The organism is Acinetobacter sp. AOR43_HL (assembly GCF_027854635.1).
In the GTDB taxonomy this organism is placed as follows: Bacteria; Pseudomonadota; Gammaproteobacteria; order Pseudomonadales; family Moraxellaceae; genus Acinetobacter; species Acinetobacter pittii.
The window spans coordinates 1-115,343 of sequence record NZ_JAKTHX010000002.1 but is presented as its reverse complement, the minus strand read 5'-3'; the positions used below and the strand labels follow the sequence as shown (position 1 = coordinate 115,343).

107 protein-coding genes and 2 pseudogenes (1 of these 109 running past the window's edge) are annotated in these 115,343 nt (G+C 38.6%); 50 read left to right on the top strand and 59 right to left on the bottom strand.

Annotation, left to right across the window (positions count from 1 at the left end; all coding sequences use genetic code 11):
* The 9 genes from recO to MKL33_RS00540 form a co-directional block, all read right to left on the bottom strand.
* Positions 1 to 353, bottom strand: partial view of a DNA repair protein RecO gene (gene recO / locus MKL33_RS00580; protein WP_270906280.1) — the 5' end (the start) only. 361 nt of this gene lie to the left of the window's left edge; only the first 353 of its 714 coding nucleotides appear in the window; its start codon is at positions 351 to 353; the stop codon falls past the left edge of the window.
* A 9-nt stretch (positions 354 to 362) separates the two neighbouring features.
* Entirely contained in the window at positions 363 to 566 is a 204-nt protein-coding gene (locus MKL33_RS00575) for an NF038104 family lipoprotein (protein ID WP_005067833.1), read from the bottom strand.
* A gap of 17 nt (positions 567 to 583) precedes the next feature.
* Positions 584 to 1,606, bottom strand: coding sequence for a GTPase Era (gene era, locus MKL33_RS00570; protein WP_079381034.1), 1,023 nt, complete (start codon positions 1,604 to 1,606; stop codon positions 584 to 586).
* An 11-nt stretch (positions 1,607 to 1,617) separates the two neighbouring features.
* A complete protein-coding gene (rnc, locus tag MKL33_RS00565; protein WP_005067830.1) occupies positions 1,618 to 2,310 on the bottom strand; it encodes a ribonuclease III in 693 nt (230 codons plus the stop codon).
* On the bottom strand, positions 2,282 to 2,656 hold the full coding sequence (locus tag MKL33_RS00560; protein WP_017386241.1) for a DUF4845 domain-containing protein: 375 nt from the start codon (positions 2,654 to 2,656) through the stop codon (positions 2,282 to 2,284). Before MKL33_RS00560 ends, rnc begins: the two co-directional genes overlap by 29 nt.
* Positions 2,657 to 2,680: 24 nt before the next feature.
* Positions 2,681 to 3,508, bottom strand: coding sequence for a signal peptidase I (gene lepB, locus MKL33_RS00555; RefSeq protein ID WP_005067825.1), 828 nt, complete (start codon positions 3,506 to 3,508; stop codon positions 2,681 to 2,683).
* A gap of 75 nt (positions 3,509 to 3,583) precedes the next feature.
* Positions 3,584 to 5,401: a translation elongation factor 4 gene (gene lepA, locus MKL33_RS00550; RefSeq protein ID WP_002118606.1), complete on the bottom strand. Its 1,818-nt coding sequence runs from the start codon at positions 5,399 to 5,401 to the stop codon at positions 3,584 to 3,586.
* A 175-nt stretch (positions 5,402 to 5,576) separates the two neighbouring features.
* Positions 5,577 to 6,029, bottom strand: coding sequence for an acyl-CoA thioesterase (locus MKL33_RS00545; RefSeq protein ID WP_270906279.1), 453 nt, complete (start codon positions 6,027 to 6,029; stop codon positions 5,577 to 5,579).
* A 122-nt stretch (positions 6,030 to 6,151) separates the two neighbouring features.
* A complete protein-coding gene (locus MKL33_RS00540) occupies positions 6,152 to 7,528 on the bottom strand; it encodes a Do family serine endopeptidase (RefSeq protein WP_032004437.1) in 1,377 nt (458 codons plus the stop codon).
* Positions 7,529 to 7,758: 230 nt separating this feature from the next.
* Here MKL33_RS00540 and nadB point away from each other — a divergent pair, with 230 nt between their 5' ends.
* Positions 7,759 to 9,402: an L-aspartate oxidase gene (nadB, locus tag MKL33_RS00535; RefSeq protein WP_270906278.1), complete on the top strand. Its 1,644-nt coding sequence runs from the start codon at positions 7,759 to 7,761 to the stop codon at positions 9,400 to 9,402.
* Between the two features lie 57 nt (positions 9,403 to 9,459).
* Here the strand turns inward: nadB and MKL33_RS00530 are convergent, their stop codons facing one another.
* The 4 genes from MKL33_RS00530 to pabC form a co-directional block, all read right to left on the bottom strand.
* Positions 9,460 to 9,876 carry a PaaI family thioesterase gene (locus tag MKL33_RS00530; RefSeq protein ID WP_009393656.1) on the bottom strand — a complete coding sequence of 139 codons (417 nt, stop codon included), beginning with the start codon at positions 9,874 to 9,876 and terminating at the stop codon, positions 9,460 to 9,462.
* A gap of 138 nt (positions 9,877 to 10,014) precedes the next feature.
* The gene (tmk, locus tag MKL33_RS00525; protein WP_270906277.1) at positions 10,015 to 10,614 is read right to left on the bottom strand and encodes a dTMP kinase; all 600 of its coding nucleotides are present in this window, start codon (positions 10,612 to 10,614) and stop codon (positions 10,015 to 10,017) included.
* A 9-nt stretch (positions 10,615 to 10,623) separates the two neighbouring features.
* Entirely contained in the window at positions 10,624 to 11,694 is a 1,071-nt protein-coding gene (gene mltG, locus MKL33_RS00520; protein WP_270906276.1) for an endolytic transglycosylase MltG, read from the bottom strand.
* A 1-nt stretch (position 11,695) separates the two neighbouring features.
* Positions 11,696 to 12,508, bottom strand: coding sequence for an aminodeoxychorismate lyase (gene pabC / locus MKL33_RS00515; protein ID WP_270906275.1), 813 nt, complete (start codon positions 12,506 to 12,508; stop codon positions 11,696 to 11,698).
* 263 nt (positions 12,509 to 12,771) lie between these two features.
* Between pabC and MKL33_RS00510 the strand changes: the two genes are divergently transcribed.
* The 6 genes from MKL33_RS00510 to MKL33_RS00485 all read left to right on the top strand — a co-directional run bounded on the left by MKL33_RS00510 (position 12,772) and on the right by MKL33_RS00485 (position 18,281).
* Positions 12,772 to 13,779, top strand: coding sequence for a sulfate ABC transporter substrate-binding protein (locus MKL33_RS00510; protein WP_001212602.1), 1,008 nt, complete (start codon positions 12,772 to 12,774; stop codon positions 13,777 to 13,779).
* Between the two features lie 30 nt (positions 13,780 to 13,809).
* A complete protein-coding gene (locus MKL33_RS00505; RefSeq protein ID WP_270906274.1) occupies positions 13,810 to 14,418 on the top strand; it encodes an RBBP9/YdeN family alpha/beta hydrolase in 609 nt (202 codons plus the stop codon).
* An 80-nt stretch (positions 14,419 to 14,498) separates the two neighbouring features.
* Entirely contained in the window at positions 14,499 to 15,332 is an 834-nt protein-coding gene (gene cysT / locus MKL33_RS00500; protein ID WP_005067805.1) for a sulfate ABC transporter permease subunit CysT, read from the top strand.
* The gene (cysW, locus tag MKL33_RS00495; RefSeq protein ID WP_130173534.1) at positions 15,329 to 16,213 is read left to right on the top strand and encodes a sulfate ABC transporter permease subunit CysW; all 885 of its coding nucleotides are present in this window, start codon (positions 15,329 to 15,331) and stop codon (positions 16,211 to 16,213) included. The genes cysT and cysW overlap by 4 nt, the downstream gene beginning before the upstream one ends.
* An 11-nt stretch (positions 16,214 to 16,224) precedes the next feature.
* Positions 16,225 to 17,286: a sulfate/molybdate ABC transporter ATP-binding protein gene (locus tag MKL33_RS00490; protein ID WP_002118816.1), complete on the top strand. Its 1,062-nt coding sequence runs from the start codon at positions 16,225 to 16,227 to the stop codon at positions 17,284 to 17,286.
* A 71-nt stretch (positions 17,287 to 17,357) separates the two neighbouring features.
* A complete protein-coding gene (locus MKL33_RS00485) occupies positions 17,358 to 18,281 on the top strand; it encodes a CysB family HTH-type transcriptional regulator (protein ID WP_002118601.1) in 924 nt (307 codons plus the stop codon).
* A 92-nt stretch (positions 18,282 to 18,373) separates the two neighbouring features.
* On the opposite strand, the gene carO is transcribed toward MKL33_RS00485, so the two are convergent.
* Entirely contained in the window at positions 18,374 to 19,123 is a 750-nt protein-coding gene (gene carO / locus MKL33_RS00480) for an ornithine uptake porin CarO type 1 (protein WP_078221260.1), read from the bottom strand.
* A 295-nt stretch (positions 19,124 to 19,418) separates the two neighbouring features.
* On the opposite strand from carO, the gene dapD reads away from it, so the two are divergent.
* From dapD to MKL33_RS00440, 8 genes are all read left to right on the top strand, one after another.
* Complete coding sequence (dapD, locus tag MKL33_RS00475; protein WP_270906273.1) at positions 19,419 to 20,240, top strand: 2,3,4,5-tetrahydropyridine-2,6-dicarboxylate N-succinyltransferase; 822 nt, start codon at positions 19,419 to 19,421, stop codon at positions 20,238 to 20,240.
* Positions 20,241 to 20,338: 98 nt separating this feature from the next.
* Positions 20,339 to 21,049, top strand: coding sequence for a 7-carboxy-7-deazaguanine synthase QueE (queE, locus tag MKL33_RS00470; RefSeq protein ID WP_270906272.1), 711 nt, complete (start codon positions 20,339 to 20,341; stop codon positions 21,047 to 21,049).
* A gap of 40 nt (positions 21,050 to 21,089) precedes the next feature.
* On the top strand, positions 21,090 to 21,758 hold the full coding sequence (gene queC, locus MKL33_RS00465) for a 7-cyano-7-deazaguanine synthase QueC (protein WP_002118843.1): 669 nt from the start codon (positions 21,090 to 21,092) through the stop codon (positions 21,756 to 21,758).
* 16 nt (positions 21,759 to 21,774) lie between these two features.
* The gene (locus MKL33_RS00460; protein ID WP_002118993.1) at positions 21,775 to 22,191 is read left to right on the top strand and encodes a hypothetical protein; all 417 of its coding nucleotides are present in this window, start codon (positions 21,775 to 21,777) and stop codon (positions 22,189 to 22,191) included.
* A 96-nt stretch (positions 22,192 to 22,287) separates the two neighbouring features.
* Positions 22,288 to 22,974, top strand: coding sequence for a diphthine--ammonia ligase (locus tag MKL33_RS00455; protein ID WP_270906271.1), 687 nt, complete (start codon positions 22,288 to 22,290; stop codon positions 22,972 to 22,974).
* Between the two features lie 17 nt (positions 22,975 to 22,991).
* The gene (locus MKL33_RS00450) at positions 22,992 to 23,453 is read left to right on the top strand and encodes a peroxiredoxin (protein WP_017399250.1); all 462 of its coding nucleotides are present in this window, start codon (positions 22,992 to 22,994) and stop codon (positions 23,451 to 23,453) included.
* A gap of 118 nt (positions 23,454 to 23,571) precedes the next feature.
* Positions 23,572 to 24,141: a CAP domain-containing protein gene (locus tag MKL33_RS00445; protein ID WP_005073120.1), complete on the top strand. Its 570-nt coding sequence runs from the start codon at positions 23,572 to 23,574 to the stop codon at positions 24,139 to 24,141.
* An 11-nt stretch (positions 24,142 to 24,152) separates the two neighbouring features.
* Entirely contained in the window at positions 24,153 to 24,515 is a 363-nt protein-coding gene (locus MKL33_RS00440) for a glyoxalase superfamily protein (RefSeq protein WP_005067793.1), read from the top strand.
* Between the two features lie 11 nt (positions 24,516 to 24,526).
* Here MKL33_RS00440 and MKL33_RS00435 read toward each other — a convergent pair whose 3' ends face one another.
* The gene (locus tag MKL33_RS00435; protein ID WP_075383547.1) at positions 24,527 to 25,102 is read right to left on the bottom strand and encodes a nicotinate-nicotinamide nucleotide adenylyltransferase; all 576 of its coding nucleotides are present in this window, start codon (positions 25,100 to 25,102) and stop codon (positions 24,527 to 24,529) included.
* A gap of 109 nt (positions 25,103 to 25,211) precedes the next feature.
* Between MKL33_RS00435 and MKL33_RS00430 the strand changes: the two genes are divergently transcribed.
* A complete protein-coding gene (locus MKL33_RS00430; protein ID WP_005073113.1) occupies positions 25,212 to 26,012 on the top strand; it encodes an enoyl-CoA hydratase-related protein in 801 nt (266 codons plus the stop codon).
* On the opposite strand, the gene MKL33_RS00425 is transcribed toward MKL33_RS00430, so the two are convergent.
* The 4 genes from MKL33_RS00425 to purL form a co-directional block, all read right to left on the bottom strand.
* Positions 26,009 to 26,326, bottom strand: a complete 318-nt coding sequence (locus tag MKL33_RS00425) for a hypothetical protein (protein WP_005067788.1) — start codon at positions 26,324 to 26,326, stop codon at positions 26,009 to 26,011. The genes MKL33_RS00430 and MKL33_RS00425 overlap by 4 nt on opposite strands.
* Positions 26,327 to 26,394: 68 nt before the next feature.
* Complete coding sequence (locus MKL33_RS00420) at positions 26,395 to 26,520, bottom strand: KGW motif small protein (RefSeq protein WP_002118600.1); 126 nt, start codon at positions 26,518 to 26,520, stop codon at positions 26,395 to 26,397.
* 200 nt (positions 26,521 to 26,720) lie between these two features.
* A complete protein-coding gene (locus MKL33_RS00415) occupies positions 26,721 to 27,926 on the bottom strand; it encodes a multidrug effflux MFS transporter (RefSeq protein WP_270906270.1) in 1,206 nt (401 codons plus the stop codon).
* Positions 27,927 to 28,003: 77 nt separating this feature from the next.
* Complete coding sequence (purL, locus tag MKL33_RS00410) at positions 28,004 to 31,837, bottom strand: phosphoribosylformylglycinamidine synthase (protein WP_069035770.1); 3,834 nt, start codon at positions 31,835 to 31,837, stop codon at positions 28,004 to 28,006.
* Positions 31,838 to 32,146: 309 nt separating this feature from the next.
* Here purL and MKL33_RS00405 point away from each other — a divergent pair, with 309 nt between their 5' ends.
* The 10 genes from MKL33_RS00405 (at position 32,147) to pal (ending at position 41,889) form a co-directional block, all read left to right on the top strand.
* Positions 32,147 to 33,487 carry a deoxyguanosinetriphosphate triphosphohydrolase gene (locus MKL33_RS00405; protein ID WP_014207388.1) on the top strand — a complete coding sequence of 447 codons (1,341 nt, stop codon included), beginning with the start codon at positions 32,147 to 32,149 and terminating at the stop codon, positions 33,485 to 33,487.
* Between the two features lie 93 nt (positions 33,488 to 33,580).
* Positions 33,581 to 34,180, top strand: a complete 600-nt coding sequence (ruvA, locus tag MKL33_RS00400) for a Holliday junction branch migration protein RuvA (protein ID WP_002118762.1) — start codon at positions 33,581 to 33,583, stop codon at positions 34,178 to 34,180.
* 7 nt (positions 34,181 to 34,187) lie between these two features.
* Positions 34,188 to 35,192, top strand: coding sequence for a Holliday junction branch migration DNA helicase RuvB (ruvB, locus tag MKL33_RS00395; RefSeq protein ID WP_002052424.1), 1,005 nt, complete (start codon positions 34,188 to 34,190; stop codon positions 35,190 to 35,192).
* Positions 35,193 to 35,395: 203 nt separating this feature from the next.
* Positions 35,396 to 36,730, top strand: coding sequence for a M20 family metallopeptidase (locus MKL33_RS00390; protein ID WP_069035769.1), 1,335 nt, complete (start codon positions 35,396 to 35,398; stop codon positions 36,728 to 36,730).
* Between the two features lie 213 nt (positions 36,731 to 36,943).
* Positions 36,944 to 37,351, top strand: coding sequence for a tol-pal system-associated acyl-CoA thioesterase (gene ybgC, locus MKL33_RS00385; protein ID WP_004699892.1), 408 nt, complete (start codon positions 36,944 to 36,946; stop codon positions 37,349 to 37,351).
* 24 nt (positions 37,352 to 37,375) lie between these two features.
* The gene (tolQ, locus tag MKL33_RS00380; protein WP_016140259.1) at positions 37,376 to 38,074 is read left to right on the top strand and encodes a protein TolQ; all 699 of its coding nucleotides are present in this window, start codon (positions 37,376 to 37,378) and stop codon (positions 38,072 to 38,074) included.
* The gene (gene tolR / locus MKL33_RS00375) at positions 38,074 to 38,526 is read left to right on the top strand and encodes a protein TolR (RefSeq protein WP_005067772.1); all 453 of its coding nucleotides are present in this window, start codon (positions 38,074 to 38,076) and stop codon (positions 38,524 to 38,526) included. Before tolQ ends, tolR begins: the two co-directional genes overlap by 1 nt.
* A gap of 3 nt (positions 38,527 to 38,529) precedes the next feature.
* On the top strand, positions 38,530 to 39,927 hold the full coding sequence (gene tolA, locus MKL33_RS00370; RefSeq protein ID WP_057062969.1) for a cell envelope integrity protein TolA: 1,398 nt from the start codon (positions 38,530 to 38,532) through the stop codon (positions 39,925 to 39,927).
* 93 nt (positions 39,928 to 40,020) lie between these two features.
* Complete coding sequence (tolB, locus tag MKL33_RS00365) at positions 40,021 to 41,301, top strand: Tol-Pal system beta propeller repeat protein TolB (RefSeq protein WP_002118491.1); 1,281 nt, start codon at positions 40,021 to 40,023, stop codon at positions 41,299 to 41,301.
* A 27-nt stretch (positions 41,302 to 41,328) separates the two neighbouring features.
* Complete coding sequence (pal, locus tag MKL33_RS00360) at positions 41,329 to 41,889, top strand: peptidoglycan-associated lipoprotein Pal (RefSeq protein WP_002118513.1); 561 nt, start codon at positions 41,329 to 41,331, stop codon at positions 41,887 to 41,889.
* Between the two features lie 51 nt (positions 41,890 to 41,940).
* On the opposite strand, the gene MKL33_RS00355 is transcribed toward pal, so the two are convergent.
* The gene (locus tag MKL33_RS00355) at positions 41,941 to 42,126 is read right to left on the bottom strand and encodes an NF038105 family protein (protein ID WP_002118730.1); all 186 of its coding nucleotides are present in this window, start codon (positions 42,124 to 42,126) and stop codon (positions 41,941 to 41,943) included.
* 185 nt (positions 42,127 to 42,311) lie between these two features.
* Here MKL33_RS00355 and MKL33_RS00350 point away from each other — a divergent pair, with 185 nt between their 5' ends.
* The 5 genes from MKL33_RS00350 (at position 42,312) to MKL33_RS00330 (ending at position 45,582) form a co-directional block, all read left to right on the top strand.
* Positions 42,312 to 43,283: a class 1 fructose-bisphosphatase gene (locus MKL33_RS00350; protein ID WP_017399238.1), complete on the top strand. Its 972-nt coding sequence runs from the start codon at positions 42,312 to 42,314 to the stop codon at positions 43,281 to 43,283.
* A 59-nt stretch (positions 43,284 to 43,342) separates the two neighbouring features.
* A complete protein-coding gene (locus tag MKL33_RS00345) occupies positions 43,343 to 44,119 on the top strand; it encodes a TrmH family RNA methyltransferase (protein ID WP_069035766.1) in 777 nt (258 codons plus the stop codon).
* A gap of 159 nt (positions 44,120 to 44,278) precedes the next feature.
* The gene (locus MKL33_RS00340; protein ID WP_068529027.1) at positions 44,279 to 44,893 is read left to right on the top strand and encodes an RNA polymerase sigma factor; all 615 of its coding nucleotides are present in this window, start codon (positions 44,279 to 44,281) and stop codon (positions 44,891 to 44,893) included.
* Complete coding sequence (locus MKL33_RS00335) at positions 44,883 to 45,203, top strand: hypothetical protein (protein WP_002118556.1); 321 nt, start codon at positions 44,883 to 44,885, stop codon at positions 45,201 to 45,203. Before MKL33_RS00340 ends, MKL33_RS00335 begins: the two co-directional genes overlap by 11 nt.
* Positions 45,193 to 45,582, top strand: a complete 390-nt coding sequence (locus MKL33_RS00330; protein ID WP_002118619.1) for a DUF3106 domain-containing protein — start codon at positions 45,193 to 45,195, stop codon at positions 45,580 to 45,582. Before MKL33_RS00335 ends, MKL33_RS00330 begins: the two co-directional genes overlap by 11 nt.
* Before the next feature lie 102 nt (positions 45,583 to 45,684).
* Here the strand turns inward: MKL33_RS00330 and MKL33_RS00325 are convergent, their stop codons facing one another.
* From MKL33_RS00325 to cxpE, 4 genes are all read right to left on the bottom strand, one after another.
* Positions 45,685 to 48,120 (bottom strand): CSLREA domain-containing protein, encoded by a 2,436-nt coding sequence (locus tag MKL33_RS00325; protein WP_270906269.1) that lies wholly within the window; start codon positions 48,118 to 48,120, stop codon positions 45,685 to 45,687.
* Positions 48,121 to 48,138: 18 nt separating this feature from the next.
* Positions 48,139 to 49,998 carry a rhombotarget A gene (gene rbtA, locus MKL33_RS00320; RefSeq protein ID WP_270906268.1) on the bottom strand — a complete coding sequence of 620 codons (1,860 nt, stop codon included), beginning with the start codon at positions 49,996 to 49,998 and terminating at the stop codon, positions 48,139 to 48,141.
* 329 nt (positions 49,999 to 50,327) lie between these two features.
* Complete coding sequence (hda, locus tag MKL33_RS00315) at positions 50,328 to 51,026, bottom strand: DnaA regulatory inactivator Hda (RefSeq protein ID WP_002118656.1); 699 nt, start codon at positions 51,024 to 51,026, stop codon at positions 50,328 to 50,330.
* A 20-nt stretch (positions 51,027 to 51,046) separates the two neighbouring features.
* On the bottom strand, positions 51,047 to 52,240 hold the full coding sequence (cxpE, locus tag MKL33_RS00310; protein WP_002118385.1) for a chloramphenicol efflux transporter CxpE: 1,194 nt from the start codon (positions 52,238 to 52,240) through the stop codon (positions 51,047 to 51,049).
* Positions 52,241 to 52,375: 135 nt separating this feature from the next.
* Here cxpE and purM point away from each other — a divergent pair, with 135 nt between their 5' ends.
* Together purM and purN are read left to right on the top strand one after the other, a co-directional pair.
* Positions 52,376 to 53,446 (top strand): phosphoribosylformylglycinamidine cyclo-ligase, encoded by a 1,071-nt coding sequence (gene purM, locus MKL33_RS00305; protein ID WP_017385817.1) that lies wholly within the window; start codon positions 52,376 to 52,378, stop codon positions 53,444 to 53,446.
* A complete protein-coding gene (gene purN / locus MKL33_RS00300; protein ID WP_016140245.1) occupies positions 53,443 to 54,072 on the top strand; it encodes a phosphoribosylglycinamide formyltransferase in 630 nt (209 codons plus the stop codon). The genes purM and purN overlap by 4 nt, the downstream gene beginning before the upstream one ends.
* 75 nt (positions 54,073 to 54,147) lie before the next feature.
* On the opposite strand, the gene MKL33_RS00295 is transcribed toward purN, so the two are convergent.
* Both MKL33_RS00295 and sppA read right to left on the bottom strand, forming a co-directional pair.
* A complete protein-coding gene (locus MKL33_RS00295; RefSeq protein ID WP_069035762.1) occupies positions 54,148 to 54,948 on the bottom strand; it encodes an alpha/beta fold hydrolase in 801 nt (266 codons plus the stop codon).
* 23 nt (positions 54,949 to 54,971) lie between these two features.
* Complete coding sequence (sppA, locus tag MKL33_RS00290; RefSeq protein WP_005067744.1) at positions 54,972 to 55,988, bottom strand: signal peptide peptidase SppA; 1,017 nt, start codon at positions 55,986 to 55,988, stop codon at positions 54,972 to 54,974.
* Positions 55,989 to 56,121: 133 nt separating this feature from the next.
* On the opposite strand from sppA, the gene MKL33_RS00285 reads away from it, so the two are divergent.
* The gene (locus tag MKL33_RS00285; RefSeq protein ID WP_080759612.1) at positions 56,122 to 57,105 is read left to right on the top strand and encodes a lysophospholipid acyltransferase family protein; all 984 of its coding nucleotides are present in this window, start codon (positions 56,122 to 56,124) and stop codon (positions 57,103 to 57,105) included.
* Here the strand turns inward: MKL33_RS00285 and MKL33_RS00280 are convergent.
* From MKL33_RS00280 to MKL33_RS00270, 3 genes are all read right to left on the bottom strand, one after another.
* Positions 57,058 to 59,490, bottom strand: coding sequence for a DNA internalization-related competence protein ComEC/Rec2 (locus MKL33_RS00280; protein ID WP_270906267.1), 2,433 nt, complete (start codon positions 59,488 to 59,490; stop codon positions 57,058 to 57,060). The genes MKL33_RS00285 and MKL33_RS00280 overlap by 48 nt on opposite strands.
* A gap of 83 nt (positions 59,491 to 59,573) precedes the next feature.
* Positions 59,574 to 60,260, bottom strand: a complete 687-nt coding sequence (lolD, locus tag MKL33_RS00275) for a lipoprotein-releasing ABC transporter ATP-binding protein LolD (protein WP_270906266.1) — start codon at positions 60,258 to 60,260, stop codon at positions 59,574 to 59,576.
* Positions 60,253 to 61,488: a lipoprotein-releasing ABC transporter permease subunit gene (locus MKL33_RS00270; RefSeq protein ID WP_004790618.1), complete on the bottom strand. Its 1,236-nt coding sequence runs from the start codon at positions 61,486 to 61,488 to the stop codon at positions 60,253 to 60,255. Before MKL33_RS00270 ends, lolD begins: the two co-directional genes overlap by 8 nt.
* A gap of 149 nt (positions 61,489 to 61,637) precedes the next feature.
* Between MKL33_RS00270 and MKL33_RS00265 the strand changes: the two are divergent.
* Positions 61,638 to 61,718: pseudogene (locus tag MKL33_RS00265) on the top strand (PilZ domain-containing protein); the annotation flags it as partial.
* Between the two features lie 29 nt (positions 61,719 to 61,747).
* On the opposite strand, the gene MKL33_RS00260 reads toward MKL33_RS00265, so the two are convergent.
* Together MKL33_RS00260 and MKL33_RS00255 are read right to left on the bottom strand one after the other, a co-directional pair.
* A complete protein-coding gene (locus MKL33_RS00260; RefSeq protein WP_005307596.1) occupies positions 61,748 to 62,656 on the bottom strand; it encodes a DMT family transporter in 909 nt (302 codons plus the stop codon).
* Between the two features lie 7 nt (positions 62,657 to 62,663).
* Positions 62,664 to 63,152 carry a YaiI/YqxD family protein gene (locus MKL33_RS00255; RefSeq protein WP_081310814.1) on the bottom strand — a complete coding sequence of 163 codons (489 nt, stop codon included), beginning with the start codon at positions 63,150 to 63,152 and terminating at the stop codon, positions 62,664 to 62,666.
* Between the two features lie 246 nt (positions 63,153 to 63,398).
* On the opposite strand from MKL33_RS00255, the gene MKL33_RS00250 reads away from it, so the two are divergent.
* Together MKL33_RS00250 and MKL33_RS00245 are read left to right on the top strand one after the other, a co-directional pair.
* The gene (locus tag MKL33_RS00250) at positions 63,399 to 64,340 is read left to right on the top strand and encodes a hypothetical protein (protein WP_068565614.1); all 942 of its coding nucleotides are present in this window, start codon (positions 63,399 to 63,401) and stop codon (positions 64,338 to 64,340) included.
* Between the two features lie 33 nt (positions 64,341 to 64,373).
* Positions 64,374 to 64,520 carry a hypothetical protein gene (locus tag MKL33_RS00245; protein WP_005038822.1) on the top strand — a complete coding sequence of 49 codons (147 nt, stop codon included), beginning with the start codon at positions 64,374 to 64,376 and terminating at the stop codon, positions 64,518 to 64,520.
* A 58-nt stretch (positions 64,521 to 64,578) separates the two neighbouring features.
* On the opposite strand, the gene serC is transcribed toward MKL33_RS00245, so the two are convergent.
* On the bottom strand, positions 64,579 to 65,658 hold the full coding sequence (serC, locus tag MKL33_RS00240) for a 3-phosphoserine/phosphohydroxythreonine transaminase (RefSeq protein WP_002118825.1): 1,080 nt from the start codon (positions 65,656 to 65,658) through the stop codon (positions 64,579 to 64,581).
* A 385-nt stretch (positions 65,659 to 66,043) separates the two neighbouring features.
* Here serC and MKL33_RS00235 point away from each other — a divergent pair, with 385 nt between their 5' ends.
* Genes MKL33_RS00235 through MKL33_RS00220 form a run of 4 tightly spaced genes read left to right on the top strand, consistent with a single transcriptional unit; the run spans position 66,044 to position 70,896 of the window.
* On the top strand, positions 66,044 to 67,531 hold the full coding sequence (locus MKL33_RS00235; protein ID WP_270906265.1) for a TolC family protein: 1,488 nt from the start codon (positions 66,044 to 66,046) through the stop codon (positions 67,529 to 67,531).
* A 12-nt stretch (positions 67,532 to 67,543) separates the two neighbouring features.
* Positions 67,544 to 68,668 (top strand): HlyD family secretion protein, encoded by a 1,125-nt coding sequence (locus MKL33_RS00230; protein ID WP_270906264.1) that lies wholly within the window; start codon positions 67,544 to 67,546, stop codon positions 68,666 to 68,668.
* A gap of 3 nt (positions 68,669 to 68,671) precedes the next feature.
* Positions 68,672 to 69,802: an ABC transporter permease gene (locus tag MKL33_RS00225; RefSeq protein WP_270906263.1), complete on the top strand. Its 1,131-nt coding sequence runs from the start codon at positions 68,672 to 68,674 to the stop codon at positions 69,800 to 69,802.
* Positions 69,799 to 70,896, top strand: coding sequence for an A1S_2622 family ABC transporter permease subunit (locus MKL33_RS00220; protein ID WP_069035757.1), 1,098 nt, complete (start codon positions 69,799 to 69,801; stop codon positions 70,894 to 70,896). Before MKL33_RS00225 ends, MKL33_RS00220 begins: the two co-directional genes overlap by 4 nt.
* A gap of 44 nt (positions 70,897 to 70,940) precedes the next feature.
* Here MKL33_RS00220 and gyrA read toward each other — a convergent pair whose 3' ends face one another.
* From gyrA to xerA, 4 genes are all read right to left on the bottom strand, one after another.
* The gene (gene gyrA, locus MKL33_RS00215) at positions 70,941 to 73,655 is read right to left on the bottom strand and encodes a DNA gyrase subunit A (RefSeq protein ID WP_270906262.1); all 2,715 of its coding nucleotides are present in this window, start codon (positions 73,653 to 73,655) and stop codon (positions 70,941 to 70,943) included.
* A 365-nt stretch (positions 73,656 to 74,020) separates the two neighbouring features.
* On the bottom strand, positions 74,021 to 74,953 hold the full coding sequence (locus tag MKL33_RS00210; protein WP_161282545.1) for an electron transfer flavoprotein subunit alpha/FixB family protein: 933 nt from the start codon (positions 74,951 to 74,953) through the stop codon (positions 74,021 to 74,023).
* A gap of 17 nt (positions 74,954 to 74,970) precedes the next feature.
* Positions 74,971 to 75,720 carry an electron transfer flavoprotein subunit beta/FixA family protein gene (locus tag MKL33_RS00205; protein ID WP_002118903.1) on the bottom strand — a complete coding sequence of 250 codons (750 nt, stop codon included), beginning with the start codon at positions 75,718 to 75,720 and terminating at the stop codon, positions 74,971 to 74,973.
* 461 nt (positions 75,721 to 76,181) lie between these two features.
* On the bottom strand, positions 76,182 to 77,069 hold the full coding sequence (gene xerA, locus MKL33_RS00200) for a site-specific tyrosine recombinase/integron integrase (RefSeq protein WP_014207413.1): 888 nt from the start codon (positions 77,067 to 77,069) through the stop codon (positions 76,182 to 76,184).
* A 165-nt stretch (positions 77,070 to 77,234) separates the two neighbouring features.
* On the opposite strand from xerA, the gene MKL33_RS00195 reads away from it, so the two are divergent.
* The gene (locus MKL33_RS00195; protein ID WP_060464875.1) at positions 77,235 to 77,858 is read left to right on the top strand and encodes a LysE family translocator; all 624 of its coding nucleotides are present in this window, start codon (positions 77,235 to 77,237) and stop codon (positions 77,856 to 77,858) included.
* Between the two features lie 43 nt (positions 77,859 to 77,901).
* Here the strand turns inward: MKL33_RS00195 and MKL33_RS00190 are convergent, their stop codons facing one another.
* From MKL33_RS00190 to MKL33_RS00165, 6 genes are all read right to left on the bottom strand, one after another.
* Entirely contained in the window at positions 77,902 to 78,507 is a 606-nt protein-coding gene (locus MKL33_RS00190; protein WP_161282546.1) for an alpha/beta fold hydrolase, read from the bottom strand.
* 101 nt (positions 78,508 to 78,608) lie between these two features.
* Complete coding sequence (gene dapF / locus MKL33_RS00185; protein ID WP_130120336.1) at positions 78,609 to 79,454, bottom strand: diaminopimelate epimerase; 846 nt, start codon at positions 79,452 to 79,454, stop codon at positions 78,609 to 78,611.
* A gap of 5 nt (positions 79,455 to 79,459) precedes the next feature.
* Complete coding sequence (gene lysA, locus MKL33_RS00180; RefSeq protein WP_078221284.1) at positions 79,460 to 80,710, bottom strand: diaminopimelate decarboxylase; 1,251 nt, start codon at positions 80,708 to 80,710, stop codon at positions 79,460 to 79,462.
* 22 nt (positions 80,711 to 80,732) lie between these two features.
* Positions 80,733 to 80,954 carry an LPS translocon maturation chaperone LptM gene (lptM, locus tag MKL33_RS00175; RefSeq protein WP_002118887.1) on the bottom strand — a complete coding sequence of 74 codons (222 nt, stop codon included), beginning with the start codon at positions 80,952 to 80,954 and terminating at the stop codon, positions 80,733 to 80,735.
* 140 nt (positions 80,955 to 81,094) lie between these two features.
* A complete protein-coding gene (locus MKL33_RS00170; protein ID WP_014207418.1) occupies positions 81,095 to 82,501 on the bottom strand; it encodes an amino acid permease in 1,407 nt (468 codons plus the stop codon).
* A gap of 298 nt (positions 82,502 to 82,799) precedes the next feature.
* A complete protein-coding gene (locus MKL33_RS00165; protein WP_014207419.1) occupies positions 82,800 to 84,323 on the bottom strand; it encodes an alanine/glycine:cation symporter family protein in 1,524 nt (507 codons plus the stop codon).
* Positions 84,324 to 84,667: 344 nt separating this feature from the next.
* On the opposite strand from MKL33_RS00165, the gene radA reads away from it, so the two are divergent.
* Both radA and MKL33_RS00155 read left to right on the top strand, forming a co-directional pair.
* A complete protein-coding gene (gene radA / locus MKL33_RS00160) occupies positions 84,668 to 86,056 on the top strand; it encodes a DNA repair protein RadA (protein WP_005073053.1) in 1,389 nt (462 codons plus the stop codon).
* 82 nt (positions 86,057 to 86,138) lie between these two features.
* Positions 86,139 to 87,110, top strand: a complete 972-nt coding sequence (locus tag MKL33_RS00155; protein ID WP_270906261.1) for a Tim44 domain-containing protein — start codon at positions 86,139 to 86,141, stop codon at positions 87,108 to 87,110.
* Positions 87,111 to 87,168: 58 nt separating this feature from the next.
* On the opposite strand, the gene epmA is transcribed toward MKL33_RS00155, so the two are convergent.
* From epmA to MKL33_RS00130, 5 genes are all read right to left on the bottom strand, one after another.
* On the bottom strand, positions 87,169 to 88,143 hold the full coding sequence (gene epmA, locus MKL33_RS00150; protein WP_032057630.1) for an EF-P lysine aminoacylase EpmA: 975 nt from the start codon (positions 88,141 to 88,143) through the stop codon (positions 87,169 to 87,171).
* Positions 88,140 to 89,207, bottom strand: a complete 1,068-nt coding sequence (locus MKL33_RS00145; RefSeq protein WP_270906260.1) for a 4-phosphoerythronate dehydrogenase — start codon at positions 89,205 to 89,207, stop codon at positions 88,140 to 88,142. Before MKL33_RS00145 ends, epmA begins: the two co-directional genes overlap by 4 nt.
* Before the next feature lie 103 nt (positions 89,208 to 89,310).
* The gene (locus MKL33_RS00140) at positions 89,311 to 89,703 is read right to left on the bottom strand and encodes a YkvA family protein (RefSeq protein WP_270906259.1); all 393 of its coding nucleotides are present in this window, start codon (positions 89,701 to 89,703) and stop codon (positions 89,311 to 89,313) included.
* Between the two features lie 119 nt (positions 89,704 to 89,822).
* Positions 89,823 to 90,614: a formate dehydrogenase accessory sulfurtransferase FdhD gene (fdhD, locus tag MKL33_RS00135; RefSeq protein ID WP_270906258.1), complete on the bottom strand. Its 792-nt coding sequence runs from the start codon at positions 90,612 to 90,614 to the stop codon at positions 89,823 to 89,825.
* A gap of 78 nt (positions 90,615 to 90,692) precedes the next feature.
* Complete coding sequence (locus MKL33_RS00130) at positions 90,693 to 93,101, bottom strand: FdhF/YdeP family oxidoreductase (protein ID WP_270906257.1); 2,409 nt, start codon at positions 93,099 to 93,101, stop codon at positions 90,693 to 90,695.
* Between the two features lie 399 nt (positions 93,102 to 93,500).
* On the opposite strand from MKL33_RS00130, the gene MKL33_RS00125 reads away from it, so the two are divergent.
* Positions 93,501 to 94,658: a glycerate kinase gene (locus MKL33_RS00125; protein ID WP_167563139.1), complete on the top strand. Its 1,158-nt coding sequence runs from the start codon at positions 93,501 to 93,503 to the stop codon at positions 94,656 to 94,658.
* Here the strand turns inward: MKL33_RS00125 and MKL33_RS00120 are convergent.
* Positions 94,655 to 95,221, bottom strand: a complete 567-nt coding sequence (locus MKL33_RS00120; RefSeq protein ID WP_167563138.1) for a TetR/AcrR family transcriptional regulator — start codon at positions 95,219 to 95,221, stop codon at positions 94,655 to 94,657. The genes MKL33_RS00125 and MKL33_RS00120 overlap by 4 nt on opposite strands.
* A gap of 122 nt (positions 95,222 to 95,343) precedes the next feature.
* On the opposite strand from MKL33_RS00120, the gene MKL33_RS00115 reads away from it, so the two are divergent.
* Positions 95,344 to 96,126, top strand: a complete 783-nt coding sequence (locus tag MKL33_RS00115) for an SDR family NAD(P)-dependent oxidoreductase (RefSeq protein WP_068930097.1) — start codon at positions 95,344 to 95,346, stop codon at positions 96,124 to 96,126.
* A gap of 37 nt (positions 96,127 to 96,163) precedes the next feature.
* The gene (locus MKL33_RS00110; RefSeq protein WP_060464886.1) at positions 96,164 to 96,769 is read left to right on the top strand and encodes a nitroreductase family protein; all 606 of its coding nucleotides are present in this window, start codon (positions 96,164 to 96,166) and stop codon (positions 96,767 to 96,769) included.
* Positions 96,770 to 96,847: 78 nt separating this feature from the next.
* Here MKL33_RS00110 and adeE read toward each other — a convergent pair whose 3' ends face one another.
* Together adeE and adeD are read right to left on the bottom strand one after the other, a co-directional pair.
* The gene (gene adeE, locus MKL33_RS00105) at positions 96,848 to 99,961 is read right to left on the bottom strand and encodes a multidrug efflux RND transporter permease subunit AdeE (protein WP_270906256.1); all 3,114 of its coding nucleotides are present in this window, start codon (positions 99,959 to 99,961) and stop codon (positions 96,848 to 96,850) included.
* 9 nt (positions 99,962 to 99,970) lie between these two features.
* Complete coding sequence (gene adeD / locus MKL33_RS00100; RefSeq protein ID WP_270906255.1) at positions 99,971 to 101,095, bottom strand: multidrug efflux RND transporter periplasmic adaptor subunit AdeD; 1,125 nt, start codon at positions 101,093 to 101,095, stop codon at positions 99,971 to 99,973.
* A gap of 77 nt (positions 101,096 to 101,172) precedes the next feature.
* On the opposite strand from adeD, the gene MKL33_RS00095 reads away from it, so the two are divergent.
* Positions 101,173 to 101,790 (top strand): TetR/AcrR family transcriptional regulator, encoded by a 618-nt coding sequence (locus MKL33_RS00095; RefSeq protein ID WP_270906254.1) that lies wholly within the window; start codon positions 101,173 to 101,175, stop codon positions 101,788 to 101,790.
* 139 nt (positions 101,791 to 101,929) lie between these two features.
* On the opposite strand, the gene MKL33_RS00090 is transcribed toward MKL33_RS00095, so the two are convergent.
* Positions 101,930 to 102,484, bottom strand: a complete 555-nt coding sequence (locus MKL33_RS00090) for a TetR/AcrR family transcriptional regulator (RefSeq protein WP_270906253.1) — start codon at positions 102,482 to 102,484, stop codon at positions 101,930 to 101,932.
* Positions 102,485 to 103,256: 772 nt separating this feature from the next.
* Here MKL33_RS00090 and MKL33_RS00085 point away from each other — a divergent pair.
* A complete protein-coding gene (locus MKL33_RS00085; RefSeq protein WP_063099472.1) occupies positions 103,257 to 104,078 on the top strand; it encodes an ROK family protein in 822 nt (273 codons plus the stop codon).
* 6 nt (positions 104,079 to 104,084) lie between these two features.
* The gene (locus MKL33_RS00080) at positions 104,085 to 104,237 is read left to right on the top strand and encodes a phosphoglycerate mutase family protein (RefSeq protein WP_014207433.1); all 153 of its coding nucleotides are present in this window, start codon (positions 104,085 to 104,087) and stop codon (positions 104,235 to 104,237) included.
* 40 nt (positions 104,238 to 104,277) lie between these two features.
* Here MKL33_RS00080 and MKL33_RS00075 read toward each other — a convergent pair whose 3' ends face one another.
* From MKL33_RS00075 to MKL33_RS00040, 8 genes and pseudogenes are all read right to left on the bottom strand, one after another.
* Complete coding sequence (locus tag MKL33_RS00075) at positions 104,278 to 105,021, bottom strand: hypothetical protein (RefSeq protein ID WP_141314374.1); 744 nt, start codon at positions 105,019 to 105,021, stop codon at positions 104,278 to 104,280.
* A 107-nt stretch (positions 105,022 to 105,128) separates the two neighbouring features.
* Positions 105,129 to 105,491, bottom strand: coding sequence for a hypothetical protein (locus tag MKL33_RS00070; RefSeq protein ID WP_208753385.1), 363 nt, complete (start codon positions 105,489 to 105,491; stop codon positions 105,129 to 105,131).
* 454 nt (positions 105,492 to 105,945) lie between these two features.
* Positions 105,946 to 106,659, bottom strand: a complete 714-nt coding sequence (locus MKL33_RS00065; RefSeq protein ID WP_126646342.1) for a DUF4882 family protein — start codon at positions 106,657 to 106,659, stop codon at positions 105,946 to 105,948.
* Positions 106,660 to 106,900: 241 nt separating this feature from the next.
* Positions 106,901 to 107,779, bottom strand: coding sequence for a MetQ/NlpA family ABC transporter substrate-binding protein (locus MKL33_RS00060; RefSeq protein WP_002118503.1), 879 nt, complete (start codon positions 107,777 to 107,779; stop codon positions 106,901 to 106,903).
* A gap of 763 nt (positions 107,780 to 108,542) precedes the next feature.
* Positions 108,543 to 109,732, bottom strand: a pseudogene (locus MKL33_RS00055) (HlyD family type I secretion periplasmic adaptor subunit).
* Positions 109,729 to 111,861: a type I secretion system permease/ATPase gene (locus tag MKL33_RS00050; protein WP_161282563.1), complete on the bottom strand. Its 2,133-nt coding sequence runs from the start codon at positions 111,859 to 111,861 to the stop codon at positions 109,729 to 109,731. Before MKL33_RS00050 ends, MKL33_RS00055 begins: the two are co-directional and overlap by 4 nt.
* Positions 111,858 to 113,384, bottom strand: a complete 1,527-nt coding sequence (locus tag MKL33_RS00045; RefSeq protein WP_161282564.1) for a TolC family outer membrane protein — start codon at positions 113,382 to 113,384, stop codon at positions 111,858 to 111,860. Before MKL33_RS00045 ends, MKL33_RS00050 begins: the two co-directional genes overlap by 4 nt.
* A 132-nt stretch (positions 113,385 to 113,516) precedes the next feature.
* On the bottom strand, positions 113,517 to 115,343 hold a 1,827-nt coding region (locus MKL33_RS00040), incomplete at its 5' end, for a type I secretion C-terminal target domain-containing protein (RefSeq protein WP_270906252.1).

Genomic DNA, 115,343 nt, shown 5'->3' with positions numbered 1-115,343 from the left:
GAAGATAATTGCTGTAATTGAAGCAAAGTTAATTGATATTGCTCAAAAGTTTGTGCCATTGCCTCTTCTAATGGGCAAAGTCTAAGAACAATTTCATTTAGATAAAAACCAGCAAAAAAAGCATCACCAAAAAAGAAAACAGGCTGATTTAATATTTCCAGCTTAGTAAAATTTTTGAGTTCACTTTTACCTGTCGCTTGTAGCCGAATAGGCTGATATTGAGGGGGCGGAGTCTGCCTTAAGATACCATCGACTCGCCCATATTCCTGAGTAAAAAGATGCACAATATGACTTTTTTCACGGTACTTACGGTGATGAATCATATATCCATGGAGGACTTCATTGCGCATCATAAAAAGAATCTATTCCTCAGATTCTTTTTCTTTTTTATCATCCTCATCATCGCCGTCAGGAATAACAGCACCTACAACAGCTGCTGTACCTTTAACTACACCTTTAGTAGTTTTATAGGCGATACCTACTGGTACGGTTACAAGCTTATATACACAACCTTGTAACATCAATGTACATCCAACTATAGCGATTAATGATGTAATTGTTTTCATACCAGCATCCTTATCCTTTAGATATCACTGTATCCTAAGCTTTTGAGAGCACGCTCATCATCAGACCAGCCACCCTTCACTTTCACCCAAAGTGTGAGCATAATTTTTTGCTCAAACATTTTTTCCATGTCTTTACGAGCATCCATACCAATCGTTTTAAGCTTGGCACCTTTTTCACCAATCACAATGGCTTTTTGACCAGCGCGATCTACAAAAATCGTTGCATCGATATAGGTACAAGCTGGTTTTAAACGACCAGTTTTTTCATTAACAGTTGCTTCTTCTGTTTTGAAAGATTCAATTTGTACTGTTAAATCATAAGGAAGCTCTTCACCCAACTGACGCATGATTTTTTCGCGAATAATTTCACTTGCCAAGAAGCGTTCAGAGCGGTCAGTAATCTGATCAAATGAATACAATGGTGGTTGATAAGGAAGGTATTTCTCAATCGTTTCACTCAAGTGTTCTAAGTTTGCACCACGCAAAGCAGAAACAGGAACAATCTCAGCAAAATTCATAAGTTTGGCACGTTCTTGAATGAGAGGAAGAATCTCCCTTTTATCTTCAAAAGTGTCCGCCTTATTAATGACCAAAATAACCGGCATTTCAGCGTTCTTGAGTTTTTCAAGCACTAAATCGTCGTTTTGAGTCCACTTATAAGCATCGATAACGAATAAAACTAAGTTAACGTCACGTAATGCAGAATGAGCAGCACGGTTCATCATTTTATTAATAGCACGCACTTCTTTTTTATGCATACCTGGGGTATCTACATATACCGCCTGCATCTTTTCGCGCGAATCAATACCAATAATTTTATGACGTGTTGTTTGAGGTTTACGCGAAGTAATAGAGAGCTTTTGACCCAATAAATGGTTCATGAGGGTAGATTTACCCACATTTGGACGTCCCACAATCGCCACAAATCCGCTCTTAAAATCCGAAGGGATTGTTACACCTTTGGAACTAAAAAATTGATCAATCAGATTATTAGGATCTTGGTTTTCATTTGAATCTGGATTGATTTGATCAGAATGCATCGACATGCAGGTTATTGCTCCAATAACTTTAAAATTTCCGCCGCTGCTGCCTGCTCGGCAAAACGACGACTTGAACCCTCACCATAAATCTTCGGTAAACCATCTACCACACATTCCACTTTAAAGTGCTGATGAGGTGCATCACCCTGAATATCTACAACCTCGTAAACAGGGAGAGGTTTTTTACGTGCTTGTAGATACTCTTGTAAACGTGATTTCGGATCTTTGAGTTGATCCGTAGGTTCTATATGGTCTAAATAGGGTATGTACCATTTTAGCACAATATCTTTAAGTAAGTTGAGATCACCACTATCAAGATAAATTGCACCAATAATCGCTTCTACCGTATCTGCTAATATTGACTCACGATGATGACCACCAGATTTCAACTCGCCTGTACTTAATATTAAACACCGACTAAGTTGCAAATCGGTTGCAATCTTACCTAACGCTTCTTGGCGAACTAAGGTCGCACGCATACGCGTGAGACGACCTTCATTTTCATTTGGATAAGCATGATATAGATAATTGGCGATTATCATGCCTAATAATGAATCACCGAGAAACTCTAAGCGCTCGTAATTGTATTTGTGACTCACCGAACGATGAGTCAAAGCTAACTGTAACAATTCAAGCTGCTTAAATTGATATCCGATTCGACTCAGTAAGCGAGGATCACTTAGTTTGAACTGATGTTTTATCAAAACTCTTCTCAAATGTTAAAACTAAATCAATATTGAATAAGAAAGGTTTTCTTACTTCATATTTCTTTTTGACCGTTAGACCTGACTGATTAAACACTTGAGCGATCTCTTTAAAATGGAGATCACGAATATTGTTCATTTCGAGTCGCTGATCCATTTGTGCTACAAACTTTTGTGGTGTGATCTCAGAAGAGCTTTCTTGTAAAAGCTCTTCTATCTGATTATTAATCAGCCGATCATCCCAATATGCTGGCCAAACTGCAAGTACAGCTTTTACTGCAACTGCAAATATAACCACCCCAAATAAAATTGCTAAATACGAAGTACCCTGTTGTGCCTTACGCATTTCTTTTTTTCCTAATGGTTGTTTTTAATCTATTTTTCCATTTCGGCTAAAGTTAGGAAGGTGTAAACCCGGTTCTTTATGCATCCACACGTAGAATGCTCGTCCTGTTAAGTTTTCTTCAGGAACGAACCCCCAGAAACGACTGTCTGCACTTTGATCGCGGTTATCCCCCATTGCAAAGTAATGTCCTTTTGGTACAGTCACTTCCCAATATAAACCGTCTTGGTTCGCATATTTACCATTTTCAACATAGTTGATAAACGGTGCTTGGCGCGCCACATTTACGCCTTCAAGCTCACGCATCGTAAAGGTATGCTCACCAATCGTCTCTTTATGATAAATAGACGTTGGCGTATCCATCACATCTTTTTCACGACTGAACTGTGTTAATACTTTCGGTACTTTTTGCCCGTTAATAATTAATTGCCCATGGTCATAAACAATATGATCACCAGGTAAACCGATTACACGTTTAATATAACTAATAGTCGGTTGAGGTGGATAACGGAATACAATTACATCACCACGCTTCGGTTCACCTACATCAATAATTTTTTTATTAACAATAGGCAAACGTACACCATAATCAAATTTATTCACCAGAATAAAATCACCAGTTTCTAAAGTTGGTACCATAGAGTCCGATGGAATATTAAATGGCTCATAAAGAAATGAACGAAGCACAAGTACTACAGCTAAAACTGGCCAAAAGTCATAGGCCCATGTAATGACAAAATTTTCGTTCCCGCGTCCTTTATTTGCACGCTGTTTTAATACAAGTTTATCTAACAACCACACTGCAAATAGAATCAGCGTAACTGGAACAAGAATTAAATTAAAATCAAAATCCACATGACCTCACTCGCAGCCTCGCTGCTTGTATTACAGTGGGGAAAAGAAATTGTTCACTTCCCCCACCCTCATTTCTTATCTTTCTACTTTCAATACAGCCAAGAACGCTTCTTGTGGAATTTCAACACTTCCCACTTGTTTCATACGTTTCTTACCTTCTTTTTGTTTAGAAAGTAGTTTTTTCTTACGCGAAACGTCACCACCATAACATTTTGCCAATACGTTTTTACGCATCGCTTTTACGGTAGAACGGGCAATAATTTGCGCACCGATTGCTGCCTGAATAGCAACATCGAACATTTGGCGAGGAATTAAGTCTTTCATTTTCTCAACCAATGCAATACCACGATGGCGTGCATCATTACGGTGACAAATCATAGCCAAGGCATCAACCTTTTCGCTATTAATTAACACATCAACCTTAACTAAAGCTGAACTTTCAAAACGTACAAAGTTATAGTCTAAAGATGCAAAGCCACGAGAGCATGACTTTAATCTGTCAAAGAAATCCATAACGACTTCAGCCATCGGAATTTCAAAAGTAATAGAAACTTGGTTACCCAAGAATTTCATATCTTTTTGTACACCACGACGTTCGATACAGAGCGTCATTACGTTCCCTAAATATTCTTGAGGAACAAGGATATGACATTCAGCAATTGGTTCACGCAAATCTTCTACAGTCGATCCATCCGGCATTTTTGATGGGCTATCGATGTAAATCGTTTCGCCTTTCTTGGTTAATGCTTCATAAATTACGGTAGGTGCAGAACTAATGAGGTCAAGATCGTATTCACGCTCTAAACGCTCTTGTACAATTTCCATGTGCAGCATACCTAAGAAGCCACAACGGAAACCAAAGCCTAAAGCATCTGAACTTTCTGGTTCAAAGAATAAAGCCGAGTCATTGATCTGTAATTTTTGTAATGCTTCACGGAACGGTTCAAAGTCACTCGCGTCAATCGGGAAAAGACCAGCATATACTTGCGGTTTAACCTTTTTGAAACCTGGTAAAGTTGCAACATCTGGTGTAGAAGCAAGAGTAATCGTGTCACCTACTGGTGCACCAAAAATATCTTTAATACCCGCAATAACAAAACCTACTTCACCAGCTTCAAGAATATCTGTTTCAGTATGCTTAGGATTAAACACGCCTACAGAAGTGACCGGATGAGTTTGTCCTGTCGATTTAACCAACATTTTGTCGCCCTTGCGGATACGACCTTGTTTAATACGAACAAGAGAAACTACGCCTAAGTAGTTATCAAACCATGAGTCGATAATTAATGCTTGTAATGGTGCTTCACGATCACCTTCTGGCGCCGGAATAACATCGACTAAACGCTCGAGTACACCTTCAACACCTAAACCAGTTTTTGCTGAACAGGTTGGTGCATCTGTCGCTTCAATCCCGATAATTTCTTCAATTTCATGAATTACACGTTCAGGTTCAGCCTGTGGTAAATCAATTTTATTTAGAATAGGAAGAACTTCTAGACCTTGTTCAATTGCTGTATAACAGTTTGCAACTGATTGAGCTTCAACGCCTTGTGCAGCATCTACAACCAGTAGCGCACCTTCACATGCAGCTAATGAACGAGAAACTTCATAGGAGAAGTCAACGTGCCCAGGCGTATCAATAAAGTTAAGTTGGTATTCCTGACCATTTGGATGAGTGTAATACAGCGTGACAGAAGCGGCTTTAATGGTAATCCCACGTTCACGCTCAAGCTCCATTGAGTCTAAGACCTGAGCTTGCATTTCACGATCTTGTAGACCGCCACACATCTGAATAAAACGGTCAGCCAATGTAGACTTACCATGGTCAATGTGGGCAATAATCGAGAAATTTCGTATATTTTTGATATCGACGGATTTTTTAGCTTGCGCCATGGGTTACCTTGAGAAAATATAGAGTGCTATGTAGCTTGTTTTAATACACAGCCAAAGCAGTTAAATAAATTGCGTGAGATTATAACAGATGCATATTTTAAAGTATCCAAAATAATCATGAGCTTTGTACTTATGTTTTAAAAAAGGACAGTCAAAGTAAGCGTATTACGTCCAACTATTGAGCATATGAAACGCTAAAATCATAAGGATTTATGCTTGAATCAAGCGGCGTATATGCATGAGTAAAAGTTGGCGACATTCGTTTTGGGCGTCCTGTAGCAATTTCAATACATGCCCATTTGGTATTTCCAACAAATAATACGGCCTGATCTGATGGACGAAAAAACACATACTGGCGGAATGAATAAAGTGCATTAATGTCATCTAACCATGTACGTAACACAATTTGTTCGCCTTCAAATGCAGCTTTACGATATTGCACATGATGCTCAACCGCGACCATGGCGTGTTTTAACTCAAGATATTTAGTTACCCCTACTCCCAAAGTTTCAACATGAGCAGCAGCTACATCCTGCATCCATTGAACATACATTACGTTATTTACATGCCCTAACGCATCAATGTGATGTGGCTGCACCTGAATATGTAAATCAAAAATACTACTCACAAATGAACACTCTTATTTATTAACCTTAAAACTGAAATAAGTGTAGGTAGATATCGCTAAACGCTCAAGATAAATAACAAAAACCACCCATTTTCAGGATGGCTTATTGATTCGGTTGAGGATTATTGAATACGTAAACCAAGCATTGCGCGCTGTCCCTGACGAATAATAGCAACACGTGCTACGGTATTTTTCGGCAAGTTAGAAACAACTTTTGCAAAATCCTGACTATTTAAAATTTGGCTATTATTGACTTGGGTAATCACATCACCTGGAATGATATTTGACAATGATGCTAAACCACCACGGCGAACATCTTGTACATAAATACCTCCTTTCACGCTCAACGCATTTTTTTCTGGTTCAGCTAGATCACGAATACTCATGCCTAAAACTGGCCCTTTAGATGCAGCACCTTGTGCACCAGTAGCAGGTGTTTCATCTGGTGCCGTCGTTAAGGTTGCTGAAATATTACGTGTTTTATCATCACGTAATACTTCAAACTGAACAGTTTGATTTGGCTGTACTTTATTTAATGCATACAGTAAATCACTCGTACGGAGTACAGGCGCACCATTTAATTTTAAAATCACATCACCCGCTCTTAGCCCTGCTTTTTGTGCAGGTGAGTTCGGAGAAATTTGAGTAATTAAAGCACCTTCAGGTTTTGGTAATTTGTAGGCATCAGCAAGGTTTCGGTCAATATCTTGCATCATCACCCCTAGATAAGAGCGTGTGACTTTACCTTTTGTTTTAAGCTGGTCGGCAACATCCATTGCTACATCAATCGGAATAGAGAAAGACAAGCCCATATAACCGCCAGTACCACTAAATATTCGAGAGTTTACCCCGACCACTTCACCATTTTGGTTAAACAATGGACCACCAGAGTTACCTGGGTTTAAAGCCACATCAGTTTGAATAAACGGCACCGAAGTTTCACCGCTCATGTTTCGTGATTTTGCGCTGACAATACCGGCCGAAGCTGAGTAGTCAAAGCCAAACGGAGAACCAATAGCTAAAACAGGTTCTCCGACACGTAAGCGATCAACATTTCCTACTCGTAAAGCTGGATAGTTAGTTCCGTTTACTTTTAATAAAGCAACGTCTGTACGCTCATCGCTACCCACTACGGTTGCATCAATTTCACGGCGGTCATTTAGAGTGATGCTAATACGAGAGGCATTTTCAATCACATGGTGGTTTGTAAGTAAGTAACCATCTTTACTAATGAAGAATGCACTTCCGTAAGCTGTCTTTTCTTGTGGACCTTGTTGCTGTGGAATGATGACCTGATTGCCAAAGAAACGTTTTAAAATTTCAGGAACTTGCTGTTGCAACAGTTCATCCTGAGTCATTTTTTTTACGACATTTACACTCACGACTGCTGGACTAACTTGTTCAACAAGATTTGAAAAATCAACAGCAGCATTTGCTTGAACAGCAGCAACTGTAAATACCGCTGCATACATTCCTTGTTGTAAATAGCGAGATTTCATTCGGTGCTCACCCACAATTGGTCTACGAGAATAAGGATAAAACTGTTGTATCACAACGCTTTGAGGTTGTGCGTAACAATATGTTTATTTGTAATACGTCATCACAAGGATTATTTTACGCATTGCAACTTTTTAAGCCAATTGCAATTTTTCTCTGAGTTAGAGCGCTTAAGCTCTTGCCTTTTTAGGTAAAAAGGGGTGTCATTAGCGGACGTTTTAAATTGATGCGAATGGACATGCCTAATTTACAGACAATTCACCACTTTGACGTGATTATTGTGGGCAGCGGCGGCGCTGGTTTAAGTCTGGCTTTATCGTTACCAAATCATTTTAATATTGCAGTTTTAGCCAAAGCTGCTCTAACCGAAGCAAGTACCTTTTATGCTCAAGGTGGCGTTGCTGCTGTTCTTGATGAGACTGACTCTATTCAACAGCATATTAATGACACTATGATTGCAGGCGCTCATTTATGTGAAATGGACGCGGTACAACATACGGTAGAAGGCGGCCGCCCTTCTGTTGATTTTCTTTTAAAACAAGGCGTGCAATTTACCTTAGATGAAGATGAGCAACTTCACTTAACTCGCGAAGGTGGTCACTCGCAGCGTCGCATTATCCATTCTGCTGATGCAACAGGCAAAGCCATTTCAACCACTTTAGTTGAGCGTGCCAAAGAACGTAAAAATATTACTATTTTTGAAAACTATATTGCGATTGATTTAATCACCTCGTATAAATTAGGCCATACCGACCAAGCGAATCGTGCTATTGGTTTATATGCATTAGATGAAAATACTGAAAAGGTTCATACTTTCCTTGCACCATTCACCGCGCTGGCTTGCGGCGGTGCGATGAAAGCTTATCTGTACACATCTAATCCAGATATTGCTACAGGTGATGGTATTGCAATGGCTTATCGTGCAGGTTGCCGTGTAGCTAATATGGAATTTAATCAGTTCCATCCAACTTGCCTGTACCATCCACAAGCCCGCTCTTTCTTAATTACTGAAGCTATGCGTGGTGAAGGTGCTTATTTGCGCCTACCTGATGGTGAACGTTTTATGCTGCGTTTTGACGATCGTGCAGAACTGGCTCCTCGTGATATTGTGGCACGTACCATTGACCATGAAATCAAGCGTCTCGGTATTCGTCATGTGTGGTTAGACATTACCCATAAATCACCTGAGTTTATTAAAGAGCACTTCCCTACACTTTATGCAAGATTGCTTGAGTTAGGCATCGACATTACCAAAGACATGATTCCAGTGGTACCAGCAGCTCACTATACATGTGGTGGTGTTGTGGTTGACTCAAATAGCCAGACGGATATTGATGGTCTCTATGCGATTGGTGAAACGTCTTATACAGGCTTACATGGTGCAAACCGTATGGCAAGTAACTCATTACTTGAGTGCTTCGTTTACGGTATGAGTGCGGCAAAAGATATCGAAAATAAATTTGATGAAAACTTCAAATTACCAGAAGTACCAACTTGGGATGACTCACAAGTAACCAATCCTGATGAAGATGTTGTGATTTTACAAAACTGGGATGAGTTACGTTCGACCATGTGGAACTACGTTGGTATTGTCAGAACCACAAAACGTTTAGAACGTGCTTTACACCGTATTGAAATGTTAAAGCGTGAAATCACTGAATATTATCAAGACTATCGTGTTAGCAAAAACCTGATTGAGCTGCGTAACCTTGTTTTAGTATCTGAAATGATTGTTCGCTGTGCTATGCAACGTAAAGAATCACGTGGTTTACATTACACACTCGATTATCCAGAAACTTCGAGTGAGATTCGTAAAACGGTTTTAACTCCTCCAAATTTTGCAGTAGAACAACCATTGGTTAATACTGACATTTAAGTTGTTCTTCTATAAAAAAGCACAGCTTTGGCTGTGCTTTTTTATTTGGTTTGATATTTATGGTCTAGGTGGGATTGAATAAGTCGCGGTCACATGCGCAACAGGTTCATCCAGACCAACTGAATAAATCCAGACTTCCCCAACAACCAAGCTCTTTCCAACCTTCATGAGTTTACATTCACTACGTAAGTCTTGATCACCCGCAGGTTTTCTTAAAAAATTAATATTAAAGTTGGTGGTTACGGCTAAACCAACAATACCGATCTCACCTAATATCGCAATATATAAAGCAAAATCAGCCAAAGTCATCATGGTTGGACCAGATATGGTACCACCAGGGCGTTGATGCCTTTGATCGACATGATAATAAACAACTGCAGCTTTGGGGGTGACTGATTCAATTGTGCAATGTTCAAGACTTGGTGGAAATTCCTTTTCAAGAAATGCCACGATTTCTTCTTTTGAGCTTTTCATCCTTGTTATTCTTCAATCTACAAATCATATGTAAGATAGCATAAGAAAATAACAGATATTTTCTATGACGTTTTAAATCAGAATTAACATCATTTTTCACCACTCCCATATTTTTATAAGAGTGGCTCATCCCATTGCTTATCCTAAATATTGCAATGCCTGTTCAAACACCTGATAAGGACTTTGAGTTGCATCTATTCGCTTAATACGTTCTGGTTCAGCCTTCCATAAGGTTTTATAACCTTCACGAACTTTAGTAAAGAAGCTTAACTTTTCTTGTTCAAAACGGTCTAAAGCTCCGCGTTCACGTGCACGATTCATGCCCAATTCAATCGGTGCATCTAACCAAAAAGTCACTTCAGGCATGCGTGAAACAAAGTTCTGATTTAAAAGCTGTAATTTATCTTGGCTTAAACCACGACCAGAACATTGATAAGCAAAGCTTGCATCGGTAAAACGATCACTTAAAACAATTTTATTAGACTCTAAAGCAGGCAAAATAACCTGTTGTAAGTGTTGAGCTCGTGCTGCATAAATGAGTAATAGCTCAGTATCATGACTCATATTTTCATCATGATTCACCGCCAAAAGCATAGAACGAATTTGCTCAGCTAACGGTGTGCCCCCCGGCTCTCGAGTTAAAACAACTTGTTTGCCTTGCTCTTCAAAATGCTGATGAATTTTTCGAATGAGTGTAGTTTTACCTACCCCTTCCGTGCCTTCAAAGCTGATAAACATCTCTTTTCCTTATTTCTTCGATCTCAACACGGATAAATATTCTTGCACTGCTTGATTATGAGCTTGCAAGTCTGCCGTAAATTTATGTCCACCATTACCAGTCGCTACGAAATAGATATTATTTGAATCATCTGGATGTAATGCTGCTTCAATTGCTTTTTGGCTTGGCAAAGCAATTGGAGTAGGCGGTAAACCATTAATGGTATAAGTATTATATGGTGTTGGAGTACGGAGGTCTTCTCGGGTAATGTTGCCTTTATAGTTATTACCCATTCCGTAAATAACAGTTGGATCCGTTTGTAAACGCATACCGAGTTTTAAACGGCGGACAAAAACTCCAGAAACTTGTGTAAGTTCACTGTCTAAACTTGTTTCTTTCTCAACAATAGAAGCCATAATTAATGCTTCATATTTATCTTTATAAGGTAAATTCGGAGCACGATTTGCCCAAGCTGTATCTAAAGCTTTTTTTTGGCGATGATATAAATCGGTAAGAATTTTCTTGTCAGTCTCGCCTTTGGCAAAGAAATAAGTATTCGGCGCGAATAAGCCCTCTGGATGATCGTAAGGAATCCCAAGCGCTTTCATAAGCTGATCATTAGGTAAATCCAATATTGTATTTTTTACATTTTTATCATTTTTGAGTGCAGTAATAAGCTGCTTAAAAGTTGTACCTTCAATCACCAAAACACGGTTCATCTGAGCATTATCCGCATCAGATAACATCTCTAACACTTGTCTTACACTCATCCCTTGTTCAATTTCATATACACCAGCTTTCATGCTGTCATGAATCATAAACTTTTGATAAAGCTTCAATATGATAGGAAAACTAACTTTATCTTCTTTTGCCAAACGATCAATAAAACCAGAATAAGTTTCCCCAGATGTAATAGATAACATCTGTTTTTTGCCTTCGATAGGATAAGCCTTAAACAAACTTGACCATAAAATGGCAAACGTAAAAATTAAAACAATAAAAAGGCCAATTAGAACCAATCGCTTAGAAAATTTTGGAGCTTGTTTTTTATTATTTTTCTTGGCGTTTTTTGCTTTCGCATTCACAGGTGGCTTCGGCATATTAATGAATCTGATTTAAGTTAAGGATATGAAATAAATCTATGCATGCCTGTGTATCTAGCGTTTTTTCGCCTAAATGAGTTACCACTCGCATAGGGTTTAAAGAATTACAAAAGAATAGACTTTGTATTTCAGATACTTCATCTAATTCAATCACGCGTACTTCACAGGCAATACCATGGTGCTGCATACGTGCCAGAATTTCTGCCCGCATTACACCGTGGACGCCATTATAGCGAAGTTCAGGAGTAATCCATCTATCATTTAAACGAATAAAACAATTACTACTGACCCCTTCAACAATATAACCTTGTACATCAGTAACTAATGCTTCAGCCCACCCGAGTTGATCTGCTTCTTTTTTTAGCAATACTTGTTCAAGGCGGTTTAAAGATTTAAGCCCAACTAAGCTCGGCATGGTTAAACCTAGGGCCTGATTTAAAACACCACACTGGATAAAATCAGGCACAAACGGCTCTAAAGCTTTTGGATAAAACCAGATATAAATATCTGCTTCATGCTTTGGCAAACTATAACCGCGGTCGCCTTCCCCACGGCTAATCACAATTTTCAAAGTGCCATTGAGTATGAGGTTCTGCTTTTGCAGCTGCTGTAAACTCAGTTCAATTAATTCAAAATTTACAGTTAAAGACAGTTTTTGACATGCGAGTTTCAGACGTTGCCAGTGCCTTTCTTTAAGCTCAATCTGATTTTGAAAAACACGAATTGTGGTAAAGCATCCATCTCCATAATGAAAGGCTCGATCTAATAAAGGAATAGTCTCAACGGGTTGCCCATTTTTAAAACACCACATGTTTGTTCCATCCTTTGCTAAAAGCCGCACAACAATACAACACCTTTCATTTAAATAATAAATGATTGATTTTAAAAAATTATACCGATTTCGTATCTGCTTTTGAAACTTGTTATATATCAAGATTTAAGAATAGTTTATCTGTTTTTATTATTTCTATTTTTTTCATATTAAATTCGTTTTTTATTATTTTTTTAGAATAAAGACTAGCGCTATTCTGCGTTCATGTTTTGAACATTTCATATTTTTTGAGGACTTATCTCATGCGTTTTTCTCAATTAAAAGTCGGGGTTATCGCTGCACTTCTTTCTGTTTCGTCATTTGCAGCCCAAGAATTTTTAAACGTTTCTTACGATCCTACTCGTGAGCTATATACAGATTTCAACAAACAGTTCGGTACATACTGGAAACAACGTACTGGTCAAGATATTGAGTTTAAGCAATCACACGGCGGCTCTGGTAAACAGGCTCGTGCGGTTATCGATGGTTTAAATGCAGATGTGGTGACATTAGCACTTGCAGCAGATATTGATGAAATTGCTGAAAAAGCAAAATTACTTCCAACCAACTGGCAGAAAAAACTGCCACAAAACTCAACGCCATATACATCAACCATTGTATTTTTGGTGCGTAAAGGCAACCCAAAGCAAATTAAAGACTGGGCTGATTTAATCAAACCAGGCGTAGAAATCATTACACCAAACCCGAAAACTTCTGGTGGTGCTCGTTGGAATTATCTTGCAGCTTGGGCTTGGGCAAAACATCAACCGGGTGGCAATGATGCGAAAGCACAAGAATACGTTCGCCAAATTTATAAACATACTAAAGTTCTAGACTCTGGTGCTCGCGGTGCGACGACTACTTTCGCTGAGCGTGGCATTGGTGATGTATTACTGGCTTGGGAGAATGAAGCTCATTTAGCTATTCGTGAACAGCCAGGCAAATTTGAAATTATTACTCCGTCTCTTTCGATCTTAGCTGAGCCTCCAGTTGCAATTGTGGAGAAGAATGCAGCTAAAAAAGGCAACTTAACGATTGCTAAAGGTTATCTCAACTATTTGTACTCACCTGCTGGTCAAGAAATTGCAGCACGTAACTTCTACCGTCCGCGTAACGCAGCTGTTCTTAAAAAATACAGCAATGTATTTAAGCCATTAAAGCTTGTAACAATCGACAAAGAGTTTGGTGGTTGGACAAAAGTACAAAAACAACACTTCGATAATGGTGGTGTTTTCGATCAAATCGTGAAAATCAATAGTGCAGAGAAGTAATTCTTTGCACTAAAGGTAAGGAGAACAGACATGATTCACACTGTAATTGTTCCGGGTGTAGGTGGCAGTGAACATCAGCATTGGCAATCTTGGTTGCAGCGTCAACTCGTGTCTAGTTCTCGTGTTGAGCAAAAAAACTGGGATAGACCTGTATTAAGCGAATGGGTTGAGCAATTCGTTAAAACAGTTCAAGCAGCTCAAGCTCCTGTTCAAATTGTTGCACATAGTTTTGGATGCTTAACGAGTGTAGCTGCTTTGGCTGAGCATCCAGAATTAAGAAGCCAAGTTAAGAAACTAATTTTAGTCGCTCCAGCGAATCCGGCACGCTTTGGGGAAGCAGGGTTTGCTCGCCATAGCTTGACCGACTACAAAGATTATTTTCATCAATTAAAAATTGATGTGCCTGCAACGCTACTCATTAGTGAAAATGATCCATGGCTCGGCTTTTTTGATGCGTTACAACTTGCAAAATCATGGAAGTTAAATCCCGTTAATCTTGGTGAAGTGGGCCATATTAACGTTGCCTCAGGTTTTGGGCCATTTTCGGATTTGCTGAACTATTTGATCCCAGAAGATTCGATGTGTAGTCACTCATCTATCGACCCGGTAAAAACACATTTCTCTTTGAAATTTGCTTAATACCAATCTTTATACCTCACTGTTTATCTTTATTTATTCGCTTACTGGTTTCAGCAGGCTTTTCTCTTTGAGGAAATATCATGTCGCAGCGATCCCGAGTGCTGCCTGGGTTTGGTCTATCTTTGGGCTTCACCCTCGCCTATGTGTCTTTTATTGTGCTTATTCCATTAGCCGCAGTCTTTATCAAATCATTTGGAATCGGATGGGACGGATTATGGGAAATTTTAACCTCTGAGCGTATTTTAAAATCGCTTCAACTCAGCTTTAGTTCAGCTTTAATCGCAGCATCTATTAATGTTGTGTTTGGTCTGCTTTTGGCTTGGTGTCTTGTTCGCTATAACTTTCCCGGAAAGCGTCTAGTTGATGCTTTGGTCGATTTACCATTTGCTCTTCCAACGGCAGTTGCAGGTATTGCACTGACTTCACTCTATGCACCTACTGGTTGGTTAGGTCAATATCTGGAACCACTTGGTATTCAGGTTGCCTATACGCCTATCGGAATTACGCTGGCATTGGTATTTATTGGTATTCCTTTTATTGTTCGGACCGTTCAACCGGTACTCAGCGATATTGAAACCGAACTTGAGGAAGCAGCTTCAGCACTTGGTGCAAATCGTTGGCAGACCATTACTAAAATTATTTTACCCATCTTACTACCTGCTCTATTTACAGGCTTTGCTTTAGCATTTGCTCGCGGCGTGGGTGAGTATGGTTCTGTTATTTTTATTGCAGGTAACCAGCCATTTAAAACAGAAATTGCACCGCTGATGATCATTTCTCGTCTTGAAGAATATGATTATGCAGGTGCAACGACCATTGCAGCGGTCATGTTAGTTCTCTCTTTTATCATTCTATTTGTCATTAACTTACTTCAAGCATGGGCAAACCGTCGTACAGGGAGAAACATCACATGAATTTACATACCGACAGCAACGCACTTGCTTTGAAGTTACAGTCTCGTGATGCGACACGTGAGCCAACTTGGGTACGTTATACCCTTATTACAATTGCACTGATTTTTTTCCTCAGTTGCCTCATGCTGCCACTCATTTTAGTTTTCGTAGAAGCATTTAAACAGGGACTTGAAGTCTATGTTCAGGCTTTGATTGATCCAGATACCTTATCAGCAGTGAAATTAACATTACTCACTGCAGCAATTGCAGTTCCAATTAATGTGATATTTGGTGTTGGCGCTGCATGGGCTGTCTCTAAGTTCCAGTTTAGAGGTAAGGCAATTTTAACCACTATCATTGATATGCCTTTTTCTGTTTCACCCGTTATTGCAGGTTTAATGATTGTTCTAATTTTTGGTGCTCAAGGCTGGTTTGGTGGGTGGTTAATGGAACATGACATCAAAGTTTTATATGCCGTACCTGCAATTGTTTTAGCAACCATTTTTATTACGGTTCCATTTGTAGCACGTGAGTTAATTCCACTCATGGAAGCTCAGGGAACAGAGGAAGAAGAAGCAGCAATTGTACTCGGCGCATCAGGTTGGCAAACTTTTTGGAAGGTCACACTCCCTAACATTAAATGGGGTCTAATTTACGGCGTGATTTTGTGTAATGCCCGTGCAATGGGTGAGTTTGGCGCAGTATCAGTGGTTTCTGGTCATATCCGTGGTGAAACCAATACCCTGCCACTGCATGTCGAAATTTTATATAACGAGTACACCTTTAGCGCAGCCTTTGCCGTGTCCTCACTGCTTGCCTTCTTAGCTCTTTTAACACTGATTTTAAAAACTTGGTTAGAGCTACATCAAGATAAACCAGAACCGCATTCAACTGATTCGTAAGGAATGAAATCATGAGTATTCAAGTTAAAAATATTGAAAAACACTTTGGTGCATTCCATGCGCTTAAAAATATTTCTCTAGATTTTCCGGAAGGCGAACTGGTTGCCCTACTCGGTCCATCTGGTTGCGGTAAGACGACTCTGCTTCGTATCATTGCAGGTCTAGAATCAGCCGATGGCGGTCAGGTTTTACTTGAAGGTGAAGATGCGACTAATGTACATGTCCGTGAGCGTCAGGTCGGCTTTGTATTTCAGCACTATGCTTTATTCCGTCACATGACTGTATTTGACAATATTGCATTTGGTTTACGTGTTCGTCCTCGTGCAACCCGTCCTTCAGAAGCTGAAATTAAAAAACGTGTCACTCGTTTACTTGATCTAGTTCAACTAGGCTTTTTAGCAGACCGCTACCCTGCTCAGCTTTCTGGCGGACAACGTCAGCGTATTGCTTTAGCCCGTGCTTTGGCAGTAGAACCACGAGTCTTATTGCTTGATGAACCATTTGGTGCACTAGATGCAAAAGTCCGTAAGGAGTTACGCCGCTGGTTACGCAACTTGCATGATGAATTGCATATTACGTCAATCTTTGTAACCCACGATCAGGAAGAAGCACTTGAGGTTGCAGACCAAATTATTGTAATGAATAAGGGGAATGTCGAGCAGATCGGCTCACCTCGTGAAGTTTATGAAAAACCTGCAACGCCATTTGTGTTTGATTTCTTGGGTCAGGCAAATCGATTTGAAGGTGAACATACGGAAGGTATTATCCGTATCGGTAATGACCGTATTCAGTTGCCAACAGCAGTTGAGGCACCTCAAGGAAAAGTGATTGCTTTTGCCCGTCCAGATGAGTTACATATTCACTCGCAACCGCAAGCGAATACCATTGAAGCGACTTTTGTACGTGAAATCTGGATTGCTGGAAAAGTAGTGGCCGAATTACAAGACCGTAATGGACGTTTAATTGAAATTGCTCTGAGCAGTGAAGCTGCAAAATTACATGCATTTAAACCTAATCAAACTGTTTGGGTGAGCGCATCTCAATTGCACTTATTTGCAGACCAAGTTGCTTAAGAAATATATTTGGTGAGGAAATATCTTGCGGATCTTTAGACGCTCCTCACCTCTTTTGAGGAAAAGTGTAAATGAACTTTCAACAATTAAGAATTATCCGAGAAACAGTACGCCAAAACTTTAACTTGACGGAAGCATCGGCTGCACTCTACACATCTCAATCGGGTGTAAGTAAACACATCAAAGATTTAGAAGATGAATTAGGTGTTCAACTTTTCGTTCGTAAAGGTAAACGCCTTTTAGGTTTAACTGAACCAGGACAGTCACTTCTTAGCATTGTTGAACGCATGTTAGTGGATGCTGAAAATATTAAACGACTTGCTGAAGATTTTAATAAGGTTGACGAAGGAACATTAACGATCGCAACTACGCATACTCAAGCGCGTTATGTATTACCTCCAATCGTTAATCAATTTAAGAAATTATTTCCAAAAGTTCATTTGATTTTACAACAAGCTAGCCCTGTCGAAATTTCAGAAATGCTTTTACAAGGCGAAGCGGATATTGGAATTGCAACCGAGTCTTTAACGACTGAAGAAAATCTGGCTAGCATTCCTTACTATCAATGGCAGCACAGTATTATTACCCCGCAAAATCATCCTTTAGTGCAGGCGGATAAAATCACTCTAGAACTTTTAGCAGAATATCCACTCATTACTTATCATGGTGGTTTTACAGGTCGATCTAAAATTGATAAAGCCTTTGAAGAGGCTCATCTAGATGCAGATATCGTAATGTCAGCTCTTGATGCCGATGTTATCAAAACCTATGTGGAACTTGGCATGGGTGTGGGTATTGTCAATGACGTGGCTTATGATACAGAACGTGATTATCGTTTAAAACAAACCAAAACTGATATTTTTGGTGTTAATACAACGTGGATTGCGGTTCGCAAAGGCCATCTTTTACGCGGCTATGGTTACGAGTTTATTTCTTTATGCTCACCTGATGCGGATATTAAAGCACTTAAGAAAATTGCTTACCCAGATGAATAAAAATTCAAATAAATAAAAGGGCTTTTTAGCTCTTTTATTTATTTTATTAGGTACAAAAAAACGAGCCGTAGCTCGTTTTTTCTTTTGTGATCTTACCAGTAGAAGTTCACACCAACCTTACCAACTGGTAACCATTTGTATTTATCGTCATTACGAATTTCATTTTCTTCCTTATCTACTGCATCTTGAGCAGACGTTGGGTTACCATTCACAGGAGCAAGATTATATTGAGTTAACTGAACTTTTGGATTACCTGTATAGTAAGCACCTACTTCACCAAATACACCCCAATTTTTATTAAATTTCGGTGCAAAACCAAAACCTACATAAGGGGCGATATTATTTTCATAATTCATCTTACCTCTTACACCACCTTCTTGGCCAGCAACTGCTTGTTGATAGTTTTTACCATCAATTGATAATGTTTCGCCATTACCAATACGTTTAGCTAAGTCATAATCATTATCTAAATAAGCAGCACCCGCAGCTACATATAAGCCTTGAGCCCATGGATTAGAACTAGCGCCCCAAGGACGTATTTCAGCATTTAGATAAATATTATTGTTATCCATATCTAGGTCATATTTAGTACCATTTACAGAGACGTCATCTGTCCACGAAATGTCACCGCCGTTATAACCCAGAGCCAAACCTACATATGGGTTGGCTTGCCATAATAAAGCACCACCGTAACCAGTTGTACCTACCTCAGCACGCACCCCTACAGGAAGTAATTGTTTTTGGTCAAATGCATAGCTGTCATGAACAACAGCTTCATCTGCCATTGCGGCACCAGCAGCGAATAAAGCTGTTGTTGTGACTAACGCACGTAATGCTTTCATAGTTTTCTCCTCAAAAAGGCTTTGTTTTTAATTTATTCATCTTGTGACTGAAATCATAATAATGACAGCTTAGATTCTTTTTTATACAAAAAATGCTAGATTTCTGTTATTTTTTGATACAAATTGAGTTAAATTTTTATTTTCAAATCATTTTTGTGTAAAAAACACTTGATTATCTAATAAGCTTATTTTGATTTACCTCATTTATATCATCAATTAAACGTAACACGTTTTTTGAAAGATTCTTGTCACAAATTATTGTAAAATCTTTAAAATTTTTTATGGAAGGAAGATCATGTCTCAGCTTTCTACGATCATTGAGCAAGCATTTGAAGACCGCGCAAATTTTACTGCAGCAGATTGTTCAAGCGAAATTCGCCAAGCTGTTGAAGAAGCAATTGCTTGTTTAGATAACGGTACACTTCGAGTTGCTGAAAAAATCAATGGTGAATGGGTTGTTCATCAATGGTTAAAAAAAGCTGTTTTATTATCATTTAAACTGAATGACAATAAACCAATCGAGTCATGTGATCTTCGTTTCTATGATAAAGTTGAAACTAAATTCTCTGGTTGGACTGAAGAGCAATTTAAAGCTGCAGGTGTTCGTGTTGTTCCTCCTGCTGTAGCACGTCGTGGTAGCTTCCAAGCTAAAAACGTGGTGTTAATGCCATCTTATGTCAACATTGGTGCTTATGTAGATGAAGGCACAATGGTTGATACATGGGCAACTGTAGGTTCATGTGCTCAAATCGGTAAAAATGTTCACTTATCTGGTGGTGTAGGTATTGGTGGTGTTTTAGAACCATTACAAGCTAACCCAACCATTATTGAAGATAACTGCTTTATCGGTGCACGTTCAGAAATCGTTGAAGGCGTAATCGTTGAAGAAGGCTCAGTTATTTCAATGGGCGTTTTCATTGGTCAATCAACTAAAATTTATGACCGTGAAACTGGCGAAATCCATTATGGCCGTGTACCAGCAGGTTCAGTTGTAGTTTCAGGTAGCTTGCCATCTAAATGTGGTACTTACAGCTTATATGCTGCAATTATCGTGAAAAAAGTTGATGCGCAAACACGTTCAAAAACAAGCTTGAACGATTTGTTACGCGCTGACTAATTTGTTATAACTCTGTTGCGGAGCTTTAATCGCTCCTCATCTCTACGATCAAACTGATCGTAGAGATTTTATTTTTTATATAGTGTGGTATTTCTAGAATGGCTTCCTTACGTTCCTCTGCAATTCCTGTCTCAGACCCTGCGTCCGGGTTACGCATTACCGAGATTTTTTACTCGTTGCAGGGTGAAGCAAATGCCTCTGGCCTACCGACTGTATTTATTCGTCTAACAGGCTGTCCATTACGTTGTAGCTATTGCGATACCACCTATTCCTTTGAAGGTGGCGAACGTTTTTCACTTGAACATATCATTGAAACAGCTACACAATTTCAAACACCTTATATTTGTGTAACAGGTGGTGAACCTCTTGCTCAGCCAAACTGTTTGATATTATTACAACGTTTATGTGAGGCAGGTTTTGACGTCTCTTTAGAAACCAGTGGCGCTCTTGATGTATCAAGAGTGGATCCTCGTGTTTCAAAAGTCCTAGATTTAAAGACTCCAACTTCTGGTGAAGAACATCGCAATCTCACCAGTAATCTTGACCATTTAACACCACGTGACCAAATCAAATTTGTGATTTGTAATCGTGAAGACTATGAATGGTCAAAGCAACAAGTTGAAAAATATCAACTGCAAACCAAAGTCAGTACCGTTTGGTTCTCCCCTGCCTTTGCGGTTGAAAAAGGTGCTGTAGGCCTGCCACGTCTAGCACGTGATCTGGCACAGTGGATACTTGATGATAAATTACCTGTTCGTTTCCAGCTTCAGTTACATAAACTGCTTTGGAACGATGAATCAGGTCGTTAATCACTCAATAAAATAAATCATTCCGAATATGGAGAAAAATATGCGCTCTCGTGCCATTGTTTTACTTTCAGGCGGCTTAGACTCAACCACTTGCCTAGCTTGGGCACAAGCGCGCTATGAATGTATTGCTATTAGTTTTATGTATGGTCAACGCTCAACCACTGAACTTGATGCTGCAAAAGCATTAGCTCAGCGTTCAGGTGTTGAACATCGTGTAATTAATATTGATCTCGCTAATTTAGGTGGATCAGCACTTACAGATCACAACATTGCAGTACCAGAACAGTTACAAGAAGGTATTCCTGTAACTTATGTACCAGCGCGTAACACTATTTTCCTCTCGTATGCTCTAGCAGCAGCTGAAGTATTTAATGCTGAAGCTATTGTTATTGGTATCAATGCTGTTGATTATTCAGGATATCCTGATTGTCGCCCTGAATTTATTGATGCTTTTGCGAATATGGCCCGTTTAGCAACTAAAGCTGGCGTAGAAGGAAAACCACTTAAATTTGAAACACCCCTGTTACATTTATCCAAAGCGAATATCATACGTTTAGGGATTGAACATGGCGTAGACTATAGTCAAACGGTATCTTGCTACCAAGCAGATGCTCAAGGACGTGCGTGTGGTAAATGTGACAGTTGCCGTTTGCGTAAAGAAGGCTTTATCGATGCTGGTGTTACCGATCCAACACGCTATATACCGTAATAAGTAGGTAAAATTTATGAAGTTGTTAAAATCAAATCTTATTCTTTCATCTTTATTCTCAGCAGCTGCACTTATGGCTGGTTCAGTTCAAGCAGCTGAAAACCCAGTTCAAGCGGCATATAAAAGCACTAACGTTAAAGGTGCATTAGTTAACGTTTGTAAAGAACAAACTGCTAAAGGCGGCAAGTTAAGTTCATCTGAAGTTAGCAAATTCTGTAGCTGCCAAGTTGAAGCACAAGGTAAAGTGACTGAAGCACAAAAATGGGAAATCCAAAGCGCAATCAATGCGAAGAAAAGCCCAAGTTCTCTAGGATTTGTACAACAACAAAACCGTGATCTTAAAGCATGTTTCGGTCCTCAGTTAACAACTAAGCTTGAAAAGTTAACTGAAGATGCAATGAAGGCAGCTCAACAACAAGCTCCTAAAAAATAAGATTTTAATGTTCCAAATTAAGCCTGCATTTATGCAGGCTTTTTTATAGCTCTGTTAAAATAACAGCACTTTTGACCAATTCATTTGATGTAAGCCATGCAAGAACAATGGAAAACTAATGCTAACCATAAAAGGTCTATTGTCTCATTTAGTGGAGGCAAAGATAGTTCTCTAGCACTCTACCATGCAATGCAGACAGGCGAAGTGATTGGATTGATCGTAATGCTAGAAGAACAAGGCCAACGTTCTCGCTCACATGCCATGCCTCTTGATATTATTCAAGCACAAGCTAAAGCAATCGGTTTGCCCGTGCTTATGGCTTCATCAAGTTGGAATGACTATGAAGTAAAGTTTATTGAATTACTCAATCAAGCAAAGCAACAAAGAGCCGAGGTACTGGTTACAGGTGACCTTGATATGCCTGAACACGGCTGTTGGCATGATCGAGTAACGCAACAAGTAGGTCTTCAATTAGGAATGCCTCTTTGGTTACGTCCGCATCGTGAAGTTGTTGAAGAATTTATTCAACTTGGATTCAAAAGTGTCATTGTTACTGTGAATCTAAAACTCGGAATGAAGGAGGAGGATTTAGGTAAAACTTTAACTTTAGAATATATCCAAGAGCTTGAGAACCGTGGCATTGATCCATGTGGTGAGGGCGGTGAATTTCATACGACTGTGATTGATGGACCAATTTTTAACAAAGCAATCCCTGTAAGAAAACTCAATATTGTTTATCATGAGGAATACGCTTTTTTACCACTTGAATTAGATCAAATTTAACTTTTAAAGGATAAGAAATGTCTGAGAATATTCAACTGCCAAATCAGGTGTTCCCTACTACACACGGCGAAGTGAACTTGACCGAAGTCGAAAATGAATGGCTAATCATTTACTTCTATCCTAAAGATTCAACACCAGGATGTACAACACAAGCAGTGGGTTTTTCTTGTTTGAAAGATCAGTTTGATGCTTTAGGTGCCCGTATTTTCGGTATTTCACGTGACTCGGTAAAAGCCCATCAAAATTTTACAGAGAAGCAAGCACTTACTATTGATCTGATCAGTGATAAAGAAGAAATTCTTTGTCATCACTTTGATGTGATTAAAGAAAAGAATATGTATGGTAAAAAAGTAATGGGTATTGAACGTTCTACTTTTATTTTCCATAACAAAACTTTAGTTAAAAGCTATCGCAAAGTTAAAGCAGCTGGGCATGCAGAGCAAGTTCTAGAAGACTTAAAAGCTCTACAAACAGCTTAATAAACTTAAGAAACAAAAAGCGGGCATAATGCTCGTTTTTTGTATATGAACAAATTACTTACTCCTTTACTTTGGCGTATGATAAAGACATTAGAATAATTCACGCTAAGGTATTTACATGAGTCTGCTCAAAGTTTGTAATTTACTGTCTAGTGGTCTTGTTATCTCTGCTTGCTCCGTTAGTTCATCCAGTATGCCGCCCTCAATTACACCATCTACCACGCAAGTTGAAACTCCACCTATAAAAATAAGTTGCCAAGATTTACAAAACCCTGCCTATCAACAAACCGTACTTAAAATAATTAATCAAATTCGCCAGCAATCACGCCAATGTGGACAACAACATTTCGCTGCAACCAGACCATTAAGTTGGAGTAATAATTTATATAAAGGTGCACTTTCTCATAGTGAAGATATGGCAACACACAACTTTCTCGGACATGTTGGCTCCACGGGACTAGATTTAAAATCACGTTTGAAAATTTATAATACACTCGGTAAAGCCAATGGTGAAAATGTCGCGAGTGGACAGAAAACATTAGATGAAGTGATGTCTAGGTGGCTGTCGAGTCCCCTACATTGTAGTAACCTAATGAACCCTAAATTTACAACCTATGCAATTGCTTGTGCTTCTGATCAATCTGTAAAACAAAAGAGCTATTGGACTCAACAATTTGGTACACGTTAAAAGGAAAAAAGATGCAATCAGGTTCGATCACCCCTATTTTAAGAATTTTTGATGTCGAGTTAGCTCAATCATTTTATCTTGAGTTCTTAGGTTTTCAGCTTGATTGGCAACACCAATTTGAAGACAACTTTCCGTTATATTTACAAATTTCTAAAGATGATTGCGTTATTCATTTATCCGAGCATTTTGGAGATGCGAGTCCTCATAGCGCGATCCGTATCTATTGGGAACATATCTATGAGTTGCACAGTGAACTAAGCCAAAAAAATTATAAATTTTCTAAGCCTCAAGTTGAAAAAACAGATTGGGAGACACTTGAACTCAGTATCACCGATCCTTTTTCTAACCGAATTATCTTTTGGGCAGATGCTTAATCGATATACATTTATTCAAAATCATCGAGATTAGAACGATCATCTTCTTCAAAACGTTGTTGCAACTGTTGATAAGTGCGTGTTTTTTTAAATTCATCCAAAAATTGAATAGTTCCTACAGGGAAAAATTCCGTTTGGATTTCACCACGATAATAAGCTTCACGCATTGGCGTTGCCGAAATTGAATCTTTTAAACTATCTAGTTCAACCATAATCCACTCAGGAAATAGTCGTAAATAATATGAAGACTCATCCTTAAAGTGTCCAATCAAACCAACTTTTGAGTTCGGTTCAATTACGCCATTCACTAAAAATTTGACTTGTTTGACCCATTTTTCGTCATTATAAACATCTACTACATGTACAAAACGAATGCGTTTTTGCTCTTCTAACGAGAAATTTGACAAGATCATTTGCTCGCGCTCTACTGCTAAGAACGGATTTTTAATATTACGTTCCATTTGAGCAGAACCTAATGCCAAAACGACATAGTGGCTTTGTTGTAAGGCAATTTCAATTGTCTGCATATGAGCTAAATGAAATGGTTGAAAACGCCCTATAAAAACGAGATAGTCAAATTTATACATAATTAGATTTTCACTTTTTATGAACTCACCAGTTAACCGCATTACAAAAAATATGCGCCATAATGAGAACCTAAAAATTAACAACGTGGTTTAAAGCAAGGATAGTACGATGACACTTAGCTGTATTCAACAACCTCATCAACATTTACACGCAAATTTAGAAGGTGGCGTACTCACCTTAGCCATAAATCGCCCAGAAGCAAAAAATGCACTGTATGGCGAACTTTACTTATGGATTGCCAAAGCACTTGATGAAGCTGACCAAGACAAAGATGTACGAGTAATCGTTCTACGTGGTGTAGAGCAAGATTTTACCGCTGGTAATGACATGAAAGATTTTATGGGTTTTGTACAAAATCCTAATCTAGGCCCAGCAGGTCAAGTTCCTCCGTTTGTACTCCTTAAATCTGCTGCTAGATTATCGAAGCCACTTATTATTGCAGTAAAAGGTGTGGCTATTGGTATTGGTGTTACGATTTTATTACATGCAGATTTAGTTTTTGCTGACAATACCGCCCTTTTCCAAATTCCATTTGTAAGTCTTGGCCTTTCTCCAGAAGGCGGTGCAAGCCAATTATTGGTTAAACAAGCGGGTTATCACAAAGCAGCTGAACTTCTATTTACTGCGAAAAAATTTAATGCAGAAACCGCAGTACAAGCAAGCTTAGTTAATGAAGTTGTTGAAGATGCTTATGCATCTGCTCAGGCAACTGCTCAACATTTAGCAGCTTTGCCACTTGCCTCATTAAAACAAACCAAAGCATTAATGAAACATGATTTAGATCAAATTATTGAATGTATTGACCATGAAGCTGAAATCTTTATGCAACGCGTTCAATCTCCAGAAATGCTAGAAGCTGTACAAGCATTTATGCAGAAACGTAAACCAGATTTCTCACAGTTTAATTAAAAATCAATTTCTATGATTTGAATAAACTCAAAGGCAGGCTCTTCATAAGGATGGCTTGCCTTTAATGCTTTTGCTACAGCCTTTGCATTTTCTTCAATTACAATTGTTTCAACGCGCCACTCATCAACTTGTTCAAGTTCACCCAGCTCTCCGATATAAGGATCTGCACCTTTGACTGGTTTAAATTGCCCTATTCCTTTCACTTGCCATGCGCAGTGTTCGTAATTACCGATCCCCCCCGCACCAGCAGAAAAAATAGCTTGTTTAGTCGACTCAAGATGTGAATCAGGCACGTAATAAATCAGCTTTAACATAAGTAGAATGACTCAAAACTAGTGAACTTGCTTTAAATCATACCGTTAAAAAAGCTTCTAAATCAAAGTCAGCTCATCATTACCAAATAATTTGCTCCAATAAAGAGGATTTGAATGGCAAGCGCCAAGCCAAACAGGCGCCAGCCCTTATCTTTGGTATACATTGTTCTTATATGATACTTATTTTTCATCATTTTGATCTCCGATTTTTATCGTTGTTACAGAGAAAGCAAAAATTGATCCAATTTTAAACAAACTATAAAGTGTTAAATAGCCGAATGTCTATAGGCTTATAATTCTTCTAAAATGCTTAAAAGAGCTACACTCATTTTTATGTAGCTCTTATTCTGAACAAAATTTTAAATTTCAGTGTGCTAGCTGCATTTTTATAATTCTAAGCATTCGAATTCTTTAAATATCTGTTCTCATATATTGTCATCATAAATGCTAAACCACATAAAATGACGAAGCCGCCAGTCATTGGTATTAATGTACCGTCATATAATTGCCCAATAATAGATGCAAGAATAAGTGACAAAACAGAAGATGCTGCACCAATAATGGCCGATGCCATACCAGCAACATGTCCCATCGGTTCCATTGCAATTGCGTTTAAATTTCCAAATAAAGTTCCAAATAATAAAAATAAAATGCAGGCATAAAGCATAAACATCCAGAATGAAACAGCCACACCCAAAAGTTGAATTCCTAAGAAAACTAAAGAAATTAAGCACAAACCTAGAAAGCCATAAATACAGATTGGACGCATACCAAACTTCATAACAATTTTAGAATTTGTAAATGAAGCGATTCCCATCACACCAGCAAGCACAGCAAAATATGCACTAAACTCTTGCCCTGTTTTACCAAACTGCTGCATAAAAATTTGCTGAGAAGTACCCAAATAACCAATGAATCCACCAAAACAGAAACCTGCACATAGCAAATAGCTCATGGTGGTTTTGTTACTTACGACTTCTTTAAAGCCTTCCTGAAATGCTTGTAGGCGCATAGGTAAACGATTTTCGGGAAGTAACGTCTCTTCCAAACGTAAAGCAACCCATGCCCCCACAACTGTGGCATAGGCCATATATAAAACAAAGATCTCACGCCAACCAAAGAAATGGATAATGAGCTGTCCCAAACTTGGTGCAATTGCTGGGGCAACCATAAACACCATCATAATTAAAGACATGATGCGGGCCATTTGAGCCCCACTGTATTTATCTCTAACAATTGAAATAGAAGCCACGTAAGGACCTGATACGCCAACCCCTTGAATGAAACGTCCAACTAAAAACCATTCAAAACTTTGTGTGGTAAAGCACAATAAACTTCCCAGAAAGTAAATAACAATTCCTGTGAATAAAATGCGTTTACGGCCAATTGCATCGGATAGAGGCCCAGCAATCAATTGACCAATCGTCATACCAGAAAAAATACCAATAATGACCCACTGTGTCTGATTATTATTTTTTAAGTCAAAAACTCGTCCGATTTCGCCCAAAGCAGGTAGGACTGCATCTATTGAAAAAGAAACAATAGACATGAGCAATGCCATTAGTAATGCAAATTCATGGAAATGGATTTTTGATTTCATTTTTCTTCTCTGCTATTTATTAATATCGTACTACATACAAATAAGCCACCTTACGGTGGCTTATTTCAACTTTTATATTACCCGATAAACTTACGTGCATTACGGAACATACGTAACCATGCACCATCTTCAGTCCATTCTTCTGGACTCCAAGAGTGTTGAATTGCACGGAAAGTACGCTCTGGGTGTGGCATCATAATTGTTGCACGACCATCTTTAGACGTTACACCAGTAATCGCTTCAGGTGAACCATTCGGGTTCAATGGATAATGTTGAGTCGGGTTACCATGGCTGTCAACATAACGCAAAGCAACTTGATTCGCTGCATTCAAGCCTGCAATATCAGCTTCACTCGCAACTGCACGACCTTCACCGTGTGCTACAGCAATCGGTAAAATCGAACCTTCCATTCCATTAAGCAATACAGAAACAGATTTTTCAACACGAACGTTTACGCTACGAGCTTCAAAAACTTCTGACATATTGCGGTGGAAACGTGGCCAGTGTTCAGCACCTGGAATAAGTGGCGCTAATTGTGACAACATTTGGCAACCATTACAGATACCTAAGCTGAACGTATCTTCACGATGGAAGAATTGTTCAAACTGATCACGTAATTTCGCATTGAACAATACAGATTTTGCCCAGCCACCACCAGCACCCATTACGTCACCGTAAGAGAAACCACCACAAGTCACTAAACCTTCAAAATCACTTAGGCTAACGCGACCAGCAAGTAAATCACTCATGTGTACGTCAACGGTATTGAAACCAACCTTATCAAAGGCTGCCGCCATCTCAATATGACCATTTACACCTTGCTCACGCAAGATCGCCATATTAGGGCGACGTGTGTTAATGAACGGTGCTTCAATAGGTTCATTCAAGTCAAATGTTGGTTTAGCAATTAAGCCTTGATGTGATTTATCTGCAATTAAAGCAAATTCTTGGTCAGCAGTTTCTACGTTATCACGTAAACGTTGGATCTGATGAGATACCTCAGACCAAGCTTGTTGCAATTCTGCACGCTCTAAAGTCAAACCATTTACAGATAATTGATCTGTGTTGTTTACACGACCAACTACAGCAATTGCATCTTTCAAGCTAGATGCAGCAACTTCTGCTTGTAAAGCGTCCCAATCAGTTGCCTTAATTTGAAGAACTGCACCAATTTCTTCAGCAAATAAACTTGCTGGAGTTTGGTCTTCTAATGCAACACCTAAACGTGCAGCGAACATCATTTCAGCAACAGTTGCGAGTAAACCACCATCACCGATGTCATGGTAAGCTTGAATCAAGCCACGGTTGTTCCAATCTTGAATTAAAGCAAAGAACGCTTTGAAATCATCAAAACTATCAACGTCTGGAGTGATTGAACCGATTGCTTTATATACTTGCGCAAGAATCGAACCACCTAAACGGAACTGGCCTTTAGATAAATCAATACGTACAAGTACTGAATCTTCTAAATTCTTAAGTTCAGGTGTTAAAGTTTTACGAACATCTGTTACTGGAGCAAATGCAGTAATTACACCTGTCATTGGAGATGTTACAGCTTTGTCTTCACCGTTTTCGTTCCAAGTAGTACGCATTGAAAGCGAGTCTTTACCTACAGGAATCGCAATTCCTAAAGCAGGACACATTTCCATACCAATCGCTTTCACACCTTCAAACAATGCTTGGTCTTCACCTTTTTGACCAGCAGCAGCCATCCAGTTTGCAGAAAGTTTGATATCGCTAATTTGTTCAATGTTTGCACATGCAATATTAGTAATTGCTTCAGCAACTGCCAAGCGAGCAGACGCTGCTGGATTTAACAATGCAACTGGTGGACGTTCACCCATAGCCATTGCTTCACCAGTGAAGCCTTGTAAACTTGTCGTCGTCACTGCTGCATCTGCAACAGGAATCTGCCAACGACCAACCATTTGGTCACGTGCAACCATACCTGTAATTGAGCGGTCACCAATGGTGATCAAGAATGATTTCGAAGCAACTGTAGGATTTTTCAATACACGGAAAATCGCATCTTTCAAATCAACTTTTGAAGCGTCAAACTCGTTACCTTTACGCTCAATTGTTTCATAAGAACGTTGCATACGCGGTGTACCACCAAGCATTACTTGCATTGGGATATCAACTGCATTGTTCTGGAACAATGGATCTTCAACAGTTAAATGACGAGCTTCAGTTGCTTCACCTAACACGGCAAATGGACAACGTTCACGAGCACAGATTGATTCGAACTGTTCTAAAGACTCTGGACGAATTGCAAGAACATAACGCTCTTGTGCTTCGTTTGACCAGATTTCCATTGGGCTCATGCCCGGTTCTAATGAAGGAATCTTACGAAGGTTAAGAACTGCACCTAACTCATGGTCATTCACAAGTTCAGGCATAGCATTTGATAGACCACCCGCACCAACGTCGTGTACAGAAACGATTGGGTTGAAGTCTTCTAAGCGCCAGCATGTATCGATTACTTCTTGGCAACGGCGTTCCATTTCTGGATTTTCACGTTGTACAGAAGCGAAATCAAGGCTTTCACCCATTGTACCACTGTCTACAGAAGATGCTGCACCACCGCCAAGACCGATTAACATTGCAGGGCCACCCAATACAATGAGCAAGTCACCTGGTTGAATCGCATCTTTTTCTACATGGTCAGGACGAATGTTACCGTAACCACCAGCGATCATGATTGGCTTATGGAAGCCCTTCACTTCACCATTTACATTTTGTTCGAAAGTACGGAAATAACCATTTAATGCAGGGCGACCGAATTCGTTGTTAAATGCCGCGCCACCTAATGGGCCTTCAATCATGATTTGTAATGGCGATGCCATACGTGAAGGCTTACCGTAGTTTTCTTCCCACGGTTGTTCAAAACCAGGAATATTTAAGTTAGAAACTGTAAAGCCTGTTAAACCAGCTTTTGGCTTACCACCACGACCAGTTGCACCTTCATCACGGATTTCACCGCCTGAACCAGTTGCAGCACCAGCAAATGGAGAAATTGCTGTTGGGTGGTTATGAGTTTCAACCTTCATTAAAATATGAGCTGCTTGGCTCTTATATTTATAAACAAAGTGACCATTTTCATCCGCTTTTGGATAAAAACGCATCGTGTCATAACCCACAATTACTGAAGCATTATCTTTGTATGCAGATAAAACATCAGTTGGTGATTCTTTATAAGTGTTTTTAATCATTTGGAACAATGATAATGGTTGTTTTTCACCATCAATTGTCCATTCAGAACCGAAGATTTTATGACGACAGTGTTCAGAGTTCGCCTGTGCAAACATCATCAATTCGATATCATTTGGATTACGACCAAGCTTACCGAATGCTTCTGTTAAATAATCAATTTCTTGTTCAGAAAGCGCAAAACCGAACTCATTGTTCGCTTTAACCAAAGCTTCTTTGCCTTGGCCCAAGATATCAATTGAATTTAATGGTTTTGGAGCTGTTTCTGAGAATAATGCTTTTGCATCTTCAATTTGAGCAAAAACTGTTTCTGTCATACGGTCATGAAGTACTTGTTTAACTTCATTCGTAATTTCAGTAACGCCTTTTAACGTGAATAAAAGACCACGTTCTAAACGGTGTACTGGTGTATTACAGTTTTTGAAAATATCAGTTGCTTTAGAAGACCAAGGTGAAATAGTACCCACACGTGGTGTAACTAAAATCTGAATCTCATCACTTGCAGATTGACGAAGTTCAAAAGACTCACCGTCATTCAATAATTGCAAAGCAGATTGATGTTGCTGCTCGTTGAGCGCTTGATCAAACAAATAGACCCATTGGCTGTCAAAAGATTGAACAGAACTAATTGACGATAAACGTGTTAATAGTTGAGCTTTCTTAAAAGAAGAATGTGCTGCTGCACCGGCCACGATAAACATGTTGATTTTGGCTCCACGGGCAGGTCTTGTGAACCTTACCGCAATGTGACTTTAGAGAGAGCGCATATTCTACTGCTTCTTGCTAAAATCAGCTAGATGTAGAATCAGTATTCTGTAACCTAATTCTGCAAGAAGTGATTTGTTTTTTGTTCAAAATCATTTTTTTAGTCATTCTTGCTAAAAATAAATTGTTGCATGTTTATTCAATAACATAATAAAACCCGAACTAAGACAAACTATGTCGCACCAAGCTAGTGCTTTTAAGTTTTTTTTGGCATGATCAGCTTTTATAGTTTTGAATAATGATAAATGGAACAAATGCGTTGGTTAGAGCTGCTTTCCGCAGTTCGTTTAGGTAGCAAAAAAAGTAGTACAGAACTGGCTCGTAGCCCATTCCATAAAGATTATGACCGCATTATATTTTCTCAAAGTTTTCGTCAGTTAAACCGTAAGACGCAAGTTCACCCTTTAGCACAGCATGATGGCATTCATACCCGCTTAACACACTCCCTTGAAGTTTCCTGCATTGGTCGCTCAATGGGTATGCTTGCCGCAGAAAAAATAAAAGATGAATTACCCGTTTGGATTTCACCTGCCGATGTCGGAGCAATTATTCAGGCAGCTTGTCTGGCCCACGATATAGGTAATCCTCCTTTCGGGCATGCGGGTGAATATGCAATTCGTGAATGGTTCGATGATGCCTCACATGATGATTTTTTAAAGAAACTAAGCCCCGAAGAAGAAGCTGATGTTCGTCAGTTTGAAGGTAATGCTCAAGGATTACGTCTATTAAGTCGCATTGACTATCATCCAAATGATGGCGGTATGCGCTTAACTTATGCAACTTTAGGTGCTTATCTAAAATATCCATGGCTTTCAAAAACAATTGCTTCTCAGGGTGACCGCCCTTCCCATCAAAGAGCAAAGTTTGGTTGTTATCAGTCTGAAAAAGAAATTTTAAAACAGATTGCTGAACAGCTCGGGCTGATTCAACTCGGTGAATATCATTATTGCCGTCATCCACTCACCTACCTGCTAGAAGCTGCTGATGACATTTGCTATGCCCTCATTGATTTAGAAGATGGCATTGTCTTGAATATGCTGAGTTACCAAGAAGTTGAACCAATATTCCTAAATCTTATTGCCGACTATGGTCAACCTGAAGAGTTGTCTCATCCAAACAGTACATGGCAACAAAAGATCTCAGCATTACGTGGTCGAGTCATGAAACGTCTTGTTGATGAAGTCACTACGGCTTTTGCTAAAAATCACTATGAAATCATTACAGGTCAGCTTAAAGGCAATCTTTTGCAATATTGTTCGCCAGATATTGCAATTGGTATCGAAACTGCCAAAAATTTGGCACGTGATAAAATTTTTGAGCACCCACAAAAATCTGGTTTAGAAATTATTGCTCATCAAAGTTTGCAAACGATTTTGGATGCATTTGTACCGCTCACAACACCACATAAGTCTTTAAGCTTTAAAGAACAACGTTTAATGTCTATCCTTAATCTATATGGTGCTAGCTTTAGCAATAATCACTACAGCAATATCATGCAAGTCCTCGATATTATCAGTAAGTTCTCAGATCATCAGGCTTATAGCTTGGCGCAAGAGTTGCAAGGTAATAAAATTGGCTTGTTTTAAGCTGGCTTGATATAGAAAGAAATAAAACCAGTGTCGTTTTCAATTCATTTTAGAACGACCAGATTTACAGTTATGAATAAGTGAAATTACGCTATGATCGGATGTTTAATTGGCGAAGTGTTTGCCCTAGAAGCCCCTACTGTCTTACTAAATGTAAACGGTGTGGGTTATGAAATTGATACGCCACTTTCAACATTTTGCCAATTACAAAAAGGCCAGAAAGTTACGTTATGGACGCATTTAGTTGTTCGTGAAGATGCTCAACAACTCTACGGTTTTAGCGATGCTCAAGAGAAAACAATTTTCCGCACCTTATTAAAAGTAAATGGTGTCGGCCCGAAAATGGCATTGGGTATTTTATCGACACTAAGCGTTGAGTTATTGGTTCACACCATTGAACATGATGATATAAATACGCTGGTCAAAGTTCCAGGGGTTGGCAAAAAAACAGCTGAACGTTTAATGATTGAACTCCGTGATCGTTTCAAAACATTGGCTCAAGGCACTTCAACTGTGGCGACCATGCCTCAAATTCAATTTGCTGCAAACTCTCCTGTTGCAGAAGCAGAAGCTGCGTTGCAATCTTTAGGTTATAAGCCACTTGAAGCACAAAAAGCTGTTGCTGCGGTTAAAGCCGATTACACAGAATCAGCCGATATTATTCGTGCTGCTCTTAAATCCATGATGAAGTAAAACACTTATGCAAGACCGTCTAATCAGTGGAACAGAAAAACCTGAAGATCATTTTGACCGGGCTATTCGACCAACTTCTCTTGCCGACTATATTGGGCAACCAGTCGTACGCGAGCAAATGGAAATTTTCATTGGCGCTGCTCGTGGTCGTGGTGAAGCTCTCGACCACACACTGATTTTTGGTCCGCCCGGCTTAGGTAAAACCACACTAGCTAATATTATTGCACGTGAAATGGGTGGCAACCTCAAATCTACTTCAGGGCCAGTATTAGAGCGTGCGGGTGATCTGGCGGCAATGCTGACTAACCTTGAAGAAGGCGATGTTTTATTTATTGATGAGATTCATCGTCTTTCTCCAGTGATTGAAGAAATTCTGTATCCAGCTATGGAAGATTACCAACTCGACATCATGATTGGTGAAGGCCCTGCTGCTCGTTCAATTAAACTCGATTTACCACCTTTTACACTCGTCGCTGCGACCACACGTGCGGGCTTGTTGACCTCACCATTACGTGACCGCTTCGGTATTGTGCAACGTCTTGAGTTCTACTCTGTAGAAGACTTGACTCACATTGTGTCACGCTCTGCAAACTTAATGGATGTACCCATTACAGTTGAAGGCGCAGAAGAAGTAGCACGCCGATCACGCGGAACACCTCGTATCGCTAACCGTTTATTAAGACGTGTTCGTGACTATGCACAAGTGAAAGGCACAGGTGAAGTGACCCATGAAATGGCACAACGCGCGCTTGATATGCTCAATGTTGATAAAGCTGGTTTAGATACCTTAGACAGACGTTATTTGAGCATGCTACTCGAGCGTTTTGATGGCGGTCCTGCTGGAGTCGAAGCGCTTGCAGCAGCGATGGCTGAAGACAGCGGTACGCTTGAAGACGTGATTGAACCTTATTTAATTCAACAAGGTTATGTCATGCGTACTGCACGAGGTCGGATTGCAACCAACCAATCTTATTTACAGTTTGGAATGACACCACCTGAGCCTAAAAACTAACCAAAGGGAGAGAATTTTCTCTTCCTTTTTTAATTTAATCTCTTTATCCAATTAAAATAATAATTGTCTTATCAACAAATTAGCTCCTCTATACCTTTTAGGTCTTTCTTTATACCTTATTGATTTTTTAATATTTTTGAAAACTGAATTATAAGAAATCTAGATAGCAAATATTATGAACAATAATATTTTAGGATAAGGATATGTACAAAAAAGCCGCTTTGATTTTTCCACTCGCTCTAATGAGCCAGCTGAGCCTAGCAGATTGGGTAAAAGATGCTGCACAACAAAATGAAAATCAGGTGATTCAATTAAGACAACATATTCATGAGCATCCTGAACTAGGCAATATGGAATTTAAAACATCTGCTCTAGTTCAAAAAGAATTAAAGTCTTATGGCATTCAAGTCAAAACAGGTTATGCGAAAACAGGCGTTATTGGTATTTTAAAAGGGAATAAACCCGGCCCTATTATTGCGCTTAGAGCCGACATGGATGCGCTACCTATGGAAGAAAAAAGTGATGTCCCCTTTGCGAGTAAACAAAAAGCAATTTATCAAGGTAAAGAAACTTACGTAATGCATGCTTGTGGACATGACGCACACACTGCAATGTTATTAGGTGCAGCAAAAATTCTGGCTGCCAATAAAGATAAAATATCGGGTACCGTTGTCTTTGTTTTTCAACCCGCTGAAGAAGGTGGAGCAGATATAGACAACTTTACGCAGGGTGATCAAATAGGTTCAAGAAAAATGATCGCAGACGGCGCATTTAGAGATTATAAACCCGAGGCTATTTTTGGAATGCATGTCATATCTGGTATGCAAAGTGGACACCTTTATTATAAAGATGGCGCTATTTTAAATAGTGCAGATCACTTGCGTATTCAGGTCAACGGCAAGCAGGTTCACGGCTCAACCCCTTGGTTAGGTAGAGATCCCATTTATGCATCGGCACAAATGATTAATAATTTGCAGAGCCTTATTAGCCGAAGAACTGATCTCACCCAAGGCATGGGCGTGGTCAGCATCGGTAACATTCAAGGGGGTACAGCAGGCAATGTGATTCCAGAACAAGTCAATATGATTGGGACTATTCGCTCTAACAACGAGCAGATACGGGCAAATATCTTAAAAAGTTTACCTGCCATGATAGAGCATAACGCTCAAGCCAATGACGTGACCGCCAAAGTTGAAATTGCTCCTTACGCTCCAGTAACCATGAATGATAAAGCGCTCACTCAGTTTATTCAGCCAACCCTAGCCAAAGTTGTTGGCGATTCAAAACTCCATGTTTTAGATCATAATGCAAGCGCAAGTGAAGATTTTGCCTATTATGGCAAGTTAATGCCGTCATTCTTTGTTTTCTTGGGTGCAACACCAGAAAATCAAGACTTAACTCAGGCGGCACCAAATCATAGCCCTTATTTTATTGTAGATAACAAGGCTTTAAAAACTGGGACCGAGCTACATGTAAGATTCGTATTAGATTATCCGAATATATCAAAACAAGTTCAAACTTCATGGAAGCCCTCTTAACTTAAAAAGCTTGCTAGCCATAAGATATAGCGTTTTTAGATTAGAAATACAGCAACCGCAATTGAAAGGTTGTGCCATAGGACTTAGTATGCAATCTGCTAAACTGCCCCGTATTTAAAAGCAGATGTATGGCTGTTGAATAGAGCTGATGTTTTATTCAAAGCCATATTTTAAATATAAAGCTCTATAGTGAACTAAAAACGGAATACTCTCATGGCGAATCATTTTGAATTCAACATTCGTGTTTATATTGAAGATACGGACGCAGGTGGTATTGTTTACCATGCCAACCATATTCGCTATATGGAACGTACCCGTACTGAATGGCTCCGTGCTTCTGGCGTTGATCATTACTGGCATCAAAAAGACTACAACTTTGTCGTACACAAAATTGACGTAAAATACATGCGTCCTATTTTAATGGATGATTTAATTACTGTTACAGCACGTGTAGTTTCATGTAAAGCTGCGTCATTTGTGTTGCAACAAAATATTTATCGTGGTGAAATCTTGCTTGCTTCTGGCGAGGTTGAGTTGGCATGTTTAAGTAAAGAACTTGTAGCTCGTCGTCTTCCAGAAGAAATACGTGATCTTATTCGTAAAGAATTGGAACAAGACTAAAAAAACAACCGGCATATGTAACCTATGGCAACAAACATTGAATCAACCCTGCATATTTCTGACCTTATTTTACAAGCAAGTCCAGTCGTTCAGTTGGTCATGCTAATTTTATTGTTAGCATCGATCTTTAGTTGGTATCTGATTGCCAAGTTACATATGAGTTATAAAAAAGCACATCAAGACGATGAACATTTCCAAAAAATGTTCTGGTCTGGTGCCGAACTCAATACGCTTTATAACAATGCTCAACTCAACTCAAAGCGCTCTGGGCTTGAAGATATTTTTTATCAAGGGTTGAGCGAATTTTTTAAACTTAAAAAGCGTCAGGCTCCTGTTTCGCAAACAATTGAAGGCACTGAACGTATTTTGCGTGTAGGTTTGAGTCGTGATCAGAGCCATTTAGAATACGGCTTAGGTACTTTAGCAAGTATCGGTTCTGTAGCACCGTACATCGGTCTATTCGGTACTGTTTGGGGTATTATGAATGCCTTTATCGGTTTAGCTGCGGTTGATCAGGTAACTCTAGCAACTGTTGCACCAGGTATTGCCGAAGCACTTATTGCAACTGCAATTGGTTTGTTTGCCGCAATTCCTGCTGTATTAGCTTTTAACCATTTCACTGCTAAAAGTGAAAGTGTTTATTCTGATCGCGCTTTATTTGCTGAAGAGATGATTGCTTTATTGCAACGTCAATCTGTGGGTTCATCACAGGAAGATGCATAATGGCAATTCAGCGTTCAGGGCGCTTTGAGCGCATAAAAAAACCATTAAAAAGTGATATGAACGTCGTACCTTATATTGACGTTATGCTCGTGCTTTTGGTTATTTTTATGGTAACTGCCCCTATGATTACCAGTGGTATCAAGGTCGATTTACCTCAAGCAAATAACCATCCAATCGAATCAAAAGATATGCCAGCCATGGTAACAATTGGCAAAGATGGCAATATTTATCTTCAGTATGAAGATTACAAAGATAATGAACCATTATCTCGTGAAAAGCTTGAAGAAGTTTTAAGCGATGCTCAAAAACAAGCTGAACAAGAAAACAAACAACTCACAGTTTTAGTCAATGGTGATAAGTCTCGTCCTTATGGAGAAGTCGTATCATTGATGGCGAGTTTACAAGAAGCAGGTTTAACTCAAGTTGGCCTTCTGACAGAGCCTTTAAAATAAGCTATGAACAAAAATCAAAAGCCGCCCTTTAAACAAAATGCGATTGCATTGAGCTTTACACTCGGAGTTCATGCAATTGCCATTGTTGGCTTGCTTTTTTTAGGCTTGAGTAAACCACCTGAACAGCCAAAAAAGCTTACAACTATTTTAGTTAAGCCAGAAGATTTGCCTCCTCCTTTAGCAAAAGAAGTTGAACAAGAGACTACAGCTACCAATGAAGCAAAAGAGGTATTAGCCCCTATTGTAGATGAAACGCTTCCTCAAAATCTTCCGACTACGCCTCCTCCAACAGCTCAACAACTTGCTGCCCAACAGCAAAAGGTCGAACAGGCACAACAAGCTAAGTTCGCTGAGCAAAAACGTAAAGCTGAAGAAGCTGCAAAAATGAAACAAGCAGCGGAACAGCAACGTAAAGAGGAAATACAAAAACAGCAGGCTGAAGCTAAAGCAAAATCAGAAGCCGAACAAAAGCGTAAGGCCGAACAAACGGCAAAAGCTCAAGCAGATGCCAAAGCTAAGCAAGAGCAAAGTGAAGCTCGTAAAGCTGCTGAAGACGCTAAACGTAAAGCTGAGGCTGATGCAAAATTAAAACGTGAAGCTCAAAAGGCCGAGAATGCTAAGCTTCAGGCACAACAAGAAGCTAAGCGAAAAGCTGAAGCAGATGCTAAAGCTAAACAGCAAAAAGCTAATGACGATGCTAAACGTAAAGCTGAAGCTGATGCAAAAGCCAAGCAGCAAAAAGCTGCCGATGACGCTAAACGCAAAGCTGAAGCTGCTGCTAAAGCTAAGCAGCAAAAGTCTGCTGATGATGCTAAACGTAAAGCGGAAGCCGATGCGAAAGCTAAACAGCAAAAAGCTGATGATGCTAAACGCAAAGCTGAAGCAGATGCAAAAGCTAAACAACAAAAAGCTACTGACGATGCTAAACGTAAAGCAGAGGCCGATGCGAAAGCCAAACAGCAAAAGGCTGCTGACGATGCTAAACGCAAAGCTGATGCTGATGCTAAAGCCAAGCAAAAAGCTGCTGACGATGCTAAGCGTAAAGCTGAAGCAGAGGCCGAAGCCAAAGCTGCATCTGCTCAAAAAGCACAAGAAGAAGCAGCTCAAAAGAAAGCTGAAGCTAAAAAAGTTGCTTCTTCAGCTAGACGCGATTTTGAACAAAAAATTCGACGCTCTTGGGATGTCCCAACTGGCAGTAGTGGTAAAACAGTTGGTGTTCGTTTTACCCTCTCCGATTCGGGAAGCGTTAATTCTATTGTGATCACGCGTTCAAGTGGTGACGATGCCTTAGACGCAAGTATTAAAGCTGCAATTCAAGCCGCAGCGCCCTATCCTATGCCATCAGATCCAGATGCAAGACGTGAAGCAAGAAGTGTTAGCTCTACATTTAGAGCGCAATAATTTTGAAAGAGTTACATGCTTTAAATAGTTTAAGGCATGTAACTATGCTACAAAATCAACAGTCACAAAAATACCTGCTATGACTTTAAACTTATGAATACGAGCCGCAAACACCTGCTATCTTTAGCACTGATCACTGCCTTAAGCCCTATTGCTTCTACCACTGCTTTTGCCCAGTTATATCTGGAAATTGCCAAAGCACCAGATCAGGCACCCAAAATTGCTATTGTCCCGTTTACCAACGACAATGGGCTCTATCCTATTGTTGAAACAGACTTAAACCGTTCTGGACGCTTTACAAGCTCATCTAAAAACTTACCTGCCAATGCTGCAATTAATCAGATTCAAGCTTCTGACTGGCAAGCCGCAGGTATACCATATGTAGTTACGGGTCAAATTAAACAAACAGCGACAGGTTTTGAAGTTCACTACCAACTTTATGATGTACAAAAGCAACAATACATTTTAAATGAACTTTTAAATGTACCAGCTGCACGCATACGCCAGGCTGGCCATATGGTAAGTGATGCTATTTATCAAGCACTTACTGGTATTCCAGGTGACTTTAGCGGCCGTATTGCATATGTACTAAGAAATCCTGCAACACCAGCCGAGCGTTATACACTACAAATTGCAGATACGGATGGTGAACAACCAAAGACTGTTTTATCGTCTCGTGATCCAATTTTGTCTCCTGCATGGACACCAGATGCTAAAAAAATTGCTTATGTTTCTTTTGAAACTAAACGTCCAGCAATTTATTTACAGGATTTATCAACTGGAACACGTGAAGTTCTTACTAGTTTCAGAGGCTTAAACGGCGCACCAAGTTTCTCACCAGATGGCCAATCAATGCTGTTTACAGCATCTATGAATGGCAATCCTGAAATCTATCAAATGGATTTATCAACTCGCCAAGTTAAACGCATGACAAATGACTCGGCAATTGATACCGAAGCACGTTATACACCAGATGGAAAATCCTTTATTTTCACTTCTGACCGTGGTGGTTCTGCCCAAATTTATCGTTATACCTTTGCTGATGGCTCAGTAAAGCGTTTAACATTTAAAGGGTCATTTAATGCACGTGGAACTCTGAGTGCAGATGGCAAAAAGATTGCACTTGTTCATCGCCCAAGTGGCAGCAGTTATAAAGTTGCAATTCAAGACATTAATACTGGCATCACCAATATTCTTACCCCAACTAGTTTAGATGAATCACCAAGTTTCTCACCAAATGGGCAAATGGTGGTCTACGCAACTCGTGAAGGCAACCGTGGCTTGTTGTCTATTATGTCTACTGATGGACGTTTTCGTATGAATTTGCCAAGCGAACAAGGTGAAGTACGTGAACCAGCCTGGGCACCAAAATAACTTTTAATTCCATTGACGGAGATGATCATGAAATCAATCAAGTATTTAGCTCTACCCTTTCTGAGTGTAGCACTCGTAATGACAGGCTGTGCTAGCCGTAAACCTGCAGCGACGACCACGACTGGTACAAATCCAAGCACGGTAAACACTTCTGGTTTAAGTGAAGATGCTGCATTAAATGCTCAAAATTTGGCAGGTGCTTCATCTAAAGGTGTAACTGAAGCAAATAAAGCGGCTTTGGCTAAACGCGTTGTTCACTTTGATTATGACAGCAGCGATTTATCTACTGAAGACTACCAAACACTTCAAGCTCATGCTCAGTTCCTTATCGCAAATGCAAATTCAAAAGTTGCATTAACAGGCCATACAGATGAACGTGGTACACGTGAATACAACATGGCTTTAGGTGAGCGTCGTGCTAAAGCTGTACAAAGCTATTTAATTACCAATGGTGTAAACCCGCAGCAACTTGAAGCTGTAAGTTATGGTAAAGAAGCTCCTGTTAATGCGGGACATGATGAATCAGCGTGGAAAGAAAATCGCCGCGTTGAGATTAATTACGAAGCAGTCCCTCCTTTATTAAAATAAGGGATATGCGTAAAAAAAACGCTCATAATAATATGAGCGTTTTTTTATTACTTAAGAAGATTTCTTTTCTTCTTCAGGATGTTGCATGGACTCAATCAAATCATGCTTATTAAAATCTTTATATTCAGGTTTTGCCTCATAATCTTTCCAAGCTTCCTGAACATTTTCTTTCGAAATTTCATCTAGATTGATTGGTTCACCTGCCGTGGGGGTCGCATCAAACTTCTTTGTTGTCATTTCGATTCTCCTAAAAATATACAATCCTTTGTAATGCAATCAACATACCATTTTAATTGGGGCTTGTAAGCATAAATCCAACACAAATAAAGTAAGATAATTTTTATTTTGTGACATTCTCATCTAGAATATGCCACGTATTTATCTGACTCATTTTGATGCTTGAAGCACAGGAGCGTTTTTTTATGTCCAACCTCACTTTGTCCCAATTTTTACAACAACAAAAAGGGAATCTAACACCTGAGTTGGCTCAAGTCATCGATACTATTGCCACGACCTGTAAAACAATCGACCAAGCATTACAAAAAGGTGCTCTGGCTGGTATTTTAGGTAGCGCTGGCAATGAAAATGTTCAGGGTGAAACACAGAAAAAACTTGATGTGATTTCGAATGACTATTTAATTGATGCTTTAAAAGTACACCCGCACGTAGGCGGTCTCGCTTCTGAAGAGCTTGATGAGTTCACACCTGCACAAGAAAATGGTAAATACCTCGTTTTATTTGATCCATTAGATGGCTCAAGCAATATCGATATCAATATGTGTGTAGGTACGATTTTCTCTATTTTGCCTGCAAAAAATGCAGTAACACAAGCAAACGATTTCATGCAAGCTGGCACACAGCAAGTTGCTGCTGGTTATGTACTTTATGGCCCATCAACTATGATGGCTTTAACTGTAGGAAATGGCGTAGCATTCTTTACTTTAGATCCAGAAACTCAAACCTTCTTACTGACGAATGAGAATGTACAGGTTGCAGCAGATACTCAAGAGTTTGCAATTAATGCCTCTAACCAGCGTCATTGGGAACAACCAGTAAAACAATATATTGATGAATTACTCGCAGGCAAGACATCTGTTCGTGAAAAAGATTTCAATATGCGCTGGGTAGCATGTATGGTGGGTGATATTCACCGTATTTTATGTCGTAGTGGTATTTTCCTTTACCCATACGACTTAAAAGATCCGAAAAAAGCTGGTCGTTTACGTTTAATGTATGAAGCGAACCCAATGAGTATGCTCATTGAACAAGCAGGCGGTGCATCAACTACTGGCCGTGTACGCATTCTAGAGATTGAACCTACAGAACTTCACCAACGTGTACCTGTGATTATCGGTTCTAAAAATGAAGTTGAACGCGTAACAAGCTACCACTAATAATTTTAATTACTTAGGGCATCATAGTATGATGGTGCCCTTTTGTTGGATATTTTCTTATGGCGGTTATTTTTTTAGAATCAAAAGACAATGCAAAAATTAAACATTTGCGTGGATTAATCGAACTCAGTAACGCCCGAAAAAAGCACCAACAAACCGTTCTTGAAGGCACACATCTTTGCTTGGCTTGGTTACAACAGCAAAAAAAGATTTTTTCTTTATTTACTACAGAACAAGCATTAGAACACGAAGATTTAAAGAAAATAACAAAGCTACATCAAGGCCATATCTTTGTTATTAGTGAAGTTTTATATAGAGATTTGAGCACATTAGGTACAAGCTTACCTTGTTTAGCGATTATTGATCTACCTAAAACTGCATCAACCATCGACTACAATGTAGACACCTTAATTCTAGAAAATATTCAAGATCCGGGTAATGTAGGTACTTTGCTACGTTCAGCAGCAGCAGCAAATATTAAACAAATCATTTGCACACAAGGCTCTGCATCACTTTGGTCACCACGAGTTTTAAGAGCAGGTATGGGCGCTCATTTTAGCTTACATTGTTTTGAAAACTTCCAGCTGACAGATATCCTTCCAAAATTTCAAATCCCGGTTTTTGTTACTAGCTCTCATCGCTCAACTAGTCTTTACTCAAAAGACCTTTCCAAACCGTGTGTGTGGATTTTAGGAAATGAAGGTCAAGGCGCTAGTGAGTATGCATTAGATCACGCACAATCAGTGACTATTCCTCAACCGGGTGGACAAGAGTCATTAAACGTGGCAATTGCAGGATCTATTTGTTTTTTTGAGATGGTCCGCCAACGCCAATAAAACGTTAATTTATTTTACATCGCACATATTTGTGAAAAAAATCAATTACACTAGTAAAAAATAACCGATTGTTGTCAACCTCCCACCTCTTTTCAACGTTATATAAGAGATATATTGAAGATAAGGTGGGTATGTCCAATGACAGGATTTTCCATCTCCATGGATTTAGCACCGAAAAAGTCTCGATCGGAAACATCTAGTGCTCATGTCAGCACGGCTGAGCAACGCCTGAAAGTTTTCATGCAAGATGTTACTGGTCGTGCTTTGGTGATGATGGAGAGTGCTACCCAAGGTCAACAAGGTATTGCGATGGATTTGGTACAAGAAGCATTTATTGCTTTACACAAATCTTACGCCGATAAAAGTACTGAAGAATGGTATCCCCTGTTTTACACTATTTTGAATAACAAACTTCAGGATTGGCGCCGCAAAGAAGCTCGTAGAGCAAACCCATTTTCATTCTTCAAAAAAGTTAGTCTGGATAATGACGACGACGAAGTTATCGATGTAGTTGATGAAAAAGCCATTAACCCTGCAGATTTTCTCGATCAAGCGGTAACGATAGAGGAAATTCGGGAAGCGATTGAAAAACTACCTGTTCGTCAACAACAGGCATTTATGTTACGTGCGTGGGAAGGGTTTGACACCCATACAACAGCTCAGATCATGAACTGTACCGAAGGTAGTGTGAAAACCCATTATCACCGAGCAATTCAGGGACTTAGAGAATACTTGGCACATTTAAATCCCTTGGGAGGTTCTAATGAATCATGATGATTTCACTAAAAAGGTGACCTCCAAACTTGATAGTTTGGCAGATCACCATAAAAATAAAACAGTGGTCATGAATCATGTGCTCGACCATATTCAACAAAAACCAGCCTCTTATTATAGTGTCTGGAAAATGACTGGTTTCGCACTTGCCGCGGCAATTACAGGTTTTGTGATTCTGCCTAACTCAGTCGAAATTGTGGATAAGCCACAAAATCAAGTGATCGTAAATCCTAAATTATCTCCACAAATGGTGGAAGATTTAGAGATGTTAATGGTGTTGGGTGAGGATAAAGTACAACATGGCAGCTAAAAAATTAGCGCTTATCCTGTGTTCATTAAGTTTCTTGCAAACAAGTTTTGCAGGTTTTGAACGCTTTTGGATTTTTTCTAAAGATGCCAATGCACAAGTCGATGACACATGGGATGCTCTTTCTGAAGAAGAGCAACGTGCAGTCATTAAACGTTACCAGAGTTTAAAAGAGCTGCCAGCGAATCAAAGCACCAACTTACAGCAACGTATGGACTGGTTTACTCAACTTCCTGAAGCTGAAAAACAAAAAATGCGTGAAGCATGGCAAAAAATGAGTACGCAAGAGCGAAAAGACTTACGTGAGCGGATGCTTAAAGCGAATGGTGAAGAAAGAACAGCAATTCGTGAAGAATACATGAACAAGTATTTAGAACACTAAGTTCTTATTTGGCTATCAAAGATAAGGCATCTAATCACTTAATTATTTTGATTTTATTTCTTATAAAAAGCCTCCAATTGGAGGCTTTTTTATTCTTTAAGTTTATTTACGGTAGCGTCTATAAGCTGCTAAACCAAGTAAAGAGGCTAAAGATAAAATCCCGAAGCTACCACCGCCGCCTCCACCACGTGTATCATCTGTAGTCGTAGCAGTACTTAGAAGGTTAATTGTGCCAGCTTTAGGTGAAATTTTCCCATCAGCGTCATAAACGTTATAGCTTAACGAGTCATTAAAAGTATTAAATACGTTATTTGCCTGAATATAGATGTTTCCGCCATAACAAATTCTATCCTTGTCATCTTTCGGACATGGCCCTTCTCGATCAGCCTTAATTACTTTAAAAATACCATCTTTCGAAGTTTTACTTGGTAAATAAATAGGTAACTCTACACCGTCTTCATTTACCCAAAATTGTGATTTAGGCTTTAAAAGCGTATTTATAGGGCCGTCACCATCATCGTTAGCATATTTAAGTAAATTCAATGGAATAATTTCATTTGCAAGATATTTAAAGGTAATTGTCCCATCACCAGAAACTGGTTCTATATTATTAAAACGAGCTTTTATCAGACCGCTTGAGCTTAATTTATTATCAGCTGTTGTAATTGTATATTTACAATAAGCATAGGTACCAGCTTGAGTCACCGTATCGTCTTTGCGATAAAAAACAATTTGCTGTAAAGCACTATTCCACTCACAGAATACCTTGTCCTGATCAGATAGATCTTTAACTTGTTGAGCATCATATTTATCATCAAGAGATCCAATACCTAATGGCTCAGTTGCAATACGATAATCTGTGGTGTTGAAGAACTTCAGCACATGATTAGCGTCTTCAGTCGGTAAAGGTAAATCATAGTTCTTTAAATCAAGATAGATTGCGCGATATTTAAGATTTGCCTTAGTTGTATCAAGTAGGTTTTTAAACTCAGCTAAACGTACTTTATAGTAAGTAATAAAGTTATAAGGTGTCTTAGGGTCTTTAATATAATTATCAAATAAATCATAATTTTGTTGATAAGTATCAATTAAAGTTGTTAATGAAATATTACTAACATCCTCTAAATCACCTGAAGTGAGCTTCATTAACTCTACAGAACCAATATCACAACTATTACGACTTTCTGGCTGATAATATGAGGTAATGTCTGCCAAACGATTTAAACCACGTTGGTCAATTGTGGCACAACTTCCTTTACTATCTTGATCAACGTCAATTAAATCTGTGCTAGAAGAAATATTTTTTGGATAGTAAATAGGTAAAAAGCCTGTATAAGCTGTTGCTGGTTCTACTAAAGGACTTAGCAGATTACTAAAAGATTGTGTACTTATATCAATATTCGTATGGCCATCTGGTAAAGACTCTTTTGGTATATCACATTTTGCTGTTGCTGATGTCCAGTCAAGTGCATTGAAGTCCAGCATTAAACTTACACTCTTTTGCTCTGCTGCCGCACCTAAAAGATATTTACAGGCATAACTTCCGGTATTATAAGCCAATACGTTAAAACTTAGCTTTTTTGCGCCCAATTTGTCGTAGAGGAAAGTACTATTCGCGTTGTTTTCAACAATTGTATTATTTAAAAGTACTAAAGTACTACTTGAACTTAAAATACTTGATGTATTGGCTGGATTATTGGTATCACCAGTAAACTTAATAATACTGCCACTAGTACTATTCGCTATATTTTTTGCAATGGTATTAACCGATAATGTCGCACTAGGTTTACCACAGAACTCAAATGTACTTGTTGAAGCTGTATTACCATTATTCACAATACTATTTGATGTAAGGGTAATGGTACGTGGTGCGTAGACAGTGTCACTAAAACACCCCATTGATAAAACACTACCTTGTGTTGCGTTATTACCTTTAAATAGTGAATGATTTACTGACAAAGTAATATTAGGTGAAGCTAAATAAATTGCTCCACCGTTTGTTGCTTGGGATGATAAAATCTGACTATTTTGCAAAGCGATATCAGCACCAGCATAAATCGCGCCCCCCTGGCCAATTGTAACACCATTTTCAAGAATTACATTATTTAAGGTCAAGGGCTGTTTATAGGTAGTCGTATTGAAAATGCGTGATTTACCTTGAGCATTAATACGTGTTTGTAAGTCAAGTTGTGCAGGATAATCATTAGTTAATACACTTTTTTTCTGCCAATCTACGGGATCAGCACCAAAAATAGCAATATTAGTATTTGGAACTAATTCCTTATCTAGAGTGTAAATTCCTGCTTTAAGCTGAATCGATTTTTGAGTAGTTTCCCGTGTATCAATTACAGTACATCCACCATACGATTTACGCAACTCAGCTGTTTTTATCGCTTCACGCAATGAACAGGCATTAGTATTTTCACCATCTTCATCGTCAAAAGTTGTAACATCAATTCTTCCAGCCGTTGTATCTGCAAATAATGGCATCGCAGCAATCACAGCTAATGCTAATAAAGCCTTTTTATAATTTTTCATAGCCTTTATCATCCTTGATTATGACTTTAAACGTCTTAAAGCAATTAAGCCAAATAGACCTAAAACTAAACCACCACCTACACTTCCCCCGCCACCCGTGCTTACAGATTTATCTTCAATACCTGATGGTGGATCTTGCACGATTTGAACTGGAACAGTTAGATAAACATCCGCAGCATCATTAAAACGTGTGGTAGTAGTAACGACTAATAGATTAAATACATCTGCTCCATGCCAGTTCCCATTTGGAACATAAGTTAAATTTCCCTGAGCATCAATGGATAAAGTCCCTTTAGATGGTGTACTGGTTTGAACAATCTTCATACACCCAGACTGCCAGGCTTGACCATCTGTTCTTTTTCCAAACATTTTTTCACATGTTTGTGGAGAAACTAACTCTCCATCACCTACAACATCGGCAATATTAAATTTGGCAATTTCTCCATACTTAATATCTTGACCATGTGTACTGATATCATCGCGGTTGATAATTAACTCAATCGCCCCTAAATCACATAACTCATCATAACCACTTCGATTCTTTCCACGTTGATCTTGCTTTTCACAACTCGCCAAACCGACAGAAGTTCCATCGCTATATAAACGACCTTTGTTAATTAACAATGATTGCGAAAGACTAGTATATTTATCTAAAACTCGAGGTTTAAAGAATCCTAAAAAACTATCACTCGGTGTTGAATACGGACATAACAAACCATCTGCTGGTGGAACATCACAAGTTCCTTCATCTGCATTTCCAGCAATTAGTTTTTCACTTGCAGGGTATAGAATATTTGGTAACTCTGCAGAAGCATTACGGTTACATTCCGTTGTTATTAAATTACTCTGCACAATCGTTTTATCTGTTGTAGATACCTTACAGTTTGTCGTATTACCTACTAAAATACTATTAGAGACAGATGCTTTTCCTTGTGGGGCATCAAAATACAAGCCTCCCACATTTTTAATCATAGTAATATTATTGATCACCATTCCATCACGGACATTTGCAATAAAACTACCCTTATTATGAAAAATCGTACTATTACTTAAACCAATAATACGAGAGGTTAAATATCCGCCCGTACTTTCATCTGCAAATTTAGTTTCAGCATGAAATAATGCACCATCTGCAGCAGTTACTTCATTATCACGCACTACAGAGCGAGTAATATAGTAAAGTGGCATATCACTATATAAAACGCCTCCCTGACTTGCTTTATTATTCTGAATCAAGCTATTAGTGATCGTTACCGAACCCGCTGTTTTTGTAGTATTTGATAAATTACCAGCGTTATAAATTGCTCCACCATTTGTTGCATATCCATCCATTAAACGAGAATTTTGAATAACCAATTGTTCATGGTTATAAATCAATCCACCGTTACCTTGAGGTATTACGCTCTTTAGGCCAGCACCCTTTAAATTGACATCGATAAATGAAACTGTAAAAGAGGCTTTTTCAACGCTACCATCATCAATACGAAATAATTGATCCGTACCTATCATTTTAATCGTTGCATTATGTGAATTGGGTGCACCTTCCTCAATCAGAGTAGAGTCATTTTTTGCTGTACTAATAGCTACAGGAACGGTAATTACTATACTTTTACTTAGAGTATATTCTTTATCACGCTGCAAAATAATATTTGAAGAAGCATCTTTATTTCCGCAACCGTTATAACCGTTTGCATATTTTTCAACTTCCGCAGCATTAGAAGATGCACGATATTTTAGAAATTGTATCGCTTCACGTAATGAACAGACTGTGTTATCGACGTCTTCATCAGTTGTAGTTGTGACTTGAATATCGGCAGAATAAGCGTGTCCAGCAGTAGCCAATAAAGCAAAAGCAATGCTCCGTTTGAGCATACCCATCTCCTTACATCTTTTTTCATTTTTCTTTGTCAATATTGCAAAATTTCCGCTTTTGCAATCGCATCCTTTGTGCGTACTTTGTCACAGGAAGTAGAATTTCTCAAGACATTTTGGTCGGTCTGTAGAGTCATTTTTGAGCTAAATTACAAAAAGCTTCGTAGATCTAAAAAAGTTTTTTAAATACAAAAAAGTGGCGTATTAAAAAATTAAAAGAGAATTTGGAAGAAATAAATATAACTATTCTGAAATAAAAAACTTATGTAGGGAAAGCCCTTTTTTAATTGTATGAGTTTAATTTAAGCAAAACAGCAAACTTAAGTTAAAGAAACTTATTGTTGATACTCATCAATCAAAGCGTAAATTTGCCTTAAAGTTGCATTAGAAAGTTTTGTTTTTTCGCCTTTGAGTAGTTTTTCTAACTGAGCAACAGTTTGCAGTAAAAGAGATGCTTGATGAGGACCATGTAATAATAAGTAGTCAACAATTTGTTGATCAAAGTGGATACCACGTCTAGCCATTACAGATGTCACCAAGGCATAGCGGTCTGCATATAAACTTCCACTTGGCACTTTTACACTAACGGCCTGTGTAAGTCGTGACTGTAAGTCTGGCAATTCAAGCTTTAATTCAATCGGTGCTACACGCGAAGAAAATACGAGTTGTCCTTCATGATTATTCATTAAATGAAAAACAGCTTTTTGCCAGTGAGGCACACCACTAATTGATTCAATATCATCCAAAGCAACAAGATCATAATGTTCTAAAGAGGTAATTGCCTCAATAGGTGCATCAAGCAGTTCGAGCAAAGATACTTTAATAGCAGATTTGCCTATTTCTAAATAAGAATCACAAATTGCAGAAAGTAAATGACTTTTCCCCGTCCCCGCTCCACCGTAAATATAGAACCTACTCACCAGACCAGCATGTAGTTGACGCACGGCATCGACTACATGCCCCCAACCCGGTCCCGAAAAATCACTGATTCGGGCATCAAGTTGAGGTTCTATATCCAGTTGGAGTTGACGCATATATTGAATTAACCTTGAAATTATTTCTGGTTAGGAGATTTTAGTTCATCTGTATCTTGCTGTGTTTTAACTTCAAGATCAAGCTTAGTACTTTCAGTTTGTACATGAATTTGCTCAATATCGCCATGTTGGATCACTAATGTAGATGGTGGAGCATAAAGTGAGCTTCTTTCGTAATTCTCTCTTAAATGCTTCAACAACACTACAATAACCGCAGCAACAGGCAATGCAATTAACATTCCCAAGAAGCCTGCAAGCTGTGCACCTGCCAATACTGCAAAAACAACTGCTACAGGAGATAAACCAATTTTATCACCCAGTAGGAATGGCTGTAGGATATAGCCTTCTACCGCTTGACCAATCATGAAGACGATACCAACCAGTAATAGATGCATCCAATCCAAGCCAAACTGGAACAGGCTGGCAATAACAGCAGCAATAATACCTACGGCAAAACCTAAATAAGGAATAATACTAGCAAGCCCTGCCACCATACCAATAATCAGGCCAACTTCCAAACCGATGAGTTGTAAACCAACTGCATACACTACGCCAAGCAATAGCATGACCAGAAACTGACCTTTAACAAATGCCCCTAAAACGCTATGACATTCACCAACGATCTGTAAAGTAGTTGCTTCATATGGACGCGGAATGAGACGGCGTAAGTTTTGTAACATACGCTCCCAATCAAGCAAGAAATAGAAAGCAATAATTGGAATTAAAACAACTGTTCCACCAATCTGAATAAAATTCAAACCAGATTGAGCCAGTTTTAATAACACTGCCTGAATGCTGTCTGCGCTATAGTTTGTTTGGACATATTCCATGACAGCTTTAGACAACTGCTCTGTGTCAATTTCCATTTGCTGGACATTAAATGTTGAAGACACCCAAGGTAAAAAGGTAGCGTTAATCCAGTGAATACCTGCTGGAATACTATCTCGGGCATAAACTAATTGTTTCCAAATCAGTGGAACTAAATACCAGAGTGCAATAGTTAAGGTTACACCTATTCCGACGAATACCACGCTAATTGCTAACCAGCGAGGCAATTTCATTTTTACCAGCACATCAACAAGTGGACTGAATAAATAAGCCAGGAAAAAAGCACCGATAAAAGGAATGACTACAGGCTTGAGTAAGTACAACACCCATACCAGCAATACAATACCTGCGAGTAAAAAAATACGGCGCAGTATACGATCTTGCATAAAATCTAGCCTTTTTTGATTTAATCGTTATAAATGAAAAAATATTTTTATTAAAGATAGCATTTTCGAGCATAAATAACATAAGAGTTTCGTATATTCAGGTTATAATCTGCCGCCAATGCGGAGACTTCATTTATGAGCAACTCAACTTCTACCCCAAATACCGGTTTAAGCTACAAAGATGCGGGTGTCGACATTGAAGCGGGCGACGCACTGGTCGATCGTATCAAGTCAGTCGCTAAACGTACAAGTCGTCCTGAAGTAATGGGCGGGCTTGGTGGCTTTGGTGCACTATGCAAAATTCCTAAAGGTTATGAAGAGCCTGTTTTAGTTTCTGGAACCGATGGTGTAGGAACTAAATTACGTTTGGCCCTTAATCTCAATCGTCATGACACAATCGGCCAAGACCTTGTGGCTATGTGCGTAAACGACCTTTTAGTTTGTGGCGCAGAACCATTATTCTTCCTTGATTATTACGCGACTGGTCACTTAAATGTTGACGTTGCTGCAAATGTTGTTACTGGTATTGGTAAAGGTTGTGAGCTTGCAGGTTGCGCACTTGTAGGTGGTGAAACCGCGGAAATGCCAGGCATGTACGAAGGCGAAGATTACGACCTTGCTGGTTTTGCCGTTGGTGTTGTTGAGCAAAGCAAAATTATTGATGGCTCTAAAGTAAAGTCTGGTGACGTACTTATCGGTGTTGCATCAAGTGGTGCTCACTCGAATGGTTACTCATTACTACGTAAAATTTTAGACGTTAAAAACGTTGATTTAACTCAAACGATTGATGGCCGTCCTCTTGCTGATGTAGCAATGGAACCAACTCGTATTTATGTAAAACCAGTTCTTGAACTCTGCAAACAAGTTGATGTTCATGCTATGGCACACATTACTGGTGGTGGTTTACCAGGTAACTTACCTCGTGTATTACCAAATGGTGCACAAGCAGTTATTGATGAATCTTCTTGGGAATGGCCTGAATTGTTCCAACTTCTACAACGCGAAGGCAATGTAGAACGCTTTGAAATGTACCGTACGTTTAACTGTGGCGTAGGTATGGTTATTGCTGTTGATGCAAATGATGCTGAAAAAACAATTGAAGTACTTAATGCTCAAGGTGAAAAAGCTTGGAAAATTGGACATATCCAAGAAAATGCTGAGTCAGTGGAAGGTGCAGACGAAAAAATTCGTGTGATCTTTGCATGATAAAAATTGCTGTTCTAGTCTCTGGGAATGGCAGTAATTTACAGGCCTTGATAGATGCAAATCTATCAGGGCAAATTGTAGGTGTACTGTCTAATAAAGCAGATGCTTATGCCCTAGAGCGTGCTCAAAAAGCCAATATTGCTACCGCTGTTATCTCCCATAAAGACTTTCCAACGCGCGAAGTTTTTGATGAGGCAATGCATCAGCAACTCTTAGCTTGGGAAGTAGATGTAGTTATTTTAGCTGGCTTCATGCGTATCTTAACACCAACCTTTGTCAACAAATGGCAAGGGAAAATGCTGAATATACATCCCTCGCTTCTTCCAGCTTACAAAGGTGTGAATACTCATCAACGTGTTTTAAACACAGGTGATCGTTTGCATGGTTGTACCGTACACTTTGTAACTGCTGAACTGGATTCTGGTCAATCTATTGCCCAATCAGCTATATCAGTTAAAGAACATGATACTGCCGCTTCATTAGCAGATCGAGTGCACACACTTGAGCACTTTATTTATCCACAAGTTGCCGAGTGGTTGTGTAACGGTCAACTTACATGGAAAGATGGGCAAGCCTATTTCCGTAATCAAGTTCTAAAAGACCCTATTCGTTTTGCAAGTTGGTAAAGTATTTTACTAACAAACAAAAATAAAAAAGGACATGCTGGCATGTCCTTTTTTATAAGCTTTAAATTAATTTAATTAATGATGAATCAATTTCTTTATAGAATTTACTGTATCAATAGGATGCTCTAGAGGGAACATATGGCCCCCTTCAACTACAGTAAATGGGATTCCCATTTTTTGCTTTGCCATTTGAGGAAAGCCTCTTTTTAAGAAATCACTTCCTTTACCCACCACTAAATGCACGGGCATCTTAGGTTTTGGCATAGGCAGCCACCACCAAGAAGGATTTTTACGGAAAATTGCAACTTCATCTTCACGAGAAATCGTTAAAGTTACTCCACCGCGAATCGAATCTTCTTTCAAAGCATAATCAATATAAGCCTGAAAACAATCTTCATCAAAATCTTTATAAAATCCTTTAGGACGAAGTAACTCAGCCGCCTGCTCTCTGGATTCCCAATGTTCACGACGACGTGCAGATAAGCCCGCCGGTGTCATCGCATCAACCAATTTAGGACGAAATAATTTTGCCATATGAAAAGCAAATGAATATCGCCCTAAAATAAGAGGCGGATCTAACATAATGACTTGAGAAAACAGTTCAGGACGTCGAAAAGATGCCATTAATGTTAAAACCGAACCAAGAGAATGGCCTAATCCGATGACTTTACGTCCTTTCGCCTGACGCACAATACTATCAATAACTTGATCAACCAAAGCAGGCCAATGGTTAGTCACAGGATAACGTTTGTCAGGACCAATGAGTGGAACATAAATTACGTCATACTCATCTTTTAATTGATCAAACAATTTTTGATACACCATAGATGGCACACCATTAGCATGCGCAAAGTGTATAACCGGTTTTACTGACATACCGTTATCCTAAAAATACAGATTTATTGTAATTTTGCGCTTTGACTAGTCTGCACCTCTTGAGCAATAGATTCACTTACTCCTTGCCCGATTTGTGCCCCCATACGACCCAAAATGGATTGTAGTGGGTTACGCTCAATTGTGTAGTCAACTTTATTATCAAGGTTTAGTTCACGCATCAAGCTCGTAATATTACCTGAACGGTCAGCAACACCTAATTGAATTGCTTGTTCACCCGTCCAGAATAAACCAGAAAAAATAGCTGGATCATTCGATTTCAAACGCTTTCCACGGCCTTCTTTCACTGCGGTAATAAAGTGAGTATGAACATTATCAAGAACAGATTGAATATGTTGCTTTTGAGCAGGATCAATCGGTTTTGTCATACTTAAAATGTCTTTATTCGTTCCGGCAGTTAAAGTGCGGTCTTCAATACCGAGCTTCTGAGCTAAACCAGTAATGCCATAGTTAGGCATGATTACACCAATTGAACCCACTAAACTTGATGGGTTGACAATAATCTCATCCGCAGCAGAAGCGATATAGTACGCACCCGATGCCCCCATATCACCAATAACGGCATAAACTTTCTTATCAGGGTGCTGTTTTTTCAAATAACGAATTTCCTGCCAGATTTCATCAGACTGAACTGGAGAACCGCCAGGTGAGTTAATGTTAAGTGCAACAGCCTTACTATTTGAGGCTTCAAAAGCACGTTTAAGCGCTTTATTCGTATCTTCACTATTTACCGCTTGATTACTCGAAGCATCAATCGTTCCAATAATATCCACCACTGCCAAATGAGCACTACTGCTACTTACAGCAGAGCCTTCTTTGCTGGTTGAACAGCCTTTGCCCATGAGTACAATAATGAATAGTAAATAAATAAAAGTTAATGTTTTAAAGAAGATACCCCAACGACGACTACGGCGTTGCTCTTCTACTGAAGCGAGTACAGCCTTCTCAAGAATTTGCCATTCTGGTCCATTTTGTTTAGGGATTATAGGTTCATTTTGTGGTTTTGGTGGCCAATCGGACATAAAATTCCAATCCAAATCAATCTAAAATGATGTCATTATATACGTTGATTTGATAAAAACTGTCTAAATTATATGATTTCATTTATAATATTTTTAACTTTTTTTACTTGTTGCCTTCTTTTTACCGCGATAGATGACCAAACTAGATGTAAAAAGCATGAACTATTACTTACTCAAAACTTTTAGCCGTCAACCCATTCAATTTGGACGTTTTATTGCCCGTATGTTGGCAGGGTTAGTCAATACTTTAAAAATTACTAGAACATCAAAAAGTATAGAACTTAACTTACAAATTGCACTTCCCCACTTAACACCACAGCAACGAATAGATATTACACAACAAGCTATTCGTAATGAGTTAACCTCATACTTCGAGTTTTTAAGTATTTGGGGCTCATCAAATAGTAAGAATATTTCAAGAATTCACCATATTGAGGGTGAACATTACTTTCATGAAGCACTGGCAGCAAAAAAAGGTGTGGTATTGATTGTTCCACATTTTGGTACATGGGAAATCATGAATGCTTGGTGTGCCCAGTTCACTTCCATGACTATTTTATACAAGCCTGTAAAAAATGAAGATGCAGACCGTTTTGTTCGAGAAGCACGTAGCCGTGAACAAGCCAATTTGGTACCTACCGATGAGACTGGTGTTCGACAAATTTTTAAAGCACTCAAACAAGGCGAAACCACTGTAATTTTACCCGACCATACACCTAATGTTGGTGGGGATATGATCAATTATTTTGGTGTACCGCTTGCCTCAAGTAATTTAAGTGCCAAGCTCATCCAAAAAACAAAAGCCAAAGCATTATTTCTTTATGCAATTCGTAATGAACACGACGGTTTTACGATGCATATTGAGCCTATGGATGAGAAGATTTACGAAGGTAGTGCCGATGACGGAACCTTTGTTATTCATCAAGCCATTGAACAACTGATCCAACATTATCCAGAACACTATCACTGGAGTTATAAACGTTTTAAAGCAAATCCAGCTTTAGATAATATTTACAATATTGATCCAAATGAAGCACTTCAAATTGTAGATAGACTTAAAGCAGAAGCTTCACAAATTCCGGTGAAGCCAAGTACGCTCGAAACGACGAGTGTATAAAACCATCTGATGATTGCGAGATACAAAGCTTAATGTTCCTTGTTCAACTGTGCTTTTAAACGGAAGATTAAGTGCTTGTACTCTCGCTAAAACCTCTTTGCTTGGATGACCATAACGATTATTAAAGCCAGCAGAAGCAACAACAAGCTTTGGTTTTAGAGTCGCTAAAAAGTCATAAGCCGAACTATGTTTACTTCCATGATGACCTAATACCAAAACATCTACCTTTAAATCAGGATATTCTTTCATGAGTTGATATTCTGCTTCCCACCCTGCATCACCCATAATTAAATAATTTTGATAACCATTTATCTGTTTTAAGTGAATATAAACCACACAAGAATATTGGTTTTGATTTGAAGAAACTAAGTTTAAATCTTTTTCTTTAGGCCAAAGAATTTCAATATCTAATTGTGGATATTGCCATTTTTGCCCTTGATGACAATAAGTAAAGGGTTCTGTAATTTGCTCTTTCCATAATTCATTTGATATGACTTGTTTAATAGGAAAAGTCTGAGCAATAGAAGGAAATGCTCCGCTATGATCTTGATCAAGATGAGATAGTACGACGTGATCCAGTTGTTTAATTCCCTTTTGGCGTAAATATGGAATCACCACATTTTGACCAATACTAAAAGCTTTCTCATCATAAGACCCACCCGTATCGATGAGCCATGTCTGCTGCGGGTGCTGTAAGAATATAGATTGCCCCTGTCCTACATCTATAATATTTAATTGAATTTGCTGGGACGACTCATCTGGAATGATCAAGGGTAGACAGCATATTAGTCCCCAAGATTTTGGTAAAACTCCACGCGGTAAAAATAAAATAATAATTGCACAGCTAAGACACAACAAAGCAAGTGGTGTCAGGCTAAAACCTTGCAACGGTAGAGATAACTTCTCTAAAAAACTAAAACATGTCAGCACTATACTGAGCAAAATATCGTTAATCTGAAAGAGTGCATTTCCAATTGAATTAAAAATAAGCCACACACAAGCAGCAAAAATATTCAAAGGAACAATAACTCCTCCTAGCAAAGGAACTGCAATAATATTTGTGAGAGGTGCAACCCATGAAATCTGTTGAAAGAAAATCAGCATTAAAGGACATAGGGCGATAAATATTTTGCCCTGAGATTCAATTAAGGTTTTACTTAAAAGAATTATTTTAGATAGCAGACTCACTGAAGCAAGATTTGTAGTCTGTACTATGGTTTGATAAATGCGTAATAAAATAAAGCAAGAACCATAAGAGAGCCAAAAACCTGCCGATAAAACACTAAATGGATCGAAAAGCAAAAGTAGACTTGCACTGAAAACCAAGAGCGAAAATGGCTTAACAGGTAGTTTTACCAACAATAAAAAGGCAAATAAAAATACTGAAAGTAAAGTTCTTAAAGCTGGAATTTCAAAGCCTACAAAAGCCGTATAAATTAAAACCCCAAAACATAACGGAATCATTGCCAATATTTGCTTGGGTTGCCACAAATAAATTTGCGGATAATAACGTCGTACTAATTGATGTAATCCCCAAGACAACATGATGGCAAAAATGAGGACATGAGGCCCTGAAATGGCCAACAAATGAGAGATTCCTAACTGCTTAAATTGATTTTTAATCTGTTCATTTAAAAGGCTTTCATCTCCTGTTAGAAGTGCTAATAACAATCCTTTGTTCTGTAAGGAAGATTTTTTTAGCATCAATCTAAATTTTAGGCGCAATTTTTCTATATTTAATTGTTGCCTAGTAAAAAACTTTTGTTGCTGTTGTAAATGATTTTGATAACCCAATCGATAAATTTCATCAGAGCTTAAAGGTTCAATATGCTGAACACTGAAACCTGACATTATATTTCGTTGAATGAACCATTGCTCCTGATCAAAAGCACCTGATACTGCATAACTATGGGCTGGTCTGGTTTTACCCGAAATCAGATAGTAGTGGCCTAATTGTAAGTTTGGCCCCTCAATTGAAACATTTTTATTTTCATTTTTTAAATATAACAACCAATTCACCACATGGGATGACCGCCCTAGAACTTGAGCGAGTTGCTGTGTCTTATTATCTTTTTCTTCACTTATTCGGTCTATATACACAACAATATCTAAAGACTCAGGTTGCATCTCCCGTAGTTCTAGTCTTTCATTTAAGGCATGCTGGGCATACTGATGACCTATAATAAAAAGGCTTAGACCACAGATTAAATAATAAACTCCTTTTAATATGGGACGATTTACAACAATATGCCGCTTAAAAATATAAAAAATTAAGCAGATAAAGAGCAAAACTTTACCAATCCAACCATATTGCATTATGAGAGGAAGATCTATTCCCATAAATGCAATACCTACAACCCACCCCACTAAAATAAGCTTTAACATTTAAAATCATATCGTTATCTTTTTAGGGGCAAAATTAAAGCCCAACTGAGTGGGCTTTAACAATGTGATTTAATGACAATTTTTTAAGAACCGTTGACCCAAAGACCATCTTCCATATGCAAAATTGAATCTGCTGCCTGAGCCAACTGCTCATCATGAGTCACAATAAGCATAGCCATATTGAGCTCTTTCTTAAGATCAGTCAGTAACTCGAAAATACCAACAGCTGTTTTACGGTCTAAATTACCCGTTGGCTCATCTGCTAAAACTACAGCAGGTTTAGTGACTAAAGCACGCGCCAAAGCAACACGTTGACGCTCACCACCTGAAAGTTCACCAGGTTTATGATCCATACGGTGAGATAACCCTACTCGATCTAGTAAATATTCAGCTTGTGCCTTTACCGATTTATATTGACTGTCTGCTCGAAGCATTAAAGGCATCGCCACATTTTCAAGCGCAGAAAACTCAGGTAATAAGTGGTGGAATTGATAAACAAAACCAAGGTATTTGTTACGTTGAAAACCACGTTCGGCTTCACCTAAATTATCAAAACGCTGACCATTTAAGAATACTTGTCCTTGCGTTGGTTGCTCTAGACCACCTAACGCATGAAGCAAAGTACTTTTACCTGAACCACTTGCACCAACAATCGAAACAAACTGCCCTGCTTCAACTTGTAAAGAAAGACCTTTAATGACTTCAATCTTAGATTTACCGTCATCAAAATGTTTATATATTTCTTTTGCTTCTAAAACAATTTTACTCATAGCGCAGTGCCTCGGCAGGTTGAACTTTGGCAGCACGAAGCGCCGGATAGATAGTCGCCAAGAAACTTAAAAGTAAAGAAACAATCACGATAATCGTCACATCTTGCCATCTTAAATAAGAAGGAAGGTAATGCACGAAATAAGCATCGAATAGATTTAAGCCCAATACATTGTTAAACCATGAAATGATATCACTAATGGTTAAAGCTAAAATTACACCTAAAACTGTACCAGCAACTGTTCCAATCACACCAATCACGGTGCCTTGCACCATAAAGATTTTAGTGATCATCGACGGCGATGCGCCTAATGTACGTAAAATAGCAATATCTGATTTTTTATCAGTCACAACCATGACTAACGACGAAACAATATTAAATGCTGCAACCACAATAATAAGTACAAGCAATAAACCAACTAGTGTTTTTTCCATTTGAATGGCATTAAACAGGTTGCCATGCGTATAGGTCCAGTTCGTTGCATAGAAATTGCTTGGTAAACTTTTTACCAAGTCATCGGCAACTTGTGGCGCTGCAAAAATATCATCTAGTTTTAAACGAACACCTTGAGCACCATCAGGTAAGCGTAATAAGGTTGAAGCATCATATAGGGCGATATAACCCACCATAGAGTCGACTTCAGCGCCTACACTAAAAATACCCACCACTTTAAAACGCTTGAAACGAGGAACAACACCGGCTGGAGATGGTGTTGCTTCAGGTAAAACCAATGTCACACTGTCATTTAGACGTAAGCCTAATGAGTCAGCCATATCTTTACCAAGCACAATACCAAACTCACCTTTTTTAAGTGAATCTAGACTCCCGGCAACAATATGATTTTGAATGATAGACACATTTTTTTCATATTTTGGGTCAATACCCGTCACCATAATACCAGCGACTTGCCCTTGCGCGGTTAACATACCTTGCAATTGGGTAAAAGGTGCAACCCCAGTTACATGTGGATGATGTTCAACTCGTTTTACCAGTTCAGGCCAATCCGTGAGGATTTGTGTAGATGAAACTGTCGCTTGCGGCACCATTCCCAAAACACGGTTTTTCAATTCGCGATCGAAACCGTTCATTACAGAAAGTACCGTAATCAACACTGCGACACCTAGTGTCAAACCGACCATCGAAACCAATGCAATAAAAGAAATAAAATGATTACTGCGTCTTGCGCGAGTATATCTCAACCCTATATACAGTGAGATTGGTTTAAACATACCTTCTAAATCCAAGGTGATTGATGGGAAATAGCAGATGCCAATGTCAAATGACATTCACATTTACTATTTGGCCATATCGTTAGATGCTGTATTAAGGTTTAAAAATCAGTAAGTTCTGATCTTCCCTTAACAATCCTAATATTATATTGCTGCGCTATTTTCTACTACTTAAGTTAGGAGATCAATTTGATCATGCATTTCGCTACGAATTAGAACAATTTAATGAATAAGCTCAACAAATTACCCAAATCTTCTCCTATTTAGACTTCATATGTTGAGCAAAGTTTCGGTTTGCCTGAATATCTTTATAGAAATATAAAAAGAGTCCAGACAAGATGATTAAAGCCCCTACAAAAACCATAATCGAAAGTTGTTCATGATTTAAAGCAGCTCCAATCATCATCGCTAACATTGGTGTAATTACTGTCGTTAAAGATAAAGTCGTTGGCTGAATATTTTGTATAAGTTTGAAATAACAAAACATGGCGACTAATGAAGCCATGAGTACCGTATAAATTAGGGCAAATAAAGATTTAGCTTCTGGTAAATGTGTCGGTGCATATTGCCAAATAAATGGAATAAAACAACTAGCAAAAATAGAAGACACTAAAATAGAACCTGTTGCCTGAGCCATCGGCTGGATCTGCGCATTAACTTTTTTAACCCAGAAAATTGAAAAAGAATAAACGAACACACTGATCAGCATAAGGACAATACCAAACGGATGCACATGCTGATTTGCGCCACTCAAACAAATAATCGCTAACCCACTGACCGCAATTGCCATACCCAACCATTGCAGCTTATAAAGTTGCTGGCCAAATGCAAACCGACCAATAAGCCCTGCCATAATAGGTGCTAAGCCAAACATAAGTGCAATCATGCCTGAACTTAAATATTGGGTTGCGGCATAAGTAAAAATTTGGGAGCCAATTAAGCTAAAAGATCCGGCAATGTAGCTATGAACTGCTTGTCGATGAGTCGGAAAAGGTGTTCTTAAAATCAGTAATATGATTACTGCCAAAGGCAATGCAATAAAAAAGCGTAATAACAGTGCCCACATCAGATGTAAATCAGACACACTCCAAACAATAGCCAATGGAGTGGTTGCCCAAATGAACACTAACAAGGCATAAGTTAAAGCCAAATTGGTTTGCGATGGCATGTGATGCTCACTTAGCTGTTTTACGTTTTTGCTTTAAAATTGTTTGATCTAATGAACTTGAAAATTCACGCTTATCTCGCTCGGAAATAGGCGGTGGTCCACCAGTTTGCACACCCGCACCACGAAGCGTATCCATAAAATCACGCAGATGTAAACGTGCTTTAACATTCGCCGTTGTATAGACTTCACCACGTGGATGAATAGCAACACCTCCTTTCTCGATCACTTGAGCTGCCAGTGGAATATCTTGCGTAATGACAATGTCATTTTCAATCATACGATCAACTATTTCTTTATCGGCCTGATCAGCACCACTTAAAACCTGTATTGACTTAATACGAACAGAAGGTGTAATCCCAACATTCTGATTGGCTACAAAAATGACTTCTAATTGATAACGATCTGATGCGCGTAAAATCACTTCACGTAAAATTTTCGGTAAGGCGTCTGCGTCTACCCATAGCTTAAATGGCAGCACGTTATTCTCTATTTCCACTAAAAATATTAGTCTAACAGATGCTTTTCTAAGGTGAGTAAAAATAACGATTAAACTGATTTTTAATTTCAACATTTAAATTTTTTATAAATTAAACGTACTTTTAACTTACAAATAGAAACGCCGCTTCCCTTTAAATGACTAAATATGCGCTTTTACAAGAGAATTTACATATGGTGACTTGAAAAATAGCAAACACCCTCGATTTAATATAACAAGTAATGTGAACCCAACAGCATCATGCTTATGAAAAATCAAAACAGTCCAGAAGTTATTAAAGTAAATGACCAAAATTTTGGTAGTCATGGAGAACATTGGAATCTATTGACGTCCCATCCCGAAACAGATGTACCAAAATGGTTAGGACTGGCACTTGATGCACCTGTTATGCCAATGGGTTTATGTGAACATGAAGAAGACATGGACCCATCTTTTTGGCTCATTCAAGGTCCTCAAGACCAAAAAGTTACGATCAATCAAATTATTGCTGTTGAAAATCAAAAACCTCGTGCGCTTAAAACAGCCTTCCCAAGTTTTGAAAGTCCATATCAATATAATGCGAAAATTGAACGCATCATTACTTGTGACTCTGCTACACAAGCCGTGTTAAGTTTAAGACTAAATAAAAATACAACCGTTTATGCATTTGATAATTTATTTAGTGTTAACTACTGTCAATATGACAAAAATCAAAACTATCAAGTCCAATTTAATGCATGGGCTTATGAATTAGAACCTGTTCCAGCAGGTGAAAAAATCATTGTTGATGACCCCGCTTCTATTAAACATCACCGTGCATTAAATGCAATTTTAACTGAACATAATGGTGTTGCTCCTGAAAACTTACAGGAACTCATTAATGAATGGCAGCCAAAAACTCCAGAAGATCAAGAACCTGTAACCGTTGATTTTTCTAAAATGGTTGCTTATTTATATGGTGAAAATCTTGGTCAAGAAGACGAAGCATGGTTCCAAGGTAATATTGTTGGTAAAACTTCTATGACATTTATGGGGGCAGAATATACCCTTTATGATGTCACTTTGGTTTTAGAAGATGATCTTCCTGCCATATTAGTGCGCATTGCGACCAAAAACGATTTGTATAAAAACTTTAATATTGGCGAATATATTCGCGGTAATATCTGGATTCAGGCGACTATTTGTGCTAAAAAGGGTGAAACTAATTGAATTTCACTAATATTTTAATAATTAGGTTATTGAATGAAGATTATACCCGAACAAACTACCAGCCTCATTCAATCCAGTAGCCTGCGCGTAAAGGTCGATACTGGTGCGTTTTGCTTTTTTGTCTTGGGTATGTTCTTAGCTGCCATATTCATGCACCAGTTTGGTTTAGTGCCTTTTTAATTTATAACTTATTCAATAAATAAAGCCCTCATTTGAGGGCTTTATTTATTTGATTTGCTTAACCATTACGCTTTGCAAAATCATCCATAAAGTTGATTAAAGCCTGTACGCCTTCTAATGGTACGGCATTATAAATACTTGCACGCATACCGCCGACAGAACGGTGGCCAGCTAAATTCAACAAGTGATTAGCTTCTGCTTCTTTTAAGAATTGCTTTTCTAAAGCTTCGTCTGCCAAGGTAAACGGTACATTCATAATCGAGCGGTTTGGAATTGCGATCGGGTTATTGTAGAAATCGCTTGAGTCGATATAACCATATAACAACTGAGCTTTTTCAAGGTTAACTTTATGGATAGCCTCTACCCCCCCCTGCTCTAGCAACCATTCAAATACCAAACCAGACAAGTACCAAGCGTAAGTCGATGGTGTATTTACCATAGAACCATTTTTGGCTTGGTCGCCATATTTTAAAATACTTGGAATTTCTGGTTTAGCTTGATCAAGTAAGTCATCACGAATAATGACAATTGTTAAACCAGCAGGACCAATATTTTTTTGTGCACCAGCATAGATTAAACCAAACTTGGTGACATCTAATGGAGCAGATAAAATACTTGATGAATAGTCACAAACAAGTGGCGCTTTTACCTCAGGAATTCCTGCGAACTGTAAGCCACCAATCGTTTCATTATCCGCATAATGTACATATGCTGCATCATCAGATAAATTCCATTCGCTTTGTTCAGAAATTGCGAACTTGCCATCTACTTTAATGCCAGCTTCTACAACATTAATATCGCCATAACGTTTCGCTTCTTTTAACGCTTTTTCAGACCAGATGCCAGTGTGAATATAATCGGCTTTACTGTTCTTACCTAAAAGGTTTAAAGGAATAGCAGAAAATTGTAATGACGCACCGCCTTGCAAAAACAGTACTTTATAGTTTTCTGGAATGTTCATTAACTTGCGTAAATCTGCTTCAGCTTTTTCAGCCACAGCAACATAGTCAGCACTACGGTGACTCATTTCCATGATGGATAGACCTTTACCCTGCCAATCCAACAATTCTTGTTGAGCTTTTTCTAAAACGGCAGTAGGTAATGCAGCAGGACCAGCACAGAAATTGTACGCGCGCATGATTTTTCCCTTGTATAAAGTCAAACACAATAAAAATGGCATTTAACCACAGATTGCTTAAGCTTGCAGCAGCTTCTCAAGTAAATATTTCAATGCTGGACTGTATTTAGCTTTATTTTTTCAATTATTGGTGTCGTTATTTACTTAGTTTTAATGACCAGCTTCCCCATTTAAAAAAATTTTTAAGCAAAAAGATCAACTTGACTTGTGATTATCATTTCACATACCTTGATAGCTATTACAAAAATATTGGCTTAGTAAATTCAATAATTAAAGGAGCTAAAAACCACCATGTTTTTATACAAATGTATAATAAACAAGATGATAATTGAATTTAATAACAAGAAATTTAAACTATAAGGGATGCCAAAAATTGTTATTTAAAATGCCAACACATCGATATAGACAGTCTATTTTTCCCTTTTCATTTAAACCCAAACATCTTGCTTTGGCTTTAGGCTTTTTTTTCACTAATCACTTATACGCCGAAAGCTTAAGTTATGCTGAAGCAGAACAACAAGCTTTGAAAAGTTCATATAGCACTCAAGCCAATCAAGCATTACAGCAAGCATCTCAATTAGAAGCTGAAGCAGTAAAGGGCCTCGGATTACCTAGAGTTGATTTAAATGTCAGAGCCTACGCTTTTCATAGTGAAACAGATGTTCCCCTTGGTTCTTTTAAACAAAAACTTGAGAATGATTTAAGCCAAGGGCTAAACGATAAACTTTCACAGTGGAACAATGTCATTCCATCAGATGTGCTGGGACAAGTTCAAGAAGGCGCAAACCAAACCATACATGATGGTATAAATCGCTTTCCTGATTATGCGAATCTAACTATCGAAGATCAGGTTGTACGCCCTTCTATTTCGGTCGTTATGCCACTTTATACAGGCGGCTTAACCAGTAGCGCTAAAAAAATAGCAAATATACAAGCACAGCGCTCTGAACTTTCAAGCCAACAACAACAAGATATACAGCGATTTGAAGTAGTACAAAGTTACTTTAATGTGCAATTACAGGAGCAACTGGTCGCAAGTAGCTTATTTAATTTTAATGCGATGCAAAAACATTACAGCAATGCCCTAAAGCTGGAACAACAAGGATTTATTAGTAAAGGGCAACGCATGCAATTTGAAGTCGCGCGTAATAATGCGGAACGTACTTTACAAAATACTCAAGCTAACTTAAATGCCAGCCGCTTTAGCCTTAATAACCTTTTACATCAACAAAATAATGTAGATTTAAGTACACCTTTATTTGTAAACAACACTCCCAGCCAGTCTCTAGAATCACTTTTAACCACTTATTCACAAAAATCTAGCCTTGTACAAAAAATGCAGATGGATACTCAACTGGCTAACGTAAATATTCAAGCTCAACAAGCCGCAAAAAAACCAAGTCTATTTGCATTTGGTGAATATGCGCTTGATGAAAATGAAAACTGGATTGTCGGTGTAATGGCAAAATACAATCTATTTTCAGGTGTAGATAAAAATAAGAATATTCATGCCGCTGAATTAAAGCGTTACGCTTCTGAACTCATGACTGAACGAACTAAACAAGAGATCGAAGCTCTTTTGAATAAATCATATAACGAGCTTAACTCTGCTCAGCAAAGTCATCAGCTTTTACAAAGAAACGTAAATGCTGCTCAAGAAAACCTACGTATTCAAGAACTTTCTTTCCGCGAAGGAATGGGTACAGCAACCCAAGTGATTGATGCGCAAAATGCATTAAGTGCGTTAAAAACTGAAATGGCTTTAAATGCTTATAAATATGTCATGTCACTCGCAACGCTATTACAAAGCCATGGCTCCATTGACCAGTTTAAAGCTTATGTCAATCAACCACATACCGACTATATTCGTTAATGGGAGTATAAAATGAATCAAGACTCAGCTCATTCAGAACAAGATTCTCCTGTTGCGGATACGGCAGAAACCAACCAAGTTCAAAAAGATGATCCAGTTAGTGACCATCAAGAATCAAACACAAATAAAGATGATTCAAAACCACCTAAAAACTCTAAAATTAAACTGATTATTGGTGTAATTATTATTATTGCCCTATTAGGTTTAATTATTTTTGGTTTGTGGAAAAGCTATCAGCCGAAACCTATTGAACTTCAAGGCCGAGTTGAAGCCGAGACTATTCACGTAAGTACAAAAGTTCCAAGTCGTATTGAAGAAATTTATGTACAAGAAGGCCAGAAAATTTCCAAAGGCCAGCCCCTTGTTCGTTTGGTTAGCCCTGAAATAGAAGCTAAAAAGCAACAAGCCTTGGCTACCTTACAATCGGCTTTAGCATTTCAATCTACGGTAGATCGAGGTTCTCAACAAGAAAATATCGATACTCTTTATGCCAACTGGCAAAGTACGAAAGCACAAGCAAACCTTGCCAAAACTACTTACCAACGTGGTGAGAATTTATATAGACAAGGCGTCATTTCACGTCAAAGAAGAGATGAAATGCTTGCTGCACAAACTTCTGCTCAAGAATTAAGTGAAGCCTCTTATCAGCAATATGCCCGTGCAAAACGTGGCAGTACCAGCCAACAAAAATCTACAGCAGATGCACAGGTTGAAATTGCACAAGCTGCAGTAGCTGAAGCAAAAGCTTTAGAGGAAGAGACACGTTTACTCTCACCTATTTCAGGCACAGTTTCAAAAACTTATGGTAAACCTTCTGAATTAGTCGCTATGGGCGTGCCTGTTGTCAGCATTTTAGAAGATGATGATTTATGGGTAAGTTTAAACGTAGGTGAAAATCAATACGCCTCTGTTTATAAAAATAAAAATCTTGAAGGATTCATTCCAGCTCTTAATCAGAAGGTGAATTTTAAAATTAAGAATATTGATGCTGAAGGTGAATTCGCCACCATTAAAACGACTCGCCAAACTGGAGGCTATGATATTCGTAGCTTCAAATTACATCTGGTGCCTGAAAGTCCTGTCAAAGATTTAAAGGTTGGCATGAGTGTTCTATTTAAAATTAAAGAAGAAAAATAAAGCATGTTTGCCAGTATATTACGGGAACTAAACTATCTAAAAAGCAATAAATGGGATTTGTGTATGGTGACACTCATCCCTGCTTTTATCATTTTCATGTTTAGCAGCATGTTTTACGCAGGTAAAGCTGAACACTTACCAATTGCGATTATTGATCAGGACCAAAGTGAACTCAGCCGTAATATTGAAAAGTATCTTTCGTTGAATCATACAGTAGACATTAAAACAATTACGGCAAGCTCTGCTGAGGCTGAACAACTACTCAATGAAACCAAAATATGGGGTTATGTTTTTATTCCAGACGGGGCTGAAAAGCGCTTCGTGAAAGCACAAGATGCTCAAATCAGCATTGCATTTAACCAATCTTTTTTTAGTGTCGGAAATACCATTTCTTCAGCAATGCTGGTCAGTACCCTCAATGCTTTAGCAGACTATGCTGGTCAAAGTTATCTTGTAAATAGTATTCCCTATTTAGATATTCCTACAGCTCATGTAAAAATCTCAACGCTTTATAATCCAAGCATGAGCTATGAGTTTTATTTAGAACCTTTCATGGTTCCTGCTGTATTGCACTTATTGCTGTGTTGCTGTGTTGCCTTTGCTATTGGACAAGAACTTAAACGTGGCACATTAACAGCATGGGTAAACCGAGAAAGTTTTATTCAAGGCTTACTGGCTAAAAATCTGCTTTATAGCCTTATTTTTTGTTTCTGGACATGGCTATGGATGTTTTGGCTGGTTGAAATTCGTGGCTGGTTTGTAGCGGGTTCTCTTAGTTTATTGTTATGTGCACAGTTTTTACTTTATTTTGCCTACGCTTTGATTAGTAGCACCGTCATTCTTGCAACCAAAAATTTAAGTAAAACTTTTGGCTTTATTGCGGTATATGGTGGGTCTTCTTTAAGTTTCGCAGGCGTTACGCTACCTTTAAATAATGCGCCTATTTTCACCAAGTTTTGGTCACTCATTATTCCGTATACTCCTTATGCCAAGCTTCAAACCGAACAATGGGTGATCGGCAGTCCAGTTTTCATTTCAATGATTCCTTTTTTAATACTCATCGGTTATTGCCTGATTTACTTCTTTTTAAGTTGTCTATTGCTTAAAAAATTAGTTCGAGGGGCAACACAATGAAAGAATTCTTTAAGGCTTATGGGCAAACATTTAAAGACATTGTAAGTAATAGCTCAGTTTTCACAACGCTAATTTTATCGGTCATTCTTTACAGCTTTTTTTATCCTACCGCCTATAAAGCTGAGCGTGCAGAATCTATTCCTATTGTCATTGTTGATGAAGAACAAAGTCTCTTAACTTCTCAATTAATCGGTCAAAGTGCAAATAGTCCCCATGTTCATATTGTTACTGTTACAAGCAATTTCTTACAAGCAGAACAAATAGTTCGTGAACAAAAAGCCGATGGTATTTTACTTTTACCCAACAACCTAACTCAAAGCTTGCGCAGAGGAGAAACAGGTGGAATCGGCTTATACTTAAGCACAACCAACTTTTTAAAAACTAAAGAAATTGGTTTAGGTCTAGCAACCTCGATTGAAGCTACATTAAAAGAATATATTGAAAAATTCGGACAACGCACTCATTTCCAGCCAGCGCTTTCTATTCATCAAGTGCCGTTATTTAATCCACTTTCAGGGTATGGAAGTTATATTTTTCCGGCTGTTGCATCTTTGATTATTCATCAAACGATTGTGCTAGGTTCGGCAATGTTAATAGCTAGCTATCGTGAGCAACGTGAAAAGATTACAGCTGTTCGCCTCGCTGGAGTTTTCGCAAGTATATTTACGATTGGTTGTTTAGGGTGTTTTTATCTTTTTGGTTTTACCTTGTGGTTCAATGACTATCCACACGGTGGAAATTTTATAGGTCTACTCATTGCCGTTCCAATTTTTATTAGTTGTGTGATTGGATTAGGTATGTTGATCGGATCACTTTTGGATATGCCGGAACGTGCCGGACATATTATTGTGTTTAGCTCTGTACCTTTATTCTTACTCACTGGAGCTGCTTGGCCTCATCAAGCAATGCCTGAATGGCTACAATGGTTTGCGTGGTGTTTACCATCAACACATGGGGTACAAATGTTTGTGCAACTTAACCAGATGGGCGTTCCATTAGCCACAGTTGTACCAAAACTGATATTTCTTGGGACCCTTGGATTAATATTGGTGAGTTTATCTTATTATCGGCTTGTTAAAAAATCTTCTTCATAAAATAAAAAAGGAAGCTTATGCTTCCTTTTTTATTTAAGTTTTACTTACTCTTCAGAAGCATCTTCATTATTTGATACAACTTCTTCGCTATCAGTTTCAGTAGTATCTACTTCGCCTTCGAGAAACTCTTCTTCATCTTCGACAGCTTCAATAGACACCACACCTACTAGAGTTTCTTCTTCACTTAAGCGAATTAGGCGTACACCTTGTGCATTACGACCAGTCATCGCAACTTCTGCTGCACGGGTACGAACTAATGTACCGCCATCAGAAATAAGTAACAATTCTTTGGTTTCATCAATAGACACTGCACCAACAAGCTCACCGTTACGTTCGCTTGTCTTAATCGCAATTACACCCTTACCGCCACGTTTCTTGGTCGGGAAGTCATTTACAGGAGTACGTTTACCGTAACCGTTGGCACTTGCACATAGTACTTCACCTGTTTCAGGTACAACTACAAGCGATACGATACGACTTACTAAATTTGAATCTGCTGAATCGTCATTGTCATCTGATTCATCATTTTCAACATCTGCATCTTCTTCACTTAAAGTACTGCTTGCAAAGCTCACGCGCATACCACGAACACCTTTCGCAGTACGACCCATTGCACGTACGTCAGTCTCAGCAAAACGGATTGCCTTACCTTCGTTCGAGAACAACATGATTTGCTGATTACCATCAGTAATCGCAACACCAATTAAGGTATCTTCTTCATTGAGCTCAATTGCACGTAAACCATTTGAACGGATATTAGCGAATTGCTCTAAATCAACACGTTTAACCGTACCTGATGCTGTCGCCATAAATACGTAATGGTTTTCTGGGAACTCAGTTAACGGCAAGATAGCTGTTACTGTTTCATTCGCATCTAAAGGTAACAAGTTCACAATCGGTCGGCCTTTCGCACCACGTGATGCTTGAGGCACTTCAAACACACGAAGACGATATACTTTACCTACGTTGGTAAAGCACAGCACAGTCGCATGGTTTGAAGCTACAATGAGATGTTGAATAAAGTCATCATCTTTCATTGAAGTTGCTGACTTACCACGACCACCACGGCGCTGAGCCTGATAGTCTGAAAGTGGTTGAGTTTTTGCATAACCTGTTTGTGAAACCGTTAATACAACTTGCTCTTCAGGAATTAAATCTTCACGGCTAAAATCAATACGTGATTCAATAATTTCAGTGCGACGTCCATCACCATACTGTTGTAGTACCAGTGCTAACTCTTCGCGAATTACAGCCATCAATAAATTGAAATCATTCAAAATCGCAGTAAGTTCAGCGATTTGACCTAAAATTTCAGTATATTCTGCATGTAATTTGTCTTGTTCAAGACCTGTTAAACGGTGTAAACGTAATTCTAAAATCGCGCCTACTTGTGTTGGTGATAAACGGTAAATTGAATCGGTTAAACCAAATGGACGATCTGGGTTTTCACCTTCGATTTCATCTGGACGAACAGAAATTGCACCAGCTTTTTCAAGCAATGAAACCACACCACCACCTGCCCACTCACCTGCAAGTAAACGCTCACGCGCTTCAGCAGGGTTAGCAGAAGTTTTAATAGTCTCGATAATTTCATCGATATTGGCTAAAGCAACTGTTAAGCCTTCTAAGATATGACCACGTTCACGTGCTTTACGCAGTTCGAACATGGTACGGCGTGTCACAACTTCTTGGCGGTGACGGATAAATGCCGCAATAATATCTTTCAGATTCATCAATTTTGGTTGTCCGTTATCAAGACAAACCATATTGATGCTGAATGAGTTCTCAAGTTGAGTATTTAAGAATAAGTTATTTACAACGACTTCAGCGTTTTCACCACGCTTTAAGTCAATTGCAATACGCATACCTTCTTTGTCAGACTCATCACGAAGTTCTGAAATACCTTCAAGTTTTTTCTCTTTCACTAACTCAGCAATACGTTCAATAACTCTTGCTTTGTTTACTTGATATGGAATTTCAGTAAAGACGATGGTTGTACGGCCTGTCTTTTCATCTTCTTCGAAATGGTACTTACCACGAATATGTAAGCGGCCTTTACCTGTACGGTAGGCATCAACAATACCCGATTTACCGTAAATAATACCGCCTGTAGGGAAGTCAGGACCCGTAATGTATTCCATCAATCCTTCAATCGAGATATTCGGATTGTCAGCATAGGCTAAGCACGCATTCACAACTTCTGTCATGTTATGCGGTGCCATGTTGGTTGCCATACCTACGGCAATACCAGCAGCACCATTAATTAACAAGTTAGGAACACGTGTCGGAAGTACTTCAGGAATACGCTCAGAACCGTCGTAGTTATCTTCCCAGTCAACCGTGTCTTTTTCTAGATCTGCAAGAAGCTCGTGTGCAAGCTTGGTCATACGGACTTCGGTATAACGCATCGCAGCTGCGCTATCACCATCAATCGAACCGAAGTTACCCTGACCATCTACCAATAAATAACGTAAGCTAAAGTCCTGAGCCATACGTACAATGGTTTCATAAACAGCTGAGTCACCATGAGGGTGATATTTACCGATTACGTCCCCAACAACACGCGCAGATTTCTTGTAGGCTTTGTTATAGTCATTGCCCAATTCGTGCATGGCATAAAGCACACGACGGTGAACAGGTTTCAGACCGTCTCTCACATCCGGCAATGCACGAGATACGATTACACTCATCGCGTAATCTAAATATGAATGCTTGAGTTCGTCCTCAATGGCAATCGGTCGGATTTCCGATACGCTCATGCATACTCCTTCTTACAGATAGAAATTTCCATCTGCTTATATGTCTTGATCTTGCAAAAAATTTAGTTCCGGAAACTGAACTAAAATCGAAAAAAATATAGCTGTATACTATAGCATAAAAGCACTTTGTAATGTGCGGAATCTACACCGCTAATCTGGTGATATTTGTATAATTTAATTGCATATTATTCTTATCATATCGCTATAACGAGCATGTTCTATTCTTAATAAAACTATGTGATTTTTATTCTATAAAAATCAAACCTCAAATGAGATAAAAGTCTCAGTTATACATTTCAGGACACTATCCATAATAAAAAACCCCTAGTAAAAACTAAGGGTTTTTCAGCTTTAATCAGTAAAGATTAAAGTTTAGATACCAATTCTGGTACTACAGTGTTCAAATCACCAACTAACCAGTAGTCAGCAACACTGTTGATTGGCGCTTCTTCGTCTTTGTTGATTGCAACAATAACTTTAGAATCTTTCATACCAGCTAAATGCTGGATCGCACCAGAAATACCTACAGCAACGTAAAGCTCAGGTGCAACGATTTTACCAGTTTGACCAACTTGGAAATCGTTAGGTACAAAGCCCGCATCAACTGCTGCACGTGAAGCACCTTGTGCTGCACCGAGCTTGTCAGCTAATGGATCAAGTACTTTATGGTAGTTCTCACCAGAACCTACACCACGACCACCAGAAACCACGATGCGAGCCGCAGTTAATTCTGGACGATCAAGCTTAACGATTTCTTCAGATACGAAGTGTGAAATACCCGCATCTTTTACTTCGCCAACTGTTTCAATAGCAGCTGAACCGCCTTCCGCAGCAACTGGATCAAATGCTGTACCACGAACAGTACCCACAATGATTGCTTCGTCAGATTGAACAGTTGCAATCGCGTTACCAGCGTAGATAGGACGCTTGAATGTGTTCGCAGATTCAACAGAAATAATATCTGTGATCATGCTTACATCAAGAAGAGCAGCAACACGTGGAAGAATGTTCTTACCAGTCGTTGTAGAAGCAGCTAAAACGTATTTGTAACCTTTAGCCAAGTCAGCAACTAAGCCAGCTACGTTTTCAGCTAATTGGTTTGCATAAGCAGCGTTGTCAGCAAGTAAAACTTTGCTTACACCAGCAACTTTAGCAGCAGCATCAGCAACTGCTTGAGCACCAGAACCAGCAACTAATACAGTAATATCACCACCGATTTTTTGTGCTGCAGCAACAACGTTTAAAGTAGCACCGTTAAGTACTTGGTTGTTGTGGTCAGCGATAACTAAAATACTCATGATTTTATCCTTCCGTATTAGATCACTTTCGCTTCATTTTTCAATTTTTCAACAAGCTCATCTACAGATTTCACTTGTACGCCAGCTTTACGTTCTGCTGGAGCTTCAACTTTAACAGTTTTAAGCTTAGTACCAGCTGTAACGCCATAATCCGCAGGAGATTTAGTATCAAGTGGCTTCTTACGAGCTTTCATGATGTTAGGCAATGCTGCATAACGTGGCTCGTTCAAACGCAAGTCAGTCGTGATGATTGCAGGAAGTGTAAGTTCAACAGTTTGTAAACCACCGTCAACTTCACGAGTCACTTGTACTTTACCGCCATCAACTTTCACTTCAGAAGCGAATGTACCTTGACCAGCACCTAATAATGCACCAAGCATTTGACCTACTTGGTTAGAGTCATCATCAATTGCTTGTTTACCAAGAAGGATAAGTTCTGGTTTTTCAGCTTCAACAACACCTTTTAAAATTTTAGCAACTTCTAAAGCGCCAATTTCATCAGTAGTTTCAACCAAAATACCACGGTCTGCGCCTAGAGCCATTGCAGAACGGATTTGTTCTTGAGCTTCTTTAGGACCAACAGAAACAACAACGATTTCTGATACTGTTCCTTTTTCTTTTAAGCGAACCGCTTCTTCCACTGCGATTTCACAAAATGGGTTAATTGACATTTTTACGTTGGTAAGGTCAACCCCACTATTGTCCGGCTTAACACGAACTTTAACGTTGGCATCAACCACGCGTTTTACAGCAACAAGAGCCTTCATGTAATCCTCGGCTGTTCTAGCAAAAGTAAATGTTGAGAAAAGTATATTAACTCTTCAATTAAAATTTTTTAGGTACCCTATCTTGCAATGTGTTTGGCATTTCGGTCAAGTCACAATTTTCTGGAACAGCACAAAAAAAATGAAATCATCAGTTCATAAAAAAATTTTAGACTGCTATGAAGGCCTATTTTATTCTTTTTAAACTGTATTTTATACATTGATTTTTATTATCTTTTTATCTTATTTAGCATATTAGCTAGAAACATAACATTACTTTTAAAAACCTTAAATCCGAGGTTTTTTAGACCCAGTAGTCGATAAAATACCCAAAGATCAAAATGGTCAATTTGGCTGTTTTGACTATTTCTCTTAAACAAATTTGTAAAAAAATACAAATGATCTCTACATTCACCTAAAACTTCTCAATTTAATTATCTATTTATTGAGTCTATTTTTAAATTTTAGTTTTTATGAGCCCTTGGATGAGCTTGATCATATACTTGTGCTAAATGATCAAAATCAATATGCGTATAAATTTGTGTCGTAGACAAATTACTGTGACCTAACATTTCTTGTACTGATCGCAAATCACCACTACTTGATAGCATATGGCTAGCAAAACAATGACGTAATAAATGCGGATGTAAATCTACATTTACACCTGCTCTTTGTGCCTGAAGTTTCACTCGTTTTTCAATTTGCCTTGGAGTGAGCGCTCCGCCTCGCAAGGAAATAAAGACAGAATCGTTTTGATCGAAATGTCCCTTCCAAATTTTGTAAACTTTCAACCAGTTCAATAGACTTTCTTTTGCTTTTTTCCCAAATGGTACTATACGGGTTTTATTTCCTTTACCTGTAATACGAACAAGTTGGCGATTAAAATCTACATCTTTAACTGTTAAACCTTGTAATTCAGCTAAACGTAAACCACTTGAGTAAAGTAACTCGAGCATGGCTTTATCTCTTAGCCACAATTGCTGATCAACTGGTTTTTCCGGCATAGGTTGATCTAAAATTTGATTAACCGTTTCTATGTCGATCATACCCGGCAAAGGCCTAGGCTGACGTTTAAGCTTAAAATCATCAGTAGGGTTAATTTCTAGATATTTTCCTTGTTCAGCCCATTTCATAAATTGGCGAATTGAAGTGAGATGGCGTTGCATGCTACTTGAACTTAACTGGTCCTGTTCGACACGCTGCGCTAAGTACTCTCTTAAATCTGAAGCTTCAATATTTCTCAAATCTAGTTGTTTGTGCTCGCAGAACTCAAGAAAGCTTTTAACATCTCGTTCATAAGCAGTAATCGTGTGCTCAGATTGATTCTGTATTTTTCTTTCTTTTAACCACATTGAGAGCAGTTGTAATGCAAAATCCAAATTGCTCTCCATTTATTTGCTCATTTTTTTGAGTGTACCAAAAACTATGTGATCATGAAAATTTGATACCGCGCAACCTAATGCTGATCTAATTTATATATTACAATTTAAACCAAGTATTCATTGGACCATGCCGCCATGACCACCATACTCATTCCTTATTTAATTGCGATTACCTTACTTACACTGACCCCGGGTCTGGATACGACTTTAATTATTCGTACAGCAACACTTGAAGGTAAATCGAAAGCGTTTCAAGCAGCGGTCGGCATTAGCCTTGGCTGTATTGTATGGGGAATTATGGTTGCCTGTGGTCTAGGTGCTTTGCTCATGGCATCTGATCTCGCTTTTAATATTCTAAAATGGATGGGAGCAGCTTATCTAGCATGGTTAGGTTTAAATATGATTTTAAAACCACGTAGCCAACTTGCAGATATTCAAGAGAATAGTTCAAATACCTCTCCTTCACAAAATTGGTTTATTAAAGGCTTTTTGGGTAATTTACTTAATCCCAAAGTTGGTATTTTTTATATTTCATTTCTTCCACAGTTTATTCCACCACAAGCATCGGCAGTTACTTGGGTGATGGGACTGGTAATGATTCATGTGGTGATTGGAATGTTATGGTCAACTTTATTAATTTTGGCTATGCAACCACTGTCACGTTATCTTAAGCAACCTAAATTTGTGAAATATATGGACCGAATTACTGGCAGTATTTTTGTGTTGTTTGCTTTGAAATTAGCTTTGAGTAAAAAGTAAATTTTAAAAAGCGTGCTAACACATAGCACGCTTTTTAAAAGACTTACCTCATCTTTTTTAAATAATCTTTAATTTGTGCGGCCACTTCATCAGCATGTTTTTCTGCCAACTGATGATCTCCACCTTTAACAATATGCAGCCTTGAATTTTTAAATATCTGATTTAAGTATGTTCCCACTTCAACGGGGCTCACTGGATCGTTATCGCCCCAGATTAATAAAGTTTCAATGTTTATATCTGATAAAAACTCTTCGTAGTTAACATTGGTAGTAATAAACCAATCAGGATATTTAAAAAAGGCTTGGCGGTATGCTTCACGCCAGTCTTGAACATTAAATCGTTTAAGGTTGATTCCACCAGAAGTAGCAATTAAAACCAACCCTTTCACCAAATGAGTTTTTTTTAGCGCTGCGGCAACGGCAAAAATCCCACCCATTGATTGAGCAATAATTACAGATTCTTCATTAATTTGATCGACCACATAATTTGTTAGGTCTTCAAAACTCTTCACTTCAAGGGATTCTGGTGTATCGCCAAAACCGGGGTAACCAATAATTTTTGTACGGTATTGCTGAGGTAATTTTTCAATTAAAGGATACCAAAATGCAGTACTGCCTGATGCACCGGGTAAGAAAATTAAATTATTCATATTTTTATAAAGTTATAAAATTAAAAAATTATTCTACATATAAAAGAAAGTCTCTTTTATCATTTTAGATAATAAAAGAGACTTCTATTTTGGTAATGCGATTAGCCTTGGAAATAACGTAAATCCAAACGCCCATCATAAACATGAGTTGTTGGACCAGTCATCCAGACCACATCGCCTTCTTGCCATTCAATTTGTAACTTACCACCAGCAAGCTCAACTTCAACTGAGTTCGCAAGTAAGCCACGGCGCATACCACTTACCGCAGCAGCACATGCCCCTGTACCACAAGCTAATGTTTCACCAACACCACGTTCAAATACACGTAAGCGCACATGTTTTTCATCAATTACTTGCATAAAGCCAGCATTTACACGTTCAGGGAACCGTTTATGTGACTCAACTTGTGGACCAATGCCGGCAACATCTGCAGTTAATACATCTGGAACAATAGTGACAGCGTGAGGATTGCCCATATTGACCACATCAATCTTAATGTTCTGGTCGTTAGCTAACTCAAGTGTATATAAAGCTTCTGCTTGTTCTGCAACGAATGGAATTTCATTCGGCAAGAACTTTGGGTAGCCCATATTGACGCGAACCCAACCATTTTGTCCCAATTCAGGTTTTACGATACCTGCTTTGGTTTGGACAGTAATACTTGTTTTGGTCGTTAAATGGCGCTCATGTACAAAACGAGCAAAACAGCGTACTCCGTTACCACATTGTTCAACTTCAGAACCATCTGCATTAAAAATACGATATTTAAAATCTGCTTCCGGTAAATCTGGTGGTTCAACAATTAAAAGTTGATCAAAACCGATGCCAAAATGACGATCGGCTAAGCGTTGAATTGTTTCTGTATCTAAATAAGCACGTTGGCTGATCAGATCAACCACCATAAAGTCGTTGCCTAGGCCATGCATTTTAGTAAATTCTAACAACATTTCATTTACTCCTCAGGCAACAAGCGTTCATTTTCCCAAAGGGACTCAACCGTTTCACGCTCACGAATCAAATGGGCTTTATCACCTGACACCATTACTTCTGCGGCACGGCCACGTGTGTTGTAATTTGAACTCATTACAAAACCATAAGCACCGGCGCCAAGAACAGCTAACAAGTCATTTTCTTTTAAAGCCAATGAACGATCTTTACCAATGAAGTCACCCGTTTCACAGATTGCACCAACAAGATCCCAAGTTTTTTCTTCAATATCTGAACTTGGCACCACAGGCTGGATATCCATCCATGCTTCATATAAAGCAGGGCGAATTAAATCATTCATTGCAGCATCAATAATGGCAAAGTTACGGTGGCTCGTTGGCTTGAGCAAATCAACTTTTGTTAAAAGCACACCTGCATTTGCACTAATGCTACGACCCGGTTCCATATAAACCTTGAGACCTAATTTTTCTAAAGCAGGTTTCATTGAGTTGGCATATTCTTCAACACTTGGCGGCGTTTCATCTTTATAACAAACACCCAAACCACCACCGATATCAATATGTTTAAGAGTAATACCAAGTTTTTTTAGTTCTTCGATCATCAACATGACACGATCTAAAGCATCAACAAACGGTTTAGTCTCGGTCAATTGCGAACCGATGTGGCAGTCAATTCCAATAATTTCAAGGTTTGGTAAAGATGCAGCATATTGATAGGTTTCATAAACGGTATCACTTGGAATACCAAATTTATTTTCTTTTAAACCTGTTGAAATATAAGGATGAGTTTTTGCATCTACGTCTGGATTTACACGTAAAGAAATCGGCGCTTTTTTGCCTAGACGAGCTGCAACTTTCTGAAGACGGTCTAGTTCTGCATAAGACTCTACGTTAAAGCAAGCAATGCCTACATTTAACGATGTTTCAATATCAGCTTCGGTTTTACCTAAACCAGAAAAAACAACTTTAGATGCATCTCCCCCCGCTTTTAAAACGCGTGCAAGTTCACCACCTGATACGATATCAAAACCAGCACCAAGTTTTGCCAACACATTAAGAACAGCTATATTTGAGTTAGATTTCACCGCAAAACAGATTTGATGATCAATAAAATCAAAAGCACGGTCCATATCTAAGTAATGTTTTTCAAAAGCTGCTTTTGAATAAACATACAAAGGGGTGCCAAATTGCTGCGCAAGCTGCTCCATAGAACATTGCTCTGCATGCAATACTCCATTAATGCGAGTGAAACTCATGAATGTGTCCTTATTTCAAAGCTTAAGGTGAAGTTGTTTGGGTTGGGGCTGATGATTCAACTGGCTGTTCAGCCTGCTCATCCTGTTGAACAACTTGTTTCTGTTCTTTATTACGATAGAGCAAGTATTTCGCACGTTTGTCATAATTCGGATCAGAAGGTAGCTGTAATGCTCCTGACTGACCACAAGCGCTAAGCAAAATACTGCTGCTCAATAAACTGATGAGGCAAATGACACGACGCATCTGAGCACCTGATTTAAACAATTCGATGCAGTATACCGTGATCATGCAGGCGGCTAAAGAGTAAACTTAAAGAGAAAAACAATATGCATAAAAAACGCCAGCTTTTCAGCCGGCGTTTGATCATAAGCAAATAAATTTAATTACTTTTTATGACGTGGTTTATAGAAGAAGAAATAACCAATGATCAAGATAACAAACCAAATTGGGCTGACTTTCAGCGCTTTGAACGTATCTGGTTCTAAAGACAACACATAAATCATGCCAATAAAGAAAATAATCGTGATCCAACATGTAAATAAGCCACCTGGCAATTTAAATGTTGATTTTGCATGTAGCTCAGGACGCGTAGTGTAGTAACGGATATAACTCCAGATAATGAGTAACCACACGCAAATGAACAGAATCGTTGAAAGCGTTGTTGCAAGTGTAAATGCCTCAACTGTATTTGGTACAAAATACTGTAATGCCGCACCTAACAATAAACACGCAGCAGAGAAATACAATGCATTTGCCGGTACCGCACGTCTGTTCAATTTACCAAAAGCTTTTGGTCCCTGATCTTCACGAGATAAACCAAATAACATACGGCTTGTTGAGAAGACACCACTGTTCATTGATGACATCACTGATGACAATACCACCAAGTTCATCAAAATCGCTGCTGCTGCCACACCTGCTTGACTGAACAAGTTTACAAATGGACTAATCGCTGGATCAATTTTATTCCAAGGCGTTACAGACATTACGATCAACAATGCCAATACGTAGAAAATAATGATACGGATTGGAATTGAGTTAATTGCTTTTGGTAAGTTACGTGCTGGATCTTTCGTTTCCGCAGCCGTTGTTCCCACAAGTTCCACACCAACAAAAGCAAAGATTGCAATCTGGAAGCCTGCCAAGAAACCATGTACACCTGTTGGGAAGAAACCACCGTTAGCCCAAAGATGAGTAAATGAAGCAACTTCACCTGTACTTGAGGTAAAGCCTGTAAAGATCATCCATAGACCCACAGCGATTAAAATAATAATCGCAAGAATCTTAATGAGCGCAAACCAGAACTCTAATTCACCAAACAAGCGAACTGTTAACAGGTTTAAACCCATAATAAATACAATCGCGGCAACACTGATCATTGCCCCTTCGACAGGCGAGAAAGGTAGACCATTATTGAAGAATTGTAAGTAGTAGATAATTGCAGAAAGGTCAGCGATACCAATCGTGATCCAACATAACCAGTATGTCCACCCTACAAAGTAACCCGCCCATGGACCGATTAAATCTGTTGTGAAGTCAATAAATGATTTATAGGCAAGGTTTGAAAGAAGTAATTCGCCAAGCGCACGCATGACAAAAAACACCATCACACCAATAATCAAATAAATGAATAAGATTGATGGACCAGCAAGGCTAATTGTTTTGCCTGATCCCATAAATAATCCAGTACCAATTGCACCACCAATCGCGATCAGCTGTAAATGCCGATTGGAGAGGCTTCGATGGAGCTCACCTTGTTCATGAGGCTCGCTCAGATTTTGATTCGACATTTGATAAATACACTCCAGTAATTTTTTTAGTCCGTTAGCTAAATTCAAATCAAAAAGACGATATCGCACCATTTGCAGGTATCTTTTAAATGTATATTTTTTGACAACTTTTCAGCTAACCAATTTGTCTGTATTGCTGATGATTCCAAGCTACATACAATTAAATCCGATAATACGCACAAGCCCCTAGCAATACAATGCACTTTTTTGGAACATCCAGTTTCTCATTTAATGATCAATCTCATATGAAAAAAGGTGGCCAATATGACCACCTTTTTAGCTATTTGATTGTTAAACTCTAGCTTCCTGTTTTCTTAACTTGCGCATTCAATTCTTGGTTTTTCTTCAAGCGCTCTTCCCAGAATGTCGCATTTTTAATTCCTAATTTAATAGGGTCAAATGTGTACTCTTTTACTCCCGCTTTTTGTTGTTCTTCGTAATCTTTTAACGCCTTAATCGTTGGTTTATAAATAAAGTACGTTACAACAATACCAATAATATTAATCCATGCCATTAAGCCAACACCAATATCACCAATACCCCAGATATAGCCTGTGGCACTCAGTAAACCATAACCTACAGCGAGAATGATTGAACATTTTACAATGAACAATAATGACGGTGATTTTGTAATGTAGCTCAAATAAGCAAGGTTTGTTTCTGCAATATAGTAATAAGCTACGATAGTGGTGAAAGCAAAGAAGAATACGGCTAAAGCAACAAAGATCTGACCAAAATTACCAAAAATAGTGCTCACCGCCATTTGTGTAAATGCAGGAGAACCAATTTCAGTCGAGGCAGGAACATTTTGAACAATGAATTGACCTGCTTCTAAAGCCCCCTGAACATTATATTGGCTTGTCATTAAAATCATAAATGCAGTAGCAGAACAAACAATTATACTATCAAAGTGAATTGAAAAAGATTGGACCAAACCTTGTTGAGCTGGATGTTGAACTTCTGCTGCCGCTGCTGCGTGTGGTCCTGTTCCTTGGCCTGCCTCATTGGCATAAACACCACGTTTTACCCCCCAACCGATTGCAGCACCAAGACCCGCCATTGGAGTAAATGCATCTGTAAAAATCAGGCTTAATACTTTTGGAAGATCTGAGATGTTAACCACAACAATAATAACAGCCATGAGGAAATAACCAATTGCCATGAAAGGTACAACCAGTTCAGCAAACTGAGCAATTCGTTTAATCCCACCGAAGATGAGGATAGCCAGTAAACCAATCACGACAACCAAAGCAACGAGTTTATAGACACCAACATCACCAAAAACAATTGCGCCTTCACCCGTAATCTGGGTAAATGCCTTACCTACTGCATTTGCTTGAATACCCGGTAAAAACAAACCACAAGCGACAATTGCTGCAATAGCAAATACAATTCCTAACCAACGCTGACCTAGTCCTCTATCAAAATAAAATGCTGGGCCACCGCGATATTGTCCTTGATACTCAACTTTATAAAGCTGACCGAGTGTCGATTCTACATAAGCTGTACCGGCACCAAAGAATGCAACCATCCACATCCAAAAAACTGCACCGGGTCCACCAAAGCCAATTGCTGCTGCAACACCCGCAATGTTACCTACACCAATACGACCTGCTAAAGATACTGATAATGCCTGAAAAGATGAAACGCCCTGCTCTGAAGAAGTACCTTTTATTAAAAGTCTAGCCATTTCCTTAATTTGGCGGACCTGAACAAATCTTGTCAAAATAGAAAAGAATAAACCAACGCCTAAACATAAATAGATAAGCGCCTTACTCCATATAATACTATTTACCCAATCAACAATTTCTGCTGCACTCATAGATATCAACCTTTTGTATTTCTAAAAATACAATACTCATATTATTTTGTTCGTTTTCACTTCAGCAATATCCATGCCATATCTATAATAAACAGCTAGATACATGCTCCAGTAAAAACACCTTCCTTGGGGAATAGATTAGATTTTTTATATCCATTGAAAACAAACTTTATCTGACTTGTAAAAATCCAATATCGTGTTATTTTTGATGTCTTTCCCTTATTAGTTCCTTAGAAGATCCCTTCAAATTTCCTCATTATCTTTTATGAAAATTTTAGGAAACAAGAACGAAGAACTTCCTAAGAACTATATTTATATAATATCGAGCAAAATTTCAATTTTTTATGAGTAAAGTCAAAACTGTTTACCGTTGCGAGCAATGTGGTGCCGATCATCTTAAATGGGCTGGTCAATGCTCAGAGTGTGGTGAATGGAATTCTCTGACTGAAGTTAAACTTGAGCCAACCACTGCTCACCGTGCACGTCCTAAAATTGGGGGCTATGCGGGCCAAGTTGCTAATATTACAACACTAAATAAAGTTTCCGTTTCTCATGAAACCCGCTTACCTACAGGCATTAGCGAATTTGACCGAGTGCTTGGCGGCGGTTTGGTGACAGGTTCTGTGGTGCTGATTGGTGGTGACCCCGGTATTGGTAAATCAACCATTCTTTTGCAAACCGCAACGCACATGGCAAGCGCAAAAAGCTCTGCACTTTATATTACGGGTGAGGAATCTTTATCTCAGGTGGCGCTTCGTGCGCAACGTCTTGACCTACCAACCGACCAATTAAAAGTCATGGCTGAAACCTGTGTAGAACGCATTTGTGAAGTTTTAGAACAAGAAAAACCTGTAGTCGCTATTCTAGATTCGATTCAAACACTTTATACAGAAACCCTCCAATCTGCTCCGGGTGGTGTTTCACAAATTCGTGAATCTGCTGCTTTATTAACCCGTTATGCAAAAAATAGTGGCACAGCACTATTCATTGTTGGCCATGTGACCAAAGAAGGTGCACTGGCAGGTCCGCGTGTTTTAGAGCATATGGTGGACTGCGTACTTTACTTTGAAGGTCAATCAGACTCTCGCTATCGCATGATTCGTGCTGTTAAAAACCGTTTTGGTGCAGTGAATGAGCTTGGCGTATTTGGCATGACTGATAAAGGCTTACGTGAAGTGGCCAATCCTTCTGCTATTTTCCTAAGTCGTTATGATGAAGCGATTCCCGGCTCAATTGTCATGATTAGCCGTGAAGGAACTCGCCCTCTTTTGGTTGAAGTGCAAGCTTTAGTTGATGATGCTCAAGGACAACCACGACGTGTTGCACTTGGTCTTGAACAAAACCGTTTAAATATGCTGCTTGCTGTAATGCATCGTCATGGCGGCGTGCAAACCACTGGACAAGATGTATACGTCAACATTGTAGGTGGCTTAAAAATTACCGAAACAGGTTCTGATTTGGCTGTTTTACTTGCATGTGCTTCAAGTTTACGTACCAAAGCCTTGCCCCAACAGCTTGCAGTTTTTGGTGAAGTTGGTCTTTCTGGTGAAATTCGCCCTGTTCCTAACGGTCAGGAACGCTTAAAAGAAGCAGCAAAACATGGCTTTAAATATGTCATTTTACCAAGAGGAAACGCTCCACAAAAGGCAATTCCGGGCGTACAAGTTATTGCTGTTGCGCGCTTGCATGAAGCATTGACAGAAGCTATGCAACTCAGTGATGAATTGACATAAAAAAACATACTTTTATAGTTGAAATTTAGAGTAAAAGCCTGCATAAATACTATTACAAATTAACTTTAAACAGGAATTTCCTATGGAAGTACACCAGCGTGGCTTGATTACCGGTATTTTAATGGCTGCTTTAGCAATTTCTCCTCTTGCTGAAGCTAAACGTGCAGGTGGTGGTAAAAGCCACGGTATGGCACGTTCGACTACTTCAAGCCAGTCTTATCAACAACCTCGTCAAGTGACTCCAGTTCAACAAACCACTACAGCGCCTCAGAAATCTGGTCCAGGCGTTGGTTCAATGGTTGCAGCTGGTGTGGCTGGTGCTGCCGTAGGTGCTGTTGCAGCAAATGCTTTAGCTGATGACAAACCGACATCAACTGAACAGCAAGCTACTCAGGCTCAAGCTCAAGAAGAGAAAAAAGGTGGAATCCCAGGTTGGATTTGGGTATTGCTTGCCGCAGCTATTGCTTTCTTTGTATTCCGTAAATTGGGATCAAAAAAAAAATTAGCAGGTAACAACCCTTACGCACCAAATAGTAACGGTCAAAACCCATTTGGCCGTTCTGCTGCACCACAAGCAGCTCCACGTAATACTAGCGATAATACAAATATCTTTGGTCAATCTGTGGGTGGCAGTGCAGCAACGCAAGCGCCTTTTGGTGGTGTAACCACGAGCAATGGCAATCAACTTCCAGATGGTAGTGAACCAGCTGCGTTCTTACGTATTGCACGTCAACGTTTTAATCACATCCAATCGATGAATACTGCAAGTAATATTGAAGAAATTCGCCGTTACTTAACACCAGAACTTTATAGCTCTATGTATAACGACATCATGGAAAACCAAGATCAAGACGTTGCTGAATTTAGTAACTTGAATGCGATGGTTGTAGACAGTGCAACTGAAAATGGTCAATACGTAGTAAGCGTACGTTTCACTGGTACAGTAAGTGAAGACCTAAACAGCTTGCCACAACCGTTTACCGAAATCTGGCATTTTGTTAAGCCTGCTGGCTCTCAACAAGACTGGGTTGTTGCAGGTATTCAACAAGCTTAAGCTAAATAAATCCTAAATAAAAAAGCCACAATATTGTGGCTTTTTTATTTATCAGCGTTTAAGCAATTTCTGCAGGAAAGGTCACTACTTTTTCAATTTTGACCTGATCTGTTGCAACCATGAGTAAACGGTCTATACCTAAAGCGATACCTGAACATTCCGGCATATGAGGCAATGCTGCTAACAGATGCTCATCTAAAGGCATAACATGAAGCCCTTGCTTAGCACGCTCTGCATTATCTGCTTCAAAGCGTGAACGCAACACATCTGCATCGAGTAATTCATCGTATGCATTTGCCAACTCTAAGCCTTCAATATAAACCTCAAAACGCGCCGCAACCTCTTCCCCGTCTTCATCGACTTTCACTTTTGCCAAAGAGGCCATTTCTGGTGGAAAGTCTGTTAAAAAAACTGGAGCATCAAAACCCAAACTTGGTTCAACAAAATGAGAAAATAACAAATCCATATAAGCTAGGCGATCATCGCCCAAGTCGAGATTTAATCCCACACGATTTGCCGTATCTTTGAGTTGTTTCAAAGTTGCCTGCAAAGGGTTGATATCAAGACGATCTTGAAAGGCATGCTTATAACTTAAAATAAATGGACGAACTTCGCCAAAACGATGCTGCAAACAGGTTTGCAATAAATCGGCTGTTTCATGCATTAACGCTTTTAAGTCTAGACCGGGGCGATACCATTCAAGCATGGTAAATTCACTGTTGTGTTTACGCCCGTGTTCATCATCTCGGAACACCTTACAAATCTGATAAATCGGCCCACTACCGCTCGCCAATAAACGTTTCATGGCAAACTCTGGTGAAGTCTGTAAATATTGAGTTTGCAATTTGCCGTTAATATGACGCAAAGCCTGAACTGAAGCTAAATGTACATCGGTGACACCTGCCTGTGAAACGATTGGTGTTTCGACTTCCATGACATCACGTTCAGCAAAAAACTGACGAATTTGGGTATAGAGCTTGGCACGTGCTTTTAAGGCATCAATTGAACAAGTAGGTTGATAACTTAAACTCATGCCTGTGGTCCCCCATGTGCTGCCCATTCACGGCGCAGCGGATAATTCTTACGTAATAAATCAAATGCTTTTTGCTCTACTTTGCCATCTTTAATGCAGGCACGAATGTTGGCATCATCTTGAGCAATATCATAAATCTGAGCTAACTTTTGCTTTAACACTGCTTTTAAATCATGTCCTGAAAAATCGTCTTCGCATGCAGGTAACTGAGTTTCAAAACGCTTATTCATGTCATATCCAAACTTTTGACAAAAAGCTTCATAAATCATTTGTGTACCACGAGCTTTTCCTTCAAGGCTATAACCAGCAATATGCGGTGTTGCTAAAGCCAACATGTCTATAAGTTCTTCTGATATGACTGGTTCATGCTCAAATACATCAAGCACCACTTTACGCTGTGTACGTTGAATGTCTTCCATTAAAGCGGCTTCTTTCACGACTGGACCACGTGCACTATTAATTAAAATCGTGTCAGGTTGAAGTGCTGCAAAAGCTTTTTCATCAAACAAATGATATGTCGGATGTTCACCGTTTTTGGTCAGCGGCACATGAATTGAAATGGCATTGGCTTGTTGCAACAGAGTTTCTAAGCTTACATTTTCAATTGAATCTAACTGTACATATGGGTCAAAGCCAATTACATTCCAACCAAGTAACTGAGCCATATAGGCCAAGCGCTTACCGACATTGCCAAGGCCAACAATACCTAGGGTAAATTTTTCTTGTTGTTCTAAAAGGTTTGCATCTAAATGAAGTAAAGCAGTAATGACATATTCAGCCACCGCTTGCGCATTACAACCAGCCGCATTTGCCCATGTAATTCCTTGTTTTTCTAACGCTGCAATATCTAAATGATCGGTCCCAATTGTGGCACTGCCCACATATTTTAATGCTGTGTTTTCAATTAAACTTGCGTTAACCGCAGTAACCGAACGAACCAATAAAGCTTCAGCATCTTTTACATCTGCATGGGTTAAAGTGCGCCCTGCTTTGTGTTGAATATCGCCAAACTCAGAAAAAAAGTAATCGGTAAATGCCAAATTTTCATCTGCGACGATTTTCATTGTCTGCAACCCATAGCTTATAAAAACGTTATTATCCTTTGAGTTGTAGCAAAGCACAATGTTAAGGGTATAAATTAGTATAGGGTCTCAAGACTCAGTTTAGTTACAACCCACCACCAAAATAAAAGTAAGCCATGACAGCGAGTGTGAGCCAAATTAAAATAATGAGTACGGCAACCAAATAGTTTTTTGGTCGTTTTTCATGTTCATCCAGCCATTCTTCAGATTGTTGTTCAGCATCGAAAATGACTTGTTGAGGTGTAAAACGAACTGCTAACCAAATCAGTATTGGTAAAATGATGGCATCATCAATAAAGCCCAAAATAGGAATAAAATCTGGAATTAAGTCGATGGGGCTAAACGCGTAAGCCACAGCCACCACAGCAATAATTTTGGGTAACCACGGCATTTGAGGATGCCTTGAGGCAAACCAAAGCATAATAATTTGCTTCTTTAGACCTTTTGCCCATTCTTTTATTGATTGTAACCAAGACATTTGGACAGACTCTGAACCTTTAGAGTTTTATAATAATCCATAAAACCTATCCTTAGCTTAAAAGCCAAAGAAATGTCAGATGAGCTTTATTTTAGGTCCATCACCTTGAACAATATATTTTAAATTTCTGTATATAAAACAAATCTATCTCCCCTACAAAAACTCGCCAAAGTCAGGCCAGATTGTTTGGCTAATTGAATAGCCATGCTGGTAGGTGCTGAAATTGATGCCAGTAGACTTATATTCAGCTGAGCACATTTTCGTATCAGTTCATAACTTGCCCGACTGGTCATCACCACAAAACCTAAACTGGTGTCGTAGTTTTCTTGCGCTAAATAACCGAGTAATTTATCTAAAGCATTATGGCGGCCGACATCTTCAAATAAAGCGACGATGTGACCATCAACCACCCATGCTGCGGCATGTGCGCCACCCGTTAAAGCGGTAATTTCTTGCTGGGCTTTTAAGTGGGAAATGGCACTCGGAATTTGCTCAAGCCATATTTTTGATGCATGTGTTGTAATTTTTGGAACATCTAACTGAAACTGCTCTAAGCTTTCAATTCCACATAAACCACAGCCTGTACGGCCTACCATCATGCGGCGGTGTTCTTTTAAGGCAGCAAATGCTCTCGATGAAATGGTCATTTCCACCGTAATACCCAATTCATTTTGATGTACATCAAGCGCATATAGCTCTTTTAAGCTAGTTAAAATGCCTTCTGAGAGACTAAAACCTTTGGCAAATAAATCAACATCGGTCGGTGTCGCCATCATCACCGCATGCGAAATGCCGTTATACACCAAGGCAATTGGGTACTCTTGCACAATATGATCTAAAACATTTTCAGAGTCGGTTTTGTTAAACCGCTGTACTGGTAATGTTTCAACCCCATAAGAATGTGGTGTCAAAATTATTTCCTTTATTTCAAAATGGCGCTTGTTTAGAGCGCCATTTGTTTAGATGACATTTTTTAATATTGCCTTTGATTAAAGGTTGCTTACTTTCTTATCGGCATCTTCAGGGGCTACTGCGGTTGCCAAGTTAAAATGCTCTGGCGCATTTCCGGGATGCAAAATCACAGGAACGCTTTTTGAAGCAGGAATCTTGGCATATTTATCATGACTACTTAATGCCACCAAAGGATTAGTTTCTGGATAGTAAGCGGCTAAACTGCCTCGCGGAATGTTGTACGGCACAATACGGAAACTATGCACGATACGTTTCACACCGTCCGAGAAAACACTTTCAATATCGACCCATTGGTTTGCTTCGAAACCAGCTTCATCAATATCAGCTTGGTTCATAAACAACACACGGCGCTGACCAAACACTCCGCGGTAACGGTCATCTAGACCATAAAGTGTCGTGTTGTATTGGTCATGAGAACGCGTGGTCATTAAGGTATAAACTTTACTGTCGGTATATGCGGCAGCGTACTGATTTTCTTTATCGGCATAGACTTCACTCAGCGGTGTAATCATAAACTGCGCTTTACCACTTTTTGTATTCCAGATGTGCTGATTGGCTGGATGTTCAAGGTGGAAGCCACCCGGCTTATAGACACGTAAATTAAAGTCATGGAACTCATCAAATACATCGGCAATTGAGTCACGAATACGGTCATAGCTTTCGATATACCATTTCCACTTAATTTGGCTGTCTGGAAGCACTGCTTCAGCCATTCGGGCGACGATATCTGGTTCAGACAAAATATTGTCAGAAATTGGAGCGTTACGCCCTGCTGACAAATGAATATTACTCATCGAATCTTCGACTGAAATTGCCTGTGGGCCATGAAGCTGCTCATCAATTTCGGTACGCCCTAAACATGGCAAAATAAGTGCATTTTTACCACACACCAAATGGCTACGGTTTAACTTGGTTGCGACATGAACGGTTAAATTACACTTTCTAAGTGCTTCTTGGGTATGCGGCGTATCTGGCGTTGCAACTGCAAAGTTCCCACCCAAACCAATAAAGACTTTGACCTCGCCTTCAGCCATGGCTTTAATGGTCTCAACAACACCATGCCCATTTTTTCTCGGTGATTTAATTCCAAATACGCGGTCAATGTTATCGAGTAATTTAGGGCTAGGCAGTTCATTAATACCCATGGTTCGGTCGCCTTGCACGTTACTGTGTCCACGAACTGGACATAGCCCTGCACCCGGTCTGCCAATTTGTCCACGCGCCAACAATAAATTTGCCAGCATATGTACGTTAGCTGTGCCGTGGCGATGCTGGGTAATCCCCATACCCCAACAGAAAATTGAACGCTCTGATTCTAAAAAGAGTTTGGCGAGTTTTTCTAAATGTTCAGGCGATAACCCTGAGTGTTTATAAATATCTGCCCATTCAGTTCTTTCAACCTCAGCAATCATTTCATCAAAACCAACGGTATTAACCGCAATAAAGTTTCGGTCAAAAACGCTTGGTTTACCTGAGGCAAGTGCTTTTTTATCCCACTCATTTAAGTGCTTTAACATCCCTAACATTAGTGCATAGTCGCCCCCAATTTTAGGTTGGAAATAATAACGACTAATTGGCGTACTACCGTTAGTCATCATTTCAAGAGGTGCTTGTGGGTCTTGGAAACGCTCAAGACCTCGCTCTTTAATTGGGTTAATCGCAATAATGTTGCCGCCGCGTTTAGATACTTCACGTAAAGTACCTAACATACGTGGATGGTTGGTGCCGGGGTTGTGCCCAAAACTAAAAATAGCATCGGCTAAGTCAAAATCTTCTAGGGTGACTGTGCCTTTTCCTAAACCAATCGAGTCAAGCAAACCAACACTTGTGGTTTCATGGCACATGTTCGAGCAGTCTGGAAAGTTATTTGTACCAAAGCTTCGCACAAATAATTGATATAAAAATGCTGCTTCGTTACTGGCACGGCCAGAGGTATAAAATGCCGCTTGGTCTGGGTTGTCTAGCGCATGTAAATGTTCAGCAATGAGTTTAAACGCATCGTCCCATGAAATAGGCAAATATTTATCGGTTGCAGCATCGTAGCGAACTGGGTCTGTTAAGCGACCTAAGTCTTCGAGGAAAAAGTCACTTTGCTCTGATAACCAACTGACCGTATGCCCTGCGAAATATTCAGGAGTCACTGTTTTACTGGTTGCTTCAAAAGCAACTGCTTTTGCACCATTTTCACAGAAGTTAAAGGCATGAGCATCTTTCTTTTCTGGCCATGCACAGCCGGGACAGTCAAAACCTGTAGGTTGGTTAATGTTGAGTAAGGTAATTGAACCTTTACCTAAAATATCTTGTCGCTTTAAGTTTCGAGCAACGCTGAGGAGTGCGCCCCACCCGCCAGCAGGATGAGTGTATGGCTCAATTCGCGCAAAACCGTTATTTTGCTGTATATGCTTTTGTTCTTCTGAATTATCCACTTTTTCATCCTCTTATTTCTTCTTAGGCATTCAACAGATCCAATAAAACCACAATTTAATTATGCTTATATTAAGAATCGCTGCTGTCTATCTTATGGGCAGAGTCCGCTTGGTATGTTATTCACCATATTTTAAAAAGCTGGCTCAACTGTTCTTATAATATGTGCCATATTTTTTACAATTACAATCATTCAAGCCAACCACGCTATTTATAGAAAAATATATAAAACAATGGGTTAAAAAGTTAGAAACTCCGCCTTTTACAGATCAAAACATTATTAATTTTCATTCTTAACAGAAGATAAACTCTTTAAAATTGATGCTTACATGTCTTTATGTATGGTTTTTTTGGATTAAGCAGTATAAAACAATTAAAAATCTATCCACATTAGAGCACTTATGAAGGTTGTGATCGCCCCTGATTCATTTAAAGACAGCTTAACTGCTTTAAACGTAGCTCAGGCCATTGCCAAAGGATGGCAAGAAATTTTTCCTCATGCGGAAACTGTTTTATGTCCAATGGCAGATGGCGGTGAAGGAACCATTGAAGCTGTTTTAGAAGTCTGCGATGGTCAATGGCGTGAAAAAACTGTAGTCGGGCCATTAGGTCAGCCTGTTCAAGCCAAATGGGGATGGTTAGAAAAACAAAGAATTGCCATCATTGAAATGGCTCAAGCGAGCGGCATACAGTTAATTCCACCGTCTGAGCGGGATGCTTGCCACAGTACAACATTTGGAACGGGCCAGCTCATTTTGGATGCTTTAGACGCAGGTGCAAAAGATATTATTTTAACTGTGGGAGGCAGTGCTACCAATGATGGCGGCACAGGATTACTGAGTGCTTTAGGTGCTGTTTTGCTCGATGCCAACCAAAAGGTTTTATCCGCAGGTGGTCTCGCTCTAAGCAGCCTATCAAAAATTGATTTAACACATTTCGACTCACGTATTCAGCAGACGAGGTTTTTACTAGCAGCCGATGTGACCAATCCACTTTGCGGTCCAAACGGCGCATCTCATATTTTTGGCCCACAAAAAGGGGCTTCCCCTACTCAAGTAAAGTTACTTGATCGAGCTCTTGCCCATTTTGCCGATGTCTCGGCACAACTTTTAGGTTTCGATAAACGAGATGAAGCAGGCTCTGGCGCTGCTGGCGGTTTGGGCTTTGCAGCCAAAACTTATTTAAATGCAGATTTTAAAGCTGGCGTTAAAGTCGTGGCGGAACTGAATCAGCTTGAGCATAAAATTTCTGACGCAGATTGGGTCATTACCGGTGAAGGTAAATTTGACCAACAAACCTTAAGCGGTAAAACCGTTTTTGGGGTAAGCCAAATTGCCAAAGCCCACAATGTTCCTGTCATTGTGATTGCAGGAACTTTAGGCCAAGGCTATCAAGCACTTTATGAGCACGGCGTTACGGCTGCTTTCTCATTAGCAAATGGCCCGATCACATTAGAACAAGCCTGCGAACATGCGGCAGAACTCATTTATGAAAGAACAGTCGATATTGCGAGGTTAATTCAGTTTAGCCAAAGCAGCTTAAAAGATAAAAAAGTTTAATCGGCTAACTTTAAAAGATTCTCTTTACAGCTTTCCAATATTTCATCGCTAAGCACAGATTGGTCTGGGCATGCGCGAGACAAGGCAATTGACCCCACAGATTGAGCAAGAATATTAATAGCTTGCTTTCTCAACTCTTCTATTTCTAAAGAAACTTGTTTTGCTCGTTCATTCATAATGAACTGAATAAGTTGCTCAATGCCCTCTTCAAATTCGACTTTTACTTCGTCTGGTTGTCTTGCAGCATCACAAGATAATGCTGTTAAGGTGCAGCCCAAATCTCGGTTGTCTCGATGAGTGCGAGACACATAAAGCTGAATAAATTGAGTTAAGTTTAAGCCTTCTATTCTTTTTAAGACTTGCTCAAGCCCATGTTTAACAGTAATTGAGACAAGGTCTGTTTTCGAGCTGAAATGTTTATAAAACCCACCGTGGGTAAAGCCTGCGCTAGACATTAATTCAGCAATGCCGACACCGTCGTAGCCTTTGCTACGAAACAGTTGAGTCGCCTTCTCGACAATTTTTTCTCGGTTTTCTTTTACCTTAGTTTTACTGACTTTCATGTTGGCCTACCCACTTTTACTCACCCTACTCGTCATAATTATACATTGATTATGATTGACATCAAAAATTATATATTTTAGATTATAATCATCATCTAAAAATTAAAGCGTGGAGACATCACATGTCAGCTCAATCAAAAGTACTTATTACAGGGGCTTCATCAGGAATTGGTTCTGTCTATGCAGACCGATTTGCTCAACGTGGCCATAACTTAATATTGGTTGCACGAGACACAAACCGCCTAGATAAAATCTCGAAGGACCTTCAAGAAAAATACGGCGTACAAGTCGAGTTCATTCAAGCCGATCTATCAAACGATCAAGACATTAGTAAAATTGAAGATGTACTCAAAAACGATGCTGATATTGAAATTTTGGTAAATAATGCTGGTATTGCACTAAACGGAACCTTTTTAACTCAAGATATTAAAGATATTGAAAAACTCATTACTTTAAATATGACTGCGGTTGTTCGTTTGTCTCATGCAATTTCGCAATCACTTATACATAAAGGTAAAGGTGCAATTATTAATTTAGGTTCTGTGCTTGGATTAGCCCCTGAATTAGGTTCTACCATTTATGGGGCAAGTAAATCTTTCATCCAATTTTTTAGCCAAGGCCTATATTTAGAATTAAAAGATCATGGCGTGCATGTTCAAGCCGTGTTGCCTTCTGCAACTAAAACCGAAATTTGGGAACGTTCAGGCATCGACTTAAGCCAAGTTCCACCATTAATGGATGTCAATGATTTGGTCGATGCGGCTCTGATTGGTTTTGACCGCAAAGAAACGATTACAATTCCTGTGCTGAAAGACGAAAATCAATGGAATAATTTTGAAAAATCACGTATCACATTACTACCAAACTTTTCTTCGGCTGATGTAGCCCAACGTTATAAAAACTAACGAGTACCGCTACCCAACTCTTAAGTAGGAAAATCTTATGAATGTTATTGATGCCATCCGTAACCGCCGCGCAGTTAAACGCTTCGACCCTGCTTTTCAACTTTCTGAAGATAACAAAAAGCAGTTGTTGCAAGAAGTTTTAGCAAATGCGCCAAGCGCTTTTAACTTACAACATTGGCGTCCAGTCATCATTGAAGATACTGAGTTAAGACAAAAAATTCGCACCATTGCTTGGGATCAACCACAAGTTACAGAATCATCATTACTAATTGTGTTGTGTGCAAAAGTAAATACATGGGAAGTTGATGCTAAGCGTGTGTGGGATGGCGCGACTCCAGAAGTACAAAATATTATGGTTGGCGCAATTGACCAATATTACCGTGACCGTCCACAAACCCAACGTGACGAAGTTATGCGTAGTGCAGGTATTTTTGCTCAAACCTTGATGCTTCTTGCTCAAGAGCATGGTTTAGACAGTTGCCCTATGGATGGTTTTGACTTTGACGCAATGGCGAAGCTCATTAACTTACCTGAAGATCACGTGGTATGTTTAATGATTGCTGTTGGTAAGTCAGCTTCCGAACCTTACCCACGCGTGGGCAAACTTCCTTACGACGATGTCATTATTCAAAATACATTCTAAGTTTTTAGTCAGATTTTAGGCCCTCATGCTATTTATAGCATGAGGGCCTAATTGTTAATGACATTCTGTTTTGTAAAATCATTTTGCCTTTTTGGTGTTTAACTTATTGGTTAAACGACGAACTAAAAGAAAAAATAAAGGCACAAAGAAAATAGAAAGTAGAGTTCCCGAAATCATCCCACCAGTTACGGCGATACCAATTTCTTTTCGGCTAACAGCCCCTGCTCCTGTAGATACAGCCAATGGAAGAACACCTGCAACAAAAGCCAGAGATGTCATAATAATTGGCCGTAATCGCTGACCCGCACCTTCAATAATAGCGTCCATTAATGCCTGACCAGCCTCTAACTTGGCTGCCGCAAATTCAACAATCAAAATGGCATTTTTGGCAGAAAGCCCAATGGTGGTAAGCATAGCGACCTGAAAGTAAATATCGTTAACAAAACCTGCCAGACTTGCAGCAACTACAGCCCCAATAAGACCTAAAGGAATCACTAGCATGACAGAGAGAGGAATAGACCAACTTTCATAAAGTGCTGCCAAACATAAAAAGATAAAGATGATTGAGGCTAAATATAACCAGATCGTTTGGCCACCCGCTAGTTTCTCTTGATAAGACAACCCACTCCACTGAAGATTAAAACCTTGTTGTTGGTCTACTAACTGCTGCATCTTATCCATAGCCCCACCAGAACTCTCACCAGCTGCCGCAGAGCCTTGTATTTGAACGGCTGAAAGACCGTTAAAGCGTTGCAGCATTTGAGGGCCCATCTGCCATTTCACAGAAGAGAAGCTAGAAAATGGCGTCATCTCACCAGTAGCACCGCGAACATACCATTGCCCAATATCTTGAGGTAAGGAACGATAGATTACCTCTCCTTGCAAATAAACTCGCTTAACACGTCCCTGATCTATGAAATCGTTAATATAAGATCCGCCCCACGCCGATGAGAGCGTATTACTAATATCTGCTTGGGCTAATCCAAGAGCACTGGCTTTTCTTTGATCGATATCGACTTGTAACTGGGCTTTATCTTCTAAGCTATTTAAACGTACTGCAGCTAGGCCAGAATCAGCATTTGCTGCTTTTAACACATTATTTTGTGCTGCGAGTAAAGCATCTCGTCCTTTATTTTCAGCATCTTGCAACCAAAATTCAAAGCCACTAGATTGCCCAAGGCCTCTTACAGCAGCGGGTGAAAGTACCTGAACACGTGCGTTACGCAGTGACTTAAAATGTGCATTTGCACGAGCAATCACAGCTTCGGCTGTATTTTCACTACCTTCTCGGTCATCCCAATGTTTGAGTCCGGCAAATGCCATTCCCACATTTTGCCCACTGCCTGCGTTATTTCTACCCATCACCATGAAAATCACATTGAGATTATTCTTTTCTTTCGTCAAAAAGTAATCTGCAATCTGATTACCAACCCGCTCTGTTTCAGCTAGTGTCGTGCCTACAGGCGTACTAAATTGAACCATAACCGAGCCTTGGTCTTCTTGTGGTAAAAACCCCGTATTCATACGCGTATATTGCCAACCTAACAAAGCTGTAATACCTACGAATATGATCATAAAGACTTTGGGTTTACCTAAAACAGCAACTAGCTTTGTGCGGTAGCCTGACTGCCCTTGTTCGACTTTACGATTGAACCAAGTAAAGAATTTTCTCTGCTTATGTTTTTCATTTGCAGGTTTGAGTAATGTTGCACATAACGCAGGTGAAAGTGTTAAAGCAACAATTGCAGAAAGTACCATTGCCGATACGAGCGTTACCGAGAACTGGCGATAGATAATCCCGACGGAACCACCAAAAAATGCCATAGGTAAAAATACTGCTGCGAGTACCATGGCAATACCCACGAGCGCACCCGATATCTCCTGCATTGAAATTAGGGTGGCTTGCCGAGCATCAAGATTTTGCTCATGCATAACCCGCTCGACATTTTCTACAACGACAATCGCGTCATCTACCAGTAAACCAATTGCGAGTACCATCGCAAACAAAGTCAGTGTATTAATGCTATAGCCAAGTACGCTCAACACACCAAATGTTCCTAACAATACAACTGGAACAGCAATTGCCGGAATTAAAGTCGCACGCCAGCTCTGCAAAAATAAGAACATGACAATAATAACGAGAACAATCGCTTCAGCTAAAGTTTTAATCACCCCATTTACCGAAGCTTCTACAAATGGCGTACTGTCGCGTGGGTATGCAACTTTTAAACCCGCTGGCATAGAGGCAGTTAACCGTGTGACTTCAGCTTTAACTCGTTCAGCCGTTTCTAATGCATTGGCACCAGATGCAAGCTGAATAGACATACCCGAAGCTGGCTCTCCATTCAAACGTGTAGAAGTCTGATAACTCTCTGCACCACGCTCGACTCGAGCAACATCTTTAAGTAATACAACCGCACCATTGGTTTGTGTGCGCAAAATAATATTTTCAAATTGGCTCACGGTTTGTAACCGAGATAATGCTGTTACTGTTGCATTTAAAGCCTGCCCATCACGCGTGGGTAATGCGCCCAATTCTCCTGCTGTAATTTGAGTGTTTTGTGCTTCAATTGCAGTTCTAACATCTGATGGCATTAATCCATAACTGTTTAATTTATGAGGATCAAGCCAGATGCGCATTGCATATTGAGCACCAAATACGGTGATTTCACCCACTCCATCGACCCGACTTAATGGGTCTTGCAGTGTACTCACCATATAGTCAGATATGTCGACAGAAGATCTAGTCCCACTTTCATCGTAAAGCGCAAAGACCAGTAAACTATCACCCTGTGACTTTGTTACAGTGATCCCTTGCTGCTGAACCTCTTGAGGCAATCGACTCAGCGCCTGATTCACAGCATTTTGCACCTGCACCTGAGCAGTGTCAGGATTGGTATTTTGATCAAAACTAAGACTTATGCGTGCTTGACCCGCCGAACTACTACTCGATGAAAAATAAAGTAGACCATCAATCCCTTTAATTTGTTGCTCCAAAATCTGGGTAACACTGTCTTCAACAGTTTTGGCAGATGCTCCCGGATAGTTTGCAGTAACATTTACACCCGGTGGTGCAATGTCAGGATATTGCTCAATGGGTAACGTTAAAATCGAAATCGTCCCCAATGCCATAATACAAATAGAGAGGACCCAAGCAAAAATAGGTCGTGCAATAAAAAAACTCGACAACATACGCAATCCTCAACTCATTGGGGTAGGTTTAATCGTCATGCCGGCACTTAAGCCTTGCAGACCCTCAACAATGACTTGATCTCCTGCTTTCAAGCCAGAGGTCACTAACCAACGATTATCAATTGCATCGCCTAGAGTAATTTTTCGTTGCTCGGCTTTATTATCTTTTCCAACAATCCAAACAAGTGGATTTCCTTTTGCGTCTCGGAACAGCGCACCTTGAGGAATTAAGACGCAGTTAGGACGTGTTCCCGTTCCAAGTTCTGCCCGCACATACAGGCCGGGCAATAACGCATTATTGGGATTGGGAAATGCTGCACGTAAGGTGACACTTCCGGTCGCCTCATCTACAGCAACATCACTAAACTTAAAAGTCCCCTGTTCTGCATAGGCAGTGCCATTCTCAAGCTTCAAACGTACTGAAAGTTCAGTCGGTTTTATTCCATTTTCAGTAAGCTGTTTACGCAGTGCCATGTATTCATCACTCGACTGAGTCAAATCGACATACATGGGGTCCAGTTTTTGAATCGTTGCTAAAGGATCTGTTTGAGCAGAGGTGACTAAAGCCCCACGTGTAATGGATGAACGCCCTATTCGTCCTGAAATTGGCGCACTAACTTGTGTGTAACGTAAATTGGTTCGTGCTGTTTTCAGTACAGCTTCATTTACGGCAACAGTCGCTTTCGCTTGCTCATATGCACTTTGAGCATTATCAAGCTCTTGTTGACTCACCCCATTTACTTTAATTAATTCTTTATAACGCTCGGCTTGAAGGCGAGTCGAATTTACAGTGGCTTTTGCTAATGCAAGATTACCAGCGGCTTCATCCACACTATCCCGATAGAGTGATGAATCAATTTTATAAAGTGGCTGCCCTTTGTTTACTTGCGTGCCTTCCTTAAATAATTGCTCTATTACTACTCCATTGACTTGTGGACGGACCTGAGAAATTTCAGAGGCCACCGTTCTACCAGCCAATTGATAGGTAGATTCAATCGTCTCTGGTTTTATAGTGATCGTACCCACCTGCTGAATATTTTTAGGGGCAGGCTGATCAGAATCACATCCATTAAAAAAAACAAATAAAGGCAATAAATATATAAACTTACGGTAATTAAAACTTAGATCAAGCATATCTGGGACCCCAGACTTATAGACAATTTATTTACTTTACTGTAAAGTAAATAAATAAGATGTGCAAGAAAACCGATATGTTAAAAAAATCTCCAGGTCGTCCCTCTCGAATTCGCCCTACTATCATTGCTGCAGCACGCGAACTATTTCTTGAGTATGGATTAGAAGTCCGTTTAGAGGCTGTTGCCACGAAAGCCGGTACAAATCGACAAACTTTATATAACCACTTCCCGACCAAGACAGCGTTACTTATTGAAGTCTTTGATCATTTAAAAGCAGAAATGGAAGCACCTTTCATTGAGCAGCATGAATTAAAAAATAAGCGCCTAGATCAATTACTCTTAGAAATTGGGCAGGCTGTACAAAATCATTTTTATCATATTGATGTCATTCGTCTGCAAAGATTGCTGATTATTGCTTTAGTTGAAATGAAGGAAATTCTTCCAAAAATTCAACAGCGTACTCAGGGAAATATTAAAAGATCGTTAACCGATATTCTTGCAACAGCGCACAATGCAGGCATTGTTAAAATTGATCAACCTGAGGCAGCAACAAAAGCGTTCCTTGGTGCTGTTATGGGATATGCATATCCTGCTACGCTGATTAGCGGAAACATTCCGACTCCCCAAGAATTACAACAGTTAAATGAAGAAGTTTGCCGAACCTTTTTAAAAGCATGGCATTATAAAGAATAGAATCCAAATAAAAGCCCTTGTTATAAAAGGGCTTTTTAAATTAGACATTTAAACATCGTATCAATTATTAATGGCTTGAAGAAACATCCAGCAAACTCATTTAAGCAGATTTAGCAGGAATATTTTTGCTTCACTCATTTTATTTAAACTGCTTCAAAAAACAGTCTAATATCATCTCTTTATCCCCTACTTGACCCGAGCTTAAAAGCTGAATAATGGTTCCCTCAATCATATATAAAAATAATTTGGCGTCCTGAAAGGAAACATCTTTTTTTAGTTTTATTAACTGACTATAGATTTCATTAAGCAACCATGTTCTATATCTCATTGCGGTTATATAGGCTTTTGGATAAGTCAGTTTGATTTCAAAAATTGCTTTAAATAATAGATAGTAAAGCCCCTCCAAATCGGTGTGTAAGACATAAAGTTTCTTAAGTTTATCCATCACACTTGTTTGACTGGTGTACTCAACCATTGAAACTACTTTTTCTTTTAAACGTTCTTTTTGCACGATCATGCAGATTTCAATAAATCGCTCTTTAGAATGAAAATAATGATAAAAAGTCGCTTTTGGAATTTGAGACTCTTTCACAATTCTGTCGACTCCAACCGTATGAAATCCGTGATGGTGAAACAGATCAATTGATTTATTTACGACTTGTATGGCACGTGGGGAGATCACTAAATTTGGCATAGTTTTACCGTTATAAAAATTCTTGTTGTATGTAAACGAGATACTTTTTTGGGAGAAAAAAAGGCATAGCAAAGCCGTAAAGACTGTGCGTGGCACATCTCAAGTTTTATTGTTGATTAAGTTTTTGGTCGCGACGAATTAAAGCCTGAAAGCACTAATCGCTATCAAGCTGCTTATAAATTTAAGTCGTGTCGATATAGACTTTGGCAAAGGCTGCCAAGAAATTAAGAATGTGCAAAGCCAACTCCTTTTTATTGGGAGTTCTGCCAGACATGAATAGGAATTATGGTGGCAGAACGAAAGGGGGTTAGCAGACTGGCTCAAGACCCAGCACACCCGAAGGTGTCCCCCTTCCGTCCTACCGCTACAAAAAGGGAGACGAACGGGTCTACATCAAAAAAATGAATTTTTTCAATGTTCTTGAGCACGGTCTGCTAAAACCGGCTGGCAATGTGGCCAGCAGGCAAAGAATAGTGCCCTGTCCTTTTACAGTCAAGCACACAAAATGACATTTGTTTTAAAATAGATCATTAAAAAGTAAGGATAAATAATGAGATGATTATTGTTAAATGGGGGTTTATAAAGGAGAGAAAAACAGAAAAATTAGTAAACAACTATTTGTTATGTTTACGCGAATATTCAGTGTAAGGAAAATGATAGATCTTCATTTGAATTAAATTTAAAAGTTATTACACAAACACTGATAATTATAAAAACACTATCCTCTAGACGAGATAGAATTTAAAAAAATGATTTTTACATAAGGCATGGGATGAACAGACAGAAAATTGGTGTAGATCTTGGAGGTACTAAATTATTAATATTATGTGATGAAATTGAGGAGATATTTAGTACAGGAATTTCATTCACCCCAGAAGAATTAATATCACACCTACAATCTTTTATTTTAAAACATGGAATTAAACCCGAAAGTATAAGCCTAGCAGTGCCGGGTCTAGTTAACGAATATGGGCACATTGTTAATTGTGATGTCCTCCCTGCATTTACAGGTTGGCAAGGAAATGAAGCATTAAAATTATTATGTAGTAAAACAATTATCTTAAATGATGTAAAAGCTGCCATGCATGCGGAACTAAATGATTCCTCGTCTCATGCTGCAAGCGGCATTCTTATGATTGGAACAGGTATTGGGGCTGCATTCATAATAAATGGAAAACCCTTACTGGGAGCTAGTGGTTGGGCTGGTGAGCTAGGTTACCTACCAGTAAAAAGTAATGACGGAATTAAGCGTCTAGATGAAGTTGCAAGTGGCTCAGCAATTACCAAGCAATGTGCACTCAGTCCATCTAATCTAGCATTAATGGCTAACAATGGAGATCAAGCAACTTTAACTGTTATAGAAGAGGCAGGCACAGCTTTAGGTCTTGGAATAGCAACTGTTATTAATCTTTTAAATCCATCGCAATTAGTAATAGGAGGAGGAACAATAGAATTACCCGGTTATTTAGACGCGGCTTTAAAGTCTGCTAAAGAAAACTGCCTTCCTGAGCTTTGGCAAGATTGCGACATATCAAAAGTAAAAGCGGGAAGAAAAGTAGCTGCTTTAGGTGCTATACGTGCAATTGAACAATAAAATAATATGAGTATTTTTCTGATCCGACATGCTGAGAGTGAAGCCAATATTAATGGAAAAACCCTTTCGCATGCTTCAATTGCTTTAAGTGAATTTGGACATAAACAAGCTCAAGCACTCTGTTCACAACTACCTAAAATTGATCATGTAAATGCATAAGATTACTGACCTAATCTTTAAAGAGGTCGAATAGAGCTTTTCAGTAAGGTTGAAACCAAGGTTTCTTTGGTGCAGTACCAGTATATGCAGGACTAACTTTAATTGGCCCCTGACCTTTTTCGCATTGTTGAACACCCCATTCACTCGGGCGAAAACGTGCATTGGGTCCATCGGGTTCAGGTTTACCAAATTCTTTTGCAATATCATAATGAATGGATGGAATTTCAAGTAACACGATGTCTCCACGAGAACAGGTGATGGTGGGACGCTTCGTATCGTAAACCCATTTACCATAACCATTTTCCTCATTAGGGTCAAAGCGCATAACTGGACCTATTTGCTGATCCCATGCCAATTCCATTCGAGGAGGTTCCATCGCAGTTACCCACATTCCAGCGACTTGTACAGGATGAGGAAAACGTACAGCTTGTAATCCCCGTAAACTCAAGGGTAATTGAGGCTCACCGTTGTCAAAAGCATCATAACGACTGATTAAGCTCCCTTTGGGAATCAACAGTTCTCCATATGGCGCATCTTGAGATAAAATGAAATGGCTGCGACTTTCTTTATAATGCTCTTTAAGTGCAAACTCATACCCTACCGATGCAATCATATAAAATAAATAACCTGCCCATAGGTCACATATTAGTGCCAATACGGTAATGAATAATGTCTTTCGAGAAAAAAACCTAACAGGCTTTTGAGCCTTATTTCGCCAAAAGAATAGTGCTTTCACCAACAAGCCTAGTGTTAGTACAACACCAATTAATGGAACAATAAACAACAGAAAAATTGTGAAAAAAGAGAATGGCTGTACCGGTATCATAATTTTTAAATCTTTAACTTCATATATTTTTATATGCACCCATTATTATAGATACTTAATTCATTTCATACGAGGTGTATTGATTTTTTAGGAAAATTCAAAAAAATATTTAGGCCCAAGATAGATTCTCTAAAGGGATCAAAAAGAATTTTTTCATTACACTCAATAGCTTTTTCTAAAAAGCTTATTATTTTAGAAATTTCATCTATAAAAGCTGTATAAATTTCAATTAGTTTTTTAAATTCGTTAATTAATTGATAAAGCTGTCTGTCACTATATAAATCGTAATCTACATATGAAAGATCAGAAATAAATGGAAGTGTTTCCTGATCAAAAATTGAAACTAAAATATCTGCAAATTCTTTTTGTATTTGGTAGGCGAATAAAGATTCGCCTTCTTTCATAGACTTAAATGTCCAAATATGCATTAAATACATTCTTAAAATTTTTCCTAAAGCTTTCCAATTTTCATAATATTATAAAAATATCTTATTATGTATTTAATATATTAGATATTAATGAATGTATAAATTATTATAGTTTAGCTATAAAAAGCCCCTGTTCTATAGAAGCATTTTCAATTAAATTATTTATAAACCCAAGGCACGACCAGTGAACCAATCCAAGTAGATTTAGCCGAGATATTTTCAGATTTACGAACACAGCAGACATCAGCACCACTACTCTAAAAATATAATCTCACTCCTGAAATCTATGAATATTTGCAAGAGTTTAACTATTTATTGAGTATAAATGGTAATACCAATATGGATGACCGTAGAGTTTGAATGGATGCTTATTGAAAAAAAATAGATTACTCAATAGACCCTTAAAACTGCCTAACTAAAGTAGTGAGGCAGCGTATTTGATATGTAATTTATTTTAAAGAGGCGTTCCACAAATATCTGTGGTGCCTGTTGGATAAGTAAATTGTAGTTTTGAATGATCAGAAACTATTTCATATGATATTTCTTTACCAAGGGCACTAGAGTTAGAAGCATAAAATCCCTCTTCAATTGCAATAGCAAACTTCATTTTGCTTAATGGAGTTGTATAACTCCATGTGTATCCCCTATCTACACCATTTACAATATAACCAATTTTCTTGCTGATTTGATTGTAATAAATTCCCACTCTAACTGTTTCATTTGCTAAAACTTCTTTTTGTGTCTGATTTGGGGTTATGTTTCCAGAAATAGAACTCATGAACAAATTTTGCTGTGAACCATACGCACTTCCAAAACTTGGTGCGGCAAAAACAATACCGTCATAATTACTTGTTCCTGTGATAAATCCTGAAGCTAGTTCATTTGAGTTTAGATTTATTGGTTTCTTGAAAATATATTCAAAAGCAATCACATTAGACTGAGCAATATTGGTATCAGTTTTAGTTTTTATCAGTGTTCCTATGTTTATATTAGCCAAAGCCTTAGTTAACACTTTCTGTCCAGTTATTGTTATATAGTTGCTTGGATTTGGTGTCCCTTCTGGTGTTTGTGAAGCGCTTGGATCAATCTCTAAATCACCAATTTTACATTCGGCCCAACTCTGTACACTGATAATTAATAAGCTAAGAATCAATATATTTTTTTTCATTATTTCACCTTAATTTTATTGTGATTTTTGATTGTATGGTAAAAATTTAAGGTTTAGAAATTTTTCAGATAAAGAGACAATAAGTTAAGTATGCTAAGAATTATTTGATAGCTAGTCTTCTAAAATTAATATAAATCTAGTTCCGATAACTTTGGATTTCCTTTAAAAATAAATGAAACAAAAGCTAAGCCCCTATTACCGAGACTTAGCTTTTAAAAATAATTTTAAATTAAAAAATTACTTATTTGATGTCTGCAAATTCAGAAACAGGTTTGTTCACTTCAACTTTTGTTCCACCGAATTTTTCGCTCACAAACTTTTGAACTTTAGGTAAGTGGTAAAGTTCACCAAGTTTTGTATAGATCGGGTCGTTTTTGTTCGCTTCAGCAACACCCAACAAATTCACATAAAGCTTTGTAGACTGGTCAATAGGCTCACGGAAGATAGAATCTTTCATTACATTGAGACCACCCTCAAGTGCCAACGTATTACCTAACACAATCGCGTCTACATCGTTTTTAACACGAACGGCTGTAGTCATTTGAATTGGTTTTAATTGTAAGTTTTTAGGGTTTTCAACGACGTCATTGGTTGTCCCTTTTACAGGGTCAAAGTCTGGTTTGAGTTTAATCAGTTTAGCAGACTGTAATAATGTTAAAGCGCGCGCTTCATTGGCAGTATCGTTTGGAATCGCGATAGTCGCGCCTTGTGGGAACTCTTCAACAGATTTAACTTTATTTGCATAAATACCCATTGGCTCTAGGTAAGTTGTCGCAACAGCAGCAACTTTAGCTGTATTTGAAGAGTTATAAGCTGCCAAATAGTTAAATGACTGGAATGCATTTACGTCTTGTTCGCCACTTGCTACAGATGTATTCAATACAACATAGTCAGTCAGGTTAGTCACTTCGAGTTTAATGCCCGCTTGAGCAGTTTCAGGAAGCGTTGCAACGTATTTCCATACGTCAGTGTCTGAACCTGTTGATACCAGTTTAATAGTTCGAACTGATTCAGTTTTGTCTTTAGCTGATGCTGTATTTTCAGTTTTTGCAGGTTCTTTATTACATGCGGTCAGTGTTAGAACAGATGCGCTGAACAGAACACTAAATAATTTTTTCATAGATACATCCTAAAATAGGAAACGCCTATCTTACAAAAGAGTTAGGCATTGCCAACCAATGGGTCAAAATACAATTTTGGGGCGGAAATAATTTCCAGATATCGGGTTTAGAAAACTGAATTCAGCATCATTCCTTCCTTGAACTTGCTCGCTGAACAATAGAATTATGTTTTGAAACAGTTTCTAAATATTGGCTCATCATATATCAATAAATGAATATTCTACAAATAACTTGTTCAATTCTGATATATAGAAGCTTAATTGGTAAGATATTGAAAATAAAAAACATATTATATAAATATAGTAATTTTGATTAAAATATATACTTATTTGATTTATATGAAATTTTCAGGATTTATTAGCAGTATTTAAGCTAAATCTTACTGTAATGTAGACACTAGGCGTAAAAAAAGCCCTTGTCGTTAACAATGGCTTTTTTAAGAATCTGGTGGAAGCGGTGAGATTCGGACTCAAGAAATTACTTTTGAATAGATTCCATTAAAATTCAGCCTAATAACCATCGACTAAACCCCAAATTTATTTTATAAAAACTATAAAATGTAATAAAACATACACTTTAAACTTAATAAAGAGCCCACTTTAAGGTGGGCCTTTATTACTTCTTTTTCTTTGCGCTGATCAAGAAGGTTAATATAAAAAACAATAATCGAATTACAATATTAAATTACACCTCCTTACAAAAAATTAAAAAACAAAGGTACTTAATAAATCCACTTAAAAATTCTTATTATTAAGAGATTTACTATCTTTCCCTTAAAGCTTCTTTTGCTTTATTAAAAGGTTTAATCAAATAATCTAATATAGTTTTCTCACCTGTTTTAATATCTACAGTAGCTACCATACCCGGTGTAATATTAAAGGATTTTCCATTTTTATAGTTAATTTATCTGAATCTGTACGAATATAGACTCTATAGTAAAACTGATCCTGTTTAACTTCATCACGTAAAGTATCTGGTGAAATAACTGTAACTGTCCCCTTTAAGCCGCCATAAATAGAATAATCATAAGCAGTGATTTTAACTAAGGCTTCTTGACCTGGTCGAATAAATGCAATATCTCTTGGCGATATACGAGCTTCAACTAGAAGTTTTTCATCTAAAGGTACAATTGTCATTAATTTCCCATTTTGAGAGATAACCCCTCCTATAGTCATAACATCAATTTCTTTAACAATTCCACGAACTGGTGATTTAAAAATTGCTCGTTTAAGCGTATCAGATTTACCTTTTACGATTTGGGATTGGGTTTCCACATCAGTATTTGCTTTTGCTAATTCTTCACGAGATTTAACTAAATATTGATTTTGAATATCATTCATTTGGTTTATTAAGTCCGTTGCTTGTCGTTTCAAACGTAATACTTCAACGTCACTGGCAGCCCCTTTAGCAACAAGCGGTTCAGTCATTGCCAATTCTTGTTGTACTAAAACTAAAGCTTTTTTTAATCCAGCTAATGACTCTTCTAAATTTGAACGTCGAGAGTGATAAAGGGCCGTTTCCTCATTCACAAGTGATTGAACTTCTAATACTTCTTTTGGAAATACTAAAGCTGTTCCATTTACTTCAGCATTTAAACGTGCAGCGGTTGCCTTAGAAGAAAGAAGCAATGATTTTGTCTCCCCAACATTTGATGCAAATCGAGTTGGATCAAGTTGTGCAAGATTTTGCCCCTTTTCAACAATTTCGCCTTCTTTGACATTAAGTTTAGTCAGAATCCCACCTTCTAAAGATTGAATAGTTTGTTCTTTTGATGAAGGGATAACTTTTCCAGTGCCTGTAGAGACCTCTTCTAATTTAAATGACCAAGCCCAAATTAGTAGAAATAGAACTCCAAAACAGATAATCCATATAAATAGACTAACTTTAGGTAAGGGTTGTCCTAATTGTTTATTCTTATTAGGAAGAGAAAAATTTAACTGTTTATAACTCATGATTTGGCTCCTATTTGTTGCTTAGGTTGAGATAATTTCAAAACCTGCTCTTTAGGACCATCCATTACAATTTTTCCATTATTAATAACAATTACACGGTCAACTAATTCCAATATTGCCTGTCGATGAGTAGCAACAATTAGTGTTTTATTGCCTAACCAACTCTGAAGTTGTTCAATAAATTGCTTTTCTGAAACATCATCAAGAGCAGCTGTAGGTTCATCTAGTAATAAGATATTAGGCTTTCTAATTAACAGCCGAGCCAGTAATAAAGCTTGTTTTTGTCCACCAGAGAGACCAACTCCACCCTCTAAAATTTGATAATCTAAACCTTCCTTTTTCTCTTGTAGAAAATCTAATGCTCCTGAGAGATTTAATGCTTTTAAAATATCTAAATCAGTAGCTAGTGGCGCTCCTAATTTTAAGTTCTCTCGAATTGAGCCAAAGAATAAATGAGAATTTTGGTTCAAAAGCCCTACGTCTCGACGTATATCTAATGGATCAATTAAACCTAAAACGATATCATCAAGCTTAATCTGACCTTGTATAGGCTCTTGCATACCAGCTAATAACTGTAATAAAGAGGATTTTCCTGCACCATTACGTCCTAAAATTGCAATCCTCTCCCCAGCTTTAATAGTAAGCTTCGGAATTACTAATATTGGTTTTCCATCAGTTTGGCTATATCTAAATTCAACCTGATTTAACTCATAATTTCCGAATAATGCAGGCCTATGAATGAGATGTGTGTGAGGAGGTTGATCAACTGGCTTTTTCATAAGTTCATCTAAACCAGTTTTAGCAACTTTAGCTTGCTGTAAACGCCCTAATACTCCCGAGATTTGTGCAATAGGCCCTAACATTCTAGATGAAAGGATTGAACAAGCTACCAACGCACCAGTTGTCATTTCACCTTTCATAACAGTAAAACAACCGACAAGTACAACAATTGCAAAAGCTAAACCTTGTATTTTTTGAGTCCATGCCATCATAATGCCAACTAACTTACGTTGGCGCATTGAAATATCAGCTGCAACCTCATTCATATGATTCCATTGATTTTGGAATCGTGATTCAGCCCTTAATAACTTTATATCTTCAATTCCTTGAACAGATTCAACCAACAAAGCATTTCGTATTGCACTTTCTCGCATTCCTTCTGAAGCTAATTTCGCCAATGGTTTTTGAATTAAAATACCAGGAATAATCATGAGTGGGACTACAACTAACATTACCCAAAACAAGTTCCCGCCAATCAACCAAAAAATAATAAGAAACAAGAAGAAAAATGGTAAATCAGCAATTGCTGATATTGTTGTTGATGTTACTAAGTCTCTAACACCTTCTAACTCTCTAATTTGTGAAATGAACGTGCCTGTTGATTTAGAACGCTCTTTATTTTTTATTCTTAACGCATGTCCAAATACCAAATCTGAAATACTTAAATCAGCGCGTTTTCCTAAAATATCAGATAAATAAATACGGGCTACACGCAAACTAAACTCAAATATCGCTGCTATTAATACTCCTCCTGCTAATACCCACAAGGTTGGTACAGATTGAGCGGGAATAACTCTGTCATACACATTCATAGAAAAAACTATAGTTGCTAATGCCAAAATATTTGCAACCAAAGAAGCAAACATAATATCTATATATCTTTTCCAGTCACGTAAAATGATTGCCCAGAACCAGCTTGCTTCATATGGTTTTATATATTCATCGATACGGGCATCTGGCACAGATTTTTCGGGTCGTAAAATATAAATATTAATTACATGCGATTTAAGAACGTCCAATGTAAATACTTGCGCTAAACCTTGATCTCCACTTAACTGAACACTTAAATTTTGATTCGCATCAATTTTATCTAGTACACCCACTTGGCCATCTTTCATTTCAACAATAACAGGCAAATGCCATGGGCTAATTTCGTCTAAGTTTAACTGGGCCTTACGATAATTCATTCCAATTTGGCGTGACGCCAATGTTAAAATTTCATCTATTGTTTGGTTCTGATGCCAGTCAAATTGAAGTCTGAGCTTTTCTTCCGATGGATCAATAAGATAATGTTTGGCAACAACTAAAATGGCTTGAAGCCATGGCTGATAATTAATTACATTGCTCATGGCTGAATTTGGAATCCTTGAATATAAGTATTATTTAAACGATATAAATCTCGAGAACGGCCAGTTATTTTAATGAATTGTACTAAGTCGGAATAAATACCATATCGAGCAGCCTCTATTTCTTGAGCTGCGCTATGAATGGCTTGTTCAGCATTTAAAAGATCAACAACGGATCGTGTACCTAACTTATATTGCTCTTGATATAGCTCTTTTGTACGAATCGTAGAATTTTGGCGTTCTCTAAGAACCTGAATTTGTCTCTGTTTATTTTCTATTTCTTGACGAATAAGCTGTACTTGATCTGATACATCTAAATATACGGAGTCTAACTCTGCTTTTGCCGCTTCTTCAGCATAACTTGCAGCGCGCTCCTTGGAACGTGTAGCCCCACCTTGAAAAAAATCACTCGTTGTTTCTAGCATTATAGAATTATAAAAACCATCATCTTTATTATTATTTGGATTTCTACCATTTAATGCCTGACTTAAACTTCCTTTAATATTTATAGTAGGATAATTACTTAACTTCGTTTGTTCTTTTCTATATTTAGCAACTTGTATTGCAGCTTGTGCAGCCATCATTTCTGGAATTAATGTAAATTCTGTTTCATCATAAAGACCTGCATTTTTCACTAGATATTCAGGAATATTTATTTCTAAGTTTGAAACGTTATATCCCAATAAATTACGTAATTTTTGTTGATACTGTTTAAGTTGAGTTTCTTGAACAATTTTATTCGACTCAGCAGCTTCTAAGTTCGACTGTGCTTGTACAGGATCTGCTTGACTACTAATACCCGCATTTGCACGTAGATTTGCAATTTCAGCAATACGTGCTATACCATTAATTTGTTGATCGGCTATACGTAAAATTTCTTGATAGCGTTTAATATTAACAATGGCATTTGCTGTTTGATAAGCAATATCATCAATATTTGCTAAAGTGTTTGCTTGTTCTTGAATTAATTTAGCTTTTTCAATATCAACAGAGCTTTTAACTTTTCCAAAATCATATAACATTTGAGATGCTGAAATCGTAAAAAGTTGCCTTCCTCGCTCTCCTGAAGTTAAATCAGCTGTAGTAAGTCCGCCCGATATTTGAGGATAATATGCAGCTTTAGCCACATCAATACTCGCGCTTTGTCCAGCCATAGTAGCTATGCTCTGAGTAATTTCTGGACGACGTTGTAAAGCCTGATGTATGGCCTTAGTAAAATCCAGCTCTTGTTGTTCCCATCTTAAATTTTCGCTTGGAATTTCTCTCATGAAATTCTTCTCTGATATATTTGAAGAAGTCACTAATGGTAAAGCTCCGAGACCTGATCTTTCTTCTAAGCTAAAATCACTCAAATTTTGGATACTTACTTTTAGAAAATTATTTTCTGTTTCTTTTCCAGAATATTGGCTCGAGTGATTTTTCGCAGCATTTAAATAACTCTTAAATGTATCTGCATGAGCCTCTGCTATAAATAAAAGGAAAGGAGAAAATAAAATCCACCCTAATCTTAATTTCATGAGTGTCATTTTAAAAAACTATATTAAATCTAAGACTTACGAACTATTAAATTAAAAAACATTCAAATAAATAATCTTTTAATCAACATAAAATAGAAATAAAAAAGGTTATAGATCTATGACCTATAACCTTTTCATTAATTAACCAATAATAATCTGATTATTATTGAGTAAATCTTGTAGGGTTAAGCCAGCTTGATTCTCAATAATTAATAGATCAGACATATTATGTGTCCCAGCACTACCATCACGGTCTACCTGAACTGTGGCATTACCATTACCATCATCGACAACAGTTATATAATCACCTAAATTACTTTTATCTGCTAATAAACCCTCAAAAAAATCTGAACCAAATTCAATTTTGTCATTAGCTTCGTAATCTATCCAAGTATCAGTACCATTACTTCCAGTAGCATCTGTTGCATTTAACACATCATAGATAATGGTATCATCACCTCGACCAGTCGAAATAATGTCATTTCCTGAACCACCATAAATAACGTCATTACCTGCACTAGCAATGATGATGTCATTTCCAGCTCCACCGTAAATCGTGTCATTCCCTCCTTTAGTCGCAGGATCAGCAGCATCAGCGGCAACAAAGTCATGGAAATTATCTTTTACATAATCATAAATATCTTGCTGGGTTGGTTCAGCACCATTTGTAACTTCAGCTTTTAAATAGGCAATTAATTTTGAATAACCTGAATATTTAGGATATTGAAGAGGGTCATATCCAGTCCAAGTTAAATGATCCGTGTTTATCGCATCACCAAACAGAACATCATCGCCAGCACCGCCCTTAACAGTATCATCGCCAACATCAGCTGGTATAAAGTTTTCAGAACCACCAATTAAATAAGCTATCAGTTTATCAGCATCAGCAATCGCTTTTGCTTCACCATGATTAGTACCACTCCAATCACCAGAAAGTTTATTTCCATTAACATCAGTATTGTCATAACGAGAAACCGTACTATCGCTAATTGAACTACTTACACCTACTGCAAAAACTTTACTCTGCTCAGCTAATGGGGCAAATGCATTGTCCAAAGTTGATTGAGAACTGTTTGGTTCTCCATCTGTAAGGTAATAAGTTTGATTTTCAAAATCAGCAGTAGAGATATCGTCAAACCAATCTACAGCTTTATTAAATCCTCCTTCTGGATAAGTACCACCACCTGCTTGTAGACTATCAAGATAAGTGAATATTTGATTTATATTATCGCTACCTACATTTAAGAAAACTTGGTTATAACCATTCCCAACGCTACCATTTGCTGAGAACGAAGCGATTTGTAAATTAATCACGCCATCATGATCAGTCATTTGCTGAATAAAGGCTTTAAGACCTTTAATGGCAATTGCTAAGCGAGATTCACCTGCTGGTGGATTACTTGTACCATTCATTGCCCACAGCATACTGCCAGACAAATCTAATACAACAGAAACATTATAATCTTGCCCAGCAACAAAGTTGGTTTTTAAACCTCCAGTATCCCCTGCAAGTACATCATTACCTGAGGAACCAACTACATTATTATCACCATTATTAACATCTGCAGTTGGCTCTGCTTTAATGACAGCCTCTAACTGATCATTATCTTGAAGTTCAGTACCATTACGATCCTCAACTGTGGCAACAATCTCCGTAGCATTTCCTTGTGCGATAGTTAAAGTGTAACTATATTCACCGTCAGCATTCGTAAATACTTCTTCAGTAAATGTTAATGTTTCACCATTTTCATCAATACTAGTAATTTCTAAAGTTACTTTACTATTTGGAGCAACATCTTCTGTCGAACCAGTAATTTTGGTGCTATCTGCGTCATTAATATCAACAGAAATCGATCCGTCAACTCGGTCTAATCCACCTTGATCCGGTGTAGATGGATCATTGTCATGATCGGTCTTCACAAGGCTGTCTTCAGCATTGACTGGTGTACCGTTACGATCCACTGTTTC

Coding starts and splice junctions, on each gene's coding strand:
- MKL33_RS00415 (WP_270906270.1), bottom strand. CDS start 27,926: ATGAAATCAAAAATCCATTTCCATGAATTTGCATTACTAATGGCATTG.
- MKL33_RS00070 (WP_208753385.1), bottom strand. CDS start 105,491: ATGCATATTTGGACATTTAAGTCTATGAAAGAAGGCGAATCTTTATTC.
- MKL33_RS00530 (WP_009393656.1), bottom strand. CDS start 9,876: ATGAAAAGCTCAAAAGAAGAAATCGTGGCATTTCTTGAAAAGGAATTT.
- MKL33_RS00250 (WP_068565614.1), top strand. CDS start 63,399: ATGAAAAATCAAAACAGTCCAGAAGTTATTAAAGTAAATGACCAAAAT.
- MKL33_RS00560 (WP_017386241.1), bottom strand. CDS start 2,656: ATGCGTAAGGCACAACAGGGTACTTCGTATTTAGCAATTTTATTTGGG.
- tolB (WP_002118491.1), top strand. CDS start 40,021: ATGAATACGAGCCGCAAACACCTGCTATCTTTAGCACTGATCACTGCC.
- lptM (WP_002118887.1), bottom strand. CDS start 80,954: ATGCGTCGTGTCATTTGCCTCATCAGTTTATTGAGCAGCAGTATTTTG.
- dapF (WP_130120336.1), bottom strand. CDS start 79,454: ATGTTGTTAGAATTTACTAAAATGCATGGCCTAGGCAACGACTTTATG.
- serC (WP_002118825.1), bottom strand. CDS start 65,658: ATGCGCGCGTACAATTTCTGTGCTGGTCCTGCTGCATTACCTACTGCC.
- pabC (WP_270906275.1), bottom strand. CDS start 12,508: ATGTGGTGTTTTAAAAATGGGCAACCCGTTGAGACTATTCCTTTATTA.
- MKL33_RS00345 (WP_069035766.1), top strand. CDS start 43,343: ATGGCGGTTATTTTTTTAGAATCAAAAGACAATGCAAAAATTAAACAT.
- cysT (WP_005067805.1), top strand. CDS start 14,499: ATGTCGCAGCGATCCCGAGTGCTGCCTGGGTTTGGTCTATCTTTGGGC.
- MKL33_RS00490 (WP_002118816.1), top strand. CDS start 16,225: ATGAGTATTCAAGTTAAAAATATTGAAAAACACTTTGGTGCATTCCAT.
- MKL33_RS00390 (WP_069035769.1), top strand. CDS start 35,396: ATGTACAAAAAAGCCGCTTTGATTTTTCCACTCGCTCTAATGAGCCAG.
- MKL33_RS00485 (WP_002118601.1), top strand. CDS start 17,358: ATGAACTTTCAACAATTAAGAATTATCCGAGAAACAGTACGCCAAAAC.
- MKL33_RS00335 (WP_002118556.1), top strand. CDS start 44,883: ATGAATCATGATGATTTCACTAAAAAGGTGACCTCCAAACTTGATAGT.
- MKL33_RS00455 (WP_270906271.1), top strand. CDS start 22,288: ATGCAAGAACAATGGAAAACTAATGCTAACCATAAAAGGTCTATTGTC.
- tolQ (WP_016140259.1), top strand. CDS start 37,376: ATGGCAACAAACATTGAATCAACCCTGCATATTTCTGACCTTATTTTA.
- MKL33_RS00085 (WP_063099472.1), top strand. CDS start 103,257: ATGAACAGACAGAAAATTGGTGTAGATCTTGGAGGTACTAAATTATTA.
- MKL33_RS00225 (WP_270906263.1), top strand. CDS start 68,672: ATGTTTGCCAGTATATTACGGGAACTAAACTATCTAAAAAGCAATAAA.
- queC (WP_002118843.1), top strand. CDS start 21,090: ATGCGCTCTCGTGCCATTGTTTTACTTTCAGGCGGCTTAGACTCAACC.
- rbtA (WP_270906268.1), bottom strand. CDS start 49,998: ATGGGTATGCTCAAACGGAGCATTGCTTTTGCTTTATTGGCTACTGCT.
- MKL33_RS00110 (WP_060464886.1), top strand. CDS start 96,164: ATGAATGTTATTGATGCCATCCGTAACCGCCGCGCAGTTAAACGCTTC.
- MKL33_RS00325 (WP_270906269.1), bottom strand. CDS start 48,120: ATGAAAAATTATAAAAAGGCTTTATTAGCATTAGCTGTGATTGCTGCG.
- cxpE (WP_002118385.1), bottom strand. CDS start 52,240: ATGCAAGATCGTATACTGCGCCGTATTTTTTTACTCGCAGGTATTGTA.
- adeD (WP_270906255.1), bottom strand. CDS start 101,095: ATGCTTGATCTAAGTTTTAATTACCGTAAGTTTATATATTTATTGCCT.
- MKL33_RS00220 (WP_069035757.1), top strand. CDS start 69,799: ATGAAAGAATTCTTTAAGGCTTATGGGCAAACATTTAAAGACATTGTA.
- gyrA (WP_270906262.1), bottom strand. CDS start 73,655: ATGAGCGTATCGGAAATCCGACCGATTGCCATTGAGGACGAACTCAAG.
- MKL33_RS00445 (WP_005073120.1), top strand. CDS start 23,572: ATGAGTCTGCTCAAAGTTTGTAATTTACTGTCTAGTGGTCTTGTTATC.
- mltG (WP_270906276.1), bottom strand. CDS start 11,694: ATGCCGAAGCCACCTGTGAATGCGAAAGCAAAAAACGCCAAGAAAAAT.
- MKL33_RS00090 (WP_270906253.1), bottom strand. CDS start 102,484: ATGCCAAATTTAGTGATCTCCCCACGTGCCATACAAGTCGTAAATAAA.
- MKL33_RS00405 (WP_014207388.1), top strand. CDS start 32,147: ATGGAACAAATGCGTTGGTTAGAGCTGCTTTCCGCAGTTCGTTTAGGT.
- MKL33_RS00155 (WP_270906261.1), top strand. CDS start 86,139: ATGGAAGTACACCAGCGTGGCTTGATTACCGGTATTTTAATGGCTGCT.
- MKL33_RS00165 (WP_014207419.1), bottom strand. CDS start 84,323: ATGAGTGCAGCAGAAATTGTTGATTGGGTAAATAGTATTATATGGAGT.
- MKL33_RS00280 (WP_270906267.1), bottom strand. CDS start 59,490: ATGTTAAAGCTTATTTTAGTGGGGTGGGTTGTAGGTATTGCATTTATG.
- adeE (WP_270906256.1), bottom strand. CDS start 99,961: ATGTTGTCGAGTTTTTTTATTGCACGACCTATTTTTGCTTGGGTCCTC.
- lolD (WP_270906266.1), bottom strand. CDS start 60,260: ATGAGTAAAATTGTTTTAGAAGCAAAAGAAATATATAAACATTTTGAT.
- MKL33_RS00205 (WP_002118903.1), bottom strand. CDS start 75,720: ATGAAGGCTCTTGTTGCTGTAAAACGCGTGGTTGATGCCAACGTTAAA.
- ruvB (WP_002052424.1), top strand. CDS start 34,188: ATGCAAGACCGTCTAATCAGTGGAACAGAAAAACCTGAAGATCATTTT.
- MKL33_RS00350 (WP_017399238.1), top strand. CDS start 42,312: ATGTCCAACCTCACTTTGTCCCAATTTTTACAACAACAAAAAGGGAAT.
- MKL33_RS00125 (WP_167563139.1), top strand. CDS start 93,501: ATGAAGGTTGTGATCGCCCCTGATTCATTTAAAGACAGCTTAACTGCT.
- MKL33_RS00285 (WP_080759612.1), top strand. CDS start 56,122: ATGACCAAACTAGATGTAAAAAGCATGAACTATTACTTACTCAAAACT.
- MKL33_RS00420 (WP_002118600.1), bottom strand. CDS start 26,520: ATGATGAAAAATAAGTATCATATAAGAACAATGTATACCAAAGATAAG.
- MKL33_RS00115 (WP_068930097.1), top strand. CDS start 95,344: ATGTCAGCTCAATCAAAAGTACTTATTACAGGGGCTTCATCAGGAATT.
- carO (WP_078221260.1), bottom strand. CDS start 19,123: ATGAAAGCATTACGTGCGTTAGTCACAACAACAGCTTTATTCGCTGCT.
- MKL33_RS00045 (WP_161282564.1), bottom strand. CDS start 113,384: ATGACACTCATGAAATTAAGATTAGGGTGGATTTTATTTTCTCCTTTC.
- MKL33_RS00050 (WP_161282563.1), bottom strand. CDS start 111,861: ATGAGCAATGTAATTAATTATCAGCCATGGCTTCAAGCCATTTTAGTT.
- MKL33_RS00425 (WP_005067788.1), bottom strand. CDS start 26,326: ATGTTAAAGCTGATTTATTACGTGCCTGATTCACATCTTGAGTCGACT.
- purL (WP_069035770.1), bottom strand. CDS start 31,837: ATGTTTATCGTGGCCGGTGCAGCAGCACATTCTTCTTTTAAGAAAGCT.
- cysW (WP_130173534.1), top strand. CDS start 15,329: ATGAATTTACATACCGACAGCAACGCACTTGCTTTGAAGTTACAGTCT.
- MKL33_RS00190 (WP_161282546.1), bottom strand. CDS start 78,507: ATGAATAATTTAATTTTCTTACCCGGTGCATCAGGCAGTACTGCATTT.
- MKL33_RS00210 (WP_161282545.1), bottom strand. CDS start 74,953: ATGAGTATTTTAGTTATCGCTGACCACAACAACCAAGTACTTAACGGT.
- MKL33_RS00120 (WP_167563138.1), bottom strand. CDS start 95,221: ATGAAAGTCAGTAAAACTAAGGTAAAAGAAAACCGAGAAAAAATTGTC.
- radA (WP_005073053.1), top strand. CDS start 84,668: ATGAGTAAAGTCAAAACTGTTTACCGTTGCGAGCAATGTGGTGCCGAT.
- era (WP_079381034.1), bottom strand. CDS start 1,606: ATGCATTCTGATCAAATCAATCCAGATTCAAATGAAAACCAAGATCCT.
- tolR (WP_005067772.1), top strand. CDS start 38,074: ATGGCAATTCAGCGTTCAGGGCGCTTTGAGCGCATAAAAAAACCATTA.
- queE (WP_270906272.1), top strand. CDS start 20,339: ATGGCTTCCTTACGTTCCTCTGCAATTCCTGTCTCAGACCCTGCGTCC.
- MKL33_RS00355 (WP_002118730.1), bottom strand. CDS start 42,126: ATGACAACAAAGAAGTTTGATGCGACCCCCACGGCAGGTGAACCAATC.
- MKL33_RS00540 (WP_032004437.1), bottom strand. CDS start 7,528: ATGAAATCTCGCTATTTACAACAAGGAATGTATGCAGCGGTATTTACA.
- pal (WP_002118513.1), top strand. CDS start 41,329: ATGAAATCAATCAAGTATTTAGCTCTACCCTTTCTGAGTGTAGCACTC.
- sppA (WP_005067744.1), bottom strand. CDS start 55,988: ATGTCCGATTGGCCACCAAAACCACAAAATGAACCTATAATCCCTAAA.
- MKL33_RS00230 (WP_270906264.1), top strand. CDS start 67,544: ATGAATCAAGACTCAGCTCATTCAGAACAAGATTCTCCTGTTGCGGAT.
- lysA (WP_078221284.1), bottom strand. CDS start 80,710: ATGAGTTTCACTCGCATTAATGGAGTATTGCATGCAGAGCAATGTTCT.
- ruvA (WP_002118762.1), top strand. CDS start 33,581: ATGATCGGATGTTTAATTGGCGAAGTGTTTGCCCTAGAAGCCCCTACT.
- MKL33_RS00295 (WP_069035762.1), bottom strand. CDS start 54,948: ATGTCAGTAAAACCGGTTATACACTTTGCGCATGCTAATGGTGTGCCA.
- MKL33_RS00095 (WP_270906254.1), top strand. CDS start 101,173: ATGTTAAAAAAATCTCCAGGTCGTCCCTCTCGAATTCGCCCTACTATC.
- MKL33_RS00195 (WP_060464875.1), top strand. CDS start 77,235: ATGACCACCATACTCATTCCTTATTTAATTGCGATTACCTTACTTACA.
- MKL33_RS00440 (WP_005067793.1), top strand. CDS start 24,153: ATGCAATCAGGTTCGATCACCCCTATTTTAAGAATTTTTGATGTCGAG.
- MKL33_RS00505 (WP_270906274.1), top strand. CDS start 13,810: ATGATTCACACTGTAATTGTTCCGGGTGTAGGTGGCAGTGAACATCAG.
- MKL33_RS00245 (WP_005038822.1), top strand. CDS start 64,374: ATGAAGATTATACCCGAACAAACTACCAGCCTCATTCAATCCAGTAGC.
- MKL33_RS00435 (WP_075383547.1), bottom strand. CDS start 25,102: ATGTATAAATTTGACTATCTCGTTTTTATAGGGCGTTTTCAACCATTT.
- MKL33_RS00510 (WP_001212602.1), top strand. CDS start 12,772: ATGCGTTTTTCTCAATTAAAAGTCGGGGTTATCGCTGCACTTCTTTCT.
- MKL33_RS00235 (WP_270906265.1), top strand. CDS start 66,044: ATGCCAACACATCGATATAGACAGTCTATTTTTCCCTTTTCATTTAAA.
- MKL33_RS00140 (WP_270906259.1), bottom strand. CDS start 89,703: ATGTCTTGGTTACAATCAATAAAAGAATGGGCAAAAGGTCTAAAGAAG.
- MKL33_RS00060 (WP_002118503.1), bottom strand. CDS start 107,779: ATGAAAAAATTATTTAGTGTTCTGTTCAGCGCATCTGTTCTAACACTG.
- epmA (WP_032057630.1), bottom strand. CDS start 88,143: ATGAGTTTAAGTTATCAACCTACTTGTTCAATTGATGCCTTAAAAGCA.
- MKL33_RS00270 (WP_004790618.1), bottom strand. CDS start 61,488: ATGTTTAAACCAATCTCACTGTATATAGGGTTGAGATATACTCGCGCA.
- nadB (WP_270906278.1), top strand. CDS start 7,759: ATGGACATGCCTAATTTACAGACAATTCACCACTTTGACGTGATTATT.
- MKL33_RS00460 (WP_002118993.1), top strand. CDS start 21,775: ATGAAGTTGTTAAAATCAAATCTTATTCTTTCATCTTTATTCTCAGCA.
- MKL33_RS00340 (WP_068529027.1), top strand. CDS start 44,279: ATGGATTTAGCACCGAAAAAGTCTCGATCGGAAACATCTAGTGCTCAT.
- tolA (WP_057062969.1), top strand. CDS start 38,530: ATGAACAAAAATCAAAAGCCGCCCTTTAAACAAAATGCGATTGCATTG.
- purM (WP_017385817.1), top strand. CDS start 52,376: ATGAGCAACTCAACTTCTACCCCAAATACCGGTTTAAGCTACAAAGAT.
- MKL33_RS00170 (WP_014207418.1), bottom strand. CDS start 82,501: ATGTCGAATCAAAATCTGAGCGAGCCTCATGAACAAGGTGAGCTCCAT.
- MKL33_RS00065 (WP_126646342.1), bottom strand. CDS start 106,659: ATGAAAAAAAATATATTGATTCTTAGCTTATTAATTATCAGTGTACAG.
- xerA (WP_014207413.1), bottom strand. CDS start 77,069: ATGTGGTTAAAAGAAAGAAAAATACAGAATCAATCTGAGCACACGATT.
- purN (WP_016140245.1), top strand. CDS start 53,443: ATGATAAAAATTGCTGTTCTAGTCTCTGGGAATGGCAGTAATTTACAG.
- lepA (WP_002118606.1), bottom strand. CDS start 5,401: ATGGCGCAAGCTAAAAAATCCGTCGATATCAAAAATATACGAAATTTC.
- MKL33_RS00450 (WP_017399250.1), top strand. CDS start 22,992: ATGTCTGAGAATATTCAACTGCCAAATCAGGTGTTCCCTACTACACAC.
- ybgC (WP_004699892.1), top strand. CDS start 36,944: ATGGCGAATCATTTTGAATTCAACATTCGTGTTTATATTGAAGATACG.
- MKL33_RS00575 (WP_005067833.1), bottom strand. CDS start 566: ATGAAAACAATTACATCATTAATCGCTATAGTTGGATGTACATTGATG.
- MKL33_RS00080 (WP_014207433.1), top strand. CDS start 104,085: ATGAGTATTTTTCTGATCCGACATGCTGAGAGTGAAGCCAATATTAAT.
- dapD (WP_270906273.1), top strand. CDS start 19,419: ATGTCTCAGCTTTCTACGATCATTGAGCAAGCATTTGAAGACCGCGCA.
- MKL33_RS00260 (WP_005307596.1), bottom strand. CDS start 62,656: ATGCCATCGCAAACCAATTTGGCTTTAACTTATGCCTTGTTAGTGTTC.
- MKL33_RS00145 (WP_270906260.1), bottom strand. CDS start 89,207: ATGAAAATCGTCGCAGATGAAAATTTGGCATTTACCGATTACTTTTTT.
- tmk (WP_270906277.1), bottom strand. CDS start 10,614: ATGTTTATCAGCTTTGAAGGCACGGAAGGGGTAGGTAAAACTACACTC.
- MKL33_RS00330 (WP_002118619.1), top strand. CDS start 45,193: ATGGCAGCTAAAAAATTAGCGCTTATCCTGTGTTCATTAAGTTTCTTG.
- hda (WP_002118656.1), bottom strand. CDS start 51,026: ATGCGTCAACTCCAACTGGATATAGAACCTCAACTTGATGCCCGAATC.
- MKL33_RS00430 (WP_005073113.1), top strand. CDS start 25,212: ATGACACTTAGCTGTATTCAACAACCTCATCAACATTTACACGCAAAT.